We start from the raw sequence: 81,164 nt of genomic DNA, 5'->3' as shown, positions 1-81,164 counted from the left end.
AGCGGAACGGCCACCCCGATCGCCGGGGCACCTCCACCCGCGCCGCCGGGCGACGGTAATGCCAAGGGTGGCCCGACCGGGGGCGCCGGAACCGGTGGCACCGGCAGCAGCAGGAGCAGCAGCGGTGCCGCGGAACCCACACCGGCCGAACCCAGCGCGGCGGAACCGGTCGCCGCCGAACCGGCGGCAGCAGACCCGGTGGCCGCGGACCCCACGGCAGCCGAACCCACACCGGCGGAACCGGTGCCGAGTATCCCGGCGGCGGCCGAACCGGCCGCGGCGGAACCGGTACCGAGCACTCCGACTCCGGCCGAACCCAGCGCGGCCGATCCCGTACCCAGTACTCCGACCCCGGCCGAACCTACTGCGGCGGAGCCCGTTCCGAGAGCGGCCGAGCCGGTGCCCAGTGCGGCGGAACCGGTCGCACCCACTCCGCGGCCGGCCGAACCCACCGCGGCGGAACCTGTTCCGAGCACGGCCGATCCGGTACCCAGTGCGGCGGAGCCGGTGACCCCCAGAGGCGCCGCGGCGGCCGAGCCGACGGCGGCCGAGCCGGTGGCCAGGATGGTGCCGAGAGCGGTGCCCGATCCCACCGGGCCGAGGGGTTCGGCAACCGGCGCCGGATCCGGTCGCGGGCCTGCGACCGGCGCGGGCTCGGCGGTATCGACCGGTTCCGGCTCCTGGATCCGGCCGGGGATACCCAGGGGCTGCCACTGCGCGACATCACCGGAATCCGTACCGCTGCTACCGGCATCGGAGTCCGGCGCCGGTGCGCTACTACCCGTTCCGAGACCGGTGGGCGCGCCCGATTCCACCGGAGCTCGCTGCCCGCTCGCATCCCCCGACTCCGGTTCGCTGCCCGGTATGACGAGCGGGCCGCCCTCGGGAAGTCGCGCGCCCGGTCGAGGCGGGGCGATGCCGTCACCTCCGCTACCGGAGGGGCCCTGTTCGGTGACCGGCCACCGGCCCGGGTTCGCTTGCGCGAGTGTCGGCCCGCCGATCAGTCCCAGGCATCCGGCCGCTCCGGCTACTGCAAGCAATCGCTTGATGCGACCCACGGCCATGCGCCAGTCAACCCCTTGATCGATATTGCGGATTCGCCCGGCGATGACGTCTTCCGGGTAGAACGAACAGATGGTTGCCCATGGTAAACCAGCAAACTCACCGGTGCATGAGGAAGTGACGACATCCGGCGGCCGCCTCCGGTCAACCGCTGCTCGCGTGCCAGCGCACAGCGGGCGATGCCGCGGAAGGGGTGGAATAGACCACAATCATCCGGTGCGAGGCCCGGTAGCTGGACGGCAACGGGTCTATACCGAAACGGGTCCGTCCCGCCGCCGGTCGGCGGCGGGACGGACCCGTTCGACTGTGGCGAATCCTTACGCTCCGTACACGGGTTCCGGGGTTGCGCCCTTTGCGATCAGCTCCGACACCACGGTGCCGAGTTCGGCGGGATTCCAGCGCGCGCCACGGTCGACCGGCACCCCGTGGCGCCAGCCCTCGGCCAGGGCGAGGCGACCGCCCTCGACCTCGAACATCCGGCCGGTGACACCGGCCGACTCCGTGCTGCCCAGCCACACCACGATCGGTGAGATGTTCTCCGGCGCCATGGCGTCGAATCCGTCCTCGGGGGCGGCCATCATGTCGGCGAAAACGGTTTCGGTCATCCGGGTGCGCGCCGAGGGGGCGATCGCGTTCACCGTGACGCCGTACCGCCCGAATTCGGCCGCGGCGGTCAGGGTGAGGCCGGCGATACCCGCCTTGGCGGCCCCGTAGTTCCCTTGGCCGACACTGCCCTGCAGGCCGGCGCCGGAGCTGGTGTTGATGATCCGGGCATCCACGGTACGACCCGCCTTGGATTCCGCGCGCCAGTACGCGGCCGCGTGGCGCATGGTGGCGAAATGACCCTTGAGGTGGACGCGGACCACCGAATCCCATTCGTCCTCAGCGAGGTTGACCAGCATCCGGTCGCGGACGAATCCGGCATTGTTGACCAGGACGTCCAGGCCGCCGAAGGTGTCCACGGCCTGTTGGACGAGCCGCTGCGCGCCCTCCCAGCTCGCCACGTCGTCACCGTTGGCCACGGCTTCACCGCCGGCCGCCCGGATTTCCGAGACCACCTGCTCGGCGGGGGTTTCCGCGGTCGACTCGCCACTGAGCGTCGAGCCGAGATCGTTCACCACGACCTTCGCGCCCTCGGCGGCGAAGGCCAGGGCGTGTGCCCGGCCGATACCCCGGCCGGCGCCGGTGATGATCACGATCCGTCCGGCGCAGATGCCCTCGGTTGCCATGTCCGTTCCTATCGTCGATGGTCGATATCTGTTCGAGCCGGTGTCAGGCTTTCGCCGCGTCACCGGAATGGGTGGCGGTCGCGACCGCGAGGAAGGCCGGGGGTTCGCCGCCGCCGTGGATCTGCAGGGTCGCCCCGGAGATGTACCCGGCCAGCGGGGAGAGTAGGAAGGCCACCCCGTTGCCGACATCTTCGGGCCGGGCCAGCCGGCCCATCGGGATGGTCCGCCCGACGGCGGCCACTCCGTCGGCGTCGCCGTAGTGCAGAGCGCTCAGTTCGGTTTCCACCGCACCGACCACGAGGGAGTTGATCCGGACCTTCGGTGCCCATTCCGCGGCGAGGGACACGGTGAGCGCGTCGACTCCAGCCTTCGCCGCACCGTAGGCGGCGGTGCCCGGCGAGGGCCGGTGGCCGCTGAGGCTGGAGATATTGACGATCGAGCCGCCGTCTTCCTGCCTGCTGATCACCGCGTGCGCCGCCTGGGCGACGTGCAGGGCCGAGAGCAGATTCAGCTCGATGATCTTGGTGTGGAATTTGGGGCTGGCATCCTGCGCCAGGGCATAGGGAGCGCCACCGGCATTGTTCACCGCGTGATCCAGCCGCCCGTGCCGCCGGACGATCTCGGCGATCATCTCCGCCACGGCTGCCGGGTCGCGGACATCGCACGGCAGGAAATCGATTTCCCGCCCGTCCACCTCGACCGGAGTATCGCCGGGACGGCGGGCACACGCCACCACGGTCGCCCCGGCGGACAGCAGGACGCGGCTGATCCCGGCGCCGACGCCGCGGACGCCGCCGGTTACCAGAACGACGCGATCGGACAGGTCGATTTCGAGTGCCACCGTGTTAACCTACCAAGCAATTGCTTGCTTAGCCAAGATGCTCGAGATGCGAGATGGGATACGCGATGGGGATCAAGCGCCATTCGGAATCCGCCGGTATCGCCGTGGTCACGGTCGACTATCCGCCGGTCAACGCCATACCCTCGGACGGCTGGTTCGCCCTCGCCGACGAGATCCGCGCCGCCGGGCGCGACCCGCAGACCCGCGTGGTGGTGCTGCGCGCCGAGAACCGCGGCTTCAACGCGGGCGTCGATATCAAGGAGATCCAGCGCAAGCCCGGGCATCAGGCGCTCATCGACGCCAACCACGGTTGCTTCGAGGCATTCGGCGCGGTCTACGACTGCCCGGTCCCGGTGATCACCGCGGTCCAGGGCTTCTGCCTGGGCGGCGGGATCGGCCTGGTCGGCAACTCCGACATCATCATCGCCTCCGAGGACGCGACCTTCGGCCTGCCCGAGGTCGACCGCGGTGCGCTCGGCGCCGCCACCCACCTGGCCCGGCTGGTCCCCCAGCACCTCATGCGCGCGCTCTTCTTCACCGCGAGCACCGCCACCGCCCAGCAGCTGCACCATTACGGCTCGGTACTGAAGGTGGTCCCCCGGGAGGAACTCGACGCCGCCGCACTCGAGGTCGCCAAGGACATCGCGGCCAAGGACGGCCGGGTCATCCGGGCCGCCAAACGCGCCCTCAACGGCATCGACCTGCAGGATGTGCACCGCAGCTACCGCTTCGAGCAGGGGTTCACCTTCGAACTGAACCTTTCCGGAGCCTCCGACGAGATCCGCGAACGCTTCGACCAAGACCTCGCGGCGCGCAAGGACAAGAACTGACATGGAACGGAAGACCATGCGAGACAAGCGGAAAACGCTGGACGAGATCGTCGGCGAACTGCGCAGCGGGATGACCATCGGCATCGGCGGCTGGGGTTCCCGGCGTAAGCCGATGGCCCTGGTGCGGGCCCTGCTGCGGTCCGATGTCACCGACCTGACGGTGGTCACCTACGGGGGCCCGGACCTGGGATTGCTGCTCTCGGCCGGGAAGGTCCGCAAGGCCTACTACGGGTTCGTCTCCCTGGACTCGGCGCCGTTCTACGACCCCTGGTTCGCGAAGGCCCGAACCTCCGGGCAGATCGTCGCCCGCGAGATGGACGAAGGCATGCTCAAATGCGGGCTCGAGGCAGCCGCGGCGCGACTGCCGTTCCTGCCGATCCGCGCCGGCCTGGGGTCGGATGTCCCGAATTTCTGGGACGGCGAGCTGCAGACCGTGACCTCGCCGTACCCGGGTCCGGACGGACGCGCGGAGACTCTGATCGCCATGCCGGCCCTGAATCTCGACGCCGCGCTGGTGCATCTCAATATCGGTGACGCGCACGGTAACGCCGCCTACCAGGGCGTGGACCCCTATATGGACGACCTGTTCTGCCTGGCCGCCGAGAAACGCTACCTTTCGGTGGAACGCCTCGTGGAGACCGAGGAATTGGTGAAAACCGTTCCCCAGCAGGCGCTGCTGCTCAACCGCATGATGGTCGACGCGGTGGTCGAGGCCCCGAACGGCGCACATTTCACCCTGGGTGGTGAGAGCTACGGCCGGGACGAGAAATTCCAGCGGCACTACGTGGAAGCCGCCGGGTCGCCGGAGACCTGGCAGACCTTCGTCGACACCTACCTCAGCGGTTCCGAAGCCGACTACCAGGCCGCCGTCGCGCGATTCAAGGAGGAGCGGTGACCAGCACCGAAACCATCACCCGCGCCGAAGTGTGCGCGGTCGCCTGTGCCGAGATCTTCCGCGGCGCCGGGGAGATCTTCGCCAGCCCCATGTCGCCGATGGCGCAATTGGGCGCGCGGCTGGCGAAACTCACCTTCGAACCCGATCTGCTGATCTCCGACGGTGAAGCCTTCTTCCTCGCCGAGACCCCGCCGATCGGCGGCAAGGCGCCGGTGGAGGGCTGGATTCCGTTCCGCAAGGTGTTCGATGTGCTGGCCTCGGGCCGCCGCCATGTGGTCATGGGCGCCAACCAGCTCGACCGCTACGGCAACCAGAACCTCTCGGCCTTCGGCCCGCTGCAGCAGCCGACCCGGCAGATGTTCGGCGTCCGCGGCGCGCCCGGCAATACCATCAACCACCCCACCAGCTACTGGGTCGGACGGCACACCAGGCGGGTGTTCGGCGAGAAAGTGGATATCGTCGCGGGTGTCGGCTACGACAAAGTCGACCCGGACAACCCGGCCTTCCGTTTCCACCACATCCACCGGGTGGTCAGCAATCTGGGCGTTTTCGATTTCAACGGCCCGGATCACACGATGCGCGCACTGAGCCTGCACCCCGGGGTCACCGCCGGTGAGGTCGCGGAAAACACCTCCTTCGAGATCGCCGACCTGGGCACGGCCGAGGAGACCCGGATGCCGACCGCCGAGGAACTGCGGATCATCCGCGAAGTCCTCGATCCGAAGAAGATCCGCGATCGGGAGGTCCCGCAATGACCCCTCGGCTGCGGACCCCGCTGACCGAACTGGTCGGGATCGAACACCCCGTCGTGCAGACCGGCATGGGCTGGGTGGCGGGCCCGAGCCTGGTCTCGGCCACATCCAATGCCGGCGGGCTGGGCATTCTGGCCTCGGCCACCATGACCTACGACGAGCTGGAAACGGCCATCGCCAAAACCAAGGCGCAGACCGATAAACCGTTCGGCGTGAACATCCGCGCCGACGCCTCGGACGCGCCCGAGCGGATCGATCTGCTCATCCGCGAGAACGTCAAGGTCGCGTCCTTCGCTCTGGCGCCGAAGAAGGACCTCATCGCCAAGCTGAAAGACGCGGGCGTAGTGGTGGTTCCGTCGATCGGCGCCGCCAAGCACGCGGTGAAGGTCGCCTCCTGGGGCGCGGATGCCGTGGTCGTCCAGGGCGGCGAGGGCGGCGGGCACACCGGCCCGGTGGCCACGACCCTGCTGCTGCCGTCGGTCCTGGACGCGGTCGATATCCCGGTGGTCGCGGCCGGCGGCTTCTTCGACGGGCGCGGCCTCGCCGCCGCCCTCGCCTATGGCGCCGCCGGAGTCGCGATGGGCACCCGCTTCCTGCTCACGCAGGAGAGCAGTGTCCCGGATTCGGTGAAACAGGAATACCTGCGTCGTCAACTAGGCGAAACAGTGGTGTCCACCAAGGTCGACGGTATGCCGCACCGGGTGCTAAACACCGAACTGGTCCAGAAGCTGGAGAACTCGGGGCGTATCCGCGGTCTCACCGCGGCCGTGGGCAACGCGGCCCGGTTCAAGAGTATGACCGGGATGAAATGGTCCACGCTGGTCCGCGACGGTCTGGCCATGCGCAAGGCCAAGGACCTCACCTGGTCCCAGGTGATCATGGCGGCCAACACCCCGATGCTGTTGCGCGCCGGGCTGGTCGAGGGCAATACCGAGGCCGGGGTGCTGGCGGCGGGCCAGGTGAGCGGCATCCTGGAGGATCTGCCCACCTGCCAGGAGTTGATCGATCGGATCGTCACGGACGCGGTCGCCCGGATCGGCACCCTCGCCGAGCTACGGCAGGATGCCGAGTCGGCGACCTGATCGGCGAAGTACGGACCCGCCCCACCGGCTCGGTGTGGGCGGGCCCGAACCGACCGCCCACACGCGTGAGACACTCGCTGCGATGGTAAACCGCTCGGTTCGGGAGGCTCCGATGTTCGCGCTCGTGGTGAGGTTCGACTTGTTGGACGCCGAGGCCGCCATCGGCTTCGATCGGCTGGTGGAGGAGACCGCGAGGGGGATTCGCGAACTCGAGCCAGGGACGCTGGTCTATGCCACTCACACCGTGACCGAGGCTCCACTATCCCGTGTGTTCTATGAGGTGTACCGAGACCGCAACGCGTTCGACGAGCACGAGCGGCAGCCGCACACCCGCCGTTTCCTGGATCAGCGCAGCAATTACGTCGCAGATCTCCGAGTCGAATTCCTCACCCCTACAATGGTCGAGGGGCTGCCGGGCTGAGCATCACAGCCGGTCGGTCATCCCGGAACGTAGGAAGCATTCCGTCTGGTCGAGCCGCACCAGCCAGAATTCAGCCCCGCACGCCGATGCGATCGGCCAGATCGGCCAACGCCGGATTACGCTCCTGCTCCCGCAGCTCCTGAACGATCTGCTTCATCAATGTCTGGTACCGCGCCCAGTCCCGGCCGCCCACACGCTCTGCATTGAGCAGCAGGTCTTGAGCCTCCCTGTACTTGTTGACCCGAGTCAGTGCCTGCGCCCGGTCCAGCAGATGCCGGGCCTGGCTCACCCGCGTCAATCCGACGCCGCGGTTCGGCATATCCTCAGCCACTTTCAGAGCCTCGGTATATCGCTCGCTGGACACATTGATGTCGACGGTCTGCATAACAACCTGACTTGTGCCGAAATTGCACTCGTACCACTTGGTGTCACCTGGCAGCCGCGCCGCTATCTCACCGGCCGCAGCGGCGGTGTGCAATGCCTCATGCACCCGCTGGTTCCGGCCCGCTGCGGTCGCACCTTGCAGCACCAGCGACCCATACACCGAAAGATGCTGTTCGGATACCTCACCGTCGGGCTCCACGGATGCCGCCGCTTTCAGCGCTACCTTGTGCGACTCCTCGTAGCGGCCCTGCACCAGCAGCTGCCACGCTACAGACCCGCGCAGGGTGGCCGCGAGCAGCGGGTCATTGCCGCGTTCGGAAGCCGACAGCGCCGACCGGATCGCGGCGAAAGCCGAATCTGCATGCCCGAGATGCACCAACGTGCACCCTGTCACCCAGTACATGCGCGCCAAAAGCTCGTGCGCGGTGGGACTCTCAGTGCTTTTCGCGGCATGAGCAGTAGCCCGAAGTTGCGCGATTCCCGGCGGCAGTACCGAGGCCAGCGTCTCGTATCTGCCATTCCAGTAGGCGCCCCACGCGTATTCGACAGCACGACGTGCATCGGTCAGCGAAACAGGTGGGCCCTCAGGACCATCGTCGATCAGGTCGTCCACGGAGGCCAGCGCCTCCCGGATGGCGACCACCCCGGCGCCGGGGTCTTCGGTCGGCATCCCGTACCGATTGCCGACGAGGTCTGCGAGGTCGACGTCCAATGCGCGAGCCACCTTTTTCAGGGTGGCGACGCTGGCGCCTTTTCTGCCCTGTTCCAGTTTCCGGATCGTCTCGTAGCCAACACCCGACTTATCGGCCAGACCCTGTTGGGTCAGCGCTTTGCCACGGAACTTCTTGATCTGTTGGCCAATTGTGTTGTCCATGATCGCCCTTCGGTGCGCCCCTACGATCTGAGATTACAGGCGAATCAATCAAAAAGGGGTACCTCCGGTACCTGCTGGGTGGTGGCAACCGGGCTTACGTTCGAGGTCGTTACCCGGTGTCCAGGTCGGACACCGGGTCCCCTCGAACGGATTACACCAGGAGTGACCGATGCACACTGAACAGTCCGGGGTTTCACCACTGCTGCCGACTCGCGTACCGAACAACCAGGCTATGGCCACCGCACTCCGGATATGGCACAACCGCGACCGCGGTCTCATGGAACGGGTCGTGGCCGCCCTCCGGGCGCTCGACCACCCGGCCGACTGTAGATCGCAACAGCCGGTGCGCGGATACGCGCACGCACACCAAGTGATGGGAGTTCACGCTCATCACCGATGCCCACGGTACGACCTTGCTGTCCGTTACACACAGCAGGTACGACCGTGACCACCCCGCGCCGCGCGGTTGTGCTGTGCCGACCCGATACCCTGAGTCGCGAAATACGTTGCTTGGCAGGACTGTACGAGCTCGAGATCGTCTACACGGCGTTCACCGACACCAAATCATCCCGACTCGACACCCTGATCGCTGTGCACCACATCATCGAACACGATGCCGACGTAGTGGTGACCCCGCATCTCGCAGCTGCACAGATCGCGAACGACCCGCAGTGGCGGGCCGTTGTCGCGACCACGGAGATCATCACTTCTGATGGGCCGGTCCGAGATTTGCGCCGGTGAGAGGCGGCGTAGAGCCAGTCGCCCGATACTCGTCTCTCGGCAGGCGTGCATGCCAGCAGCATCTGTCGTCGATTCTGCGCGGTCAGCCCCGCGGCCAGGGCCGTACCTCGCCCCAACCCCAGGTGGGCGTGGGTTCGCTCGTATCCTCCGGGGCATCCGGGCCCGAGAAGAGCAGCGCCATCCGCGTCCCCCACTCCAGGTACCCCGCGAAGGCCGAGCGGAACTCGGCGTCGGCGGGTAGTCCGACCTTGTCGGCGGTGTCCAACAGCAGACTTACCCACCGCTGACGCTGTTCCTCGGTCAGTGCCCGGCCCCGGTGCCGGGATGCCATGTATCCGTGACCGCCGTGTTTTTCGGAATAGATCGCAGGTCCGCCGAAAACCTCGCCGAGCCAGGCGGCCACATGCTTCGCGTGGTCGGGGTGCATACCCTCGAATACCGGGCCGAGGACAGGATCCTCGGGAACCCGTTCGTAGAAGGTGTCGAAGAGCTTCGCGAACGCCTCCGCGCCGCCCGCCCAGTCGTACAGCGACGGCACCAACGCGACCGGCTCGTAGTGCCGCATCTCCTCGATACCGGCCACGTAATCCTTGATTTCGGCGAAGAACGCGCGGAAGTGGGAGCTGTTGCGGAACTTGTCCAGATGATCGCTCGCCGAAGTCCAGGTGAGCCGGAGGATATAGACCTCCGGATCGTCGACGCACCGGTCCAGATCATAGGTCCGGCAGTACGGCGAGAACTGCAGCGATACCGCGGCGCGGCGATAGGCATCTTCGAACGCGGCCGGGTCGGAAACGCGGTACCGGATGTACTCGGTGATCATGGAGGAAGTCGACCACCTTGGGCCCCACGGCACAAGAACGTACTTTGTGGTGCGTGAGCGTGCGGCGGACCTTCTACTCCTGCCAGGTCGAACTGGCGATGGACACCATCGGCGGCAAGTGGGCGGTTGTGATCCTCGGCTATCTGAAGGAGCGGCCGCGGCGCTACGGCGAACTGCGCCGGCTCGTCCCCCAGATCACCGAGAAAATGCTGACCCAGCGGCTGCGCGAGCTCGAGGCCGCCCGCCTGATCGAGCGGACGGTGCACGATGCAGCGGTCCGCACCGTGACCTATCGGCTGATCGATCCCGGACTACAGCCGGTGCTGCAGGCGCTCTACGACTGGGGTGGGACCCTGGCGGCTCGGGACGGTATCGACATCGGGCCCCCACGCGAGGAACCGGCGGAATCGCGGCGCAGCGATCCGGTGGGCTGAACGGCATCGCCGCATCAATATTTTGCGACCCTACGCCGACCGGTGCCTTCGACGGGCACGAAAAAGCGGGCCCCGCCTGTCGGCGGGACCCGCGGGCGACCTCTTGTGAAGGTCAGTCACCGACCGTAACCGCCTGCGCTTCCTCCACACTGTGCGGGGCGGGGTCGTGGTCGTCGATATGGGCCAGCGCCGAGCGGCCGGCCAGCAGCACCACCACACCGGCGGCGGTGCAGACCGCGCCCACCCAGAACGGCAGCGAGACACTGGTTTCCCCGAGTTTGCCCGCCAGCCACGGTGCGGCGGCGCCGCCCGCGAAACGGACGAAGCTGTAGGCGGCCGACGCGGTCGAGCGTTCCACCGGGGCGGAGATCATCACGGCCTCGGTGATCAGCGTGTTGTTCACACCCAGGAACAGGCCCGCGAGAACGACACCGACGATCAGCACCGGCTTGTGCTCGGCGAACAACGCCATCACCGCCAGATCCGCGGCGAACAGCCCGACCGCCACCGCGATCATGGGCAGTGTGCCGAAACGGCGCTGCAGTCGGGGCGCGAAGAAGACCGAGGCCACGGCCAGCAGGATGCCCCAGCCGCAGAAGATGAAGCCGATCGCGTAGGTGCCCATGTCCAGCGGGAACGGGGTATAGGCGAGCAGGGTGAAGAAACCGAAGTTGTACAGCAGCGCCGTGATGCTCACGACCAGCAGGCCGCGGTGGCGCAGCGCCTTGAACGGGGCGGCGAGCGAGGTCGGTTTCGCGGCTTTCGGCCCCTCGGGCAGCAGCACGACGATCGCGACGGCGGCGACGGCCATCAGCACGGACACACCGAAGAACGGCCCGCGCCAGCTGATTCCGCCGAGCACCCCGCCCAGCAGCGGCCCGGTGGCGATGCCGATACCCAGCGCCGCCTCGTAGAGGATGATCGCGCGCGCGACTCCGCCGCTGGCGGCGCCGACAATGGTGGCCAGCGCGGTCGCGATGAACAGCGCGTTGCCGAGCCCCCAGCCCGCGCGGAAGCCGACGATCTGGCCGACCGTCCCCGACATACCGGCGAGGGCCGCGAACACGATGATCAGCGCGAGGCCGGCGAGCAGCGTCTTCTTCGCGCCGAACCGGCTGGAGACCACGCCGGTGACCAGCATGGCGACGCCTGTGACGAGCATATAGCTGGTGAACAGCAGCGATACCTGCGACGGCGACGCGCGGAGCTGTTCACCGATGGGCTTGAGAATCGGATCGACCAGGCCGATGCCCATGAACGCGATAACGCTGGCGAAGGCGACGGCCCAGACCGCCTTCGGCTGCCCGGTCGATGTGCTGTGTCCATCGAGCACGAGCGCGGGCCCTGCGTGGTCACGCTGCGCTGCCGCCTCCGGGCCTGACGCGCTCGTGCTGTCCGGCTCGGTGGCCGTCCCGGTCGTGGTGCTCATCGGTCTTTCCTCGATTGCGTGTGGTGCCCGGCCGATTCCCGGATCGCCGCCAGCAGGTCTCGTAGATCGGCTGCGAGTCCGGCGAGGCGTTCGGCGTCGAAGCCGGGTAGCGGGCCGGACAGCGCCTCGCGCATGGAGGCGCGGGTGGCGGCGAGCCGGGCACGCCCGGCCGGTGTGAGTTGGACGACGACCGCGCGCGAATCGTCCGGGTCGCGGTGCCGGGAGGCGTATCCCTCCCCCACCAGACGGGCGATGAGTGCGGTGGCCGTGGGTTGCGACGTGCGATCGATACGAGCGAATTCGCTGACCCGCAGCGAACCGTGTTCCTCGAGCACTGCCAGTGCGCGCACGGTGGCGCGCGGCAGGTCGTCGACGCTGAGCATTCCCGCCGCGCGCGTGAGCCGACCCGCGGTGACCAGTAGATCGACGACGGTGTCGTCCACATCGGTCACCGGGTTCGACTGCACCCAACGATTATTACATAGGCTAACTATCTATTTCCAGACCGCCCGGTGGGATACCCGCCACATGCCTCGGCTGCGACTCCGCTGGAACGCCGGCCCGGGGAGGCCTGGGAAGCGGCGGAGGCGGTCCGGGAAGCCGGGCGATACTACTTCGAACTGATCCTCGAGCGACGGGCCCGCCCACGCGACGACATGATCAGCCCCCTGATCGCGGCCGAGGTCGACCGCGGTGACAAGCGAATTCCGCCCTGACCGATATCGAGATCGCCGGATTCATCTCGCTGCCGGGCGGCGCGGGCGCCGAAACCGTCGCCAAGCTCGTCGGCATCGCGGCTGTCCTGTTCGCCGACCACCCGCAACAGTGGCGAGCCCTGTGGGCGGGCCGGTCGAAGATCCCCGCGGCCTTCGAAGAAGTGCTGCGTTACGACGGGCCTGCGTAGTAAGACCTGCGCTACACCCGCCAACGCGCCGATCCGGGACCGCTGACGGAGCCGATGTGGTGGCGGCATTGCCGCCACCACGTCATCAGCGATCGAGCCTTTCGATGATGGTGGCGTTGGCGGTGCCGCCACCCTCGCAGATGGTGAGCAGGCCGTAGCGGCCGTTGATCCGCTCCAGCTCGTTCAGCAGCGTGGCGAAGAGTTTCGCGCCGGTCGCGCCGAGCGGATGACCCAGTGCGATCGCGCCGCCGTTCACGTTCACCTTCTCCGGGTCGGCGCCGGTCTCCTTCAACCAGGCCAGCACCACGGGGGCGAAGGCCTCGTTGATCTCGACCACGTCGATATCGTCGATGGTCAGGCCGGTCTTCTCCAGCGCCCACCTGGTGGCGGGGATGGGCGCGGTGAGCATGTACAGCGGGTCGGCGCCGCGAGCGCTGACGTGGATGATGCGGGCGCGCGGGGTGAGACCGTATTCCTCGACCGCCCATTCCGAGGCGAGCAGGGTGGCGCTGGCGCCGTCGGAGATCTGCGAGGCCACCGCGGCGGTCAGCGGGCTGCCCTCTTCCAGCGCGGGCAGCGAGGCCATCTTCTCCAGGCTGGTCTCGCGCGGACCCTGGTCGATCCAGAAATCCCCCACCGGCACGATCTCGTTGTCGAACCGGCCCGCTTTGATGGCGGCGCGGGCGCGCTCGTGGCTGCGCAGCGCCCACCTCTCCATGTCCTCGCGGGTGATCCCCCACTTCTCGGCGATAAGCTGCGCGCCGCGGAATTGTGAGACCTCGCCGGTGCCGTAGCGGTGATCCCAGCCCTCGGCGCCGACGAACGGCGAATCGAAGCCGTACTCCTTACCGGCGATCATGGCCGCGGAGATCGGGATGGCGCTCATGTTCTGCACCCCGCCGGCCACGATGACCTCGGCGGTACCGCTCATGATGGCCTGGGCGCCGAAGTTGATGGCCTGCTGGCTGGACCCGCACTGCCGGTCCACGGTGACGCCGGGGACCTCTTCCGGATATCCGGCGGTCAGCCACATCGTCCGGCCGATATTGCCGGCCTGCGGGCCGACATTGTCCACGCAGCCGACGATCACATCGTCGACCCGGGCGGGGTCGATCGAATTGCGGCCGAGCAGGCCCTGCAACGCGGCCGCGCCGAGATCGGCCGGATGGACCTCCGCCAGCGCACCACCGCGCTTCCCGACCGGGGTGCGCACCGCATCGATCACATACGCCTCACGCAACGGTGCATAGGGGCGGCGGGCAGCAGTTGCCATGGGTTTTCTCCTAATCGGTGTGGCCCGGCACGGTGAGCCCGTCGAGCACGAGGGTGAGGTACTGCTTGGCGAGCGTGTCGACGGTGATCGATCCGCCGCCGGGCCGGTACCAGCGGACCGCGACCCAGACAGTGTCGCGCAGGAAGCGGTAGGCCAGGTCGATATCGAGTTCGGGGCGGAAGCTGCCGTCGGCGACGCCGTTGGTGAGGACGCGGCGCCAGAGCTCCCGGAATTCGCGGTTGTAGTCGTCGATGTAGGCGAAGCGTTCGGCGGCTTGCAGGCGTTTGGCCTCGGACTGATAGATGGCGACCGCCGCATGGGAGCGGTCGAAGGCCTCGTAGGAGGCGAGTACCAGGGCTTCCAGCGTGGCACGGGAATTGAGCCCGGCGGCGACGATCTCGCGGTAGCGTCCGAACAGTTCGTCGAGAAAACCGCGCAGGATTTCGTCCACCATTCCCTCTTTCGAGGAGAAGTGGTGGTACAGGCTGCCGGAGAGGATGCCCGCCGCGTCGGCGATATCACGCACTGTGGTGGCGCGCACGCCCCGTTCGGCGAACAGTTCTGCCGCCATATCGAGTAGTTCGGTTCGCCGGGCCGATTTCGAGGGGTCGGGTGCGGTCACCCCGCCATGATACAACCAAGCATTTGCTTGGTCCATGGGCGGTGGGTGACCGGCGGGCCCGAGGTTTCCGGCTCCCCCCTCCCTGTCGGAGCCGGACCCCTCGGGCCCGCGTCGCGGAAGAGATACGAACTCCGCACTGCTTCCGATCATTTGGACGGCCGATATCCGGATCCGGTTCCGCGACAAACCGAATTCCGGTAACCGAATCAGAGACCTGCCGTCCGCCGCGAGACGGGCGGCAGCGGGGCCGGGCCCGGCACACACCGGGGGGCGCGCCGGGACCGTCGGTATATTCGGCGGATGACGACGCCGTTCCCGCAGCGCCGGTGGGGTTCCCGGGAGAGCCCGCTGGCCCGTGCGGCAGACAGGTTCGCCGGCACGAAATTCGGCTCCCGGGTGGTCCGGGCCCTCACCCCGCTGGACCGCCGGGTACTCGAACGCACCGGCGCCCGCTACACCGTGCTCGGGCCGATCGGGGCACCGGTGATCCTGTTGACCACCACCGGTCGCCGATCGGGACAGCCACGCACCACGCCGCTGCTGTGCGTGCACGACGGTGCCACCCTCTACGTCATCGGCAGCAATTTCGGTGGGGCACGCCACCCGGCCTGGACCGCCAACCTCCTCGCCGAGCCGCGCGCGACCGTGGCCATCGCGGGAGAACGCATTCCGGTCACCGCCACCCGGATCGAGGGCGCGGCGGCGGAATCGATCTTCCAGCGTTTCGCCGAGATCACCGGCGCGTACTCCGCCTACCGGCACCGCACCGAGCGGGAGCTGCGTATCTTCGCGCTCACTCGCGCCTGATCCGCTTCTCCCGGACTCCGTCGTGCACGCGAACCCACTGCGGGCACGGCACCGCGTCCGGGAGTGCCGAGCCCGGCGCACGAGTCCCCGACCGGCGCGGGCGCGATCTTCGGCCGACACCGAAGCGACCTCGGGCGACACCGCGCGCACGGGTTCCCCTCAGGCGCGCTGGCTGCTGATCGACACCACCTCGCCGGTGAGGTAGGTGGTGTAGTCGCTGGCGAGCATCGCGATGGTGGCCGCCACCTCCCACGGTTCGGCCGCCCGGCCGAACGCCTCGCGTTCGGAGAGCCGGTCGAGCAGTTCGCTCGAGCTGGTCTTGTCCAGGAAGGCGTGCCGGGCGATGCTCGGCGAGACCGCGTTGATGCGGACCCCCAGCTCGGCCGCCTCGACCGCGCTGCACCTGGTCAGCGCCATCACACCGGCCTTCGCGGCGGCGTAGTGCGCTTGGCCGTACTGGGCCCGCCAACCGAGCACGCTCGCGTTGTTGACGATCACGCCGCCGTGTTTCGCGTCGCGGAAGTAGTTCAGCGCGGCCCGGGTGCAGCGGAAAGTGCCGTTGAGAGTGATGTCGAGGACGCGGTCCCACTGTTCGTCGGTCATATCGACCACCGGCGTCTCACCGCCGAGGCCGGCGTTGTTGACGAAGATATCGACCCCGCCCAGCGCCGCGGCCGCCCCGCGGACCAGTTCGTCGACCTGTTCGGTGCTGGTGACATCACAGGCGATCGCAGCGACCTTACGGTCGGTGAACTCCTCGGACAGCTCCGCACGCGTGGACTCCAGCCGCCGTTCGTGCCAGTCCGAGACCACCACATCGGCGCCTTCGGCGAGCAGCCTGCGCGCCGTCGCGGAACCGATCCCGGTACCGGCGGCCGCGGTGACCACGGCCCGGCGGCCGGTGAGCAGTCCGTGCCCGGGAGTCTGCGCAGGCGCGACCGACAGCGGCCCGCTCACTGCCGGGCCTCGCGGGGGAGACCGAGCACCCGCTCGGAGATGATGTTGCGCTGCACTTCGTTCGAACCTCCGTAGATCGTGTCGGCGCGGGTGAACAGATACAGCCGCTGCCATTCGTCGAGATCACCGTCCGCGGCGACGAGTCCGGCGGCGCCGCGCACCGCCATGGCGAGTTCGCCGAGCCCGCGATGCCAATTGGCCCAGAGCAGTTTGCCCACCGAGGCCTGGCCGCCGTCGTCGGCGGTCTCGGCCATGGTGCGCAGCGCGTGGGCACGCAGCACCCGCAGCCCCACCCAGGCACGATCTATCTTGTCCGCCAGCAGCGGGTCGTCGAGGGCGCCGGACTCGCGGGCCAGGTTCTCGATCGCCGCGAGTTCCCGGGCGAAGCGGATCTGCTGGCCGAGCGTGGAGATACCGCGTTCGACGTTCAGCGTGCCCATCGCGACCCGCCAGCCGTCGCCCGGTTCGCCGACGACCAGGTCGGCATCGGTGCGCGCGTTGTCGAAGAACACCTCGTTGAATTCGGAGGTGCCGGTGAGCTGCACGATCGGCCGGACCTCGATACCGGGCTGGTCCATCGACACCAGCAGATACGAAAGCCCTTTGTGGCGTTTCGAACCCGGTTCCGTGCGGCAGACCGCGAAACACCAGTCGGCCACATGCGCCAGCGAGGTCCAGATCTTCTGCCCGTTGATCGACCACTGGTCGCCGTCGAGGCGTGCGGAGGTCGAAACGGCGGCGAGGTCGGAGCCGGCGCCCGGTTCCGAGTAGCCCTGGCACCACAGTTCGGTGACGGTGCGGATCCCCGGCAGGAAACGGTCGCGCTGGGCGTCGGTCCCGAAGGCCAGCAGGGTCGGGCCGAGCAGTTCCTCACCCACATGGGAGACCCGCGCGGGCGCGTTCGCCTTCGCGTACTCCTCGTGGAAGATGATCTGCTGCGCCACGCTCGCGTCGCGCCCGCCGTACTCCACCGGCCAGCCCAGGCAGGTCCAGCCGGCGGCGGCCAGCGCGCGGTCCCATTCCAGGCGTTCGTCGAAGGCCTCGTGTTCGCGACCGGGTCCGCCCAGCCCGCGCAGTTCCCGGAATTCACCGCTGAGCTGCTCGTCGAGCCAGCTGCGCACCTGCGCGGCGAATTCGCGGTCGCTCAGCGCGGCAACGCTGGTCCGTTCGGCCGTAGGCCGCGCCCTGACGGCGTGTTCGGCCGATTGCCGTCCGCCGTCGCGACCGGTACCGGATTCTGAGGTCTGGATAGCACCCACGCCGGTAGGATAACCTACCAAGCACTTGCTTTGTAGACCGCAACTCGCAGACCGCGCACCGCCCACGGCCGCACGACATCGAGGACACCCGTGACAACCCCTGCGCACACCCCGCCGACGGACCGGACCACACCGCTGGCCCTGCACGCCGCCGCCCAGAACTACGGCGCCGCGCCCGCGCTGGCCGACGGACCGGTCCGGCTCGACTGGACCCAGCTGCTCGAACAGGTCCAGGACGTGGCACGCGCCCTGCTCGCCCGCGGAATCCGGACCGGGGACCGCGTGGGCATCTGGTCGCCCAACACCCATCACTGGGTGATCGCCGCGCTCGGCGCCCACTACGCCGGCGCGACACTGGTCCCGCTCAACACCCGCTACGTCGCCGACGAGGTGGCCGATGTGTTGCGGCGTGTCGATGCCAAGGCCCTGTTCATCGCGGGCACCTTCCTCAAACGCGACCGGCTCGCCGAGTTGCGCGCGGCCGCACCGGATCTGCGGATCGGTACTGTGATCGTGCTGCCGGTCGAGGGCACCGAAGAGCCGGTGCAGGACGCGTTGAACTGGTCCGAGCTGGCCGCGGCCGGCGCCGGAGTCACCCGCGAACAGGCGCGGGAACGGGCGGAATCGATCAGCCCCGACGATCTGTCCGACATCCTGTTCACCTCCGGCACCACCGGCCGCAGCAAAGGTGTCCTGATCGCGCACCGGCAGACGCTGTCCGCGGTCCGCGGCTGGACCGAATGCTCGACGCTGAACAGCGACGACAACTATCTGATCGTCAACCCGTTCTTCCACAGCTTCGGCTACAAGGCCGGAATCATCGCCTGCCTGCTCACCGGGGCGACCATGGTCCCGCAGATCGTCTTCGACGTACCGACCACCATGCGGCTCATCGATCGGGAGCAGATCACCGTCCTGCCCGGCCCGCCCACCATCTACCAGTCCATCCTGGATTTCCCGGACCGCGGCGAGTACCGGCTGTCGAGCCTGCGCGTGGCCGTCACGGGGGCGGCGCCGGTACCGGTCGTGCTGGTGGAACGAATGCGCCGGGAACTGGATTTCGATGTGGTGCTCACGGCGTACGGGCTCTCGGAGTCCACCGGGTTCGGCACCATGTGCCGGGTCGACGACGACGCCGAGACCATCTCCGCCACCAGCGGCCGCCCCATGGCCGGTTTCGAGCTGAAACTGAGCGACGCGGGAGAGGTTCTGCTGCGCGGACCCAATGTGATGCTCGGTTATCTGGACGATCCGGAGAGCACCGCGAAAACGATCGACGCGGACGGCTGGTTGCACACCGGCGATATCGGCGTGGTCGACGACCGCGGCTATCTGAAGATCACCGACCGGCTCAAGGACATGTACGTCAGCGGTGGATTCAATGTGTACCCCGCCGAGATCGAACAATCCCTGGCCGGATTGGACGGTGTGGCCGTTGTCGCGGTGATCGGTGTGCCGGATGCCCGGATGGGCGAAGTGGGTAAGGCTTTCATCGTCCGGAAACCGGGTGCCGCCCTCAGCGAGGAGCAGGTGTTCTCCTACGCCACCAAGGCACTGGCCAATTTCAAGGTGCCGCGATTCGTCGAATTCCGCGACGAATTGCCCTACAACGCCAGCGGCAAGGTGCTCAAACGCCGGTTACGTGAGGAGAATTCGTGATGTCGCACAACCCTGCCGCCAACGACGCCGGGAGCGTTCCCTACGAGCCCGATGTGGTGACCTACGAACGCCGCGGCGCGATCGCGGTGGTCACCCTGAACCGGCCCGACTACCGCAATGCCCAGAACTCGGTGATGACCTACGCGATCGATGCCGCGTTCGAGCGGGCGGTCGAGGACCCCGAGGTCAAGGTCATTGTGCTGGCCGGCAATGGGAAACACTTCAGCGCCGGCCACGACCTGGGCACTCCTGGGCGCGACCATCATGTGAAGTACCCGAACAAGGCCGCGCTGTGGTGGGACCATACCGACCGCACCGGCGGTGACCAGCGCTTCGCCCGCGAGATGGAGGTGTACCTGGGGATGTGCCGTCGCTGGCGGGAGATCCCCAAGCCGACCATCGCGATGGTGCAGGGCGCCTGTATCGCGGGCGGCCTCATGCTGGCCTGGGTCTGCGATCTGATCATCGCCTCCGACGACGCGTTCTTCTCCGACCCCGTGGTCCGGATGGGGATTCCGGGGGTCGAATACTTCGCCCATCCGTGGGTGATGGGCCCCCGGGCCGCCAAGGAATTCCTGTACACCGGTGACCGGTTCGATGCCGCGCAGGCCAAGGAGTGGGGCATGGTCAACCGCGTCGTGCCGCGCGCCGACCTGGAATCGGAGACCATGGCGCTGGCCGACAAGATCTCCGCCATGCCGCAGTTCGGGCTGGCGTTGACGAAGAAAGCGGTCAACCAGTCCGAGGACCTCATGGGAATGCGGGCCGGAATGGATTCGGTGTTCGGACTCCATCATTTCGCGCACGCGCACAACGCCGAGGTCGGGGCGGATTCCCTGGGCGGCATGAATGCCAAATCGATGAAAGCGCAGGCGACTACGGCCCACGCGAAGAATACGGACGGGAAAGACTGAATGGATCTCGATCTCGACGAAGGCACCCGGGAATTCCAGCGGGAGGTCCGCGAATTCCTGGCCGCGAACGTGCCCGCGCAACCGCTGCCGTCCATGGACACCGAGGCCGGTTTCGAAGCCCATCGCGCCTGGGAACGCACCCTGGCCGAGGCCCGGTTGTCGGTGGTGTCGTGGCCGCGCGAGTTCGGTGGGCGGGACGCGTCGCTGCTGGAATGGGTGCTCTTCGAGCAGGAGTACTACGCGGCCGGCGCCCCGGGCCGGGTGAGTCAGAACGGTATCTTCCTGCTGGCCCCCACCCTGTTCGAGCACGGCACCCCCGAGCAGCTGGAACGGATCATGCCGCGGATGGCCCGCGGTGACGATATCTGGGCCCAGGCGTGGTCGGAGCCGGAGGCCGGTAGCGATCTGGCCGGTATCCGCTCCACCGCCCGGCGCACCGAGGGCGGCTGGGTGCTCAGCGGTCAGAAGACCTGGAGTTCCCGGGCGGCGTTCGCCGACCGGGCGTTCGGCCTGTTCCGCAGCGATCCCGCCGCCGAACGGCACCGCGGCCTCACCTACCTGATGTTCCCGCTCGACGCCGATGGCGTCACCGTCCGCCCGATCCCCCAACTCGACGGCGAGCCCGGTTTCGCGGAGATCTTCCTCGACGATGTCTTCGTTCCCGACAGCGATGTGATCGGCGCCCCCAACGAGGGCTGGCGGGTGGCCATGAGCACCTCCAGCAACGAGCGCGGTCTCTCGCTGCGCAGCCCCGGCCGGTTCAGCGCGACGGCGCAGCGGTTGATCGAGCTGTGGACCGAACGCGGCGATACCGGCACCGCGGCCCGCGATGCGGTGGTGGACGCCTGGCTCGGCAGTGAGGCCTACCGGCTGCACACCTTCGGGACGGTCACGCGGCTCGACGAGGGCGGCAAGCTCGGCGCCGAGTCCTCCATCACCAAAGTGTTCTGGTCCGAGCTCGATATCGCCATGCACGAAACCGCCCTTGACCTGCTCGGACCCGAAGCCGAACAGGCGAGCCGCTGGACCGACGGCTACCTGTTCTCGCTGTCGGGTCCGATCTACGCCGGCACCAACGAGATCCAACGCAACATCATCGCCGAGCGGCTTCTCGGCCTACCGAGGGGAACAAGCCGATGAAATTCGCGCTCAGCCCGGAACATCGGGACTTCGGCACCAGTATCCGCAAACTGTTCGAGTCCGGTTCCACGACCGCCGCGGTGCGGGCGTGGAGTGCCGGCGATCCGGCGCCCGGCCGGGCACTGATCGAGCAGCTGGCCGCCGCCGGGGCATTCGGCCTGACCGTCAGCGAGGAGTTCGGCGGTCTGGACGCCGAACCGCTGGACCAGGTGGTGGCCTTTGTGGAGATCGGCCGGGCCGCGGCACCCGGGCCGCTGGTGGAGTCGGCGGCCGCTGTCCCCGCGCTGCTCCAAACGCTCGCCGGCACGGACCCCGAACCGGCTCGGCGCTGGTTGCCGGGAATCTCCGAGGGCACGGTGTCGGCCACTGTCGCCTTCACCGGTACCGGTGGGCGGGCGATCGCGGTGGACGCCGACCGGACAGATCTCGTACTGGTGGCCGACGGCGATCGGTTCAGTACCGGACGGGTCGGCGCATCGGTTCGCTCGGTGGACCCCGCACGCCGGCTGTTCACGGTCGAGGCCGATGAACTCATCGCCGAGGGACCGGGCGCGGCGGCAGCCGTCGCGGCCGCGTTCGACGCCGGGACCCTGGCCAACGCGGCCCAGTTGCTCGGCGCGGGCAAAGCGCTGCTCGACGCGTCGACCGACTACGTGAAGCAGCGCAAACAGTTCGGTCGCCCGATCGGTGAGTTCCAGGCCGTCAAACAGAAACTGGCCGATGTGCTCATCGGGCTCGATCTCGCCGAACCGCTGCTGTACCGGGCCGCGCTGACCACCGCTACGGCCAACCGGGCCCGCGACACCTCCGCCGCGGCCGTCGCCTGCGCCGACGCCGCCTACCGGGCCGCCCGCGCGGCCCTGCAGGTGCACGGCGCCATCGGCTACACCGCCGAATACGACCTGTCGCTGTGGCTGACCCGGGTCACCGCCCTGCGCGCTGCCTGGGGCACCCCGGATCTGCACCGCGGCCGGATCGCCGAGGCGCTGCGCGCCGGGCACGCCGCGGATCCGGCCGGCGCGCTCACCTGACCGGAGCACCGGCAGGCAGCGGCGAGCGCGCCAGGATTGCCCTGCCGGTATCCGTCCGAAACCACGGGAGAAGAAATGATCAGCGAGGAACAGCAGGAGCTGGTGGCGGCGGTGCGGGGACTGCTGGCCAAACGTGACGCGCGTGCCGGTATCCGCAAGGCCATGGACACCGATCTGGGCTACGACCCGCAGCTGTGGGCGCAGCTGTGCGAACAGGTCGGCGTGGCCGCGCTGGCCGTACCCGAGGAGTTCGGCGGGTTCGGCGCCGGCCTGGTCGAATCCCTGCTGGTGGTCGGCGAACTCGGCCGGACACTCGCCGATGTGCCGATGCTGGGCTCGGCGGTACTGGGTGCGCAGGCGGTGCTGCTCTCCGGTGACCATGAGGCCTGCGCGCGACTGCTGCCCGGTGTCGCCGAGGGCCGGCGCACTCTCGCCGTCTGCTGGGCCTCGGCCCGTGGCTGGGACGACTTCGGGGTGAAGGCCACGGGGGGAACGCTCGACGGTACGGCCCACTACGTACTCGACGGCACGGTCGCCGACACTCTGATCGTGGTCACCGAATCCGGTCTCTTCGAGGTCGACGCGACTGCCGACGGTGTCGAGCGGCGCCGGGTCGCCGCCATGGACCCCTCCCGCGCCCTGTCGGAGGTCTCGTTCACCGCGACACCCGCCCACCGGCTGGGTGACGCGGACCCCGCCCCGATCATCGAGCGCCTGCACCGCGTCGCGTGGGCGGCCGTCGCCGCCGAACAGGTCGGTGCGGCCGAATACTGCCTGGAGGCCACGGTCGACTACACCAAGTCGCGGGTGCAGTTCGGCCGGGCCATCGGCAGTTTCCAGGCCCTCAAACACCGGATGGCCGATATGTACGTACTCGCGGAGTCGGCGAAATCGGCGTCTCTGGCCGCCACCTTCGCGGTGGCCGAGGACACACCGTCGGCCGCCGAGGACGTATGGGTCGCCCGCCGTCAGTGCTCGGAGTCGTTCTCCACCATCGCCGCGGAAACCATCCAGTTGCACGGCGGTATCGCCATCACCTGGGAGCACGACGCGCACCTGTACTTCAAGCGCGCCCACGGCGACGCCGAACTCTTCGGCGTCCCACGCCGTCCGCTGGTCCACAACTGAGAACACGGCGACCCGGTGTCCGCCGGGCCTTCTCGTCGACCGTCTTCGGCAAGGCCACGCCGGACGGTGAACCGGGGACTCGCGGGCAGCGGTGGCACGCAGACTCGCTGCCGGCAGCGACATGTGGTGCGAAAAAAGAATTGCGTGGGCGCGGGAGCCGTGCCAGAGTAACCGGTAACAGCGAGTTGTGAGGGAGGTGGAGAACGTGACGGTCGCCCGGATTGCCGTGGCGCGGCGAACCGCACCGGTTCGTACCGCCCTGTCGTTCTCCCTCTCGAACTCCACTCGCTGAGCCCGGTCGGGCTCGGCGCCCGACGAAGGATTTCCTCCCTGATGGTCGACTTCGACCCACTCGTCCCTTTCGGCTGGACAGAAACCGTAGCCGCGCAGTACCTCCCACTCCTGGACCCCGATTGCGTACCCGCGCGCATCGTCCGGATGGATCGCGGTGAATGCGATGTGGTGACCCCCACCGGGCCCGCCCGGGCCACCTGTCCGCGCGCGGACTCCTCGGTGAGCGGCTTGTGCACCGGCGACTGGGTGAGCCTGGACACTCGCGCACATGTCCGGGCACAGCTCCCTCGCCGTACCGCTATCACCCGTTCCGCCGCGTCCGGGCGGTCGGAGGCCCAGGTGCTGGCCGCCAATGTCGATACCGTGCTGATCTGCGCACCCGCCGACGGCGACGTGGATCTGGGCCGTATCGAACGCATGCTCGCCCTGGTCTGGGAGAGCGGCGCCCAGCCCGTGGTCGTCCTCACCAAGGCCGACACCGCCGAGCACCTACCGCTCGACGAAGTCCGCGCCGTGGCGCCGGGCGCACCGGTGCTGGCGGTCAGCGCGACCGCCGAACTCGGCCTCGATGTGCTGGTCGCGGTGTTGACCGGGACAGTGGCACTGCTGGGACCGTCCGGCGCGGGTAAATCCACCCTGGCCAACGCACTGCTCGGCGCGGAGGTGTTCGCCACCGACACGGTGCGTACGACCGACAAGAAGGGCCGGCACACCACGGTGCACCGTGAGCTGCGGCCGCTGCCCACCGGCGGCACCCTCATCGACACTCCCGGGCTGCGGGGTGTCGGATTGTGGGACGCGGCCGAGGGCATCAGCCGGACCTTCAGCGATATCGAGCAACTCGCCGAGAGCTGCCGATTCGCCGACTGCGCCCACGAGGCCGAACCGGGTTGCGCGGTCCGCGCGGCCGTCGAATCCGGGGAAGTACCGGAACGGCGGGTGCGCAGCTACCGCAAGCTGGGCAAGGAGAACGCCTGGATGGAAGCGCGCTCGGACAAACGGCTCCAGGCCGAGCGCGACAAGGTCTGGCGGGGTCGCGCCAAGGAACAGCGGCGCATGTATCGCGAGCGCGGCTCCCGGCGCTGACCCCGCGGACAGCCGCCAACCAAGGAAAAGCGGCGGCCGCTTCAGCTCTACTGAAGCGGCCGCCGCGTACCATCTCTGCGCTGTCCCCTGTTTCGCTTCGGGGTAACCGAGGCCCCGGGACCCACGACTTCGAAACTCGGGACTCCGGCGCTCAGGTGTCACGAGTGAGCGGCACCGGATCCAACGAACTCGTCGGCTATCTCCTCGTTCGTCTCCTCGGAATCCCAATCCTTCTCGAGCGCGAGCGTCCCTTGCAGCGAGCCGCGGCCGGTACGGCCGACGCTGTGCTCGGCGGACACATTCCACGACATTCTCGTGAGAATACGCGCGGCCCATAAGGTACCTGGGATACACGGAAGCCCGAGGACTCCGGCCACTTACTCGGGGACCTCCAGCAAGCCCTCGTCGACGGCCCATTTGATGGTCTTCTGCAACCGTTCGCATGTATCCGGCCGACCGGGCCCGTACCCCTTGGCGCTGAGTTCGGCGAAGACCGGGCAGCGGGTGGCCGGGTTCTCGGCCCACTGCACCGAGGTCTGCCGGGAGCTGCTCTTGCGGACCCGTACCTCGGCGTCGCAGGACTGACACCGCAGCGGTGTCAGGCCGTCCTCCAGGTATCGCTGCTGGTCCACGACCGTCTGGGCCCGCACCGCGGCCTGCCGGGCGGGCTGGTCGGCGAAGTCGGGTGCTTTTGCCCAGCGGGTCATATCAGACTCCTGCCTCCGCTTGGTCGGCATCCGCCGCGGCCGCCTCTTGTTCGCGTTTGCGCCGCAGGTTCTCTTCGACCTCGGCCTCCCACGCCTCGTTCGCCTTGGTGGTGTCGACTTCGAATTCGAACCGCTGGGTCATCTTCTCGGTCACATCGGCGACATCGACATAGAACTGGTCGTACCAGCGCCGCAGCTGGTAGACCGGGCCGTCCTCCTCGCAGAGCAGCGGGTTCTCGACCTTGGATTTATGCTTCCAGATCTCCACGTCCTGCAGGAAACCGTCGCCGAAGAAATCGGCCATGGTCTTCGCGAGGTTCTGCGCGGTCTCGTCGTCGAGGCCCTTCGGCTTCTCGACGGTCAGGCCCCACTGCAGCATGAACGAATCCTGTGTCACCGGGTAGTGGCAGTTGATCAGGTTGACCGTGATCTCGTAACCGCCGTAGCTGTTGACCAGGGGGTTGATCATGTAGGAGGGCCCGAAGTACGAGGCCTCCGATTTCAGGAGTTGATCGCCGGCGTACTTGGCGCCCATCCCGATATCGGGCCGACCCTTGGTCTCCAGGAACTGAGTGGCGACATGCCCCTCGAAAACATTCTTGAAGAAGGTGGGGAAGGCGTAGTGGATATAGAAGAAGTGGGCCATATCCACGACGTTGTCGATGATCTCACGGCAGTTCGCGCCCTCGATCAGCAACGAGTTCCAGGTCCACTCCGTCCAGCCACTGTCGAGTTCCTCCACCGGGTTGCCGTCGGCATCGGTGTAGGGGCCCTTGATGTAAGGGATGGTGACCTCGGGTGGCGGTTCGTTGCGCTCGTGGTCGTGCCAGACGAAGAGCTGACCGTTGCGCTCGAGGGTGGTCCAGCGCCGCGTCCGCGCCAGCGGCGGAACCCGCCGCGCGTACGGGATGGACGTGCATTTGCCGTTCGCACCCCAGCGCCAGTCGTGGAACGGGCAGGCGATATCGTCGCCCTTGATCTCACCCATGCTGAGATCGCCGCCCATATGCCGGCAGTAGGCGTCGAGTACGTGCAATTCGCCGGCACTGTCGGCCCAGATCACCAGCTTGGTGCCGAACGCCTGCACCGAATGCGGTTTGCCGTCCCGGAAATTCTGCGCCAACCCCAGGCAATGCCATCCGCGCGCGTACCGGGTGGGAACCGAGCCGACGTCGAGCTCCCGGACCTTCGCACCGCCCGGCGTGGTTGCTGCCATCGCAATTCCTCCTCCTGCTGTACTAGAACACGTTACAAAACTGACGTCCCGAACGCCAGCGATTCACGCCACATGCAGCACATGTCGCATATTCACACCACGCGAACACCGGTTCTCGACATGAACAAGAACCTGTTCTAGTCTCAGAGGTAAATTCTGCGCCGAGCAGATGACTACCGGTTAGCAAACGACCAGGCAGGAGCAGGGGCCGGAGATGACGCGAGAAGTGACGATGCGGGTCGAAGCGCTATTGCCCACGCTGCGCGCCCGCGCGCAAGAGGCGGAAGACCTTCGGCAGATTCCCGAGGAATCCATCAAGGACCTGCAGGAAGCCGGTTTCTTCCGGTTGCTGCAGCCCAAGCAGTGGGGCGGGCACGCCGCGGACCCGGTCGTCTTCTACGACACGGTCCGCAAGATCGCCAGCGCCTGCGGCTCCACCGGTTGGGTCGCCGGGATCATCGGTGTGCACAACTGGCACCTGGCGCTGTTCGGCCAGGAGGCCCAGGAAGAGGTGTGGGGCGAGAACACCGATGTGCGGATCTCCTCCTCCTACGCGCCCATGGGCGCCGGCACCGTGGTCGACGGCGGCTACCGGGTCAGCGGTTCGTGGGCCTGGTCCTCGGGCTCCGGCCACGCCGACTGGACCTTCGTCGGCGGACCGGTGATCAAGAACGGCAAACCGGTCGATTTCGGCAGCTTCCTGATCCCCCGCTCCGAATACGAGATCGACGACGTCTGGAACGTGGTCGGCCTGCGCGGCACCGGATCGAACACGCTCGTGGTGAAGGACGTTTTCGTACCCACGCACCGGTTCCTCAGCTACAAGACCATGAACGACCTGAAATCGCCGGGTCTGGAGCGCAATACCGATCCCGTGTACAAGATGCCGTGGGGCACCATCCACCCCACCACCATCTCCGCGCCGATCGTCGGTATGGCCTACGGCGCCTACGAGGCCCATGTCGAGCACCAGGGCAAGCGGATTCGCGCGGCCTACGCCGGCGAGAAGGCCAAGGAGGATCCGTTCACCAAGGTGCGGATCGCCGAGGCCTCCAGCGATATCGATGCCGCCTGGCGGCAGCTCTCGGGCAATGTGGCCGAGGAATACGCGCTGCTGCTCGAGGGCAAGGAGATCCCGTTCGACCTGCGCGTACGTGCCCGCCGCGACCAGGTCCGCGCAACCGGCCGGGCCATCGCCTCGATCGACAAACTGTTCGAGAGCTCGGGTGCCACCGCCCTGGTGAACGGCACCCCGCTGCAGCGGTTCTGGCGCGACGCGCACGCCGGGCGCGTGCACGCGTCCAACGATCCCGAACGCGCCTACGTCATGTACGGCACGCACGAATTCGGGCTGCCGGTTTCCGACGGGATGGTGTGATGACCTCGACCGCCGAACTCACCTACGAGTCCACCTCGCGATTCGCCCAGGTTCGCCCGGATCTGAAACTGCATTACCACGAGGCCGGTGTGGGTAACGGTCCCACCATCGTGCTGCTGCACGGCGGCGGCCCGGGCGCGTCCTCGTGGTCGAACTTCTCCCGCAACATCGCGGTGCTGGCCCGCGACTTCCATGTGATCGCGGTCGACCAACCCGGGTACGGGCAGTCCGATAAGCCGACCGAGCACCCGCAGTACTTCGTGCACAGCTCCTCGGCGCTGAAGGATCTGCTCGACACCCTGGAGATCACCGACCGGGTCCATCTGCTGGGCAATTCGCTCGGCGGCGGCGCCGCGGTGCGTTTCGCGCTCGACCATCCCGATCGCGCCGGGAAACTGATCCTGATGGGCCCGGGCGGGCTGAGCACCAACCTCTTCGCTCCCGACCCCACCGAGGGCGTCAAACTGCTGGGCAAGTTCAATTACGAACCCACCCGGGAGAATCTCGAGGCGTTCCTGCGGATCATGGTCTTCGACCAGTCCCTGGTCACCGAGGAACTGATCGAGGAGCGTTTCGCCTCGGCGAGCACCCCCGAGGCGCTGGCGGCCGCCCGGGCCATGGGTAAATCCTTCGCCAGCGCCGATTTCGAGAAGGGCATGCTCTGGCGGGACGCGTACAAACTGCGCCAGCCGGTCCTGCTGATCTGGGGCCGCGAGGACCGGGTGAACCCACTCGACGGCGCGCTGGTGGCGCTCAAGAGCATCCCGCGCGCACAATTGCACGTATTCGGCGGGTGCGGGCACTGGGCACAGCTGGAGAAGTTCGCCGAATTCAACCGGCTGGCCACTGATTTCCTGCTCGGCGTCAAGGAGAAATGACAATGAGTATCAAAGCACTCGGCTATATGCGCATCGAGGCCACCGATATGGCGGCCTGGCGCGAGTACGGGCTGAAAGTGCTCGGCATGATGGAGGGCGACGGGAACAATCCCGACGCGCTGTATCTCCGGATGGATGATTTCGCCGCCCGGCTGGTGATCGTGCCGGGTGAGAAGGACCGGCTGCTGGTCTCGGGCTGGGAGGTCACCGACGGCCCCGCCTTGCAACGCCTCCGGGAGACACTGGAGAAGAACGGCGTCGACTTCGAAGAAGGCACCAAGGAGGAACTCGCCGAGCGCCGGGTCGAAGGGATGATCCGCTTCCGGGATCCTTCCGAGAACACCCTCGAGGCGTTCTACGGCGCGCAGTACCTGGGCCGGCGGTTCGTCAGCCCGTACGGCCACAAATTCGTCACCGCCGAACAGGGCTTGGGCCATGTGGTCCTGACCTGTAATGACGATGCCGCGGCACAGGCGTTCTACCAGGATGTGCTCGGCTTCCGGCTGCGCGATTCGATGCGTTTGCCGCCGCAGCTGGTGGGTCGGCCGGAGGACGGCGACCCGGCCTGGTTGCGGTTCTACGGATGCAATCCGCGCCACCACGCGCTCGCGTTCCTGCCGTTGCCCAATCCGACCGGCATCGTCCACCTCATGGTCGAGGTGGAGAACTCCGACGATGTCGGCCTGTGCCTGGACCGGGCCATGCGCAAGAAGGTGAAGATGTCTGCCACTCTGGGCCGGCACATCAACGACAAGATGCTGTCGTTCTATATGAAGACGCCCGGTGGGTTCGACGTCGAATTCGGCTGCGAAGGGCTGGAAGTCGACGACCACAGCTGGATCGCCCGGGAATCCACCGCGGTGAGCCTGTGGGGCCACGATTTCTCCGTGGGTTTCAAGTGATCTCCGGCCGGGCCCGGTGCGATACTCGCATCGGGTCCGGCTGAATCCGGCGGCCCGTCCGCCGGCAGCTCCATGAACGAGGCGAGGACGGTATGAACGTGACGGCACCAGCGGATCCGGCCGACGGCGCGGACGACGCGGCCGCGGAGCAGGCCACCATCGACCCCCGGCAGTTCCGCAATATCCTCGGGCAGTTCTGCACCGGCATCACGGTCATCACCACGTTCACCGACGACGAAACCCCGATCGGTTTCGCCTGCCAGTCCTTCGCCGCCCTCTCCCTCGAGCCACCCCTGGTGCTGTTCTGCCCGACCAAGGGTTCGCGGTCCTGGGCCGCTATCGAAGCCAACGGCCGGTTCTGTGTGAACGTACTCGCCGAGGAACAGCAGCCGGTCTGCGCGAAATTCGGCTCTCGCGAGCCGGACAAGTTCGCCGGAACCGATTGGCACACCTCCGACCTCGGCCTGCCGCGGCTCGACAACTCCCTGGCCACCATCGAATGCCGGGTGGACAGCGTGGTCGACGGCGGCGACCACTTCATCGTCATCGGCCGCGTCCTGGCCATGTCGGAGACCCCCGCCGCGACCAACGGCCGCCCGCTGCTGTTCTACCGGGGCCAGTACACCGCCATCGAACCGGAGAAGACCACCCCGGCGCCCTGGCGCGCCGACCTCGACCACTTCCTCACCACCACGACCCTGGACACCTGGTTGTAGCAACAACACCCCACCACCAGCGCGGATCGACGACCGGGTTACCGAACCATTGACCCAACAGGTAGCTTTGTCCGCCGTGTCGGTACAAGGGGGAAACGACGAACGATCGATTTTCGACCACGTTCCACTGGCAGCATACGAATTGGCAGGGCAGGGAACGCACCTGTTGACCGAGGTCGAGCGTGATGCCATCGCGGCGTACGCCCTCGGCGGTTACGAGCGGGTCAATGCCGCGATGCGGGGGCTCATCCCGATGACTTCAGCGCTCAGCTCACGGATCTCTGCGATCCGCTCCGGACTGCGCCGTTACCCTCTGCCGACCACTGTCCGAGTCACACGTGAGACCGATGCCTATTTGTACGGCATAACCGACGAACAGTCAGCACAGGCATTGATCGATCAAGAATTCGCCGAGCCCGGTTCTTGTCGACGTCGGGGGCCTTTCAACCGCCGCATTCCACTCGACGACCGAATCCGGCGATTCTGGAACTCGTAGTGCCGGCCGGAACGCCGGCACTACGACTCGGCGAGCTCGCCGAGATCAAGGAAGAACGCGAAGTGCTCATCATCGACGCACGTAGGTACTTCGTCGTTGCCGTCCGATTTGATCAGCAGCGTAATATGTGGCGTATCCAAGCGGCCGTAATGGAGGAGGAGCTGTGAGTCCGCTCACCGATGACAAGTTGCAGCCGCGCCGCGTTCCACTGACACCGGAGCAGGTACGCAAGCGCCGACAGCAAGCTCAGCAGATACTCGCAAACGCGTCCGACTCCCGTCGCAAGGACTCCGGCCCCGCTCAATAGTCCGGCTGGCACGTCATACCCGAACGCCCCCGGGCCGCCGAAACGCAATCCGAACATGCCGACCCTGGTTTACTCCGCCAGTCCGAGTAAACCTGGTCTGTTCGCCATCGACCGCCACTGCCGAGCGGGGTCGGCGGCGAGCCGGCGGGTGGTCAGGTCGAGTAGCCCGCTGACGTGGGTTACCGTGGCGGCGACCTCGCCGTCCGGGCGGGTGAGGACGTGCTCGACCCGGTAGGTCTTGCCCGTCCCCCATACCCAGTCGCAGGTGATGTCGACCAAGTCGCCGCCGCGCAGCTCCCGCTGGAAGCGCAGGACCGTTTCCAGATTCACCGGACCGAAGCCGGCCACGATCATTTCCTCCACCGAGATACCCGCCGCCTGAACACACGCGAACCGGGAGTGATCGGCGTACTGGTGATACGCCGCACCGGTCACATGTCCCTGGAGATCCAGATCGGAAACTCTCACTTCGATCCGGTTGCTGAACGCCATCACCGAATCATGCCGGTCGCCACCGACAGGCGGCAGGCGCGCTACTCCCGGTTTCCGGCCAGTTCCTCGGTGATTCGCTCCAGACCCTCCCCCGCCCGGCCGTCGGCGATCTGCCGATCGATGAGGTTCTTGATCGGCCCGACGATGTCCAGGGCGACCCCGGCGTCCCGGCTGGCCCGCACGATCGCGTCGAAGGCGGGTTTGTGGAACCGCGCGGGCTGCACCTCGTCGGTGTAGTCGCCGCTGTCGATCACCTCCGCATACGCCGGGAGCAGTCCCGCCATGGCGGTGACGTACGCGGCCGCCCGTGGGGCGAAGGAAGTGGCCGTGACCCCGGCCGAGCGCACCATGGCGGCACCGTGGAAGAACCCGGTGAACATCGCGTACATACCGGCCAGCAGCGCGAAATCGTAGAGCGCGGCGGTCCCGGGATCGTCGCCGAAATAGTCCGCCGCACCCAGCTTTTCGAGGTCGGGCCGGAACCGCTCGAAGACCTGCTCCGATCCGCTGTACAGGATCGAGGCGCCCGGTCCGCCGATCATGGGCGGTACCGCCATGATGCCGCCGTCCAGGAAGTCGATACCGCGGTCGGCGGCCCACCGGCCGAACTCCCGCGACTCTTCCGGAGTGGTGCTGGTGAGATCGATCAGCGCCTTGCCCCGCAGTCCATCGGCCACCGGATCCAGTACGGCGTGGACCGAAGCGTGGTCGCCGAGCACCGCGATCACCAGGTCGGCGGCGGCGAGCGCAGCGGCCGGATCGGCGGCGCGCACCGCGCCCATTCCGACGAGTTCGGTGTCCTTTCCGGGTGTGCGGTTCCATACGGTGGTGGGATTGCCGCCTTTGACCAGGGCGGCGGCGATGGCCCGGCCCATCGGTCCGAGACCGAGTACCGTCACGGCTGCCTGTTCCTTCGCGGTCATATCTGTGCCGACTCCTCTGCTGAATGCGTTGTACACGCTTCGATGAACACTGGCTTCGGCGCGCCGTGTTCGAGAATCGCCGACACCAGGCGCCGCGACAAGTACCTACTATTCGGTGGGGTAGTTACCACGACGTATGTGAGCAGGCAGCGAGGCCGAGATGGGCGAGAAAAGGTTCGGGCCGTACTTCTGCGGTATCGATGCCGCTATGGATGTGATCAGCGGCAAATGGAAAGGCCTGATCCTCTGGGAGCTGGAGAACTACGGGGTGCGCCGCTTCGGTGAACTGCGCCGCGGATTGCCCGGTGTGTCGGAGAAGATGCTGATCCAGCAGTTGCGCGAACTCGAAGAGGACGGGCTGGTGGACCGGAAAGTCCACCCCGAGGTGCCGCCGCGGGTGGAGTACCGGCTCACCGGCCTGGGCCGATCGATGAACAGCGCGCTGGAACCGCTCGGCGCCTGGGGACGGGAACGGATCGAACGAATCGGCGCGGCCCGGATCCAGCCGCTGCGCGAGCCGAGCCGGACGGCGGCCGATCAGGACGCGGCCGCGAAATAGGCAGTGCGTACGTCCACGATCGTCGGCGGAGGCAGATCGGGAGCCCCCGCGCCGAGCTCACCCAGCCGGATATGCCAGGTGGGTGCGGAGGTGTCGATGGCGGTCCGGGCATCGGACGGCTGCAGGACGACCTCGGCGCCGCCGGTGCACCAGTAGGCGCCCACCAGACCGTCGGCTCGGCCGCCCCATGCCCCACCCACCCGGATACGGCATCGGCGGCCGTCGGCCAGTTCCAGCGCCCACGGTTCGGGCTCGAGGGTCTTCCCGATCGGTTCGAGCCGGGGCTCCACGCTGTACCAGCGCAGTTCCCGGTTCCAGGGATCATCGGCGCACAGCAGTTCGGTTCCGCCGGCGCCGGCCCAGCAGATATCGGCGGCGTCGGCGGAGGCACCGCAGTGGTAGATACCCGGGCTGGTCGCGGAACGACTGGATACGGCGTTACTGCAGTCGAGCCGACCGGCGGGCGCGGTACCGGATACATCGAAACCGTCGGTCGGCCGGCCGGATGCGTCGACGGCGACCAGGGAAACCACCGTGGTGGACGGCGGGTCCGGTGGCTGCTGCACCTCGGGCGCCGCGGCCGTCGATGATCGCGCCGGGACCGTGGGAACTCCCGAGGAGACCACCGAGCCGGGGTCGCCGCCGCTCGGTGACGCGCAACCGCTCAGCGCCACCACCAGCAGCGAAGTGAAAACCGGGACCGACCGTACCCACACCGCGAACGCCATGAGTCACCACCTGGCTCGGGGACAGTGGAGCCGAGTGTAGCCGGGGCAGACCCGAAGTCGGCAGAATCGAAGAGGTGAATCCCGTCGGACCCGAACCGGTTCGGTCGGTTTCCGGTTTCACGGCAGCTTCGCGTGGCGTCCGGTGCGGACCGTTGGTACCGGAAACCCTCCGGCGCAGCGTCACGTTCGGCGTCGGAGAGGGGTTTCGGACACGCGACGGTCTACCCGACGACCCTCACGCAGCTGTCACCGTGAAGTTCGCTCCTGCCCGTTCGATGACCTCGTCGAGTACCTCGCGGGAGCGGAGCAGATCGGCGATCATGCGGTCGATCCGGTCCCGTTCGGCCTGCAGCTCGTTCACCAGCGAGGGTGTGGCGAATTCGCCTGCGCCGCCGTCGGTGTCCCGCATGCAGGGCAGAATCTCCACGATCTTCTTACTGCACAGTCCGGCCGCGAACAGCTCCTGGATGTGCACGACCCGGTCCACCGCGTGCTCCGGATAGTCGCGGTGTCCGCCCGGTGTGCGGTCGGCGGTGAGCAACCGCTGCTCCTCGTAGTAGCGCAGTGATCGTTCGCTGACCCCGGTCCGCTGCGCCAGTTCTCCGATTCGCATGCTCACCTCGCTTTTTCCTGTTCGGGCTTGAACTTCACATCAATGTCAGGTCTTACCGTCCAGGCATGACAACCACAGCGCCCCGCGATCTATTCGCTCCCATTCGACTCGCCGGTCTGGAGCTACCACACCGCCTGGTAATGGCCCCCTTGACACGAAACCGCGCGGAAGCAGACGGCACCCCCTCGGACCTGATGGCGACCTATTACGCCCAGCGGGCCGGCGCGGGCCTGATCATCGCCGAGGCCGCCACCCCGAACCAGGTGGGTCAGACCTACGCCAATATTCCCGGTATCCACCGCGCCGAGCACATCGCCGGCTGGCGCCGCGTCACCGACGCCGTCCGGGCGGCCGGGGGCCATATGTTCCTGCAACTCCAGCACGGCGGCCGGGTCGGCCATCCCGACAACAGCGGCCTGGTCCCGGTCGCGCCCTCGCCGATCCCGCTGCCCGATACCGTGCACACCCCGTCGGGCCATCGGCCTGCCGTGACGCCGCGTGAACTCACGGTCGACGACATCTACTCCACCGCAGCCGATTTCGTCGCCGCGGCACGCAATGCCGTCGAGGCCGGTTTCGCCGGGGTCGAGGTCCACAGCGCCAATGGATACCTGCTGCACCAGTTCCTGGCCCGCAACACCAACCAGCGCACCGACGCCTACGGCGGTCCGGTCGAGAATCGGATCAGGTTCACGATCGAGGTCGTCGAGGCGGTGGCGGCGGCCATCGGCCCGGAGCGGGTGGGGTTGCGCATCTCGCCGGCGAATCCTGTCAACGGCATAGCGGAGGGAGATACCGAAGCCATCTATCCGGCGTTGGTCACCGCGGTCGCCGAGCTGGGCCTCGCCTACCTGCACATCGTCCGAGTCGACGCGGACGACCCGCTGCTGCGGCGGCTCCGTGAACTGTGGCCCGGGAGTCTCGTCGCCAATCCCGCGGGTGATGCCCGCGACGCCGGCGCCATCATCGACCGGGCCGAGCGTCTGGTCGCCGCCGGAGCCGACCACATCGCCCTGGGCCGCGCCTTCCTGGCCAACCCCGACCTGGTCGAACGCCTGCGCGCCGGCGCGCCGCTCAACGCGATCCGCGACGCACATCTGATGTACGTGGGCGGAGCCGAGGGCTACACCGACTATCCGACCCTCGCGGCCACCGCCTGAGCACCCGATCGCCGGCGCCGATGGAAGCCGGACCGTGTATCGCCGGAGCTGCACGGTCGGGCCCCGTCAGAGGTGGGCGACCGCTTCCCGGTACCGGCGCCCCAGGGTGCGGATGTGCTCGACCAGTTCCGGCGGGCCGTCGACACGGAAATCCATCATGAGCATGCTCAGGTAGATGGCGATCGTCTCCATCGCGTCCGCGCCGGTGAGCAGCAGGCACGAGTTCTCGTCGACCGGTTCCACGACCCCGACCGCCGGATTGATACGGGCGATAACGGTTTCCGCGGGCGCCAGCACAGTGACCCGGGCGTGCACCGCATAGCCCGCGGAGGCCACCTCCCGGAGCACGAAAGCGACCAGATCGCGATCGGGCGGGGTGCGGGCGGCGAAGCGGCGGGTGCCCGGCACGACCCGACGCCGGTCGGCCACCGGAAACGCGCGCCAGGTGTGCGCGTCGAGGTCGTAACCGACCAGATACCAGCGCCGCCGCCAGCTGACCAGCCGGTACGGCTCGACCCGCTGGTCGTCGAGCTCGAGCTCCCGGGCGGCGCGGATCGCCGCCGCGATCGTGGCGAGGGTTTCCGCGGGCACCGGCGCGTCCGGTTCCCGGGATCCGATCGTCGCCGGGCCGACCGCGGTGGTCTCACGCAGCGCGTTGACAGTGCGCTGCAGGCGTTTCGGCAGGATTCGCTCCAGTTTGGCCAGCGCCCGTTTGACGCTGTGATCGATATCGGCGATTCCGGTGGACCCGTCCTCGGCCAGGCCCATGGCGAGAGCGACCGCTACTGCTTCGTCATCGTCGAGCAGCAGCGGCGGCATGGTGGCGCCCTGGCCGAGACGGTAGCCGCCGACCGGGCCCCGCGTGGCGTGCACCGGGTAGCCGAGTTCGCGCAGGCGGGCGATGTCCTGGCGCAGGGTGCGGTCGGTTGTTCCGAGCCGCTGCGCCAGTTCGGGCCCGGTATATCCGCGGTCCTGGAGCAGCGACAGCAACCGGAGCACCCGGGTGGTGGTGGAGGTCACAAAATTCTCGTTCCCGGCGGGTTTCTATCAGGAAGGAAATGAGCCTAATAGGGCCATAGCCTGAGTTCAACGCCGAAAACGACCGAGAGGCAGAAAAATGGAAACCACCGCCCCACAGGACATCACCGCTCAGCTCGCCCCGGTCTGGCGCGAGGTGCTGACCGCCGCCCACGAAGCGCTGCGTCGGGCGATCGCGCGCGTCGGGGCCGGCCAATGGCAGCTGGCGACTCCGTGCGCCGACTGGAACGTCGCGCAGGTCGCCGAGCACGCCGCCGCGGACCAGCGGGCCTTCGCCGCGGCGCTCGGCGTGGGCGCCGGCCCGTCCTACGACCCCTTCTCCCCCACCGGCACGATCGCCGACGGACCCGTCGCCCTGGTCACCGCCGCCCTCGAGGAGACAGCAACCGCCTGGTCCACGGTCACCGACGACACCGAAAGCGTCCCCACCCCGCTCCCCTTCGGCCCGCTGCCCACCCCGGTGGCTGCCGTGCTGTGCGCCCTGGACGCGGCGGTCCACGCCTGGGATATCGCGGTCGCCACCGGACAGGAATCGCCGCTGACCGACGATCTCTCGGCGCCGATTCTCGCCGCGGCCCAGGGCCGGATCGAACCGCTGCGCGATTGGGGCGCCTATGGCCCGATCGTCGAGGGCGAGGGTTCCGACACCGACCGGCTGCTGCGTTACCTGGGTCGCCGACCGCGACGGTGACCCGCACTCGCGGCAGTATCCGGATAGCACCAGCCACATCGACCAGGTGGTCTCCTACATCACCGCGCGGTATTGTAGGTACATACCTACATGGAGGTGAACGATGAGTATCGTAACTTCCCGCGATTTCAACCACGATGTGAGCGCGGCCAAGCGGGCGGCCGGCCGCGGACCGGTGATCATCACAGATCACGGCCGGCCGTCTCATGTGCTTCTGACCTTTGCCGATTACCAGGAGCTCACTCGGTCCGGAATTTCGCTGGCCGATGCCTTCACCATGAGCGAGGACATCGACTTCGAGCCGGTACGGCCCACGGACTCGCTCCGTGAGGTCGATCTGTGAGTTTCCTCCTGGACACAAATATCGTTTCGGAGCTGCGGAAAAGCGAAGACCGCAGAGACCGGAACGTCGATCGTTGGGCACGAGACCTGTCGCCCTCCGACACGTACCTCTCGGTTATCACGCTGCTCGAACTCCGGGCCGGAATCGAGAACAAGCGACGCTGCGACCCTGCGCAGGCTCGAGCGCTCGACCACTGGCTCAACGATGGCGTGCTACCGACCTACGCGGGCAGGGTCCTCGACATCGACCAGAGAGTCGCCGAGATCGCGGCCCGCCTGCACGTCCCCCACCGACGGCCGGCTCACGACGCCTTGATCGCGGCTACGGCCACCGCCTATGGCCTGACCCTCGCAACGCGCAACGCGGCCGACTTCCGGCCGATGGGCATCACCTTCGTCAATCCTTGGGAAGAAAACTGACCCGCCACGGCCTACTCGGTTCTCGGTTCGAAACGGACCGACTGCCGCGTTACCTGGGTCGCGGCCGCGAAACCGCTCCTGATGCAGGTGGTCAGTTGCGACGATCCCGGTGCGCGGTGATGGACCGAATCGAGCCCAAGTTGTACGATATCTTGTACGAATCAACCGAGGGGCGCATACATGACCGCACTACCCATCTCCACTGTTCGTCAGCAGCTGTTCTCCCTGGTCCAGCAGGTGAACGACGACCACGACACCGTCACAGTGGTCACCAAGAGCGGCCAGAACGCTGTCCTGGTGTCGGAATCCGATTGGAACTCCATCCAGGAAACGCTCTACGTATTGGCTACTCATGGCGGAGTTCGGCTGCTCGAATCCGCACGTGACGCCGAAGAGGGGCGGTTCGAAGCGCAGGAGCTGCTGGATCCCGATGCCTGAGCGCAAGCTGGTGTTCACAGCCTACGGCTGGGAGACCTACACGTCGTGGCTCGCCCGGGATCGCTCGGTGCTCAAAGCGGCCAACAAGCAGATCTCCGCCGCACTTGCCGATCCCTTCGGGGGAATCGGCAAGCCAGAACCGCTCAAACACCAGCTCGCGGGCAAATGGTCGAGACGGATCACCCGTGAACACCGCCTGATCTACTACGTGACCGATACCGAATTGGTGGTCATCGGCGTTGGGGGACATTACGACGAGTAGCGCGGCAGCCGTGCGGGCCCGTGCCGGTCTGTCTCCGAAACCACGGTGAACGGTGAATGCCGGCGTAGGTCGGCGCCAAGCGGCGATCGGTGCCACATCGGCGAGCGGTGAACCGGCCGTTTTCAGCGAGGTTACGACGATCCCGGTCCTGCGCCAGGCCACCGGACCGACGCGGCGTTCACCACGAACGGTCGGCAGACCCTCCGCGGGGTTCCGGGACCTCGGGCCGGGCGTTCGCTCATCCGCAGCGGTGAGCGGTGAACCGTACGCCCGGCCTCTCGATCGTGCCGTGTCCCCGGCGCCGCGGAACCCCGCATCCGGTCAGGCAGCTTCCGCGAGACCAGCCCTCACCGAGCTGCCCCGACCCGGTATCACGCGGTCGAATTCGGGCAGCATCGGCAACAGGGTTTCGGCCATGACCGCCGCTCCCCGGTCGTTGAGATGGGTTCCGTCGCCGCTGTCGAACACCGGATGGATACGATCCGGGTCCGCAGGGTCGGCCACCGCGGCCGCGAGGTCGGCCACCGAGTCGAAGACATCTGTGCGCCGGAGCCACTCGTTGACCTCCCGACGGATCGGAGACCCTTCGGCAGCAGTAACTTTCGGGAACACCGACCCACCGAAGGGTCCTATCGTCGCGGCGTGCACCGCAAGCCCGGCCCTATGTGCGCGCCGGGCCAAGTCCGTGAAGCCCGCGATGAGCTCCGCCGCCGTCGCCGGGGGCTGCCCGGCCATCCCGCCGAGGATCAGATCGTTGATGCCGAAGTGGAGCAGGACTCGCCGCACCCCGGGGACCGCGAGGACGTCCCGATCGAACCGGGCCAGCCCGCTCTCGCCGATCTCCGCGCGCAGCAACCTGTTACCGGATATTCCCTGGTTGACCACCCAGCCCGCGGGCAGCCGCCGGTTCATGATGTCGACACTGCGCCGGTCGGTGTCGGGAGTCGTACCCACGCCTTCGAACCACGAGTCACCGAATGCGACCGTCACCGGCGTCGAGGCGGGGCCGTAGACGTCGACACCGGTGACGAAGAAACGCGCGGCCACCGGCTCTGCCCCGGTGAGGAGGACAGCGCCGGACTGGTTACCGGGTGCGACGTAGGCGGTCTGCTGCGGCATGTGCGAGTAGGTCGCGAGGCCGGTGGACTCCGGTAGGTACAGACTCAACGCCAGGGTCGTTCCGGCCGTTGTCGCCCAGTCGATCGGATCGCTCACGACCTCGGCCCCCGGTTCGATCCAGACCTCCTCCGCGCCGGCGAAACGCAATGGAGTGTCGGTCGCCGCGTCTATTTCGTCCCGCGCCGACCGGATCGCGATCCTGGCTCGCACCCGCAGCGGCGTCCGGCCGTAACGGTTGGTCAGACGCACCCGTACCCGGCTGCCGCCCCCGGCGAGTCGCAGGAACTGGCGGATCGTCTGATCGGCGAACGCACGGGGTTCGGTGAGTGCGATCTGCTCATCCGGGCTGATGACACCCGATCGGAAGCCGGCGAGCCAGCTGTTTCCGTCGAAGTTTACTTGCGATGCGGAATTTCCCATAGGACGTATGTTGCACGTCAATATTACGCGTGTCAACTATCCGCGCATCAGGCTTCTGGTAGGTTCAGGGACATGAGCGCCAGTGACTTGTTCGACGACCCCCGGCTCACAGCGATGGGGCTGCTGTTCGAGACGCACGAGGGCCTGCTCGCGCGGATGGAACCCGTCTGGAAAGCGCACGGGTTGTCCGGTCTCGACCTCAATGCGTTGATCCGGCTGAGCCGCTCCCCCGGTCGGCGGTTGCGCATGACCGACCTCGCGAACCAGACTTCGTTGTCCACCAGCGGTGTCACCCGGCTGGTCGACCGGCTGTCCCGCGGCGGCCTGTCGGTCCGCGAACTGGACCCCGCCGACCGGCGCGTCTCCTACGCCACCCTCACCGAGGCGGGGGCTCAACGACTCGAACAAGTCCTGCCGCTCTACCTCGACGCAATCCAGCACTGGCTCATAGACCTGCTCACCACCGAACAACTCGACGCACTTCTCTGCGCGTTACGCATCGTGCGCGATACGGTCAACCCCCAGGCCACCGCATTGGGCTCCGCGCCGGCCGAGTGGAGATCGGCCCAGCAGAACTGAGCCCGGCGCCGATGGCCGCCGCGCCGCCGCCCGAGCCCCCGGCCCGCCGGCTGCGCGCCGCCGACTCGTGGCGCAGCCGACGGGCCGGGGCCGTCGAAGACCCCGGCATCAGCCCACACCATGAACCGGCGATGCACGGTCGGCACGCTCACCCCGAACGACGGCGGCAGATGCCGCCACGCGCACCCGCTGGTCAACACGAACGCCAATGCGGTGAACACTGCCCACTCGTCCACCGGAGCAGTCCCGCCACCCTGCAGCCTGGGCGTGAACTCAGGTAGTAACGGTTTCACATGTCCCACAACGTATCCGGGATCAGGCTCTGAGTCAGCCTGTCGACCACCGGTCACATCATGCCGGACAACGAATTACAACCGCGCAAGACACCCTCTTAGTCGCAAATCGAGTTTCTATGCGCAAAGCTCCTCAGTGATTAATATCCCAAATTCCCTGATTGCTGTCCCAATCGCGTACGAGAATTGATATGTCGCGAGAGCACTCTACGGCGCGCAGTGCCCGGAATGCCTCTTCTTTGCGATTCTGATAGTTTTCGATCTCTCTGTGCATCCTGTTTGCGGAGATAGGAAGATACATTTCCAACTCATATGCACCCAGCAAGAGAATCGACAGCCCATCTCGAATTGCCTGAGGATAATTGGATATTATGCGGCAAAGTCGCTCGAGGTCGGGTATTTCATAATCGGTAACCGAGTACCACGGAGTATACGCCAATTTGCTGGGCAATCCGAATCTCAGCGCCGCTTCTCTGAAAGCGCGAAGAACATTTATCGCGCGAACCTTATCCAGATATAGGTCTCTAGAGTTTATGAAGCAATCTACTATCCACTGAAATGCAGACATAGGCGCAAGGCCAAGATTGATCGTGGTCGAATATAGTAATCTATATGCGTTCCAATAAGTAGACACGTCCGAGAGTAGGTAGTTTAGTTGCCCAAACTTGTAGAATAGTAGAGGACTTTTCTCAAGTACGGCTACATCATCGCTGATGGCCGGGTGATACAAGCATGCACTTCGCAATGCTTTACATATCAACACCGTCGAGGAATCCCTGCCCATCCCACGCGTGTATTCAAAGTTGGATGCGATCGTCCACGTAGAACTTTTGATGTAGTGATTTTGCCTAAGCGCGGCAACCATTATAGCGATAAAGTGCTCGCTTATAGCCTCTGAATGCCGGTGGGTAGGCCTCAGTATATAAGCTGCTGTTTCCCAGTCCCCCTCGCCGATACGTTTTACTGCCGCTTTTGACAGCGCCTCTATGGCCTGCGGGGTCAATCGGACTCCCTCGGCGGCCTCGGCGAGAATTCTGAGCGCAGTACCGGTTGTGTGGCTTGGTCGATCCATGAGTCGACGAATGATCGCCAACATTAGCTCGGCCGGAGTCTCTGAGCGCCGTGTTTGGTACATTATTATGGCGCTCTGAACGAATATCTCCTCGGTGCCGTCGGTTGAGACCTTATAGAGTAGCTCAGCCAGAGCTCCGATCTCAAGCTTCAGGATGCAGATCAGATACGTGGCTGCGAAGTATTCGCGAAAACTTTGATGGGTGAACCCGAAGAGTAAGTTGTGATCCTCGTCTTGACCGACCTCGGTATATAGCCATGCCCTTTCTCGAAAGAATGCCACCAACTCGTCAACCTGGACCGTAGCTACAGAATGCGACCCCGTCCAGTGGCCGGTTAGTTGTTGCACCAAGTCATTGCGAGCTGCACTCTCTGCAAGTGGCTTCTTTTCCCCAAGATACGCCAGACGCGCAAGCGAGAACTCCACTAGATCCGATTCCGGAATTTCCGACTTGGTGCGGACCCCCCTCACATGGTCCCATTCTCCGAGCAGGAGACTCGCGCACTGCTCAAACAGCCGTACTCGGCTTTGCGGTATGAACCTACGCCCTCGGTACATCACGCAGACGAATGCAAGGATTAACGGGTTACGCATCAAGTCTAGTGACGACTTCGCGCTTTCCCAGAAGTCTTCCACGAAGCTGTCGACGGTCCAACCGTGCCGCATTTCCTGAATACTGAACCACTTGCGCGTATATTCGCGAATCTGATCAGGTTTGAGTTCACCAATTTCCGCGGTGGTAAATATCGAGTCCTGCAATTTTGCATTTAGATAGCCAATCGCACGGCAAGTGGTGATCACTTTTGCGAAAGGGAAGCGGCGCGAGAACACTTCTATTGTAGTAGCGATACGCCTTCGACCCGCCACGGTCCGAACCTCGTCCAGCCCGTCAAATATTACCACGGAGTCGCGTTCCGTCAGAATCCGATCCACGGCTTTCGGGGTGACGGCATTCAGTTGGTATCGGCGCGACAGCATATCGGAGATATGTAATGATACGTTTATTTCCGTAGCCTCAAGGTCACGCAACCTAACATAGAAAGGCACGTAGCCGATATCGATGCTATCCAGTGCAAGTATGGTTGTAGACGTTGACTTACCCGCACCCGGCGCCCCGAGGATAACTACCCTGTCGAGATCGGATATAAACTGGCGGTATCCAGATTCCCCACAGTACGACTGCCGCTCGATCGAGATGTCAGTGTAAGTAAATATGTCGCGCCTATCTACTTTCATCCTATGATTCAAGTCGGGTAGTTCTATTTCTGAGTGCATAGCACTGAACTGGCGCAAATATTCGCCAATCCAGGCCAGATCACTATTGGGATCGTGCAGCAGATCCTTTAAGTACCTTTTTATTGACACCAGCGCATCGGACGCTACCTCTTGCAATGCCCAGTCCACTGCTTGATGCTTGTCCTGCAGCTTTGCGAGTATCTGCTTTCCCGCAGTGCGGCAGGCGTCCAATAAGTGAGGCCGTAGCTGCGCCGAATATCGCGCGAATTGTTCCGGTTCGACATGCAACTTCGCTATAAATAGTTCGTCGATTTCGCGGAAAATATCCGCTTCGTAAGCCGGTTTCTGTCCTGTCAGATAGGAGGCCACCAACTGACGACACATTACCCGGAACTCGGGAGACTCGACGATGCGGTTGATGTCCGATTGGGTTACGCCTCGCGGCAAATGGTTCATTAGACTTACGGGCCAATACTGAGACTGGTGCGGCCCGCTTGAAAGTTCTTTTGCAGTAAAAATATCGGTAGAACCGATCCCCCGTTGACCAAGCTTCTTTCGGGCATGGGCGAGGAGTGGCGCAGCGGCTGCACCAGCAATCCGCCCAAGAACAATTCCTCCGATGCCGAGTGTACTCATCTTGCCCCCGTTGAAGCGCTGTCCGCTACCTGTACCGACTATAGCGAGTATGCGGGATAGCTTCGTCGCAGTCCTTAGAGCTCCTGACAGGATCGCTCGACCGGCAATGAACCTGGCTGTGGTGCAGCCGGTTTCGCTGTATCGGCGCCGTGGATCGTGGGACGACGAGTTGTGGGTGGTGATCGAACCGCTACTGCCGGTGAGGGCTCCGGGAACGCCCGGGCCTGCTCGGATGGACGACCGGCTGGTGTTGTAAGGGATTGTGTTCGTGCTGTTCACCGGGATCGGCTGGGAAGACCTTCCCCAGGAACCCGGGTTAAGACGTCCACGCGGGCTGCTCCGCGGCCAGACGCTGGTCAATGGGATTCTTGCTCATATCGATCAAAGCTATCGGAGCACAACCGGTTCAATGCGGGATCCGCGCATCGCCGACGTGTCGGGTGCCTGAGACGTGCTCTACTGCAACGCCGGTCACGGTCACTGTCTCGCTGTTTGTAACGTCCCATGATTCGCGGTCGATTGTCAGGCGAAGGTCGAGCGATCGGCGCAGTCGCCACGGCAACGGTGCGGCTCGGACGAAAGCGAAGCCGACCCAGCTGTTTCAGTTCCAGCTGTCCCGGGGGGACGGCTTCACCAGGGAGGCAATATGATCCGACCCGCTCTGTTCGCTGCCGCCGCGGCCACCATCGCGATGACTGTTACGGCATGTGACGGTGACGGTGCGTCCAATGCCGGTCCGTCAACATCGACCACGGTTGCGGCAACTGCATCTACTGCACCGACCACGGTGCCCGCTGTGGAGGCTGCGCCGCCGGTCGCCGAGCCACCGGCCGCACCTCCAGTAGCCGAACCGCCGGCCGCTCCACCCATAGCCGAACCGCCGGCGGCCGAACCGCCGGCCGCGCCTCCGGCCCCGGAACCACCTGCCGCGCAGCCGGTTGCCTACCCTTGTGCCGAGGTGACCGACGAGTACCTGATCACCACGTTGAGAATGACGGGGATGCCCCGATACCCCCTGGCCGATCTCGAACAAGCACGGTGCAGCGACACCTTCGCATCGGCCTGGGCTCAACCGGAGGGCACTCTCCACCCGGTCATGTATCTGTTCGAGTACTCCGAGCAGGACGGGCACCTGCACTGGCGCGTAATCGATGTCGGCGAGGGCCTCGACTGCGTGAACAGGCACGGCGTCCCCGCCGACGTAGGCCGCGAAATCGGCTGCGCCTCCGGTGTTTGATCCCTACCCCACAGTGCGCTCTCCGGACACGCCTTCCACGGACAACGCTTCGCCCGCCGCGCTACGGCCCGCACGACGGCCGGAAAAAATGCAATCTGCCAGGGACAAACCGCTGACATAGGAATTCACGCATATCCCGGCGGCTGTCCGGCCCGCCGCGTACAGGCCCCGGATCTCACCGCCGTGCGTATCGCGCACCGCTCCGGTCTGCTCGTCGACCACCAGGCCGCCGACTGTGAACATCGGGCACGGATTGGTCAGGCTCGGCTCGATCGAGACGTTCAGCATCCAGTACGGGCCGGCGCCGACGGGGCGGACGTATTCGGCCGGTTTGCCCACCGGGTCGGGTGCGCCCGTCGCGTAGGCGCTGTTGTGCGCGGCGACGGTTTCGCGCAATCCCGCCGGGTCGACACCCGCGGCGGCGGCGACCTCGTCGAGAGTGTTCCCGCGCTTGGCCTTCCGGCGCATCACCTCGAACTGCATCCGCTGGAACCAGGCGGCCTGTGGTCCGATCTGGGAGATGGCGGTACGCATGAGCGCGTCGTCGGCGAGCAGCAGGCCGATACCGTCGTGCCGGTTGATCAGTGCGTCGCCGACCGCTGCGCCGTAGCGGGTCTCGTCGATGACCCGCTGCCCTTTCCCATCGACCAGCAATGCTCCGGCCAATGAACTCGGTGGCAGCAGGAACCGCCAGGCCGAGACATTGCCCATCCGGTCGGTCGCGGCGCCCACGCTGCGGCCCAGCTCGATCCCGCTGCCGTCGTCGCCGGAGCTGCCCAGGGCCAGTCCGTTCTTGTACGCGGGCGCGTAGGCGTGCAGCATCTCGCGGTTGGCGATGAAGCCGCCCGCGGTCAGCACCACGGCGCGCCGGGCCAGGACCCGGAGTGTGGTCGCGTACCTGCGGTCGAGCCGGGCCAGCTGTCGCTCCATCGCCCGGCGCAGCGGCGGGTAGTAGATACCGGGTTTGGCGGCGATCGCGGCCAGCCGCGCGTAGCGCGCCTTGACGCGGGCAGGTGCGTCGCGCAGGCTCCGGCATTCGACTCCCACGACCGCGCCGGTGTCGTCGGTGACCAGGGCGGTGGCAGTGGTGAGCGTTTCCACTCGCACTCCCCTCCGCTGCGCCGACTCGGCCAGCGGCGCGAACAACTTCTTCCCGGAGGTCCCCCAGCCTTTGACCCGGTGGCCGCGCTGCGCGGGGGTGATATCGGCGAAGGCCCCGGAGATCTCGCTGCCGGAGTAATAGAGGTAGTAGTCGTTGTTGGGATAGGACGTCTTGTAGGGGCACAGCGACGCCTCGAACGGCACCCCGTGCCCGGTGAGCCAGTCGATCATGGCGGGACTGTCGTCGACGAAACGCCGCAGCGTCGCCGGGGAGACCGCGTCCCCGACCTCACGTTCGAGATAGGCCAGCATGAACTCCGGGGTGTCCTCGACACCACCGGCGCGCTGCACCCAGGTGCCCCCACCGGCGTAGATGATGCCGCCGGAGAGTGCGGTCGCGCCGCCGCCGGTGAAACGGTCCAGCACGAGTACCTGCGCACCGTCCTCGGTGGCCTGCAGGGCCGTGGCCGCGCCCGCCGCGCCGTACCCGACGACCACCACGTCCGCGGCCAGATCCCATTCGTGCGCCATCTACCAACTCCACCACAAACTGAAACGAGTTTCCCTGCTGTTTACGCCGCAGAACAAGTCTTCTGCCAGACAACATAGACCAACAGCGGCATCATTCTATAACGTGTTCTACATGAACGATCGGGAATACGATGTGGTGGTGGTCGGCAGCGGCGCCGCCGGGATGACCGCCGCCCTCACCGCCGCGCACAACGGGCTGAGTGTGGTGATCCTGGAGAAGGCGCCGTACTACGGCGGATCTACCGCGCGCTCGGGCGGCGGGGTGTGGATCCCCGGTAACAAGGCCCTGCGCGAATCGGGCGGTCCCGACGACCGCGAGGAAGCGCGCAGGTACCTGCACAGCATCATCGGCGACGTGGTGCCCGCCGAGCGGATCGATACCTATATCGACCGCGGCGCCGAAGCCATGGATTTCGTCCTCGCGCACTCGCCGCTGAAGATGACCTGGGTCAAGGGCTACTCCGACTACTACCCGGAGGCCCCCGGCGGCCGGGCGGGCGGGCGGTCCTGTGAGCCGAAGCCGTTCAACGCCAAGATCCTCGGCGACGAGCGGTTCAATATCCATCCGCCCTATTCCAAGGCGCCGCTGAACGTCGCGGTCACCCAGGCCGACTTCGTCCGGCTGAACCTGATCCGCCGCCATCCGAAAGGCATGCTGCGGGCCCTGCGCGTCGGGGCGCGTACCTATTGGGCCAAGTTCACCAACAAGCATCTGATGGTGATGGGCCAGGCGGTCATCGCCGGTATGCGCAAGGGCCTGATGGACGCGAACGTGCCGCTGCTGCTCGACACCCCCATGACCAAACTGGTCGTCGAGAACGGCAAGGTCACCGGCGTGGAGGCCACCCACAAGGGCGAGACGGTCACCTTCACCGCACGCCACGGCGTGGTGCTCGGCAGCGGCGGGTTCGAACACAACGCCGAGATGCGGGCCAAATACCAGCGCGAACCGATTACCACTGAGTGGACAACCGGTGCCGCCACCAACACCGGTGATGGCATCGTCGCCGGTATGGACGCGGGCGCCGCTATCGGCTTCATGGAGGACGCGTGGTGGGGTCCGACCATCTTCAAGGGCGGCAAGCCCTGGTTCGCGCTGTCCGAGCGCAACCTGCCCGGTTCGATCATGATCAACCCGAAGGGCGAGCGGTTCGGCAACGAGTCCGCGCCCTACGTCGAGGCCGTGCACACCATGTACGGCGGTGAATACGGCCAGGGCGAGGGCCCCGGCGAGAACATCCCGACCTGGCTCGTCTTCGACCAGCGCTACCGCAACCGGTACATGTTCGCCAGCCTGCAGCCGGGCCTGAAGTTCCCGTCGCGCTGGATGGAGAACGACCTCATCGTCAAGGCCGCGACCCTGCGGGAGCTCGCCGAGAAGATCGGTGTGCCCGCCGACAGACTGGCGGCCACGGTGGAACGCTTCAACAAGTTCGCCGAAACCGGTAAGGACGAGGACTACGGCCGCGGTGACAGCCAGTACGACCGGTACTACGGGGACCCGACCGTCAAACCGAACCCGTGCCTCGCGGCGCTGGTCCAGGGTCCCTTCTACGCGGCCAAGATGGTGCCCGGCGATCTCGGCACCAAGGGTGGCCTGGTCGCCGATACCGCTGCGCGGGTGCTGCGCGAGGACGGCACCCCGATCGAGGGTCTGTATGCCTCGGGCAATGTATCGACCCCGGTGATGGGCCACACCTACGCGGGCCCCGGCGCCACCATCGGACCAGCGATCGCCTTCGGCTACCTCGCGGTCCACGACATCATCGACCGCAAACAGGCCGGGGCCGCGGCACCGGCCGAGGCCTGATCGATCCGAGGAGACTTCTATGCCCATCGATCCGAACGTCGCGCTCGGCGCCGAACTCCCGAGCAAGGAATTCTCCTGGACCGCCTCCGATGTCCAGCTCTACCACCTGGGCATCGGTGCCGGTCACCGCTGGACCGAGCCGGCCGAACTGCGGTACCTCGACGACCGGGAACCTCAGGTACTGCCCACATTCGCCACCGTCGCCCACACCTTGCGCGATACCGACCCGCCGAAGGTGAAATTCCCCGGCGTCGATATCGACCTGGCCAAGGTGGTGCACGGCTCGCAGGAAGTGCAGGTGCATCGGCCGCTGCCCGCCTCGGGTAAAGCGACCCGCACCGGCCGGATCAGCGAACTGTGGGACAAGGGCGCCAATGCGGTGATCGTGCAGGAGTTCACCGTCACCGATTCCGACGGCGAAGCGCTGTGGACCGAACGGTCCTCCATCTTCGCCCGCGGCGAAGGCGGGTTCGGCGGTGAGCGCGGCCCCGGCAACAAAGCCGAACTCCCCGGCCGCGACCCGGATTTCGACGTCACCACCGCGACCCTGCCGCAGCAGGCCCTGCTCTACCGCCTCTGCGGGGACCGCAACCCGCTGCACTCCGACCCCGAATTCGCGAAGGGCGCGGGTTTCCCGGCGCCGATCCTGCACGGACTGTGCACCTACGGGATCATCTGCAAAACAGCCACCGATACAGTGCTGGACTCCGTCGCCGACCGGGTGACCGGGTTCAAGGCGCGGTTCGCCGGGGTGCTGTTCCCCGGGGAGACGCTGCGGTCGCGGATCTGGCAGGAGCCGGGGCAGTTGATCATCAGCGCCACTGCCGTCGAACGGGACGGTGCACCGGTGCTGGGAGACGTGGTGCTCGACTACGCCCGGTGAACCTTGTTCCAAGGAGCCGACCGGACACGTTCATCGGTGCGAGCGATCATTCTCGTCCGACAGCCGAACGGTCGCCTGGACAGGCCGGCTTGCTCACCCACACAGCGTGTGGGTGAGCAAGCCGCGGATATCCGCGGTGTCGGGCACGCCGGAGTCCACCATCTGTTCGACGAGGCTCGCCGGGTAGCGGAGGTCGACGGGCACATAACGGACTCCGCTGCGGACCGAACGATCCACCAGGACGCCGCCGGGCACGCAGTCATCCACTTCGCGCTGCCGAGGATGTCATCTCACGCCGGGCAGCCCCGTCGGCCATCAGCGCGGTATAGCAGCGATTCAGGTCGGCGCCGGTAGCCGACCTGCGCGCACGCCGTTCCCGGCAGTGGCGACTTGATATGCGTTGCGCTGATGACGACGCCGTCAACACGGGAGCCTTTATCAACCAGATGGTTGAATAATCCTGCCTGCCGCGCTATGGTCTTATTCAACCAAGAAGTTGAGGAGCCATTGTGGACGAGGACACCGAACAACTCAACCGAGTGTTCGCGGCACTGGCCGACCCGACCCGGCGCAACCTCGTCGCCCGGCTCGCCGATGCCGACGCCTCCGTGGGCGAGCTGGCCGAACCGTACGACATGAGTCTTCAGGCGATCTCCAAGCATGTGAAAGTCCTGGAGGAGGCCGGTCTGGTCACCAGGAGCAGGGAGGCCCAGCGCCGGCCCGTTCACCTGAACGCGGAGGTGTTCAGCCTGATGACCAAGTGGATCGAGCGCTACCGGCTGAAGGCCGAGGAGCGCTATCAGCGCCTCGACGCCCTGCTGAACCGCATGACCGATACAGGCGACCCCCGAAAGAAGAACGCATCATGACCACCACCGAGATCATCGCGGACGAGAAGGTCCCGACCATAGAGATCATCCGGGAGTTCGACGCCACCCCGGAGCAGGTCTTCCGCACCCACGTCGACCCCGAGCTCTACGCGCAATGGATCGGGCCGCGCGACATCACCACCCGGATCACCGCCTGGGACGCCCGCACCGGCGGCGCCTGGGCCTTCGCCAACGACCGGGACGGCGTCGAGATCGCCACTTTCTACGGCAGCTTCCACGAGATCCGGCCCGACGAGCGCATCGTCTGGACCTTCACCTACGAGGACGAACCCGACGGCGTCGCACTGGAGAAGGTGACCTTCGAACGCCTCCCCGGCGGACGCACCCGGCTGCGAGTTCTGAGCGTGGTCGAGAGTTTCGAAATCCGTGACGGCATGCTGGCCGGCGGGATGAATGTCGGGGTGGAAGAGGGCTACACCAAGCTCGACGAACTGCTCGCGGAGCGTTCCTGATGGCCGCGGCACCCACCGGCCCGGCCGATCGGCACGCATCCGACGCGGCCCGGTTCACCGAACTCGTCGAATCCGCCGGCCCCGGCGACTGGTCACGCCCGAGCCCGGTCGCGGAGTGGACGGCTCTGGATATCGTCGCGCATCTGATCGAGTGGTCCCGGGGGCTGCTCGGCGGCGCCGATATCGATCTCCCGCCCCTGGACGTCGCCTCGGACCCGGTGGCCGCGTGGAAACGACACGTCGCCGATATACAGGCAATACTCGACAACCCCGCGGGGCGGGTTCTGAGCAACCCGCACTTCGGGCAACGCCCGGTGGACGAGGCCATCGACGAGTTCTACACCCCGGATATCTGGATGCATTCTTGGGATCTGGCCAAAGCGCTCGGCCGCGAACCAGACCTGGGCCAAGGCCGTTGCGCGGCCGCCCTGGCCGATATGGAGCCCGTGGAACAGATGCTCCGTGACAGCGGCCAATTCGGCACCGCCGTCCCCGTCGCCGCGAACGCTTCTCCACAGGACCGGTTGATGGCATTCATCGGCCGGGACCCTGCCTGGACCGGGTCATGATCCGGTGTTCCGGCCGCTGCGGTCGCGGATCCGGCAGGAGCCGGGGCAGTTGATCAGCAGCGCCACTGCCGTCGAACGGGAGGGTACGCCGGTGCTGGGAGATGTAGTGCTCGACTACGCCGAGAACCGCGCGCGTTTGGCCTGATCGCCGACCGGTGCGGGACGGGACCGCTCGGAACTGAGGAAGAACTGCCGCGGGCAATCAGTTACGAGGGGTCCACCGTGCAGGGCGGAATCGATCAGATCCTGGAAGGCCCCGTCCTGTGGTTCGTTGCGGTGTATGACGTGGCGGCCGGGACAGAACTGCTGGACGCTCGCATTGACGGCCCCCGGCAGGTGATCCCGTTCCGGCCCTTCGTCCTCCGAGTACAGGTGATAGGCGGGAAGGCCGGGCGGCAGAGCCGGTGGCGCGTTCAGTTGTTGCAGGAACTCCGACCCCGGTGCGATATCGCGGCATCCGGGGAACACGAGAGCGCACAGGTACCCGAGAGGTTGGCCGAAGTTCGGGGTGCCGAAATCCACATAGGTTCCCACCGAGTTCAGTCCCCCCAGGAACTTCACATAGTGACGCTGGGCCAGGCCGCCCATGGAATGCCCGACCAGATCCACCCGGCGGGCGCCGGCGGCCTGCCGGATCTCGGCGACCTCACGGGCGACGGCGGTCGCCGACTCGGCGATCCCGGCGGATCCCGAGGACCCGGCGGGTATCCCGGGCAACACCATGGAATAAGCGGTGTAGCCGCGATCGGACAGCTCCGATCGCAGTTTTTCCAAAATGCCCCGATCCGCATCGAAACCGCCGATCACCAGAACGGGATTCGCCGGCACGGTATCCGCGCGGACGAATCCGGCCGGCGCCGCGACGGAAGCGCAACCCAGCAAGGCGAGAACCACACCGAGCCGGGCGACCAGCGTGAGCACAGTTTTCATCGACCTGCTTTCCAGATGCTGAGTAACCGATCCGCTGTCACCCGGACCGCGCCGGCCGACGGCATCGAATGCTAATCCAGCGAACCCGCAGGTGGTGGAGGCGCGACGGTAGCCGGCGCACGGCGGACGCTGTTCCGTTCGCGAACCCGAGATCATGCGCCCCCGCAACCGATCTCTGCAGCCGCTCGAATTGTTTCGGCAAGTGCAGGCCGGAATCGAACAGACCATTGATAATTCCCAGTAGCGGCGAATCGCGCAGGCGCGCGTAAATGTGAGTTATCCGACTCGGGCACAACACAGTTCGGTTACGCAGCGCGAAAAAGTGTCGGATATGTTCATACGGCTACTGATCGACATTCGAGGAGTTTGAATGACCGCCTTACGTGGAACTCTTATCGCCGCCATGATCGGCGCCGCAACCCTGGTCGGCGGCGGAGCCGCAATGGCAGCCCCGCTGCAGCTCGAAGCACCCACTGCGGTGCCTGCCGAGTCCGTCGCCACAGCCGACTGTGCCGGTGTCATCCACCCGCTGGGCCAGATCTCCTGCCTGCTCAGCTCCCTTTCCGGATAAACACCGCCACAGCCCGGCCGGTCGGGGTACCAGCCGGGCTACTGCGCCTCCCCGACCCGGGCGTGCCGGATCAGCCGCAATGCAGATTCGCGTGCAGAGCATCCAGGGCCCCGCATACAAGTGGCCGAGCAAGAGCCCGAGTTCAGCCGATCGTTCCCGGCGGCGCCACCCACTGGGTGGGTTGCCCGGTCGCCTCGGCAACTGTTTCGAGATCGCGGTCGTAGTGCAGAATCGTCAACCTGTTCGCCTCCCCGGTAGCCGCGATCATCAGGTCGGCCACGCCTGCGCTGCGATGGCAGCCCCGCTCGGTGAGCAGCTGCTGCACCCGGTGCACTGCTCGGCGAAACCCTCGATCGGCTGCCGATGATCACCACCGTCGGATAGCGAGGCGGTGTCGTCCCCACTCGCTAGTGTGACCCGGTGAAAGATCGGAGCACGGAACATGATTCGGTGTCGCTCGCCCTGGCCCGACCCTTCCTCGGCAGGATCGTCGATCTCACCTTCGACCGCCCGTACGGCAGCCGGCACCCGCGCTGTGGGTTCCTCTACACGGTGAACTACGGCTACGTGCCCGGCACCCTCGCGCCGGACGGTCAGGAATTGGACGCCTACTATCTCGGCCCGGACGAGCCGCTGACTGCCGCCCGGGGCAGGTGTATCGCAATCGTCCACCGGCTGTACGACGATGACGACAAACTGGTGGTCGTCCCACCGGAAAGCCCTGACCTCGACGATACGGTCATCGCGGCCGCGGTCGATTTCCAGGAAGACCACGGCCGGTACGTCATCGTGCGATAGCGAAGACGGACGCGGTGGCCGAGAGCCCGTGCCCCGCTTCCTGCCTCTGCTCAGGGCAGAGAAAGCGGCGTGTGTGGTCGCCACGCCGGTAGGTTCGCCTTCGTGGAAATCGTGCCCGTATCACCCCGGCTGGCAGCACTGCGGTTCCCCGAGGTCAACGACCTCAATGTCTACGTGTGGGACGACGCCGGGGAGATCACCTTGATCGACACCGGCCTGCCCGGTTCTTTCACCGCGATCGTCGAGGGCCTCGGCGCACTCGGATTCCCGCCGGCGGCGGTGCGGCGGGTTGTCCTCACCCACGCCCACGACGATCACATCGGTTCCGCGGCCGAGCTCGCCGCCCACGGTGCCGAGATCTGGGCCCACCACGCCGATGCCGATATCGTGCGCGGCAAGCGTCCGCAACCGGCGCCGGTACTGCGCGACTGGGAACGCCCCATCGCCGAAGCTCTCGAACCCGGCCCGCCGCCCCGCCCGGCCCCGGTCCACCGGGAGCTGTACGACGGCGACATCCTCGAATTCGGCGGCGGCGCGCAAGTAGTCGAAGTTTCGGGCCATACGGCGGGCAGTATCGCACTGCATCTGCCGCGCCATCGAGTGCTCTTCACCGGTGACACACTGGCGAACGTGCGCGGGGTCACCATGCCCGGCGTGTTCAACCTCGACAGCGCCGCCGTCGACCTGGCGGCCCACCGGCTGGCCGGGTTCGATGTCGATACCGTCTGCGTCGGCCACGGCGAGGTACTGACCGCCGAACCGCTGCATGCCTGGCGGGCCGGGCAGTCGGCTCACCGACCGCGACCGGACCCGTCGCAGCGACATTCACCATGAGCCCGTGCCGTGTCCTCCGCGGAGCCGCTGGAAACCCGGCGAGGCCACGGCCGGACGCAGCCCTCGTCCTCACGATGAGAGAGCGTGATTTCGAACCGGGTCCGACAGCTGCCGGTCGATCCTCGGTATTCACCGCCGGTCGTGCCACCATGTGGTGACCAGGCCCCGGACAGGGAGGTGACGGCATTGCCCGGACAGCAAGGAGACCGCACCGACGATCCCTTCGGCGGCAGACGACCCACCAGCCACGAGCGCGATACCGGGCTGCCGTGGGACGCCTCCTACCTGAACGGCCCCGCCCCGTGGGATACCGGCCGGCCGCAACCCGCCGTGGTGCGTGTGGCCGCCGAGGGCGGTTTCACCGGGTCGGTACTCGACGCGGGCTGCGGAACCGGGGAGAACGCGCTGCACATCGCCGAATCCGGTCTACCGGTGCTCGGTTTCGACGTGGCGGAGACAGCACTGGAAGCCGCGCGGGAAAAGGCAGCCGCCCGGGGCATCGGCGCCGAATTCGTGGCCGCCGACGCGCTCGAACTGGACAGTATCGACCGCAGATTCGACACTGTGCTCGACTGCGGGCTGTTCCACGCCTTCGACGCGCAGGAGCGCCACCGGTACATCGCGAGCCTGGCATCGGTGACCGATCCCGGCGCGACGCTGTACGTGCTGTGTTTCAGCGACGAAGGTCCCGACCTCGGCCCGCATCCGGTGGGCCTCGAGGAACTGAACGCGGCGTTCACCCCCACCAACGGCTGGAGTATCGCCGCCGTCGTGCCGGACCGCATCGAAACCCGATTCCACGACCACGGCGCACCGGCCTGGTTGGCAACGATAGACCGCGTCTGAACAGGGGCGGCGGAAAGACCGGTTCGGCTCGAACGCTAGATCGATCTCCCGAGCGGAATTCGTTCGAGCAGATCCCACGAGTACATGGCCCGCCGACGGTGGAGCATCACCATCGAGACCTCCGAAACCTGCACCCGCACCATTCGCAAACGGCGATTGACCTTTGCTACCGCCTCATCCACTTCAAGAGGTGCGATGCCGTCCGAATTACTGTAGGCAACGGTGACGTGCGGGGGGTGCCGCAGCGGTGGAGCATCCGACTCGGAGACCGCGACGGTAGTGCCCGCTCCCAACTTAGCGCGCAACTTGTCGATATTCCCGGCGGATTTCACATCGAGGATCAGTGCGGCGGGCACGCGCCGGAGCGCACCTATAGTCAATTCGAACGGATTCATCTCGCCGAGCTCCCGCCGGGCACCGGCCTGTGTCGCATGAATTCGTTCGGGAGATAACTCACCCGATTTCCCGATACGGCCGACGGTGAGATGCAGACTTTCCAGTGGCGTTGGATCGTATTGCGAAAAGGCGAGTCGGCTATGACACTCGCCGACCGCGGAGCGTAACGGCGCCGAGTCTTCGAAAGTCAGAAACCAGTAGTACCCGACTAACCCTAACGGCTTGGTCCAGTGGTTTCTCAACTGGTTGGGGACGGCCGCCCCATCTGTTGCAGCTGCATTCTTGCTATTCGGCATCGGTGCTCCGATGTGCTGCAAGCGCCTCACGGACTCTCGCCAACTGTGACGGAGAACCCCCGCGAGCCGCAAAATCCCGCGCGAATTCGGTGGCACGCGCTCGTACCGGAACTGTTGCGTCTGCGGGCATACTTCCGAGTGCTTCGATGATCAGCGAGCTCGCGTATTCCAGATCGCCTCCGGCAGAACTGAGCTGTGCCCGCGCCAGGTCGATTCTCGCCAGGGAACGCCCCCATGGGCACTCAGATGGATCCAGCTCGGCAAGGGCCCTCTCCACGTGCGCTTCGACTTGGTCCGGTAGGCCGAGCGAAAGATACGCCGTGGCGGCATTACCGGCTACCTGAGCGCGGCTGTAGCCGCTGATAGAGATACTCGAACGCGAGTAATTCTCCATACCGCGCTCGCCTACCGACTCGTAGGCTTCTTCGACCACTCGATCGACACCACGACGATCGCCCAGTTTCCCCAATGCCCTGGCTACGCCATTGATCTTCAATCGGACCTGCTGCGGACCTGGCGCCGCATAGTTCAACCCATCCTCTGCGAACCGCAAAGCATCGCGATAGCGACCGGAATAGTACTCACAGTAGCTCTGCATACCGCGTGCCCAAGCCTGTAAACTTCTCGACTCCACCACCTTTCCGAGTTGGAACGCCTCATGGCAATAAGCGCGTGACAGCTCGAAGTCACCGAAACCCACGTTGACGAAACCGAGTAGTCCTGAGGTCTGCGCTGCTATCTCGTACAGTCGGCGCCGCTCGCGGATATCACCACACCCTTCTGCCAGCGTATCGATCAACTGCCGCTGCTCCACCAGGCCATCGACAAGCTTCGCACCGTCCAGAACTTCGTAGTTCTCGATGACAGCATGGACCCTGGATGCCAATCGTTCCACGATCTCCCGATCGACAACCGCCGTGATTCTGTGGATCCTTTTCAGAACATCGAACAGTTCTTCACTGCTCCGACCGCCAGCCGGGAACTCACCTCCGACCGCTCGGTCTCCGAGCGTTCCCATGCCCGTCGAGCCACTACTCTCCCCATACCCCGCTTCGGAGCGGGATGCTCTCCTCGCCGCGACCGCTCGGGCGCGCAAAGCATTGAGAGCACCATTTGCTGCGAGCTCCGAGTCAACGGCAGCAACGAGTTCTCGCGACGGCAGATTGGCGTCCTCCCATTCCGCCATCGAGACGTATTGCCGGAAGTAGCCGATCCTGCCGGCGAGTACTCGCTGGCTCATACCCGCTTCGGTTCGGAGCCTCTTGATCTCCCGCGCCAGCTCATCGGCGAGCGCCACCCGGTCCGCGGTCGGTGCGACGTTTCGGCCTGTCATCGAATTCCCCTCCTGCTCATGGGTTCATTCTGGCCCGGTGCCTTGTATGGCAACCCGCCTTTCGGCCACTTGCTACCTTCCGGCCCCGACCCGGCTGCGAGTTTCCTCGAAACAGGCAAGACGCGAGACGAATCGAGTCCGAGGAGAGCCCCTTGAAAGAGCATCCGAACGAAGCGAGTTCGGCCCTACCGATCAGAGGACCGATCAGCAATCAGGCCATCGCGATCGCCCGGTCGCTCTGGCACGCTGATCACTGCACCGACCGAGCACTGCTGGAACGGGTCGCTGCCGGGCTGCGCGCACCCGAGCGCTCCGGCGAGTTCCACCCGCAGCGCGATATCGATCGGATAATCGCCCGGTATCGGGCAACCCACGGCCGTGCCCGCTGACCGCGGCGCGGTGTGGCCGCAATGCGCCGACCATGCGGTCCCGTGGGTCACCGCCGAGCTGCTGGACCGGACGCACAATACGCGGCACTGGGTGCGATGCCCGGAATCTCTTTTCTGCCTCAAAGGGGCACCGGTCGTGGACGGGCACATCGGTGATCACGAGCGCAACGTCTCGGGTATCTGTCCGTGGAGCGGCGTACGGGTGGTGGATTCCGTGCCCGGTTGCGGATGCGGACCCACCATCACAACCAGGCAGTTACGGATGGTCCTGCGCGTGGACTACCGGCCGAACGGGGTGATCCGCTCGGTCGGTTGCCCGGGCAGCGGCTGCCGGGAGATCGTTCGCCTGGTGGACGGTCGAATCGGCCCACACGACCGACCGTGCCCATGGGCGGGGGTCACGGTGATCGATCGCGGCCCGCACCCCCCGATCCTATGAACAGCGGTAACCGGCATGGCATAATTTCGCTACTATCATGGCATGACGATGTTCCAGGTCAGTGATCTAGCTGGGGCCCGGCGCCGCGAGTTCCTCGATGAGGCGAAACGGTCGTCGGCGTCGTTACGCGACACCGACGGATCGGTGCTCGTGATGTTCGAAGCGCAGCGCATCGCCGCGCTCAAGGAGGCCGCCGCCGCCATTACTCAACTGTTCTCCGCCGAGGCGGTACTCGCGCGAACCGATGTCCCCACCCCGGTGGAACTGGGCGGACTGGCCTGGCTGGCGGAATTCGATTCCGACGATCGAGCCGAAGCGCTCGCCGAGATCCGAAATGCCGTAGTGCTCACTGTGACCTCCGAAGATCCCAATCCACTCCGAGAGGTCCTGCACGCGTGGGCGACCACCGCCGCGGTGATGCGGGATCCACTGCGGCGAGCCGTGCACACCGGGCCGGTCGGGGAATCCGGTTATGTCGAGGTCGAAGCTCCGCAGCCGAGCGATGACGTCTGAACGCGACCCGCAGCCCGGAGCGTATCGGCCATTTGTAGCCGCCCGCGCGCCCGGCGGACGACCACCCACGGAACCCGCCTACCGCGTCCTGGTGCACCGGCAGTACCTCGACGCCTGGAACAGCTTGGCCGACCGTGTGGGCATCACTTCGGCCCGGCAGTTCTGGGAGCATGTCTCATGCACACCGGGAACTCCACCGGCGGTCGGCACTTCGACCGTGCTTCGCGGTAAACATCACGGCCCGAAGTGGGAGGGTTACTCGCGCACTATCCACTACGAGATCAGTGGTGCGGGCCGAATCGACTACCAGTACTGCAATGCGACCACGGAGGGCGACCGGGGTGATCCGCACCCAGTCGTCAAGATCCTCACCATCGACCTCGGAAGCCATTGAGCCGACGTCGACGTGCCCCCGGCCCTGAACTGCTAACGGGGGACAATGTCCAGGGGTGAGTAGCGGCCTCCACCCGCAGATACCTCGACCGGCGGGTGGAGAGCACCTACCCCTCGAGCGCCTGGCTCAGCAGCGAGCGCCGGCGATTCACACGGCTCACCGAACCAGCCGGTCAGCGCCGCACGTAGCCCGTCCGCCGCGATATCGGCCGCTTCGCCGACCGCCGCGGCCCACGCGATGTGGGCGTCCGGACGGATCAGAAGCGCGTCGGCGGGAAGGTCGTCGGTGGTGACTGTCCGGATATCGACGCGGTCCTGCCACTCCCGGGCGACCTCACGTACTTCGGCTCGGTCGGCGAGAACCAGCAGGACCGGCCGTGCGGAGTGCAGCAGGTCGGCGACGGTGGTCGTATCGCGGTCGGTGCGCAGGGCGAGGTCCGGGGCGAATGCACCGGTCAACGGGTGGTGGTTCGGGTTGGGCAGGTCGTAGCGCACATCGGTGCCCGCGATGAAGCCGGCTACCCGGCGGGCGGACTGTTCGTCACCGAGTAGTTCGGAAACCACCTCCCGCAGCGCCTCCGCGGCCGGGTCGAGTCCGCGCCGCAACGCCACCTGTGCGCGGGTCTGCCGCAGGGCACGAGCCCCCGCGTAATGGCGTTCCGCGTGGTAACTGTCGATCAGTCCGGGTGGGGCCCAGCCGTGGATGTCGGCGGCGAGTTTCCAGCCGAGGTTCACCGCGTCGAGCAGCCCGGTGTTGAGCCCCGACCCGGTTGCGGGCAGTAGATGGGCGGCGTCGCCTGCCACCAGGATTCGGCCGGCCCGATAGGTCTCGGCGTGGCGGTCCTTGAAGGTGAAGCGTGCCAGCCGCAGCGGTTCGCCCAACGGTATCTCGATGCCGAGCACCCGGCGCACGCTGTCCCGGAATTCGGTCAGGGTCATCGGCTCGTCGTCGGCGATATCGGTGGACTGGTCCTCGGTGGTCGAGAACATCAGCATGTCCGGGGTCGGTGACCCGTATCCGAAGGCACCGTGTGCGGTGCGGGTGAAGCCGGTGGTGATCCGGCCGATGCCCGGAACTTCGAGATCGCCGTTGTCGAGGCGGATCACCGAATCCGGCACGGTGACCTGGCATACCCGGTTCACCTCGGGATACGTGGTGCCGGTGAACGCGATACCGGCCATTTCCCGGATCCGGCTGCGCCCGCCGTCGCAGCCGACGAGATAGCGCGCGGTGATCCGGTACGGCCCGTCCGGCCCGGACACCTCCGCCGTCACCGAGGTGTCGTCCTGACGCACCCCGACCACCTCATGTCCCCGGCGGATATCCGCACCGAGCTCATTCACCCGCTCGGCGAGCAACTCCTCCAGCCGCGTCTGCGGCAGCGGCAGCCCGCGCAACGGAGGGTCCACCATGCCGGTGAGGTCCACGTGCACTCCCCCGAAGGGGTAGCGGGGCGGCGGCGCGGGGGCGGTCACGGCCGCTTCGACCCGCTCCAGCAGCCCGCGATAGTGCAGCACCTGCAGGATCTGCCCGCCCAGACCCTGGGCCTTCTGCGTGGCCCGGGGCCGCGGATACTTCTCCAAGAGCAGCGGCCGCACCCCCGCCAGACTCAGTTCGGCGGCCAGCATCAGGCCGGTCGGGCCCGCACCCACGATGACGACCTCGGCCTCCACCGCCGGCCGCTGCCCCGTGGCTCCGCCCTCGTATCTGTTCGCCGACGACTGCTCTCGCACCTCGTAACCCTCTCTGTCCCACGTTTGTGGGCTCGGCCAGCGAGTATGCGGCACCTCCCGGGCCTTGCCGCAAGCCCCAGGGTCGGCTATATCTTGAAAGGGGCGGGGGTCGAACCACTTCACGAATCCATGCGATCTGTCCCCGTATCTTTTGTGCCCGCGCCGGGGTGCACCGCTGCCGGAGGCCGTCGGCGGGCCGTGGTGATGCTGTAGGTGAGGATCGACGACAACAGGATCACCAGCACCGGAGCGATGACCGGTGCCCATTCCAGTTCGATCGGAAGCAGCGCGGCCGAACCGGCCGCCGCCGTCCACAGGACCGCCCCCACCACCGATGGCAAGGTGGTCGGAACGACCCCGCGCGGCGCAGTGACGGTCGCGATATTCAGCAGGTAGGTGGTCGCCACCAGTCCTGCCGCGGCCGCCGCGACCAGACCGGTATCGGAGAGTGCCAGGACCCCGATCACCAGCAGAACCGCGCCGACCGCCGCCCAGCGCCACCACCAGCCGACCACCACCAGCACGATCGCGGCCGGGGCCGCCCACGGCTGGATCAGGGCGACCAACAGCACCAGCAGCGTGCCGGACAGATGCGCCAGGAATTTGATCATCGGCGCACCCGGACCATCCGGCGGTGTCGCGGCAGCAGGCGCATGGTCTGGTCGAGGCGGGTGTCAGCGGCCCACGGGACGATATCCACCCCGACCGTGCTCATATCGCGGTACATCGACATCCGTTCGAGCTGCCACATCTTCTCCATGGTGGGGTCCAGATCGCCGGCGAACGGGCTGCCGCGCAACACATCCACCGCCACCACCACATGGCCGCGTTTGCGCAGGTCGATCAGTGCGAGAGCGAACTGGGTGTCCAGCAGGGTGGTGAACGCGACGATGATCGCGCCGAGCGGGACCGCGGCGTAGGGCGCCAGCGTGCCGGTGGTGGGGATGTACTCGTCGCCGACGTCGAGCACGGTGTCGACGATGCGATAGAACTGCCGGCGGCCGATATCGGGACGCAGCCAGCGCGGCGACTGCCCCAGGCAGACGACGGCGGTGCGGTCGCCGGCCTGAAGCGTGGACTGCACCACCTGCGCCGCCCCGCGCACCGACAGTTCCAGCGCGTCACTGGCCGGCCCGGGCGCCTGCTGGGAGGTGTCCACCAGGACGACGACGTCGGCGGAACGGTTGGTCAGACGTTCGGTCACGTACAGGCGGCCACGGCGGGCACTCACCGGCCAGTTCACGATGCGCAGCTGATCGCCGGGGGCGTAGGCGCGGATATCGGCGTACTCCACGCCCGGTCCGTGCCGGCGGGTGAGGTGCACACCGAGCCGTTCGGGAAGTTCGGTGCGCGGCAATCGCATCCGCTGCGGATCGGTGATCGGGTAGACGTAGATCTCCCCGGCGGGCAGGGTCGCGGTGGCCAGTGCCATCCCGGCCGGGCTCAATGCCTTGACCCGCACCTGAATCGGATAGCGACCCCACCGCGTCGCAGACACGGTCAGCCGCAGCCCGGCCGGTGCCGTCCCGGAATCGGCGGACTCCTCCACCGTCACCGTCATCCCGTCGACCACGACCGGCTTACAGCGCAACAGTGCCTGCCCCTGATCGACGAAGGCGGCGATGGTGACCGTGACCTCCTCGTTCTCGAAACACCGCTGGGTACCGCCGCCGTCCACCTGGATCCGGGTACGCGACACCTGCCACGGCGCACTGGCCAGCACACCGAGCATGGGCGAGGCGAACACGACCAGCTGCCAGCTGCCCGCCACCACCGCGACCAGCAGCGCGACAGCCGAGGCGATGGCGAGCAGGTAGGTCAGCGGGGCGGGACGCCAGCGGAGGCGGGCCTCCACCGTGGCACTGGCGTCGCGGTGTCTCATGGCGTGGCGGCGCGGGGAACCGGCAGGCGGCGAAGCAGTTCGCTGATCACATCCTCGCCGCGGATGCGCCGCACCCACATCTCCGGCCGCAGGGTGATCCGGTGCGCCATGGCCGGGATCGCCAGTGCTTTCACATCCTCGGGGACCACGAAATCACGGCCGTTCAGCAGGGCCCGGGCGCGGGCCATCTGCACAAGATCCAGTTCCGAGCGCGGACTCGCGCCGACCTCGACCTGCGCGTGGGCCCGGGTAGCGCTCGCCAGCGCCACCACATAGCCCACCACGTCCGGGTGCACCGAGACGAACTCCACCGAGTGCCGCATCTCCAGCAGGCCTTTGGCGTCGACCACCTGGCCCACCTGCGGCGGCACCGCGCCGCGTTCGAGACGGCGGCGGATCATCTGGGTCTCGTCCTGCTCGGACAGGTAACCCAGGCGCAACTGGATGGCGAACCGGTCCAGCTGCGCCTCGGGCAGCGGGTAGGTGCCCTCGTATTCGATGGGGTTGTCGGTGGCGAGCACGATGAACGGCTGAGGCAGCGGGAAGGTCTCACCGTCGATGCTGACCTGTCCCTCGGCCATCGCCTCCAGCAGCGCCGCCTGGGTTTTCGGCGGGGTCCGGTTCACCTCGTCGGCGAGCAGCATATGGGTGAAAACCGGGCCCCGCCGGAACGTGAAACGTCCGGTGGACATGTCGTAGATCGTGGAGCCGAGCAGATCCGCGGGCAGCAGGTCGGGGGTGAACTGCACCCGGGTGAAGTCCAGGCCGAGGGCGGCCGCGAACGACCGCGCGATCAATGTTTTGCCCAGTCCGGGCAGATCCTCGATGAGCACATGCCCGCCGGACAGGATCGCGATCATGATGAGCTGTAGCTCTTCGCGTTTGCCGACCACCACCCGGGAAACCTCCCGGAGCACGGCTTCGGTGCGTTGGACGGTCGCGTCCAAGGGCATCGTCATGTGTTTTCTCGCAATGGGTCGACCCGTTTCACATTCTCTGAAGGCGGCTCAGGATCTCGTCCAGAGCCGCGCGTCCCGGCGCGGGCGTGTTCTGGTCACGCAGCGCCGAATCGGCCGGGTCCACCCAGCGCCACAGTTCGGCACCGAACAGATGGATCCCGGCACTTTCCAGCGCCCGCCGATTCTTGCTGACCCGCAGACCGGCGGACAGTTGGAACTCCTTGGCCAGCAGCGGCCGCAGATGCCGATCCCAGTCGGCGCGGCTACCTTCGGCGCGGTCGACGAGCATTTCGGCCCGGGCATGCCAGTGGCGCAGCATTTCGGCGGGCCCGTTCTCCATCTCGTCGGCGAGTTCTTTTTCCTTCTTCTCCGGGCGCAGCAGCACCCAGACGAAGCAGCACAGCGCGATCGCGACCGGCACCCCGGCCGCGATCAGTACGAATTCCCGGGCCCGCAGGCACGCGGCCACCTCGAGACCCGCGACCGCGACGATCGCGGCCACGACGATCCAGGGTCTGCTCATCTCGGTCCCACCCCGCTCGGCACACCGGTATGCGGTGGTAGGGCGGGCGGATAACCGCCGGGATCCGGGGCGGCCGATACGGCCGGGTCCGGGGTGCTCTGCAGGTCGGAGAGCGCCACGCGCAACAGCTGTTCGGCCCGCATCCGCTGCCAGGACAACATGGAGTGCGGGCTGAACCGCGCCTCTTCGAACAGCGCGACCAGTTCGCGGGCCGACGCCTCGTGCAGGGCCCCGTGCTCGAACGCCCGCGCCAGCACTTCCATGGGTGTGTCGGAGGCCAGCGGGGCCAGACCGCGCGCGTAGACCAGGCCGCGTTCCATCGCCAGATAGCAGGCGATGATCGCGGCGCGCGGGTCCTGACCGGCCGCGTTCATGGCGGCCAACCCCATCTCGGCGGCTTTGACCAGGGTCTCGGTATCGGTCGTGGGCAGGTCCCCGGCGGCCGGCGACTCGTCGTCGGGTTCGTCGGCATGCTCGCTCCGCTGGGTGTTCACGGTGACGACGACCAGACCGGTTACGGCCACCGCCACCAGCGTGCTCGCGGCCGCCGTGGCCAGGAACAATCCGGTGCCGGTCAGGACCGGCTGGCCCTCCTCGGTCCCGGGCGGCGTCGCGGGATGCTGCGGGGCGGGGGAACCGGGCGGGGTGGCCGGAACCGGTTCGGCGACGCGCTGGAACCCGATGAAGTAGACGGCGAACACGATCGCCGCGAGGACACCGACGAGGGCCAGCAGGAACAGCACGGCCAGACCGACGCGGCCCAGCCGCCAGTGCGACTCGGTATCGGAATGGAGGTCGGGCAGAGCCAGCGGAAGCCGGTGCTGGGAGGCGATCACCCCGGCCAGCAGCACCACGATCGAGACGGTGAGCAGCACCGGCATCAGCGCCACGGTGAGAGCCGAGGGCGTGCTGCCTCCCGAACCGCTGCTGTCCGGCATGCCCGGGATATGTCCGCGCAGCGCGATGACAGCACAGAACAACAGCGCGAACACCGCCACAATGCGCGCGATCAGCGCCCGCGACCCGGCCAACCCGATACCTCGAACCTGCTCACTGCCAAGAACAGCCACATGCTTACATGCCGGACGGCTGGTCCGGGAGCGAATCGGCAATATGGAATGACGAGTTTTTCACGTTTATCAGCCCCTTGCCGGCAAACGTACTGCCCATTGCGGGATCGACAGTTATATCTTGTTCCCCGCTGTGAATACTCACAACCTCGCAGAAGACACGGTGACCGATTTCCGATTTCCGAATCCAACCGCTCAGCTCGGACGTCGAACCGACGCCGCGCCACGAACGGAGCACCGGACGCGGCGCTGCGGTTGTCTATCACGGTTGACAGCGCAACCGGGAACGGTCCGATTACGCGGTCCGGTCCGCGCTCAGTACCAGCCCCGAGGTCGGCACCCCGGTCCCGGCGGTGACCAGGATGTTCTCCACGTCGCCGACCTGATTCACCGAGGTCCCCCGCAACTGGCGCACTCCCTCGGCGATGCCGTTCATGCCATGGATATACGCCTCCCCCAACTGCCCGCCGTGGGTATTGATCGGGAGTTTTCCGCCGATTTCGATAGCCCCGTCGGCAATGAAATCCTTCGCTTCACCGCGCGGGCAGAAACCGAGTTCCTCCAACTGCATGAGGACGAAGGGGGTGAAGTGGTCGTACAGAATTGCGGCCTGCATATCGGCGGGCCGCAAACCGCTCTGCTCCCACAGCTGGTCGCCGACCAGGCCCATTTCCGGCAGCCCGGTCAAGGCGTCGCGGTAGTAGCTGGTCATCACATACTGATCGGCGCCGCTGCCCTGCGCCGCGGCGGTGATCACGGCCGCGGGGTTCGGCAGGTCCCGCGCCCGCTCCACACTGGTCACCACGATCGCCACGCCGCCGTCGGATTCCTGACAGCAGTCCAGCAGATGCAGCGGTTCGGCGATCCAGCGCGAATTCTGGTGATCCTCCAGGGTTATCGGCTTGTTGTAGAAGAACGCGTTCGGGTTCACCGCCGCGTGTCTGCGGTCGGCCACCGCGACCCGGCCGAAATCGGCTGAGGTGGCGCCGTAGACGTGCATGTACCGCCGGGCGACCATCGCCACCTGCGCGGCGGGCGTGCCGAGACCGTGCGGATAGGACCAGCCGGCGTCGATACCCGAGGATGTAGGCGCGGCCGCCAGCGAGGTGGAGAACTGCCCGAACCTGGAGACCGACCGTTCGTTGAACGCCCGATACGCCACGACCACATCGGCGACGCCGGTCGCCACGGCCATCGCCGCCTGCTGCACGGTCGCGCAGGCCGCGCCGCCGCCGTACCCGATATGGCTGAAGAACTTCAACTGCGGAATGCCGACCGCCCGCGCGACCGCGACCTGCAGGTTGGTATCCATCGTGAAGGTGGTCAGGCCGTCGACATCGGCCGGGGTGAGCCCGGCGTCGGCCAGGGCGGCGGTCACCGCCTCGGCGGCCAGCCGCAGTTCGCTGCGACCGGACTCCTTGGAGAAGTCGGTGGCGCCGATCCCGGCGATCGCGGCCCGGCCGGACAGGGGATGTTGCGAAGTACTCATGCGTTCCTCATTCCGCGGGCTGGACACCGATCGTGCGTCGTGGCTGCGCTCACGCCCCGCCTCCGGCACCCGGTACGGTCGCGACCACCGTCGCGACGATGTGATCGCCCAGACTGTCCTTGCCGACGACCTCCAGCCGGACGTCCTCGCCGTCGAGTTCGACGACCTTGCCGGTGAGGGTCAGGGTGTCGTACGCGTACAGCGGCACCCCGAGCCGCAACGCGATGGATTTCACGACCGTGCTCGGACCCGACCAGTCGGTCACGAACCGCTGCACCAGACCGGTATCGGTGAGGATGTTGACGAAAATATCCTTCGAACCGCGTTCGATCGCCTTGTCCCGATCGTGGTGCACGTCCTGGAAATCCCGGGTGGCCAGCGCGGTGCTGATGACGAAGGTCGGATCGGCGTGGATCGACAGTTCGGGCAGTTCGGTCCCGACCCGGACCGCGGCGGGGTCGAATGTGGTGGTCATGCGGTCACCTTCCAGAACGGCAGCACCGTATCGTCGTCGAGCTTCTCGAAACCGGCCGCGACCGCCAGCCCGACCTCGACCTGATCGGGTTCGACACCGCGCAGTTCGCCCAGCATCCGCACCCCCTCGTCGAGTTCCACCAGCGCGACCACGAACGGCAACTCGCGGCCCGGGACCTTCGGCGCGTGGTGCACGACATAGCTGAACACCGTGCCTTTACCGGAGGACACCACGTAGTCGACCGGTTCGGTCTTGTCCTGCCAGATGGCCGGGATCGGGGGATGCCGCAGGCTCCCGTCGGGGAGCTTCTGGATCCGCAACTCGCCGGCTTTCGTACCCTCCCAGAAGAATTCGGTGTCGTGGGAGACCAGCGGCCGCACCCGTTCGGCGGGTGCCGGTTCCGGGGCGGCGGCCGCACCCGGGGCGAACTTCAGGATGCGGAACAGCATCTCGGTGACGAGCTCATCGCCGACGTACCAGCTGGTGCGGTAGGTCAAGAAGAACCCCTCGCCCAGCCCGGTACGTTTCGGGCCCTTGATGCTGTCCAGCGCGCTGGTGATGCTCACCTCTTCGCCGGGCCGCAGATAGCGGTGGTAGATCTGCTCGCAATTGGTACCGACCACCGAGGTGTACCCGGCCGAATCGAGCAGCGCGTTGGTGGCCTCCATCGGATCGTCGGACGGACGGCGGCCACCCAGACCCAGCATGGTCCACACCTGGGCCATGGCGGGCGGGGCCACGATCCCGTCGAAACCGGCCGCCTTCGCGGCCGCCTCGTCGACATAGACGGGGTTGCTGTCGCCCAGCGCCTCCACCCAGTTGTTGATCATCGGCTGGTTCACCGGGTCGCGGCCGGGCCGCGGCGCGCTGGCCCCGGCCGCCTTGATCCGCTCCGCGGCGGCGATGATCGCTTCCGGAGTACTTGTGTCCGGCACGCTGCTCCTTAGGGTCGGGTGGTTCGAGGGGGTGCGCCCGCCGGCCGGCTGCGGGAGCGGCGGGCCGCGGCCGGGCTCATCGAATCAGCGGGGTACGCGGGGCAGTTTCAGGCCCGCGGAGGCGACGAGTTCGCGCATCACCTCGTTGACGCCGCCGCCGAAGGTCACCACCAGATTCTGCTTCGTCCGCCGGTCGAGCCAGGTCATCAGCTCGGCGGTCGCGGGTTCGGCCGGGTCACCGAACCGGCCGATGATCTCCTCGGCCAGCCGGCCCGCCTCCTGCAGCGATTCGGTGGAGAAGATCTTGGTCGCCGAGGCATCCGCGATGACCTGCGACGGATCGATGTCGGGATCGTCGGCCGTGGCCGCCACCTGCCAGTTCAGCAGTTCGTTGAGCCGGGTCATGGCATGGATGCGCCCGAGCGACGCGCGCGCGTCGGGATGGTCGAGCACCCCACGGGGCCGCGCCCAATCGCGGACCCGGTCGTAGAGCTGTTCGATCTTGCCCGACGGCCCCAGGCTCACCCGTTCGTGATTGAGCTGGGTGGTGATCAGGCGCCAGCCCTTGTTCTCCTCGCCGACCAGCATGTTCGCCGGAACTTTCACGCCGTCGAAATAGGTGGCGTTGGTGTGATGGGCGCCGTCGGCGGTGATGATCGGGGTCCACGAATAGCCCGGATCCAACGTATCCGCGATCAGGATGGTGATCGCGCGGTGCCGGTCGGCCACCGGACCGGTACGGCAGGCCAGCCAGATGTAGTCGGCCTCGTGCGCGCCGGTGGTGAAGATCTTCTGACCGTTGACTATCCAGTCGCCCGAATCGTCGCGGGTGGCACTGGTCCGCAGGGCAGCCAGATCGGTACCGGCCTCCGGCTCGGAGTATCCGATGGCGAAATGGATCTCCCCGGCGAGGATGCCGGGCAGGAACTTCTCCTTCTGCTCCTGCGTGCCGAACTGCTGCAGCGTCGGGCCGACGGTCAGCAGGGTGACCAGCGGCAGCGGGACATCGGCCCGGGAGGCCTCGTTGAAGAAGATCTGCTGTTCGACCGGGCCGAAACCCTGGCCGCCGTACTCCTTGGGCCAGCCGACACCCAGCCAGCCGTCGCGGCCCATCCGGCGCACCACCTCGCGGTAGGCGTCGCCGTGCCGGTTGACCGCCATGGCGGCGGATTCCTCCGGTGTGACGAGATCGCCGAAGTAGGCGCGCAGGTCGTCGCGAAGTTTGCGCTGTTCGCTGGTCAGATCTATGAACACCCTGCCCCCAATCGTTCGAGCCGCAACGCGGCGCCGCCCAGCCAGCGGGCGAGGTCCTTGGACTGTGAGTAGTAGCGATGCATCGAGTGGGTGACATCCACTCCGATACCGCCGTGCAGGTGGTGACATTTCTGCATGGCACGCGGAAGTTCCGCGGCCACAGTGTAGGCGAGGACGTTCAGATCGTCGTCGATCCGCTGCTGCCGCTCCGGACTCGAATCATCCTGTCCTAGAGCCCAATTCGCCGAGACCGCGGCCACGTGCAGCGTGCGGGACACCACATAGAGGTCGGCGATCTGCTGGGCCACCGCTTGGAACTCGGCGAGCGGCCGGTTGAACTGCTGCCGCGTGCCCACATGGGCGGCGGTCAATTTCACCGCGCCCGAGAGCAAACCGTCGGCTGCCGCGCCGATGGCGGCGAGCGCGAACCGGTGCAGCCGCGGGCCCGCGTCCGGCAGCAGCCGGTCGGCGGGCACCTCGACTCCATCCAGTTTCACCGAGAATTCGGCGAGTTCGCCGGATACGGCCGAAGGGGTCAGGGACAGACCCGGGGCCTCCGCATCGACCACCGCGACCCCGGAATCCGTGGTCACCAGCAGCCAGCGCGCCTGATCGGCACACGGCACCGCCACCTTGTACCCGGTGATGCGGACCTTGTCGCCGGTCACTTCGGCCTTGGTGGTGGGTTCGGTGGTCAGGGGCGCGCCGGGTTCGCTGATCGCCGCGGTCAGCACCGCGCCTTCGGCGACCGCCGGGAACACCTCCGCGGCCACCGCCTCGGGCGCCGCCCCCAGCAACGGCAGCACGCCGAAACCCAGGGTGGGCAGCGCCGGGGTGGCCACGGCATCGGTGGCCAGCTCGGTCAGCAGCACCGATACGGCGTCGATGCCCATATCGTCGCCACCGAACCGTTCCGGTAATGCCACCGACAGCAGCCCCGTAGCCGCTATCTTGGGCCAGAGTCCGGCGTCGCGCGCCGCCTCCCGCTCCAGTAGTCCGACGACGACCTCGGCCACCGCCTCTTGAGCCTCGTCTCGGGTGAAGTCCACGTTCTGCTCTCCAGTCGTCGCACGAACTAGCCGGCCGCGTCGCGGGGTAGTCCCAGAATCCGCTCGGCTGCCACGGTCAACAGGATCTGCTCGGTTCCGCCCGCGATCGACAGACAGCGGGTGAGCAGGAATTCCGAGGTGTCCTCGGTGGTCCGCGCGCCGGCCGGGCCGGCCACCTCGACGGCGAACTCGGCGACCGCCTGCCGGTGCCGCACGCCCACGAGTTTGCGCACACTGCTCTGCGCGCCGGGGTCGGCGCCGGCCAGTATCCGGACCGCCGCGCGCTGCTCCAGCAGCAGCCCGGCGATGGCGTCGGCGACGAAACCGCCCAGCCGGTCGTTCAGCAGCTCCGCCCCGCGTCCGGTCGCCGGCAGTTTGGCGATCAGTTCCTCGAGCGCCGGTCCGATCCCGTTACCACTCATCGCGACCCGTTCGGCCGAGAGTGTGGAGCGGGCGATCTTCCAGCCGTTGCCCAGCGCGCCGACGACGCAGTCGTCGGGCACGAACACCCCGTCCAGGAAGACCTCGCTGAACCGGGCCTCACCGGTGATCTGCACCAGCGGCCGGATATCGATACCGGCACTGCGCATATCGACCAGGAAATAGCTGATGCCCTTGTGCTTGGGCGCGCTCGCGTCGGTGCGCGCCAGGCAGATGGCCCAGTTCGCCTCCTTGGCCAGTGAGGTCCACACCTTCTGACCGTTGAGCACCCAACCGCCCTCGGTGCGTTCGGCGGTGGTGCGCAGAGCGGCCAGATCCGAACCGGCCCCCGGTTCGCTGAACAGCTGGCACCACACCACCTCACCGTGCAGGGTCGGCCAGGCGAACCGTTCGATCTGCTCGGGAGTGCCGTGCTGCAGCAGGGTCGGGATCGCCCAGCCGCCGATGGTGAGGTCGGGAACGGTCAGCCCGGCCCGGCGCAGCTCCTCCGAGATCACCAGTCCGGTCATCGGATCGGCGCCACGGCCGTAGGGCTGCGGCCAGTGCGGCATGATCAGCCCCGCGTCGGCCAGTGCCCCGCGCTGTTGCGCGGCCGGCAGCGCGGCGATCCGCGCCACCTCGGCGGCGAGTTCGTCGGTGGCCACCTCGGTATCGGCCTCACCACCGGCCAGCGCCGCGTCGGCGAAGACCCGGTCGGCACCGGTGGTGCGGCGTTTACCGGCCCGGGTCAGCTCGGTGACGCGGGCCCGCCAGTACGACGCGCCGCCCAGCAGCTGCCGCAGCGCGGTCGCCCGGCGCAGGTACAGGTGGGCGTCGTGTTCCCAGGTGAAGCCGATCCCGCCCAGTACCTGGATGCAGTCCTTCGCGGTGTCCACCGCGGCGTCCAGGCTGATGGCGGCGGCGATGGCGGCCGCGATCGGCAGTTCGGCGCCGCCGGAGTCCACCGCGGCGGCCGCGTCGGCGGCCACCGACCGGATGAGTTCGGTGCGGCACAGCATCCACGCGCAGATGTGTTTGACCGCCTGGAATGACCCGATCTGCCGCCCGAACTGCTCGCGGACCTTCGCGTAGTCGACCGCGGTCGTCAGACACCAGCCGGTCACGCCGGCGAGCTCGGCCACGACCAGCGCGACCAGCAGGTCTTCCACCGCGTAGTCGGGGGTGAACACCGCGTCCGGGTCGACCCGGACCTCGGTGCAGCGGACCCGGGCCAGCGGAGTGGTCAGGTCGAGCGGTTCCAGGGCTTCGAGCTGCAGTCCGGGCGTATCCGGGCCGAGCAGGCACCAGCGCCGGCCGTCCGCGGTGTCCACCGGCAGCAGCACCGCGGTTCCGGGCGCGGCGCCGAGTACCGATTCCCAGCTACCGCTGAGCGTTCCGGCACCGTCGAAGACCGGCACCGCCGGCCCGCCACCGGGCGCGGTCTCGTCCCCGGCGACCGTGTCCAGCGCGATCCCGCAGGGCTGCTCCTCCGGCAGCCGCCCGGCGGTCACCAGCCCGGCGACCGCCGTGGTCAGCAGCGGGCCGCCGACCATGTCGTGTGCCGCCTGTTCGATGAATACGGCCAGATCGGAGACCGATCCGCCCGCGCCGCCCGCCTCCTCCGCCACCGCCACCCGGAAGATTCCGAGGTCGGTCAGTGTTGCCCAGTACGTACGCCAGAAGTCGGTCGCGTCGGCCCGCATTGTTGCAATCGGTTGCGCCGCTGCTGCCCACCCGCTCATCGACTGTTGAACGGCTTTATGCTCGTCAGTGGTGGCGATGGTCACAGTCCATACCGCCTTTCCGGCGTGACTCCCACACCTAGAACATGTTCTAATATCCACGGCGGGCGGAAGTCAAGACATGCGCCTACCGCATCGCCGCACGCGCTAACGTCCGCGACACGTCACGGAAAGGAAGTCCCCTCCATGGCCAGCCCCTCCCGTTCCCAGCCCGGCGATCCGGGTGCGGCGACAGCCGCCCCCGTCACCACGCTGCGGGAGGACGAACTGAGCTCCGCCGCGCAGCGGGAACGCCGCAAGCGGATCCTGGACGCCACCCTCGCGCTCGCCTCCAAGGGCGGCTACGACGCGGTGCAGATGCGCGCGGTCGCCGAACGCGCCGACGTCGCGGTCGGCACCCTGTACCGGTATTTCCCGTCCAAGGTGCACCTGCTGGTCTCGGCGCTGGCCCGGGAGTTCGAGCAGTTCGAGGGCAAACGCAAACCGCTGGCGGGTCAGTCGCCGGAGGAGCGGATGCACGCGCTGCTCTCCCAGATCACCCGGATGATGCAGCGCGACCCGCTGCTCACCGAAGCCATGACCCGCGCGTTCATGTTCGCCGACGCCTCGGCCGCCGCCGAGGTGGACCGGGTCGGCAAGGTGATGGACCGGGTTTTCGCCCGGGCCATGAACGACGGCGAACCCACCGACCGCCAGCTCGCCATCGCCCGCGTCATCAGCGATGTATGGCTGTCGAATCTGGTCGCCTGGCTCACCCGCCGCGCCTCCGCCACCGATGTCTCCGAACGGCTCGAGCTGACCGTCGATCTCCTGCTCGGTCAGCGCTCCTGAGACCCGCGCCGCCACGCCCGGTGGCCGCCGCCGGTGATTCACCGACAGCGATGGGGCGCGGCGGTATCCGAGCGTTCGCTGCGGGGTCGCGCGAGCCGGAAAAACCTCGCGATCCCCCACCGGCGCCGGTGAGCTCGCCCTGCGGATTTCGGGTCGGAACGACACCGGGCGCGCGTTCACCCGCACGTCGAGCCGGGGGCACCCGCCCACACTTCCCACCGAATCGGATCGGCGGACATGACACAGTATTGTCATGCGCGCCCCCTCTTAACGAAAACTCCGATCAATAGGTTGGATGTGTGAGCGCACAGGATCTGCCACTGGAACTCCGCCGAGCGCTGTCGACGGTCGCGCGCGTACCTCGGCTGCTCGTCGCATCGGACTACGACGGGACACTCGCTCCCATCGTCTCCGATCCGGCCAAGGCGTACCCGCACGGGGAATCCGTGCGGGCATTACGCGCGCTGGCCGGTCTGTCCGGCACCACGGCCGCGGTCATATCCGGCAGAGCGCTGCGTGACCTCGCCGCACTCTCCCGGCTACCGGTCGAAGTGCAGTTGATCGGCAGCCACGGCTCGGAATTCGACGTGGGTTTCGTGCACGCCATCGACAGTGACGCCAGGCAGTTGCTGCGAGAGGTGGTGACCGCCCTCAACAAGATCGCCGCGGACCATCCGGGCGTCACGGTGGAGACCAAACCCGCCAGCGTCGCGCTACACGTGCGCAACGCCACCCCCGAGATCGGCCGCCGCGCCCTCGGCCAGGCCCGCCAGGGTCCGGCCTGCTGGGTCGGCGTGCAGGTCACCGAGGGTAAAGCCGTGATCGAACTGGCCGTGGTGCCGACCGACAAGGGTTCGGCCCTCAGCACGGTCCGCCACCAGGAGAGCGCGTCGGCGGCAGTGTTCTTCGGTGACGACGTCACCGACGAGAAAGCGTTCCGCGCGCTGACCGGGCCCGATATCGGCATCAAGGTCGGCGAGGGCGAATCGCTGGCCAAATACCGGGTCGACAGCACCGAAGCGGTCTCGCACGCGCTGGCCTTCCTGCTCGAGGAACGCCGCACCTGGCTGGCCGGCGCCAGTGCGCCCCGGATCGAACGGCTGACCATGATGGCCAGCCCGCGTTCGGTCGCACTGGTCACCCCCGATGCCACCGTCACCTGGTTCTGCCACCCGGAGCCGGATTCGGCCGCCGTCTTCGCCCACCTGCTGGGTGGTATGGACGCCGGGCACTTCTCCATCAGCCCGCAGCGGCCGGGCCTGCCCCTGTCCCAGCGGTACGTCGACGGCACCATGACCGTCGAGACCCGCTGGGCGAAACTGCAGGTCACCGACTATCTTCCGCATGACGTCGACCCCGACCGCACCGATCTCACCCGGGTGATCACCGGTACGGCTCCCGCCGAGATCACCTTCGCCCCGCGCCCGGAATTCGGCCAGGTTCCGGTGTCCATCCAGGTGGAGACCGACGGCCTGCGGGTCTGGGGTACCAATGATCCGGTCGTGCTGCGCGCCCCCGGGGTGCAGTGGCAGATCCACAACGACGGCGCGCACGATTCGGCCACCGCGGTCGTGGACCCGTCCGAGGGTCCCATCGTCCTCGAGCTGCGTTGCGGCACGAACGATCTGGCCCCGGCCGACACCAGCGAGGAAGAGCGGCGGCGGATCGCCGAGCTGTACTGGAAAGAATGGGCGGCGACCCTGGATCTGCCCGCCCTCAAACCCGATCTGATGAAACGGTCCGCGCTCACCCTGCGCGGACTGGTGCACGCCCCGTCCGGATCGATCCTGGCCGCGGCCACCACCTCGCTGCCCGAGGATATCGGCGGCGTCCGCAACTGGGACTACCGCTACTGCTGGCTACGCGATGCCGCGCTCACCGCCAGCGCCCTGGTCTCGCTGGGGTCGCTGGGTGAAGCCGAACAGTATTTGGAATGGGTGCACCGGGTGTTGGAAACCCTGCCCGGTCCCGAACGCCTGCACCCGCTGTACACGATCTACGGCGAAACCCTGCCGCCGGAGGCCGTGATCGACCAGCTGCCCGGCTACGCCGGCTCCCGGCCGGTGCGCGTGGGCAACGCGGCCAATATGCAGGTCCAGCTGGACGTCTTCGGCCCGATCGTGGACCTCATCACCAGCCTGGCCCACGCCCGGGAGAAGCAGGGCACCACCGATCCGCGCAAGGTACTTCCCGACGCCGACTGGGAACTCGTACACGCCATGGTCTCGGCGGTGCAGCGCCGCTGGACCGAACCCGACCACGGCATCTGGGAAATCCGCGGTAACCCCCGCCACCACGTCTACTCGAAGGTGATGGGCTGGCTCACGATCGACCGGGCACTGACCCTGGCGGAGAAGTTCGACCGTCCCGTAGACAGCGACTGGGCGCCGCTGCGCGAAACCATCGCCGCGGAGGTCAAGGCCAAGGGCTGGAACGACGAAGTCCAGTCCTACACCGCCGCCTACGACGGCACCGATCTCGACGCGGCGACCCTGCACATCGGACTGAGCGGTCTGATCGACCCCTCCGACCCGCGATTCGCCGCGACAGTGGTGGCCACCGAAGCCGAACTGCGCAGCGGATCCACGGTGTACCGCTACCACCACGACGACGGCCTGCCCGGCGGCGAAGGTGGATTCCACCTGTGCGCCGCCTGGCTGGTGGAGGCCTACCTGCTGATCGGCAAACGGTCCGACGCCGAAGCACTGTTCGCGCAACTGGTGGATGTGGCCGGACCCACCGGGCTGCTCAGCGAGGAATACGACCCGGTCGCCGAACGGTCCCTGGGCAACCACCCCCAGGCCTACAGCCACCTGGGTCTGCTGCGTTGCGCACAGCTACTGGGGAAATAGGTTCGATCGCTCGATGAGCGGAGACGGCGGGGCGCACTCTGCGGCCCGCCGTTTTCGTGGGTGTGGGGTGGTCGATGCGGATAGGAACCGTTGGAACTGGGCGGTCGGTTCAGACCCTGTCACCGGTGCTGCTAAAGTAAAACGGAAACGATTTCCATTAACTCTGGTAGGTATTCGCCGTGTCACCTCACTATGCCCGTAGCGCTCTGATCATCGCCGTGGGGGTGGCGGCTGCCGCGGCACTCACCGCCTGCGGCGGGGCCGGCTCCGATTCCGGTAAGCCGTCGGTGGTGGCCTCGACCAACGTCTGGGCCGATATCGCGAGCACCGTAGCGGGGCCCGACGCCGAAGTCTCCGCGATAATCTCCGATCCCTCCGCCGACCCGCATTCGCATGAGACATCGGCCACGGAATCCGCGCAGCTCAGCGATGCCGATCTGGTGGTGTACAACGGGGGCCACTACGACGAGTTCGTCGCGAAGGCCATCGAAGGCCGGGGCAAGCCCACCGTCGAGGCGGTCTCGGCCCGGGACGAGGCCATCCGGGACGATTCGAACGAGCACGTCTGGTACGACATGGAAACGGTTGCCCTGGTCGCCGGCCAGATCCGTGACCGGCTCGCCGAGATCGATCCCGCGCACGCCCAGGGCTACACCGACCGGGCGGCGCGGTTCACCGACCGGCTGGCACAGGTCGGTGCGAGCACCGATCGCGTCGCGGCCGACCACCCCGGCACCACGGTCCTGCAGACCGAACCGCTGGCGTACTACCTGTTGCAGGATGCCGGTACCGTCGACCGAACGCCCCGCGAGTACCAGGAGGCGATCGAGCAGGAGACCGATCCCTCGCCCGCGGCGGTCGCCGCCACCCGCGACCTGATCACCGGCAAGCGGGTCGCCGTCCTGGTCTACAACGTGCAGACCGAGGACAAGGTGGGCCGGGATCTGCGCGATGCCGCCGTCGCCGCCGGTATCCCGGTGGTGGAGGTGACCGAAACCCTGCCGTCCGGGACGGATTTCGTAACGTGGCAGACGCAGAACGCCCAGGCGCTGGCCGACGCGATCGGCTGACGGCACCCGAGGAACGGATGGTTCGATATGAGCAGCGATACCGCCTCGACGGCGCAGCGCGCCACCCCGGCCGGTAACGGCAGCCTCGCGGCCCGGCGTTTCGACGACTCCGCTCGGCCCGCGCCGGAGCCTGCTGTGCGGCTCGAATCGGCCACCCTGACATTCGGCGACCGCGTGCTGTGGCGGGAACTGGACCTCAGCGTCGCCCGCGGCGAGTTCATCGCCGTGCTCGGGCCCAACGGCTCCGGAAAGACTTCTCTGCTCCGCGTCCTGCTCGGCCAGCTCGCCCTGAGTTCGGGCAGCGCCCGGATCGCCGGAGCCGCGCCCCGCGCCGGACACCCGGATATCGGATACATACCGCAGCAACGCACCATCGACGCGGGTGTGCAGTTACGCGGTGTCGATCTGGTCGGTCTCGGCGTGGACGGACACCGCTGGGGGCTCGGTCTGCGAGCGCGGGCAGAGCGCCGTCGCAAGGTCACCGCCGCGATCGCCGATGTCGGCGCGGAGAGGTTCGCGAAGGCCCCGCTGGAGAGCATGTCCGGCGGCGAACAGCAGCGGTTACGGGTGGCGCAGGCACTGGTCGGCGATCCCGCGGTACTGCTGTGCGACGAACCACTGCTCAGCCTCGACCTGGCCAGCCAGCAGCTGGTCTCCGGGCTGATCGACGCCCGGCGGCGCCGCCACGGCACATCGGTACTGTTCGTCACCCACGAGATCAACCCGATCCTGCCGCTGGTGGACCGCGTGCTCTATCTGGTCGGCGGCAAATTCCGGATCGGCACACCGGACGAGGTCATGACCTCCGCGGTGCTCTCGGAGCTCTACCAGACCGAGGTCGATGTGCTGCGCGTCCGGGGCAGGCTGGTGGTGGTCGGCACCGGCGACACCATGGACGCCCTCGGCACTGCCGGCGCCCACTGCCACGGCGATCCCGGGACCCCGCACGTCGGTGACCCCCTGGCCGAATTCACCCAGCGAGCGGGACAGGCGAACGGATAGATGGACAAGCTCTCCGATGTACTGGGCGAGATCTTCGACATCCAGACCACCGCACACCTGCTCGGCTACGACTTCGTGCAGCAGGCTCTCGTCGCGGCGGCCCTGCTCGGGCTGCTCGCCGGGGTGATCGGCCCGCTGATCATCAGCCGGCAGATGTCGTTCGCGGTACACGGCACGAGCGAGCTCTCGCTGACCGGTGCGGCCGCCGCGCTGCTGGTCGGCGCGGGCGTCGGGCTCGGGGCGATCGCCGGTTCGGTGGTGGCGGCCGTGCTGTTCGGTGTGCTCGGCACCCGCGCCAGGGAACGCGATTCGGTGATCGCCGTGGTCTTGTCGTTCGGGCTCGGCCTGTCGGTGCTGTTCCTGTGGCTCGGTCCCGAACGCGCGGGATCGAAATTCTCGTTGCTGACCGGGCAGGTCGTGAGCGTCGGGTTCGGCGGGCTGACACTGCTGGCCACCTGTACCGCCGCGGTCCTTGCCGTACTTGCCCTGGTGTACCGCCCGCTGCTGTTCGCCAGCACCGACCCGGAGGTCGCGGTGGCCCGGGGTGTGCCGGTGCGGGCACTGTCCATCCTGTTCGCGGTGATGCTCGGAATCACGGCGGCCTTCGGTGTCCAGATCGTCGGCGCTCTGCTGGTGCTCGCACTGCTGATCACACCGGCTGCCGCGGCCGCGCAGCTGACCGCCGATCCGGTGCGAGCCACCGTGCTGGCGGTTGTCTTCGCGGAGATCTCCGCGGTGGGCGGCATCCTGCTGTCGCTGGCGCCGGGAGCGCCGGTCTCCACCTTCGTCACCACGATCTCGTTCGTGATCTACCTGGTCTGCCGGGTGATCGGTGCGCGGCAACGACAGGTCGCCCGGGTCCGCTGAGAACCTGCGGGCAGGTGCCTTCAGTCCGGGTGGCCGGGTTTCGTATGCTCGATTCCAACGCCCCCGGACGAAGGTGACCATATGATCGACTTCACGATTCCCGCCGAGCTCGCCGCCGAACGTGACCGGGTCCGCGCATTCGTCGCAGACAAGATCGTGCCTTACGAGCGCGACCCACGACTCACCTCTCACGGCCCCACCGACGAACTCCGCCAGGAACTCGTGGAACTCGCCCGCGCCGAGAAACTGCTGACCATCCAGGCTCCCACCGCGCTCGGTGGGCGCGGCCTCACCCATGTAGAGCAGGCCGTGCTCTACGAAGCCGCCGGCTGGTCGACGCTGGGCCCGGTCGCCATGAACTGTGCCGCTCCGGACGAGGGCAATATGTTCCTGCTCTCCAAGATCGCGAACCAGGAACAGACCGAGCGCTATCTCCAGCCGGTCATCGACGGGCACCAGCGCTCGGTGTTCGCCATGACCGAACCCGACGGCGCCGGCTCCGATCCCGGACAGCTCGCCACCACCGCCACCTTCGACGGCGAGAATTTCGTCATCGAAGGCCGCAAATGGCTGATCACCGGTGCCAACGGCGCCAAAACCTGGATCATCATGGCGCTGCTCGGCGACAACCCCCACCTCCCCGCCGGCCCCACCCTCTTCCTCACCGACGGCGACCAACCGGGCATTGTCATCGAACGCACCATGAACACCATGGACCGCAACTACGTGGCCGGGCACTGCGTGGTCCGCTTCGACAACCTCACCCTCCCGAAGTCGGCGCTGCTCGGCGAAGCCGGCCAGGCCCTGCGCTACGCCCAGCTGCGCCTGGCCCCCGCCCGCCTCACCCACTGCATGCGCTGGCTCGGCGCCGCCGAACGCGCCCAGAGCATCGCCATCGACCACGCCAAAACCCGCACCGCCTTCGGCAAAACCCTCGGCGAACACCAGGGCGTCTCGTTCATGATCGCCGACAACGAGATCGCGCTGCACCAGTGCCGGTTGACCATCTGGCACACCTGCTGGCTAATGGACCAGGGCGAGAAGGCCCGCCACGAGAGCTCGATGGCGAAATCGTTCGTCTCCGAGGAACTGTTCAAGGTCGCCGACCGCTGCGTCCAGATTCTGGGCGGCATCGGCGTCAGCGACGAGACGGTGGTCGAGATGATCTTCCGCGATATGCGCCCCTTCCGCCTCTACGACGGCCCCACCGAGGTCCACAAATACGCCATCAGCCGCAAAGTACTGCGGTAATTGTTGTGTTTATTTGCGGCGCCTGCGGCGCCGCGTGGTCGAGGCCCCCTCGGTCC

88 protein-coding genes and 1 pseudogene are annotated in these 81,164 nt (G+C 67.0%); 49 read left to right on the top strand and 40 right to left on the bottom strand.

What is annotated here, in order from left to right:
* The 3 genes from NS4_RS33715 to NS4_RS25245 form a co-directional block, all read right to left on the bottom strand.
* A partial coding sequence (locus NS4_RS33715) for a TrbL/VirB6 family protein (RefSeq protein WP_218020404.1) occupies positions 1–1,064 on the bottom strand: 1,064 nt, incomplete at its 3' end.
* A 315-nt stretch (positions 1,065–1,379) separates the two neighbouring features.
* Positions 1,380–2,291 (bottom strand): SDR family oxidoreductase, encoded by a 912-nt coding sequence (locus NS4_RS25250; protein ID WP_063061986.1) that lies wholly within the window; start codon positions 2,289–2,291, stop codon positions 1,380–1,382.
* Positions 2,292–2,334: 43 nt separating this feature from the next.
* Positions 2,335–3,132, bottom strand: coding sequence for an SDR family oxidoreductase (locus NS4_RS25245; RefSeq protein ID WP_063061985.1), 798 nt, complete (start codon positions 3,130–3,132; stop codon positions 2,335–2,337).
* A 65-nt stretch (positions 3,133–3,197) separates the two neighbouring features.
* On the opposite strand from NS4_RS25245, the gene NS4_RS25240 reads away from it, so the two are divergent.
* The 5 genes from NS4_RS25240 (at position 3,198) to NS4_RS25220 (ending at position 7,112) form a co-directional block, all read left to right on the top strand.
* Positions 3,198–3,962 carry an enoyl-CoA hydratase family protein gene (locus NS4_RS25240; RefSeq protein ID WP_063061996.1) on the top strand — a complete coding sequence of 255 codons (765 nt, stop codon included), beginning with the start codon at positions 3,198–3,200 and terminating at the stop codon, positions 3,960–3,962.
* 16 nt (positions 3,963–3,978) lie between these two features.
* Complete coding sequence (locus NS4_RS25235; protein ID WP_063061995.1) at positions 3,979–4,857, top strand: CoA transferase subunit A; 879 nt, start codon at positions 3,979–3,981, stop codon at positions 4,855–4,857.
* Positions 4,854–5,612: a CoA-transferase subunit beta gene (locus NS4_RS25230; RefSeq protein WP_063061984.1), complete on the top strand. Its 759-nt coding sequence runs from the start codon at positions 4,854–4,856 to the stop codon at positions 5,610–5,612. The genes NS4_RS25235 and NS4_RS25230 overlap by 4 nt, the downstream gene beginning before the upstream one ends.
* A complete protein-coding gene (locus tag NS4_RS25225; protein ID WP_063061983.1) occupies positions 5,609–6,691 on the top strand; it encodes an NAD(P)H-dependent flavin oxidoreductase in 1,083 nt (360 codons plus the stop codon). Before NS4_RS25230 ends, NS4_RS25225 begins: the two co-directional genes overlap by 4 nt.
* Before the next feature lie 112 nt (positions 6,692–6,803).
* A complete protein-coding gene (locus NS4_RS25220; protein ID WP_063061994.1) occupies positions 6,804–7,112 on the top strand; it encodes a putative quinol monooxygenase in 309 nt (102 codons plus the stop codon).
* Positions 7,113–7,182: 70 nt separating this feature from the next.
* On the opposite strand, the gene NS4_RS25215 is transcribed toward NS4_RS25220, so the two are convergent.
* Positions 7,183–8,370, bottom strand: a complete 1,188-nt coding sequence (locus NS4_RS25215; RefSeq protein ID WP_063061982.1) for a helix-turn-helix transcriptional regulator — start codon at positions 8,368–8,370, stop codon at positions 7,183–7,185.
* 510 nt (positions 8,371–8,880) lie between these two features.
* Between NS4_RS25215 and NS4_RS25210 the strand changes: the two genes are divergently transcribed.
* Positions 8,881–9,111 carry a hypothetical protein gene (locus NS4_RS25210; protein WP_063061981.1) on the top strand — a complete coding sequence of 77 codons (231 nt, stop codon included), beginning with the start codon at positions 8,881–8,883 and terminating at the stop codon, positions 9,109–9,111.
* 82 nt (positions 9,112–9,193) lie between these two features.
* On the opposite strand, the gene NS4_RS25205 is transcribed toward NS4_RS25210, so the two are convergent.
* Positions 9,194–9,934 (bottom strand): group II truncated hemoglobin, encoded by a 741-nt coding sequence (locus NS4_RS25205; protein ID WP_063061980.1) that lies wholly within the window; start codon positions 9,932–9,934, stop codon positions 9,194–9,196.
* A 53-nt stretch (positions 9,935–9,987) separates the two neighbouring features.
* Here NS4_RS25205 and NS4_RS25200 point away from each other — a divergent pair, with 53 nt between their 5' ends.
* Positions 9,988–10,368: a winged helix-turn-helix transcriptional regulator gene (locus NS4_RS25200; RefSeq protein WP_245665697.1), complete on the top strand. Its 381-nt coding sequence runs from the start codon at positions 9,988–9,990 to the stop codon at positions 10,366–10,368.
* A 112-nt stretch (positions 10,369–10,480) separates the two neighbouring features.
* Here the strand turns inward: NS4_RS25200 and NS4_RS25195 are convergent, their stop codons facing one another.
* Together NS4_RS25195 and NS4_RS25190 are read right to left on the bottom strand one after the other, a co-directional pair.
* Positions 10,481–11,797 (bottom strand): MFS transporter, encoded by a 1,317-nt coding sequence (locus NS4_RS25195; RefSeq protein ID WP_084487695.1) that lies wholly within the window; start codon positions 11,795–11,797, stop codon positions 10,481–10,483.
* Positions 11,794–12,264, bottom strand: coding sequence for a MarR family winged helix-turn-helix transcriptional regulator (locus NS4_RS25190; RefSeq protein WP_063061978.1), 471 nt, complete (start codon positions 12,262–12,264; stop codon positions 11,794–11,796). The genes NS4_RS25195 and NS4_RS25190 overlap by 4 nt, the downstream gene beginning before the upstream one ends.
* A gap of 45 nt (positions 12,265–12,309) precedes the next feature.
* Here NS4_RS25190 and NS4_RS25185 point away from each other — a divergent pair, with 45 nt between their 5' ends.
* Positions 12,310–12,513: a hypothetical protein gene (locus NS4_RS25185; protein ID WP_063061977.1), complete on the top strand. Its 204-nt coding sequence runs from the start codon at positions 12,310–12,312 to the stop codon at positions 12,511–12,513.
* 273 nt (positions 12,514–12,786) lie between these two features.
* Here NS4_RS25185 and NS4_RS25180 read toward each other — a convergent pair whose 3' ends face one another.
* Both NS4_RS25180 and NS4_RS25175 read right to left on the bottom strand, forming a co-directional pair.
* On the bottom strand, positions 12,787–13,941 hold the full coding sequence (locus NS4_RS25180; protein ID WP_063061992.1) for an acetyl-CoA C-acetyltransferase: 1,155 nt from the start codon (positions 13,939–13,941) through the stop codon (positions 12,787–12,789).
* 43 nt (positions 13,942–13,984) lie between these two features.
* Positions 13,985–14,632 carry a TetR/AcrR family transcriptional regulator gene (locus NS4_RS25175; RefSeq protein WP_169811812.1) on the bottom strand — a complete coding sequence of 216 codons (648 nt, stop codon included), beginning with the start codon at positions 14,630–14,632 and terminating at the stop codon, positions 13,985–13,987.
* A gap of 264 nt (positions 14,633–14,896) precedes the next feature.
* On the opposite strand from NS4_RS25175, the gene NS4_RS25170 reads away from it, so the two are divergent.
* A complete protein-coding gene (locus tag NS4_RS25170) occupies positions 14,897–15,403 on the top strand; it encodes a nitroreductase family deazaflavin-dependent oxidoreductase (protein WP_063061975.1) in 507 nt (168 codons plus the stop codon).
* A 159-nt stretch (positions 15,404–15,562) separates the two neighbouring features.
* Here the strand turns inward: NS4_RS25170 and NS4_RS25165 are convergent, their stop codons facing one another.
* A complete protein-coding gene (locus NS4_RS25165) occupies positions 15,563–16,360 on the bottom strand; it encodes an SDR family oxidoreductase (RefSeq protein ID WP_063061974.1) in 798 nt (265 codons plus the stop codon).
* A complete protein-coding gene (locus NS4_RS25160) occupies positions 16,357–17,508 on the bottom strand; it encodes an acyl-CoA dehydrogenase family protein (protein ID WP_063061991.1) in 1,152 nt (383 codons plus the stop codon). Before NS4_RS25160 ends, NS4_RS25165 begins: the two co-directional genes overlap by 4 nt.
* 201 nt (positions 17,509–17,709) lie before the next feature.
* On the opposite strand from NS4_RS25160, the gene NS4_RS25155 reads away from it, so the two are divergent.
* From NS4_RS25155 to rsgA, 6 genes are all read left to right on the top strand, one after another.
* Positions 17,710–19,278 carry a FadD3 family acyl-CoA ligase gene (locus NS4_RS25155; RefSeq protein ID WP_063061973.1) on the top strand — a complete coding sequence of 523 codons (1,569 nt, stop codon included), beginning with the start codon at positions 17,710–17,712 and terminating at the stop codon, positions 19,276–19,278.
* Entirely contained in the window at positions 19,278–20,192 is a 915-nt protein-coding gene (locus tag NS4_RS25150; RefSeq protein ID WP_063061972.1) for an enoyl-CoA hydratase, read from the top strand. Before NS4_RS25155 ends, NS4_RS25150 begins: the two co-directional genes overlap by 1 nt.
* The gene (locus NS4_RS25145) at positions 20,193–21,332 is read left to right on the top strand and encodes an acyl-CoA dehydrogenase family protein (RefSeq protein ID WP_063061971.1); all 1,140 of its coding nucleotides are present in this window, start codon (positions 20,193–20,195) and stop codon (positions 21,330–21,332) included.
* Complete coding sequence (locus NS4_RS25140) at positions 21,329–22,363, top strand: acyl-CoA dehydrogenase family protein (RefSeq protein ID WP_063061970.1); 1,035 nt, start codon at positions 21,329–21,331, stop codon at positions 22,361–22,363. Before NS4_RS25145 ends, NS4_RS25140 begins: the two co-directional genes overlap by 4 nt.
* Positions 22,364–22,438: 75 nt before the next feature.
* A complete protein-coding gene (locus tag NS4_RS25135) occupies positions 22,439–23,491 on the top strand; it encodes an acyl-CoA dehydrogenase family protein (RefSeq protein WP_063061969.1) in 1,053 nt (350 codons plus the stop codon).
* 333 nt (positions 23,492–23,824) lie between these two features.
* Positions 23,825–24,871 (top strand): ribosome small subunit-dependent GTPase A, encoded by a 1,047-nt coding sequence (gene rsgA, locus NS4_RS25130; RefSeq protein WP_063061968.1) that lies wholly within the window; start codon positions 23,825–23,827, stop codon positions 24,869–24,871.
* Positions 24,872–25,029: 158 nt separating this feature from the next.
* Here rsgA and NS4_RS25125 read toward each other — a convergent pair whose 3' ends face one another.
* From NS4_RS25125 to NS4_RS25115, 3 genes are all read right to left on the bottom strand, one after another.
* Entirely contained in the window at positions 25,030–25,182 is a 153-nt protein-coding gene (locus NS4_RS25125) for a hypothetical protein (RefSeq protein WP_157106229.1), read from the bottom strand.
* Positions 25,183–25,248: 66 nt separating this feature from the next.
* The gene (locus tag NS4_RS25120; RefSeq protein ID WP_063061966.1) at positions 25,249–25,578 is read right to left on the bottom strand and encodes a hypothetical protein; all 330 of its coding nucleotides are present in this window, start codon (positions 25,576–25,578) and stop codon (positions 25,249–25,251) included.
* Position 25,579: 1 nt separating this feature from the next.
* Complete coding sequence (locus NS4_RS25115) at positions 25,580–26,794, bottom strand: 3-ketosteroid-9-alpha-monooxygenase, oxygenase component (protein ID WP_063061965.1); 1,215 nt, start codon at positions 26,792–26,794, stop codon at positions 25,580–25,582.
* Positions 26,795–27,008: 214 nt separating this feature from the next.
* On the opposite strand from NS4_RS25115, the gene hsaA reads away from it, so the two are divergent.
* From hsaA to NS4_RS32435, 6 genes are all read left to right on the top strand, one after another.
* A complete protein-coding gene (hsaA, locus tag NS4_RS25110) occupies positions 27,009–28,172 on the top strand; it encodes a 3-hydroxy-9,10-secoandrosta-1,3,5(10)-triene-9,17-dione monooxygenase oxygenase subunit (RefSeq protein WP_063061964.1) in 1,164 nt (387 codons plus the stop codon).
* Positions 28,172–29,050, top strand: coding sequence for a 4,5:9,10-diseco-3-hydroxy-5,9,17-trioxoandrosta-1(10),2-diene-4-oate hydrolase (gene hsaD / locus NS4_RS25105; RefSeq protein WP_063061963.1), 879 nt, complete (start codon positions 28,172–28,174; stop codon positions 29,048–29,050). The genes hsaA and hsaD overlap by 1 nt, the downstream gene beginning before the upstream one ends.
* A gap of 2 nt (positions 29,051–29,052) precedes the next feature.
* A complete protein-coding gene (gene hsaC / locus NS4_RS25100) occupies positions 29,053–29,952 on the top strand; it encodes an iron-dependent extradiol dioxygenase HsaC (RefSeq protein ID WP_063061962.1) in 900 nt (299 codons plus the stop codon).
* A gap of 92 nt (positions 29,953–30,044) precedes the next feature.
* Positions 30,045–30,668 (top strand): 3-hydroxy-9,10-secoandrosta-1,3,5(10)-triene-9,17-dione monooxygenase reductase subunit, encoded by a 624-nt coding sequence (gene hsaB, locus NS4_RS25095; RefSeq protein WP_063061961.1) that lies wholly within the window; start codon positions 30,045–30,047, stop codon positions 30,666–30,668.
* 166 nt (positions 30,669–30,834) lie between these two features.
* Positions 30,835–31,164, top strand: a complete 330-nt coding sequence (locus tag NS4_RS25090; RefSeq protein WP_157106228.1) for a hypothetical protein — start codon at positions 30,835–30,837, stop codon at positions 31,162–31,164.
* Entirely contained in the window at positions 31,164–31,331 is a 168-nt protein-coding gene (locus tag NS4_RS32435; RefSeq protein ID WP_157106227.1) for a hypothetical protein, read from the top strand. The genes NS4_RS25090 and NS4_RS32435 overlap by 1 nt, the downstream gene beginning before the upstream one ends.
* 209 nt (positions 31,332–31,540) lie before the next feature.
* Here NS4_RS32435 and NS4_RS25085 read toward each other — a convergent pair whose 3' ends face one another.
* Together NS4_RS25085 and NS4_RS25080 are read right to left on the bottom strand one after the other, a co-directional pair.
* Positions 31,541–31,963, bottom strand: a complete 423-nt coding sequence (locus NS4_RS25085) for an acyl-CoA thioesterase (RefSeq protein ID WP_063061959.1) — start codon at positions 31,961–31,963, stop codon at positions 31,541–31,543.
* 41 nt (positions 31,964–32,004) lie between these two features.
* A complete protein-coding gene (locus NS4_RS25080) occupies positions 32,005–32,886 on the bottom strand; it encodes an NAD(P)-dependent oxidoreductase (RefSeq protein ID WP_063061990.1) in 882 nt (293 codons plus the stop codon).
* Between the two features lie 160 nt (positions 32,887–33,046).
* Between NS4_RS25080 and NS4_RS25075 the strand changes: the two genes are divergently transcribed.
* Complete coding sequence (locus NS4_RS25075; RefSeq protein ID WP_063061958.1) at positions 33,047–33,445, top strand: winged helix-turn-helix transcriptional regulator; 399 nt, start codon at positions 33,047–33,049, stop codon at positions 33,443–33,445.
* Here the strand turns inward: NS4_RS25075 and NS4_RS25070 are convergent.
* The gene (locus NS4_RS25070) at positions 33,424–34,173 is read right to left on the bottom strand and encodes a hypothetical protein (protein ID WP_063061957.1); all 750 of its coding nucleotides are present in this window, start codon (positions 34,171–34,173) and stop codon (positions 33,424–33,426) included. The two genes, NS4_RS25075 and NS4_RS25070, sit on opposite strands and share 22 nt — an antisense overlap.
* Before the next feature lie 235 nt (positions 34,174–34,408).
* Entirely contained in the window at positions 34,409–34,786 is a 378-nt protein-coding gene (locus NS4_RS25065) for a MerR family transcriptional regulator (RefSeq protein WP_063061956.1), read from the bottom strand.
* Between the two features lie 65 nt (positions 34,787–34,851).
* Here NS4_RS25065 and NS4_RS25060 point away from each other — a divergent pair, with 65 nt between their 5' ends.
* Positions 34,852–35,946 carry an alkene reductase gene (locus NS4_RS25060; RefSeq protein WP_063061955.1) on the top strand — a complete coding sequence of 365 codons (1,095 nt, stop codon included), beginning with the start codon at positions 34,852–34,854 and terminating at the stop codon, positions 35,944–35,946.
* 66 nt (positions 35,947–36,012) lie between these two features.
* Here NS4_RS25060 and NS4_RS25055 read toward each other — a convergent pair whose 3' ends face one another.
* Positions 36,013–36,966 carry a helix-turn-helix transcriptional regulator gene (locus tag NS4_RS25055; protein WP_063061954.1) on the bottom strand — a complete coding sequence of 318 codons (954 nt, stop codon included), beginning with the start codon at positions 36,964–36,966 and terminating at the stop codon, positions 36,013–36,015.
* 97 nt (positions 36,967–37,063) lie between these two features.
* Here NS4_RS25055 and NS4_RS25050 point away from each other — a divergent pair, with 97 nt between their 5' ends.
* The 5 genes from NS4_RS25050 (at position 37,064) to NS4_RS25030 (ending at position 39,137) form a co-directional block, all read left to right on the top strand.
* Positions 37,064–37,675, top strand: a complete 612-nt coding sequence (locus tag NS4_RS25050) for a TIGR03086 family metal-binding protein (RefSeq protein WP_063061953.1) — start codon at positions 37,064–37,066, stop codon at positions 37,673–37,675.
* A gap of 103 nt (positions 37,676–37,778) precedes the next feature.
* The gene (locus tag NS4_RS25045) at positions 37,779–38,018 is read left to right on the top strand and encodes a type II toxin-antitoxin system Phd/YefM family antitoxin (RefSeq protein WP_063061952.1); all 240 of its coding nucleotides are present in this window, start codon (positions 37,779–37,781) and stop codon (positions 38,016–38,018) included.
* On the top strand, positions 38,015–38,437 hold the full coding sequence (locus NS4_RS25040; RefSeq protein ID WP_063061951.1) for a type II toxin-antitoxin system VapC family toxin: 423 nt from the start codon (positions 38,015–38,017) through the stop codon (positions 38,435–38,437). Before NS4_RS25045 ends, NS4_RS25040 begins: the two co-directional genes overlap by 4 nt.
* A 180-nt stretch (positions 38,438–38,617) precedes the next feature.
* Positions 38,618–38,875, top strand: coding sequence for a type II toxin-antitoxin system Phd/YefM family antitoxin (locus NS4_RS25035; protein ID WP_063061950.1), 258 nt, complete (start codon positions 38,618–38,620; stop codon positions 38,873–38,875).
* Positions 38,868–39,137, top strand: coding sequence for a Txe/YoeB family addiction module toxin (locus NS4_RS25030; RefSeq protein ID WP_063061949.1), 270 nt, complete (start codon positions 38,868–38,870; stop codon positions 39,135–39,137). The genes NS4_RS25035 and NS4_RS25030 overlap by 8 nt, the downstream gene beginning before the upstream one ends.
* Before the next feature lie 321 nt (positions 39,138–39,458).
* Here NS4_RS25030 and NS4_RS25025 read toward each other — a convergent pair whose 3' ends face one another.
* Complete coding sequence (locus tag NS4_RS25025) at positions 39,459–40,676, bottom strand: GDSL-type esterase/lipase family protein (protein ID WP_084487693.1); 1,218 nt, start codon at positions 40,674–40,676, stop codon at positions 39,459–39,461.
* Between the two features lie 72 nt (positions 40,677–40,748).
* Here NS4_RS25025 and NS4_RS25020 point away from each other — a divergent pair, with 72 nt between their 5' ends.
* The gene (locus NS4_RS25020; RefSeq protein ID WP_063061948.1) at positions 40,749–41,255 is read left to right on the top strand and encodes a MarR family winged helix-turn-helix transcriptional regulator; all 507 of its coding nucleotides are present in this window, start codon (positions 40,749–40,751) and stop codon (positions 41,253–41,255) included.
* A 53-nt stretch (positions 41,256–41,308) separates the two neighbouring features.
* Here NS4_RS25020 and NS4_RS33905 read toward each other — a convergent pair.
* Positions 41,309–41,571: pseudogene (locus NS4_RS33905) on the bottom strand (transposase); the annotation flags it as partial.
* A 110-nt stretch (positions 41,572–41,681) separates the two neighbouring features.
* The gene (locus tag NS4_RS31705; RefSeq protein ID WP_084487691.1) at positions 41,682–44,492 is read right to left on the bottom strand and encodes an NACHT domain-containing protein; all 2,811 of its coding nucleotides are present in this window, start codon (positions 44,490–44,492) and stop codon (positions 41,682–41,684) included.
* A gap of 106 nt (positions 44,493–44,598) precedes the next feature.
* On the opposite strand from NS4_RS31705, the gene NS4_RS32430 reads away from it, so the two are divergent.
* A complete protein-coding gene (locus NS4_RS32430; protein ID WP_157106226.1) occupies positions 44,599–44,748 on the top strand; it encodes a hypothetical protein in 150 nt (49 codons plus the stop codon).
* 702 nt (positions 44,749–45,450) lie between these two features.
* A complete protein-coding gene (locus NS4_RS32715) occupies positions 45,451–45,729 on the top strand; it encodes a hypothetical protein (RefSeq protein WP_063061947.1) in 279 nt (92 codons plus the stop codon).
* 3 nt (positions 45,730–45,732) lie between these two features.
* Here NS4_RS32715 and NS4_RS25010 read toward each other — a convergent pair whose 3' ends face one another.
* Positions 45,733–47,361, bottom strand: a complete 1,629-nt coding sequence (locus NS4_RS25010; protein WP_063061946.1) for an FAD-binding protein — start codon at positions 47,359–47,361, stop codon at positions 45,733–45,735.
* A 103-nt stretch (positions 47,362–47,464) separates the two neighbouring features.
* On the opposite strand from NS4_RS25010, the gene kstD reads away from it, so the two are divergent.
* Together kstD and chsH3 are read left to right on the top strand one after the other, a co-directional pair.
* Positions 47,465–49,171, top strand: a complete 1,707-nt coding sequence (kstD, locus tag NS4_RS25005) for a 3-oxosteroid 1-dehydrogenase (RefSeq protein WP_063061945.1) — start codon at positions 47,465–47,467, stop codon at positions 49,169–49,171.
* A 19-nt stretch (positions 49,172–49,190) separates the two neighbouring features.
* Positions 49,191–50,054 carry an enoyl-CoA hydratase ChsH3 gene (gene chsH3 / locus NS4_RS25000; protein WP_063061944.1) on the top strand — a complete coding sequence of 288 codons (864 nt, stop codon included), beginning with the start codon at positions 49,191–49,193 and terminating at the stop codon, positions 50,052–50,054.
* A 93-nt stretch (positions 50,055–50,147) separates the two neighbouring features.
* Here chsH3 and NS4_RS32420 read toward each other — a convergent pair whose 3' ends face one another.
* Positions 50,148–50,309 (bottom strand): hypothetical protein, encoded by a 162-nt coding sequence (locus NS4_RS32420; RefSeq protein WP_157106224.1) that lies wholly within the window; start codon positions 50,307–50,309, stop codon positions 50,148–50,150.
* Between the two features lie 254 nt (positions 50,310–50,563).
* Here NS4_RS32420 and NS4_RS24995 point away from each other — a divergent pair, with 254 nt between their 5' ends.
* The 3 genes from NS4_RS24995 to NS4_RS24985 are packed head-to-tail and all read left to right on the top strand — an operon-like array spanning position 50,564 to position 51,965.
* The gene (locus NS4_RS24995) at positions 50,564–50,923 is read left to right on the top strand and encodes an ArsR/SmtB family transcription factor (RefSeq protein WP_063061943.1); all 360 of its coding nucleotides are present in this window, start codon (positions 50,564–50,566) and stop codon (positions 50,921–50,923) included.
* Positions 50,920–51,396, top strand: a complete 477-nt coding sequence (locus NS4_RS24990; RefSeq protein WP_063061942.1) for an SRPBCC family protein — start codon at positions 50,920–50,922, stop codon at positions 51,394–51,396. Before NS4_RS24995 ends, NS4_RS24990 begins: the two co-directional genes overlap by 4 nt.
* Positions 51,396–51,965 (top strand): maleylpyruvate isomerase family mycothiol-dependent enzyme, encoded by a 570-nt coding sequence (locus NS4_RS24985; RefSeq protein WP_063061941.1) that lies wholly within the window; start codon positions 51,396–51,398, stop codon positions 51,963–51,965. Before NS4_RS24990 ends, NS4_RS24985 begins: the two co-directional genes overlap by 1 nt.
* A 114-nt stretch (positions 51,966–52,079) precedes the next feature.
* Here the strand turns inward: NS4_RS24985 and NS4_RS24980 are convergent, their stop codons facing one another.
* Entirely contained in the window at positions 52,080–52,895 is an 816-nt protein-coding gene (locus NS4_RS24980; protein ID WP_157106223.1) for an esterase/lipase family protein, read from the bottom strand.
* A 370-nt stretch (positions 52,896–53,265) separates the two neighbouring features.
* On the opposite strand from NS4_RS24980, the gene NS4_RS32415 reads away from it, so the two are divergent.
* Positions 53,266–53,466 (top strand): hypothetical protein, encoded by a 201-nt coding sequence (locus NS4_RS32415; protein WP_157106222.1) that lies wholly within the window; start codon positions 53,266–53,268, stop codon positions 53,464–53,466.
* Positions 53,467–53,608: 142 nt separating this feature from the next.
* Here NS4_RS32415 and NS4_RS24975 read toward each other — a convergent pair whose 3' ends face one another.
* A complete protein-coding gene (locus NS4_RS24975; protein WP_218020403.1) occupies positions 53,609–53,791 on the bottom strand; it encodes a PIN domain-containing protein in 183 nt (60 codons plus the stop codon).
* 95 nt (positions 53,792–53,886) lie between these two features.
* Between NS4_RS24975 and NS4_RS24970 the strand changes: the two genes are divergently transcribed.
* From NS4_RS24970 to NS4_RS24960, 3 genes are all read left to right on the top strand, one after another.
* Positions 53,887–54,264: an inorganic diphosphatase gene (locus NS4_RS24970; RefSeq protein ID WP_218020402.1), complete on the top strand. Its 378-nt coding sequence runs from the start codon at positions 53,887–53,889 to the stop codon at positions 54,262–54,264.
* A gap of 102 nt (positions 54,265–54,366) precedes the next feature.
* Positions 54,367–55,098 carry an MBL fold metallo-hydrolase gene (locus NS4_RS24965; protein ID WP_063061939.1) on the top strand — a complete coding sequence of 244 codons (732 nt, stop codon included), beginning with the start codon at positions 54,367–54,369 and terminating at the stop codon, positions 55,096–55,098.
* A 186-nt stretch (positions 55,099–55,284) separates the two neighbouring features.
* Complete coding sequence (locus tag NS4_RS24960) at positions 55,285–55,944, top strand: class I SAM-dependent methyltransferase (RefSeq protein WP_084487690.1); 660 nt, start codon at positions 55,285–55,287, stop codon at positions 55,942–55,944.
* Positions 55,945–55,979: 35 nt separating this feature from the next.
* On the opposite strand, the gene NS4_RS31700 is transcribed toward NS4_RS24960, so the two are convergent.
* Both NS4_RS31700 and NS4_RS24950 read right to left on the bottom strand, forming a co-directional pair.
* The gene (locus NS4_RS31700) at positions 55,980–56,636 is read right to left on the bottom strand and encodes a 2'-5' RNA ligase family protein (RefSeq protein WP_084487689.1); all 657 of its coding nucleotides are present in this window, start codon (positions 56,634–56,636) and stop codon (positions 55,980–55,982) included.
* On the bottom strand, positions 56,626–57,969 hold the full coding sequence (locus NS4_RS24950) for a helix-turn-helix domain-containing protein (RefSeq protein ID WP_157106221.1): 1,344 nt from the start codon (positions 57,967–57,969) through the stop codon (positions 56,626–56,628). Before NS4_RS24950 ends, NS4_RS31700 begins: the two co-directional genes overlap by 11 nt.
* A 152-nt stretch (positions 57,970–58,121) precedes the next feature.
* Between NS4_RS24950 and NS4_RS24945 the strand changes: the two genes are divergently transcribed.
* From NS4_RS24945 to NS4_RS24930, 3 genes are all read left to right on the top strand, one after another.
* Positions 58,122–58,358 carry a hypothetical protein gene (locus tag NS4_RS24945; RefSeq protein WP_063061936.1) on the top strand — a complete coding sequence of 79 codons (237 nt, stop codon included), beginning with the start codon at positions 58,122–58,124 and terminating at the stop codon, positions 58,356–58,358.
* A 481-nt stretch (positions 58,359–58,839) separates the two neighbouring features.
* Complete coding sequence (locus NS4_RS24935; protein WP_063061934.1) at positions 58,840–59,310, top strand: hypothetical protein; 471 nt, start codon at positions 58,840–58,842, stop codon at positions 59,308–59,310.
* Entirely contained in the window at positions 59,300–59,704 is a 405-nt protein-coding gene (locus NS4_RS24930) for a hypothetical protein (protein WP_157106220.1), read from the top strand. The genes NS4_RS24935 and NS4_RS24930 overlap by 11 nt, the downstream gene beginning before the upstream one ends.
* Positions 59,705–59,736: 32 nt before the next feature.
* Here NS4_RS24930 and NS4_RS24925 read toward each other — a convergent pair whose 3' ends face one another.
* From NS4_RS24925 to NS4_RS24870, 12 genes are all read right to left on the bottom strand, one after another.
* Positions 59,737–61,437, bottom strand: a complete 1,701-nt coding sequence (locus NS4_RS24925) for an FAD-dependent monooxygenase (RefSeq protein WP_169811811.1) — start codon at positions 61,435–61,437, stop codon at positions 59,737–59,739.
* A 119-nt stretch (positions 61,438–61,556) separates the two neighbouring features.
* Positions 61,557–62,048 carry a hypothetical protein gene (locus NS4_RS24920; RefSeq protein ID WP_063061932.1) on the bottom strand — a complete coding sequence of 164 codons (492 nt, stop codon included), beginning with the start codon at positions 62,046–62,048 and terminating at the stop codon, positions 61,557–61,559.
* Positions 62,045–63,319, bottom strand: coding sequence for a DUF58 domain-containing protein (locus NS4_RS24915; protein WP_063061931.1), 1,275 nt, complete (start codon positions 63,317–63,319; stop codon positions 62,045–62,047). Before NS4_RS24915 ends, NS4_RS24920 begins: the two co-directional genes overlap by 4 nt.
* A complete protein-coding gene (locus NS4_RS24910; RefSeq protein WP_063035368.1) occupies positions 63,316–64,278 on the bottom strand; it encodes an AAA family ATPase in 963 nt (320 codons plus the stop codon). The genes NS4_RS24915 and NS4_RS24910 overlap by 4 nt, the downstream gene beginning before the upstream one ends.
* A gap of 28 nt (positions 64,279–64,306) precedes the next feature.
* On the bottom strand, positions 64,307–64,801 hold the full coding sequence (locus tag NS4_RS24905; protein ID WP_063061930.1) for a hypothetical protein: 495 nt from the start codon (positions 64,799–64,801) through the stop codon (positions 64,307–64,309).
* Entirely contained in the window at positions 64,798–65,832 is a 1,035-nt protein-coding gene (locus NS4_RS24900) for a DUF4129 domain-containing protein (protein WP_245665692.1), read from the bottom strand. The genes NS4_RS24905 and NS4_RS24900 overlap by 4 nt, the downstream gene beginning before the upstream one ends.
* Positions 65,833–66,166: 334 nt before the next feature.
* Positions 66,167–67,360: a lipid-transfer protein gene (locus NS4_RS24895; RefSeq protein WP_063061929.1), complete on the bottom strand. Its 1,194-nt coding sequence runs from the start codon at positions 67,358–67,360 to the stop codon at positions 66,167–66,169.
* Between the two features lie 49 nt (positions 67,361–67,409).
* The gene (locus NS4_RS24890) at positions 67,410–67,835 is read right to left on the bottom strand and encodes a MaoC family dehydratase (RefSeq protein ID WP_063061928.1); all 426 of its coding nucleotides are present in this window, start codon (positions 67,833–67,835) and stop codon (positions 67,410–67,412) included.
* Complete coding sequence (locus NS4_RS24885; protein ID WP_063061927.1) at positions 67,832–68,770, bottom strand: bifunctional MaoC family dehydratase N-terminal/OB-fold nucleic acid binding domain-containing protein; 939 nt, start codon at positions 68,768–68,770, stop codon at positions 67,832–67,834. Before NS4_RS24885 ends, NS4_RS24890 begins: the two co-directional genes overlap by 4 nt.
* Before the next feature lie 84 nt (positions 68,771–68,854).
* Positions 68,855–70,024, bottom strand: a complete 1,170-nt coding sequence (locus tag NS4_RS24880; protein ID WP_063061926.1) for an acyl-CoA dehydrogenase family protein — start codon at positions 70,022–70,024, stop codon at positions 68,855–68,857.
* Complete coding sequence (locus NS4_RS24875; protein WP_063061925.1) at positions 70,015–71,073, bottom strand: acyl-CoA dehydrogenase family protein; 1,059 nt, start codon at positions 71,071–71,073, stop codon at positions 70,015–70,017. The genes NS4_RS24880 and NS4_RS24875 overlap by 10 nt, the downstream gene beginning before the upstream one ends.
* Positions 71,074–71,099: 26 nt before the next feature.
* Positions 71,100–73,280: an acyl-CoA dehydrogenase family protein gene (locus tag NS4_RS24870; protein WP_063061924.1), complete on the bottom strand. Its 2,181-nt coding sequence runs from the start codon at positions 73,278–73,280 to the stop codon at positions 71,100–71,102.
* A 141-nt stretch (positions 73,281–73,421) separates the two neighbouring features.
* Between NS4_RS24870 and kstR the strand changes: the two genes are divergently transcribed.
* The 6 genes from kstR to NS4_RS24840 all read left to right on the top strand — a co-directional run bounded on the left by kstR (position 73,422) and on the right by NS4_RS24840 (position 81,108).
* On the top strand, positions 73,422–74,066 hold the full coding sequence (gene kstR / locus NS4_RS24865; RefSeq protein ID WP_030524112.1) for a cholesterol catabolism transcriptional regulator KstR: 645 nt from the start codon (positions 73,422–73,424) through the stop codon (positions 74,064–74,066).
* A 299-nt stretch (positions 74,067–74,365) separates the two neighbouring features.
* Complete coding sequence (gene otsB, locus NS4_RS24860) at positions 74,366–76,918, top strand: trehalose-phosphatase (protein WP_063061923.1); 2,553 nt, start codon at positions 74,366–74,368, stop codon at positions 76,916–76,918.
* Between the two features lie 179 nt (positions 76,919–77,097).
* A complete protein-coding gene (locus tag NS4_RS24855; RefSeq protein ID WP_063061922.1) occupies positions 77,098–77,988 on the top strand; it encodes a metal ABC transporter solute-binding protein, Zn/Mn family in 891 nt (296 codons plus the stop codon).
* Between the two features lie 27 nt (positions 77,989–78,015).
* Entirely contained in the window at positions 78,016–78,990 is a 975-nt protein-coding gene (locus NS4_RS24850) for a metal ABC transporter ATP-binding protein (RefSeq protein ID WP_084487687.1), read from the top strand.
* Entirely contained in the window at positions 78,991–79,857 is an 867-nt protein-coding gene (locus NS4_RS24845) for a metal ABC transporter permease (protein WP_063061921.1), read from the top strand. It abuts the gene before it with no gap.
* An 81-nt stretch (positions 79,858–79,938) separates the two neighbouring features.
* On the top strand, positions 79,939–81,108 hold the full coding sequence (locus NS4_RS24840) for an acyl-CoA dehydrogenase family protein (protein ID WP_063061920.1): 1,170 nt from the start codon (positions 79,939–79,941) through the stop codon (positions 81,106–81,108).
* Positions 81,109–81,164: the final 56 nt, after the last annotated feature.

It is taken from the genome of Nocardia sienata NBRC 100364 (assembly GCF_001613205.1).
GTDB lineage: Bacteria > Actinomycetota > Actinomycetes > Mycobacteriales > Mycobacteriaceae > Nocardia > Nocardia sienata.
This window is presented reverse-complemented; position numbering and strand designations above follow the sequence as displayed.

Excerpts from the sequence above, each read along its gene's own strand:
- NS4_RS25250 (WP_063061986.1), bottom strand. The coding sequence starts at position 2,291 with ATGGCAACCGAGGGCATCTGCGCCGGACGGATCGTGATCATCACCGGC.
- NS4_RS25240 (WP_063061996.1), top strand. The coding sequence starts at position 3,198 with ATGGGGATCAAGCGCCATTCGGAATCCGCCGGTATCGCCGTGGTCACG.
- NS4_RS25235 (WP_063061995.1), top strand. The coding sequence starts at position 3,979 with ATGCGAGACAAGCGGAAAACGCTGGACGAGATCGTCGGCGAACTGCGC.
- NS4_RS25225 (WP_063061983.1), top strand. The coding sequence starts at position 5,609 with ATGACCCCTCGGCTGCGGACCCCGCTGACCGAACTGGTCGGGATCGAA.
- NS4_RS25220 (WP_063061994.1), top strand. The coding sequence starts at position 6,804 with ATGTTCGCGCTCGTGGTGAGGTTCGACTTGTTGGACGCCGAGGCCGCC.
- NS4_RS25215 (WP_063061982.1), bottom strand. The coding sequence starts at position 8,370 with ATGGACAACACAATTGGCCAACAGATCAAGAAGTTCCGTGGCAAAGCG.
- NS4_RS25205 (WP_063061980.1), bottom strand. The coding sequence starts at position 9,934 with ATGATCACCGAGTACATCCGGTACCGCGTTTCCGACCCGGCCGCGTTC.
- NS4_RS25195 (WP_084487695.1), bottom strand. The coding sequence starts at position 11,797 with ATGAGCACCACGACCGGGACGGCCACCGAGCCGGACAGCACGAGCGCG.
- NS4_RS25175 (WP_169811812.1), bottom strand. The coding sequence starts at position 14,632 with ATGGACCAAGCAAATGCTTGGTTGTATCATGGCGGGGTGACCGCACCC.
- NS4_RS25170 (WP_063061975.1), top strand. The coding sequence starts at position 14,897 with ATGACGACGCCGTTCCCGCAGCGCCGGTGGGGTTCCCGGGAGAGCCCG.
- NS4_RS25150 (WP_063061972.1), top strand. The coding sequence starts at position 19,278 with ATGTCGCACAACCCTGCCGCCAACGACGCCGGGAGCGTTCCCTACGAG.
- NS4_RS25145 (WP_063061971.1), top strand. The coding sequence starts at position 20,193 with ATGGATCTCGATCTCGACGAAGGCACCCGGGAATTCCAGCGGGAGGTC.
- NS4_RS25140 (WP_063061970.1), top strand. The coding sequence starts at position 21,329 with ATGAAATTCGCGCTCAGCCCGGAACATCGGGACTTCGGCACCAGTATC.
- NS4_RS25135 (WP_063061969.1), top strand. The coding sequence starts at position 22,439 with ATGATCAGCGAGGAACAGCAGGAGCTGGTGGCGGCGGTGCGGGGACTG.
- rsgA (WP_063061968.1), top strand. The coding sequence starts at position 23,825 with ATGGTCGACTTCGACCCACTCGTCCCTTTCGGCTGGACAGAAACCGTA.
- NS4_RS25125 (WP_157106229.1), bottom strand. The coding sequence starts at position 25,182 with ATGTCGTGGAATGTGTCCGCCGAGCACAGCGTCGGCCGTACCGGCCGC.
- NS4_RS25120 (WP_063061966.1), bottom strand. The coding sequence starts at position 25,578 with ATGACCCGCTGGGCAAAAGCACCCGACTTCGCCGACCAGCCCGCCCGG.
- NS4_RS25115 (WP_063061965.1), bottom strand. The coding sequence starts at position 26,794 with ATGGCAGCAACCACGCCGGGCGGTGCGAAGGTCCGGGAGCTCGACGTC.
- hsaA (WP_063061964.1), top strand. The coding sequence starts at position 27,009 with ATGACGCGAGAAGTGACGATGCGGGTCGAAGCGCTATTGCCCACGCTG.
- hsaD (WP_063061963.1), top strand. The coding sequence starts at position 28,172 with ATGACCTCGACCGCCGAACTCACCTACGAGTCCACCTCGCGATTCGCC.
- hsaC (WP_063061962.1), top strand. The coding sequence starts at position 29,053 with ATGAGTATCAAAGCACTCGGCTATATGCGCATCGAGGCCACCGATATG.
- hsaB (WP_063061961.1), top strand. The coding sequence starts at position 30,045 with ATGAACGTGACGGCACCAGCGGATCCGGCCGACGGCGCGGACGACGCG.
- NS4_RS25085 (WP_063061959.1), bottom strand. The coding sequence starts at position 31,963 with ATGGCGTTCAGCAACCGGATCGAAGTGAGAGTTTCCGATCTGGATCTC.
- NS4_RS25080 (WP_063061990.1), bottom strand. The coding sequence starts at position 32,886 with ATGACCGCGAAGGAACAGGCAGCCGTGACGGTACTCGGTCTCGGACCG.
- NS4_RS25075 (WP_063061958.1), top strand. The coding sequence starts at position 33,047 with ATGGGCGAGAAAAGGTTCGGGCCGTACTTCTGCGGTATCGATGCCGCT.
- NS4_RS25070 (WP_063061957.1), bottom strand. The coding sequence starts at position 34,173 with ATGGCGTTCGCGGTGTGGGTACGGTCGGTCCCGGTTTTCACTTCGCTG.
- NS4_RS25065 (WP_063061956.1), bottom strand. The coding sequence starts at position 34,786 with ATGCGAATCGGAGAACTGGCGCAGCGGACCGGGGTCAGCGAACGATCA.
- NS4_RS25060 (WP_063061955.1), top strand. The coding sequence starts at position 34,852 with ATGACAACCACAGCGCCCCGCGATCTATTCGCTCCCATTCGACTCGCC.
- NS4_RS25050 (WP_063061953.1), top strand. The coding sequence starts at position 37,064 with ATGGAAACCACCGCCCCACAGGACATCACCGCTCAGCTCGCCCCGGTC.
- NS4_RS25045 (WP_063061952.1), top strand. The coding sequence starts at position 37,779 with ATGAGTATCGTAACTTCCCGCGATTTCAACCACGATGTGAGCGCGGCC.
- NS4_RS25035 (WP_063061950.1), top strand. The coding sequence starts at position 38,618 with ATGACCGCACTACCCATCTCCACTGTTCGTCAGCAGCTGTTCTCCCTG.
- NS4_RS25030 (WP_063061949.1), top strand. The coding sequence starts at position 38,868 with ATGCCTGAGCGCAAGCTGGTGTTCACAGCCTACGGCTGGGAGACCTAC.
- NS4_RS25025 (WP_084487693.1), bottom strand. The coding sequence starts at position 40,676 with ATGGGAAATTCCGCATCGCAAGTAAACTTCGACGGAAACAGCTGGCTC.
- NS4_RS25020 (WP_063061948.1), top strand. The coding sequence starts at position 40,749 with ATGAGCGCCAGTGACTTGTTCGACGACCCCCGGCTCACAGCGATGGGG.
- NS4_RS31705 (WP_084487691.1), bottom strand. The coding sequence starts at position 44,492 with ATGAGTACACTCGGCATCGGAGGAATTGTTCTTGGGCGGATTGCTGGT.
- NS4_RS32430 (WP_157106226.1), top strand. The coding sequence starts at position 44,599 with ATGAACCTGGCTGTGGTGCAGCCGGTTTCGCTGTATCGGCGCCGTGGA.
- NS4_RS25010 (WP_063061946.1), bottom strand. The coding sequence starts at position 47,361 with ATGGCGCACGAATGGGATCTGGCCGCGGACGTGGTGGTCGTCGGGTAC.
- chsH3 (WP_063061944.1), top strand. The coding sequence starts at position 49,191 with ATGCCCATCGATCCGAACGTCGCGCTCGGCGCCGAACTCCCGAGCAAG.
- NS4_RS24990 (WP_063061942.1), top strand. The coding sequence starts at position 50,920 with ATGACCACCACCGAGATCATCGCGGACGAGAAGGTCCCGACCATAGAG.
- NS4_RS24985 (WP_063061941.1), top strand. The coding sequence starts at position 51,396 with ATGGCCGCGGCACCCACCGGCCCGGCCGATCGGCACGCATCCGACGCG.
- NS4_RS24980 (WP_157106223.1), bottom strand. The coding sequence starts at position 52,895 with ATGAAAACTGTGCTCACGCTGGTCGCCCGGCTCGGTGTGGTTCTCGCC.
- NS4_RS32415 (WP_157106222.1), top strand. The coding sequence starts at position 53,266 with ATGACCGCCTTACGTGGAACTCTTATCGCCGCCATGATCGGCGCCGCA.
- NS4_RS31700 (WP_084487689.1), bottom strand. The coding sequence starts at position 56,636 with ATGCCGAATAGCAAGAATGCAGCTGCAACAGATGGGGCGGCCGTCCCC.
- NS4_RS24950 (WP_157106221.1), bottom strand. The coding sequence starts at position 57,969 with ATGACAGGCCGAAACGTCGCACCGACCGCGGACCGGGTGGCGCTCGCC.
- NS4_RS24935 (WP_063061934.1), top strand. The coding sequence starts at position 58,840 with ATGACGATGTTCCAGGTCAGTGATCTAGCTGGGGCCCGGCGCCGCGAG.
- NS4_RS24930 (WP_157106220.1), top strand. The coding sequence starts at position 59,300 with ATGACGTCTGAACGCGACCCGCAGCCCGGAGCGTATCGGCCATTTGTA.
- NS4_RS24920 (WP_063061932.1), bottom strand. The coding sequence starts at position 62,048 with ATGATCAAATTCCTGGCGCATCTGTCCGGCACGCTGCTGGTGCTGTTG.
- NS4_RS24915 (WP_063061931.1), bottom strand. The coding sequence starts at position 63,319 with ATGAGACACCGCGACGCCAGTGCCACGGTGGAGGCCCGCCTCCGCTGG.
- NS4_RS24910 (WP_063035368.1), bottom strand. The coding sequence starts at position 64,278 with ATGACGATGCCCTTGGACGCGACCGTCCAACGCACCGAAGCCGTGCTC.
- NS4_RS24905 (WP_063061930.1), bottom strand. The coding sequence starts at position 64,801 with ATGAGCAGACCCTGGATCGTCGTGGCCGCGATCGTCGCGGTCGCGGGT.
- NS4_RS24895 (WP_063061929.1), bottom strand. The coding sequence starts at position 67,360 with ATGAGTACTTCGCAACATCCCCTGTCCGGCCGGGCCGCGATCGCCGGG.
- NS4_RS24890 (WP_063061928.1), bottom strand. The coding sequence starts at position 67,835 with ATGACCACCACATTCGACCCCGCCGCGGTCCGGGTCGGGACCGAACTG.
- kstR (WP_030524112.1), top strand. The coding sequence starts at position 73,422 with ATGGCCAGCCCCTCCCGTTCCCAGCCCGGCGATCCGGGTGCGGCGACA.
- NS4_RS24850 (WP_084487687.1), top strand. The coding sequence starts at position 78,016 with ATGAGCAGCGATACCGCCTCGACGGCGCAGCGCGCCACCCCGGCCGGT.
- NS4_RS24845 (WP_063061921.1), top strand. The coding sequence starts at position 78,991 with ATGGACAAGCTCTCCGATGTACTGGGCGAGATCTTCGACATCCAGACC.
- NS4_RS24840 (WP_063061920.1), top strand. The coding sequence starts at position 79,939 with ATGATCGACTTCACGATTCCCGCCGAGCTCGCCGCCGAACGTGACCGG.